General features: G+C 62.2%; 105 protein-coding genes, 1 other RNA gene and 1 pseudogene (2 of these 107 only partly in view). 55 read left to right on the top strand and 52 right to left on the bottom strand.

The features are described 5' to 3' along the window. Positions 1–5198, top strand: partial view of an alpha-2-macroglobulin family protein gene (locus O3303_RS18840; RefSeq protein ID WP_269559913.1) — the 3' portion only. It extends 346 nt beyond the left edge of the window; only the last 5198 of its 5544 coding nucleotides appear in the window; the start codon falls outside the window, past its left edge; its stop codon occupies positions 5196–5198. 108 nt (positions 5199–5306) lie between these two features. On the opposite strand, the gene O3303_RS18835 is transcribed toward O3303_RS18840, so the two are convergent. Then, positions 5307–5906, bottom strand: a complete 600-nt coding sequence (locus O3303_RS18835; protein ID WP_269559912.1) for a Uma2 family endonuclease — start codon at positions 5904–5906, stop codon at positions 5307–5309. 78 nt (positions 5907–5984) lie between these two features. Between O3303_RS18835 and pbpC the strand changes: the two genes are divergently transcribed. From pbpC to O3303_RS18800, 7 genes are all read left to right on the top strand, one after another. Further along, entirely contained in the window at positions 5985–8396 is a 2412-nt protein-coding gene (pbpC, locus tag O3303_RS18830; RefSeq protein ID WP_269559911.1) for a penicillin-binding protein 1C, read from the top strand. Between the two features lie 449 nt (positions 8397–8845). Then, entirely contained in the window at positions 8846–10204 is a 1359-nt protein-coding gene (locus O3303_RS18825) for a TolC family protein (RefSeq protein ID WP_269559910.1), read from the top strand. Between the two features lie 234 nt (positions 10205–10438). Further along, positions 10439–11590 (top strand): efflux RND transporter periplasmic adaptor subunit, encoded by a 1152-nt coding sequence (locus O3303_RS18820; RefSeq protein WP_269559909.1) that lies wholly within the window; start codon positions 10439–10441, stop codon positions 11588–11590. 204 nt (positions 11591–11794) lie between these two features. Next, the gene (locus O3303_RS18815) at positions 11795–15022 is read left to right on the top strand and encodes an efflux RND transporter permease subunit (protein WP_269559908.1); all 3228 of its coding nucleotides are present in this window, start codon (positions 11795–11797) and stop codon (positions 15020–15022) included. Positions 15023–15395: 373 nt separating this feature from the next. Then, entirely contained in the window at positions 15396–16745 is a 1350-nt protein-coding gene (locus O3303_RS18810; RefSeq protein ID WP_269559907.1) for an SWIM zinc finger family protein, read from the top strand. A gap of 56 nt (positions 16746–16801) precedes the next feature. Beyond that, positions 16802–19804, top strand: a complete 3003-nt coding sequence (locus O3303_RS18805; RefSeq protein WP_269559906.1) for a DUF6493 family protein — start codon at positions 16802–16804, stop codon at positions 19802–19804. 57 nt (positions 19805–19861) lie between these two features. Then, complete coding sequence (locus O3303_RS18800; protein WP_269559905.1) at positions 19862–20782, top strand: alpha/beta hydrolase; 921 nt, start codon at positions 19862–19864, stop codon at positions 20780–20782. Here O3303_RS18800 and O3303_RS18795 read toward each other — a convergent pair whose 3' ends face one another. Further along, positions 20783–21058 carry a hypothetical protein gene (locus O3303_RS18795; RefSeq protein ID WP_269559904.1) on the bottom strand — a complete coding sequence of 92 codons (276 nt, stop codon included), beginning with the start codon at positions 21056–21058 and terminating at the stop codon, positions 20783–20785. Between the two features lie 253 nt (positions 21059–21311). Here O3303_RS18795 and O3303_RS18790 point away from each other — a divergent pair, with 253 nt between their 5' ends. Further along, positions 21312–21803, top strand: a complete 492-nt coding sequence (locus O3303_RS18790; RefSeq protein WP_269561933.1) for a YMGG-like glycine zipper-containing protein — start codon at positions 21312–21314, stop codon at positions 21801–21803. A 124-nt stretch (positions 21804–21927) separates the two neighbouring features. Beyond that, positions 21928–22392, top strand: a complete 465-nt coding sequence (locus tag O3303_RS18785; RefSeq protein ID WP_269559902.1) for a YybH family protein — start codon at positions 21928–21930, stop codon at positions 22390–22392. A 160-nt stretch (positions 22393–22552) separates the two neighbouring features. Here O3303_RS18785 and O3303_RS18780 read toward each other — a convergent pair whose 3' ends face one another. The 3 genes from O3303_RS18780 to O3303_RS18770 form a co-directional block, all read right to left on the bottom strand. After that, positions 22553–22963 carry a DUF779 domain-containing protein gene (locus tag O3303_RS18780; protein ID WP_269559901.1) on the bottom strand — a complete coding sequence of 137 codons (411 nt, stop codon included), beginning with the start codon at positions 22961–22963 and terminating at the stop codon, positions 22553–22555. A 52-nt stretch (positions 22964–23015) separates the two neighbouring features. Then, the gene (locus tag O3303_RS18775; RefSeq protein ID WP_269559900.1) at positions 23016–23375 is read right to left on the bottom strand and encodes a hypothetical protein; all 360 of its coding nucleotides are present in this window, start codon (positions 23373–23375) and stop codon (positions 23016–23018) included. A gap of 175 nt (positions 23376–23550) precedes the next feature. Continuing rightward, complete coding sequence (locus tag O3303_RS18770; RefSeq protein ID WP_269559899.1) at positions 23551–25080, bottom strand: aldehyde dehydrogenase family protein; 1530 nt, start codon at positions 25078–25080, stop codon at positions 23551–23553. 278 nt (positions 25081–25358) lie between these two features. On the opposite strand from O3303_RS18770, the gene O3303_RS18765 reads away from it, so the two are divergent. Continuing rightward, entirely contained in the window at positions 25359–26282 is a 924-nt protein-coding gene (locus O3303_RS18765; protein ID WP_269559898.1) for an AraC family transcriptional regulator, read from the top strand. Between the two features lie 190 nt (positions 26283–26472). Further along, complete coding sequence (locus O3303_RS18760; RefSeq protein WP_269559897.1) at positions 26473–27681, top strand: MFS transporter; 1209 nt, start codon at positions 26473–26475, stop codon at positions 27679–27681. Here the strand turns inward: O3303_RS18760 and O3303_RS18755 are convergent. The 5 genes from O3303_RS18755 to O3303_RS18735 all read right to left on the bottom strand — a co-directional run bounded on the left by O3303_RS18755 (position 27671) and on the right by O3303_RS18735 (position 31887). Next, a complete protein-coding gene (locus O3303_RS18755) occupies positions 27671–28303 on the bottom strand; it encodes a hypothetical protein (protein ID WP_269559896.1) in 633 nt (210 codons plus the stop codon). The genes O3303_RS18760 and O3303_RS18755 overlap by 11 nt on opposite strands. A gap of 27 nt (positions 28304–28330) precedes the next feature. After that, on the bottom strand, positions 28331–29185 hold the full coding sequence (gene rfbD / locus O3303_RS18750; RefSeq protein ID WP_269559895.1) for a dTDP-4-dehydrorhamnose reductase: 855 nt from the start codon (positions 29183–29185) through the stop codon (positions 28331–28333). Positions 29186–29363: 178 nt separating this feature from the next. Next, entirely contained in the window at positions 29364–30311 is a 948-nt protein-coding gene (locus tag O3303_RS18745; RefSeq protein ID WP_269559894.1) for a TIGR03915 family putative DNA repair protein, read from the bottom strand. Between the two features lie 42 nt (positions 30312–30353). Further along, complete coding sequence (locus O3303_RS18740; RefSeq protein ID WP_269559893.1) at positions 30354–30527, bottom strand: hypothetical protein; 174 nt, start codon at positions 30525–30527, stop codon at positions 30354–30356. A 91-nt stretch (positions 30528–30618) separates the two neighbouring features. Continuing rightward, complete coding sequence (locus O3303_RS18735) at positions 30619–31887, bottom strand: putative DNA modification/repair radical SAM protein (protein WP_269559892.1); 1269 nt, start codon at positions 31885–31887, stop codon at positions 30619–30621. A gap of 351 nt (positions 31888–32238) precedes the next feature. Here O3303_RS18735 and O3303_RS18730 point away from each other — a divergent pair, with 351 nt between their 5' ends. The 6 genes from O3303_RS18730 (at position 32239) to O3303_RS18705 (ending at position 38239) form a co-directional block, all read left to right on the top strand. Further along, positions 32239–34125, top strand: coding sequence for a BamA/TamA family outer membrane protein (locus O3303_RS18730; protein ID WP_269559891.1), 1887 nt, complete (start codon positions 32239–32241; stop codon positions 34123–34125). Positions 34126–34392: 267 nt separating this feature from the next. Further along, positions 34393–34947: a Riean_0653 family protein gene (locus tag O3303_RS18725; protein ID WP_269559890.1), complete on the top strand. Its 555-nt coding sequence runs from the start codon at positions 34393–34395 to the stop codon at positions 34945–34947. Between the two features lie 11 nt (positions 34948–34958). Next, positions 34959–35507, top strand: coding sequence for a Riean_0653 family protein (locus O3303_RS18720; RefSeq protein WP_269559889.1), 549 nt, complete (start codon positions 34959–34961; stop codon positions 35505–35507). 155 nt (positions 35508–35662) lie between these two features. Beyond that, positions 35663–36502 carry a CvfB family protein gene (locus O3303_RS18715; RefSeq protein ID WP_269559888.1) on the top strand — a complete coding sequence of 280 codons (840 nt, stop codon included), beginning with the start codon at positions 35663–35665 and terminating at the stop codon, positions 36500–36502. Between the two features lie 355 nt (positions 36503–36857). Beyond that, positions 36858–37526: a Rossmann-fold NAD(P)-binding domain-containing protein gene (locus O3303_RS18710; RefSeq protein WP_269559887.1), complete on the top strand. Its 669-nt coding sequence runs from the start codon at positions 36858–36860 to the stop codon at positions 37524–37526. Between the two features lie 140 nt (positions 37527–37666). Then, positions 37667–38239: a hypothetical protein gene (locus O3303_RS18705; protein ID WP_269559885.1), complete on the top strand. Its 573-nt coding sequence runs from the start codon at positions 37667–37669 to the stop codon at positions 38237–38239. Positions 38240–38331: 92 nt separating this feature from the next. Here the strand turns inward: O3303_RS18705 and O3303_RS18700 are convergent, their stop codons facing one another. The 12 genes from O3303_RS18700 to O3303_RS18645 form a co-directional block, all read right to left on the bottom strand. Further along, on the bottom strand, positions 38332–38601 hold the full coding sequence (locus O3303_RS18700; protein ID WP_269559884.1) for a hypothetical protein: 270 nt from the start codon (positions 38599–38601) through the stop codon (positions 38332–38334). A 97-nt stretch (positions 38602–38698) separates the two neighbouring features. After that, on the bottom strand, positions 38699–39412 hold the full coding sequence (locus tag O3303_RS18695; protein ID WP_269559883.1) for a hypothetical protein: 714 nt from the start codon (positions 39410–39412) through the stop codon (positions 38699–38701). A 40-nt stretch (positions 39413–39452) separates the two neighbouring features. Further along, positions 39453–40226: a hypothetical protein gene (locus O3303_RS18690; protein WP_269559882.1), complete on the bottom strand. Its 774-nt coding sequence runs from the start codon at positions 40224–40226 to the stop codon at positions 39453–39455. A gap of 18 nt (positions 40227–40244) precedes the next feature. Beyond that, positions 40245–41177 (bottom strand): hypothetical protein, encoded by a 933-nt coding sequence (locus O3303_RS18685; protein ID WP_269559881.1) that lies wholly within the window; start codon positions 41175–41177, stop codon positions 40245–40247. Beyond that, positions 41174–41908 carry a hypothetical protein gene (locus O3303_RS18680; RefSeq protein ID WP_269559880.1) on the bottom strand — a complete coding sequence of 245 codons (735 nt, stop codon included), beginning with the start codon at positions 41906–41908 and terminating at the stop codon, positions 41174–41176. The genes O3303_RS18685 and O3303_RS18680 overlap by 4 nt, the downstream gene beginning before the upstream one ends. Continuing rightward, a complete protein-coding gene (locus O3303_RS18675) occupies positions 41905–42459 on the bottom strand; it encodes an RNA polymerase sigma factor (protein WP_350356594.1) in 555 nt (184 codons plus the stop codon). Before O3303_RS18675 ends, O3303_RS18680 begins: the two co-directional genes overlap by 4 nt. 166 nt (positions 42460–42625) lie before the next feature. Then, complete coding sequence (locus tag O3303_RS18670; protein ID WP_269559879.1) at positions 42626–43276, bottom strand: OmpH/Skp family outer membrane protein; 651 nt, start codon at positions 43274–43276, stop codon at positions 42626–42628. 240 nt (positions 43277–43516) lie between these two features. Then, positions 43517–44587, bottom strand: coding sequence for a succinylglutamate desuccinylase/aspartoacylase family protein (locus O3303_RS18665; protein ID WP_269559878.1), 1071 nt, complete (start codon positions 44585–44587; stop codon positions 43517–43519). A gap of 261 nt (positions 44588–44848) precedes the next feature. Then, positions 44849–45793: a 30S ribosomal protein S6--L-glutamate ligase gene (rimK, locus tag O3303_RS18660; RefSeq protein WP_269559877.1), complete on the bottom strand. Its 945-nt coding sequence runs from the start codon at positions 45791–45793 to the stop codon at positions 44849–44851. A 59-nt stretch (positions 45794–45852) separates the two neighbouring features. Beyond that, positions 45853–46329, bottom strand: a complete 477-nt coding sequence (locus O3303_RS18655) for an ATP-dependent zinc protease family protein (RefSeq protein ID WP_269559876.1) — start codon at positions 46327–46329, stop codon at positions 45853–45855. Positions 46330–46486: 157 nt separating this feature from the next. After that, positions 46487–47596: a PQQ-dependent sugar dehydrogenase gene (locus O3303_RS18650; protein WP_269559875.1), complete on the bottom strand. Its 1110-nt coding sequence runs from the start codon at positions 47594–47596 to the stop codon at positions 46487–46489. A gap of 143 nt (positions 47597–47739) precedes the next feature. After that, positions 47740–48030, bottom strand: a complete 291-nt coding sequence (locus O3303_RS18645) for a 2TM domain-containing protein (RefSeq protein WP_269559874.1) — start codon at positions 48028–48030, stop codon at positions 47740–47742. A 171-nt stretch (positions 48031–48201) separates the two neighbouring features. Between O3303_RS18645 and O3303_RS22000 the strand changes: the two genes are divergently transcribed. The 3 genes from O3303_RS22000 to O3303_RS18635 all read left to right on the top strand — a co-directional run bounded on the left by O3303_RS22000 (position 48202) and on the right by O3303_RS18635 (position 49331). Then, positions 48202–48420, top strand: a complete 219-nt coding sequence (locus O3303_RS22000) for a macro domain-containing protein (protein ID WP_350356593.1) — start codon at positions 48202–48204, stop codon at positions 48418–48420. Beyond that, positions 48393–48782, top strand: a complete 390-nt coding sequence (locus tag O3303_RS18640) for a macro domain-containing protein (protein WP_350356592.1) — start codon at positions 48393–48395, stop codon at positions 48780–48782. The genes O3303_RS22000 and O3303_RS18640 overlap by 28 nt, the downstream gene beginning before the upstream one ends. A gap of 99 nt (positions 48783–48881) precedes the next feature. Continuing rightward, positions 48882–49331 carry a DoxX family protein gene (locus O3303_RS18635; RefSeq protein ID WP_269559873.1) on the top strand — a complete coding sequence of 150 codons (450 nt, stop codon included), beginning with the start codon at positions 48882–48884 and terminating at the stop codon, positions 49329–49331. 11 nt (positions 49332–49342) lie between these two features. On the opposite strand, the gene O3303_RS18630 is transcribed toward O3303_RS18635, so the two are convergent. From O3303_RS18630 to O3303_RS18610, 5 genes are all read right to left on the bottom strand, one after another. Continuing rightward, positions 49343–49897, bottom strand: coding sequence for a DUF502 domain-containing protein (locus O3303_RS18630; RefSeq protein WP_269559872.1), 555 nt, complete (start codon positions 49895–49897; stop codon positions 49343–49345). Positions 49898–50149: 252 nt separating this feature from the next. Continuing rightward, positions 50150–51034 carry a 4-hydroxy-3-methylbut-2-enyl diphosphate reductase gene (locus O3303_RS18625; RefSeq protein ID WP_269559871.1) on the bottom strand — a complete coding sequence of 295 codons (885 nt, stop codon included), beginning with the start codon at positions 51032–51034 and terminating at the stop codon, positions 50150–50152. A 147-nt stretch (positions 51035–51181) separates the two neighbouring features. Further along, complete coding sequence (cmk, locus tag O3303_RS18620) at positions 51182–51910, bottom strand: (d)CMP kinase (protein ID WP_269559870.1); 729 nt, start codon at positions 51908–51910, stop codon at positions 51182–51184. A gap of 38 nt (positions 51911–51948) precedes the next feature. Next, on the bottom strand, positions 51949–52350 hold the full coding sequence (locus tag O3303_RS18615) for a hypothetical protein (protein WP_269559869.1): 402 nt from the start codon (positions 52348–52350) through the stop codon (positions 51949–51951). A 100-nt stretch (positions 52351–52450) separates the two neighbouring features. Then, positions 52451–53320 (bottom strand): hypothetical protein, encoded by an 870-nt coding sequence (locus tag O3303_RS18610; RefSeq protein ID WP_269559868.1) that lies wholly within the window; start codon positions 53318–53320, stop codon positions 52451–52453. Between the two features lie 66 nt (positions 53321–53386). On the opposite strand from O3303_RS18610, the gene ade reads away from it, so the two are divergent. Next, complete coding sequence (gene ade / locus O3303_RS18605) at positions 53387–55054, top strand: adenine deaminase (protein ID WP_269559867.1); 1668 nt, start codon at positions 53387–53389, stop codon at positions 55052–55054. Positions 55055–55202: 148 nt separating this feature from the next. On the opposite strand, the gene O3303_RS18600 is transcribed toward ade, so the two are convergent. Both O3303_RS18600 and O3303_RS18595 read right to left on the bottom strand, forming a co-directional pair. Further along, on the bottom strand, positions 55203–55613 hold the full coding sequence (locus tag O3303_RS18600; RefSeq protein WP_269559866.1) for a response regulator: 411 nt from the start codon (positions 55611–55613) through the stop codon (positions 55203–55205). A gap of 59 nt (positions 55614–55672) precedes the next feature. Further along, a pseudogene (locus O3303_RS18595) lies at positions 55673–56647 on the bottom strand (PLP-dependent cysteine synthase family protein); the annotation flags it as partial. 300 nt (positions 56648–56947) lie between these two features. Here O3303_RS18595 and sucD point away from each other — a divergent pair. Continuing rightward, the gene (gene sucD, locus O3303_RS18590; protein WP_044014134.1) at positions 56948–57829 is read left to right on the top strand and encodes a succinate--CoA ligase subunit alpha; all 882 of its coding nucleotides are present in this window, start codon (positions 56948–56950) and stop codon (positions 57827–57829) included. A 70-nt stretch (positions 57830–57899) separates the two neighbouring features. Here sucD and O3303_RS18585 read toward each other — a convergent pair whose 3' ends face one another. Next, positions 57900–58529 carry a hypothetical protein gene (locus tag O3303_RS18585; protein ID WP_269559865.1) on the bottom strand — a complete coding sequence of 210 codons (630 nt, stop codon included), beginning with the start codon at positions 58527–58529 and terminating at the stop codon, positions 57900–57902. A 23-nt stretch (positions 58530–58552) separates the two neighbouring features. Next, complete coding sequence (locus O3303_RS18580; protein ID WP_269559864.1) at positions 58553–59317, bottom strand: outer membrane beta-barrel protein; 765 nt, start codon at positions 59315–59317, stop codon at positions 58553–58555. A 139-nt stretch (positions 59318–59456) separates the two neighbouring features. Between O3303_RS18580 and O3303_RS18575 the strand changes: the two genes are divergently transcribed. The 3 genes from O3303_RS18575 to O3303_RS18565 all read left to right on the top strand — a co-directional run bounded on the left by O3303_RS18575 (position 59457) and on the right by O3303_RS18565 (position 61955). After that, the gene (locus O3303_RS18575; RefSeq protein WP_269559863.1) at positions 59457–60851 is read left to right on the top strand and encodes a mercuric reductase; all 1395 of its coding nucleotides are present in this window, start codon (positions 59457–59459) and stop codon (positions 60849–60851) included. A 112-nt stretch (positions 60852–60963) separates the two neighbouring features. Then, complete coding sequence (locus O3303_RS18570; protein ID WP_269559862.1) at positions 60964–61512, top strand: GNAT family N-acetyltransferase; 549 nt, start codon at positions 60964–60966, stop codon at positions 61510–61512. Between the two features lie 20 nt (positions 61513–61532). Then, positions 61533–61955, top strand: coding sequence for a hypothetical protein (locus O3303_RS18565; RefSeq protein ID WP_269559861.1), 423 nt, complete (start codon positions 61533–61535; stop codon positions 61953–61955). A 39-nt stretch (positions 61956–61994) separates the two neighbouring features. Here O3303_RS18565 and O3303_RS18560 read toward each other — a convergent pair whose 3' ends face one another. From O3303_RS18560 to radC, 7 genes are all read right to left on the bottom strand, one after another. Further along, complete coding sequence (locus tag O3303_RS18560; protein ID WP_269559860.1) at positions 61995–62756, bottom strand: hypothetical protein; 762 nt, start codon at positions 62754–62756, stop codon at positions 61995–61997. Between the two features lie 131 nt (positions 62757–62887). After that, positions 62888–64585 carry a ribonuclease Y gene (rny, locus tag O3303_RS18555; RefSeq protein WP_269559859.1) on the bottom strand — a complete coding sequence of 566 codons (1698 nt, stop codon included), beginning with the start codon at positions 64583–64585 and terminating at the stop codon, positions 62888–62890. 133 nt (positions 64586–64718) lie between these two features. Beyond that, positions 64719–65009 (bottom strand): cell division protein ZapA, encoded by a 291-nt coding sequence (locus O3303_RS18550; RefSeq protein ID WP_044014150.1) that lies wholly within the window; start codon positions 65007–65009, stop codon positions 64719–64721. 36 nt (positions 65010–65045) lie between these two features. Next, positions 65046–65342 (bottom strand): hypothetical protein, encoded by a 297-nt coding sequence (locus tag O3303_RS18545; protein WP_185887557.1) that lies wholly within the window; start codon positions 65340–65342, stop codon positions 65046–65048. Positions 65343–65487: 145 nt separating this feature from the next. After that, positions 65488–67923 carry a phenylalanine--tRNA ligase subunit beta gene (gene pheT, locus O3303_RS18540; protein ID WP_269559858.1) on the bottom strand — a complete coding sequence of 812 codons (2436 nt, stop codon included), beginning with the start codon at positions 67921–67923 and terminating at the stop codon, positions 65488–65490. A gap of 275 nt (positions 67924–68198) precedes the next feature. Then, positions 68199–68816 (bottom strand): DUF1684 domain-containing protein, encoded by a 618-nt coding sequence (locus tag O3303_RS18535; RefSeq protein ID WP_269559857.1) that lies wholly within the window; start codon positions 68814–68816, stop codon positions 68199–68201. Between the two features lie 244 nt (positions 68817–69060). Then, entirely contained in the window at positions 69061–69816 is a 756-nt protein-coding gene (radC, locus tag O3303_RS18530) for a RadC family protein (protein ID WP_434086407.1), read from the bottom strand. A gap of 114 nt (positions 69817–69930) precedes the next feature. Here radC and O3303_RS18525 point away from each other — a divergent pair, with 114 nt between their 5' ends. The 6 genes from O3303_RS18525 (at position 69931) to O3303_RS18500 (ending at position 74987) form a co-directional block, all read left to right on the top strand. After that, positions 69931–71187, top strand: coding sequence for a metallophosphoesterase (locus O3303_RS18525; RefSeq protein ID WP_269559855.1), 1257 nt, complete (start codon positions 69931–69933; stop codon positions 71185–71187). A gap of 94 nt (positions 71188–71281) precedes the next feature. After that, on the top strand, positions 71282–71734 hold the full coding sequence (locus O3303_RS18520) for a hypothetical protein (protein WP_269559854.1): 453 nt from the start codon (positions 71282–71284) through the stop codon (positions 71732–71734). Between the two features lie 245 nt (positions 71735–71979). Next, positions 71980–72630 (top strand): hypothetical protein, encoded by a 651-nt coding sequence (locus tag O3303_RS18515; protein ID WP_269559853.1) that lies wholly within the window; start codon positions 71980–71982, stop codon positions 72628–72630. A 187-nt stretch (positions 72631–72817) separates the two neighbouring features. Continuing rightward, positions 72818–73531: a carboxypeptidase-like regulatory domain-containing protein gene (locus tag O3303_RS18510; RefSeq protein ID WP_269559852.1), complete on the top strand. Its 714-nt coding sequence runs from the start codon at positions 72818–72820 to the stop codon at positions 73529–73531. 69 nt (positions 73532–73600) lie between these two features. Continuing rightward, the gene (gene uvsE, locus O3303_RS18505; protein ID WP_269559851.1) at positions 73601–74599 is read left to right on the top strand and encodes a UV DNA damage repair endonuclease UvsE; all 999 of its coding nucleotides are present in this window, start codon (positions 73601–73603) and stop codon (positions 74597–74599) included. Positions 74600–74654: 55 nt separating this feature from the next. Beyond that, entirely contained in the window at positions 74655–74987 is a 333-nt protein-coding gene (locus O3303_RS18500) for a hypothetical protein (protein ID WP_269559850.1), read from the top strand. 77 nt (positions 74988–75064) lie between these two features. Here the strand turns inward: O3303_RS18500 and O3303_RS18495 are convergent, their stop codons facing one another. The 4 genes from O3303_RS18495 to O3303_RS18480 all read right to left on the bottom strand — a co-directional run bounded on the left by O3303_RS18495 (position 75065) and on the right by O3303_RS18480 (position 79162). Then, positions 75065–75454 carry a hypothetical protein gene (locus O3303_RS18495; protein ID WP_269559849.1) on the bottom strand — a complete coding sequence of 130 codons (390 nt, stop codon included), beginning with the start codon at positions 75452–75454 and terminating at the stop codon, positions 75065–75067. A 284-nt stretch (positions 75455–75738) separates the two neighbouring features. Further along, entirely contained in the window at positions 75739–76263 is a 525-nt protein-coding gene (locus O3303_RS18490) for a hypothetical protein (RefSeq protein ID WP_269559848.1), read from the bottom strand. Positions 76264–76434: 171 nt separating this feature from the next. Then, positions 76435–76803, bottom strand: a transfer-messenger RNA (tmRNA) gene (gene ssrA, locus O3303_RS18485). Positions 76804–76978: 175 nt separating this feature from the next. Next, positions 76979–79162 carry a prolyl oligopeptidase family serine peptidase gene (locus O3303_RS18480; RefSeq protein WP_269559847.1) on the bottom strand — a complete coding sequence of 728 codons (2184 nt, stop codon included), beginning with the start codon at positions 79160–79162 and terminating at the stop codon, positions 76979–76981. A 308-nt stretch (positions 79163–79470) separates the two neighbouring features. Between O3303_RS18480 and dnaX the strand changes: the two genes are divergently transcribed. The 4 genes from dnaX to O3303_RS18460 all read left to right on the top strand — a co-directional run bounded on the left by dnaX (position 79471) and on the right by O3303_RS18460 (position 87527). After that, positions 79471–81693, top strand: coding sequence for a DNA polymerase III subunit gamma/tau (gene dnaX / locus O3303_RS18475; protein ID WP_269559846.1), 2223 nt, complete (start codon positions 79471–79473; stop codon positions 81691–81693). Between the two features lie 318 nt (positions 81694–82011). Further along, on the top strand, positions 82012–85053 hold the full coding sequence (locus O3303_RS18470) for a M16 family metallopeptidase (RefSeq protein ID WP_269559845.1): 3042 nt from the start codon (positions 82012–82014) through the stop codon (positions 85051–85053). A 172-nt stretch (positions 85054–85225) separates the two neighbouring features. Next, positions 85226–86491, top strand: coding sequence for an NADP-dependent isocitrate dehydrogenase (gene icd / locus O3303_RS18465; RefSeq protein WP_269559844.1), 1266 nt, complete (start codon positions 85226–85228; stop codon positions 86489–86491). 73 nt (positions 86492–86564) lie between these two features. After that, positions 86565–87527 (top strand): hypothetical protein, encoded by a 963-nt coding sequence (locus tag O3303_RS18460; RefSeq protein ID WP_269559843.1) that lies wholly within the window; start codon positions 86565–86567, stop codon positions 87525–87527. Positions 87528–87909: 382 nt separating this feature from the next. Here O3303_RS18460 and O3303_RS18455 read toward each other — a convergent pair whose 3' ends face one another. Both O3303_RS18455 and O3303_RS18450 read right to left on the bottom strand, forming a co-directional pair. After that, positions 87910–88440: an REP-associated tyrosine transposase gene (locus O3303_RS18455; RefSeq protein WP_269559842.1), complete on the bottom strand. Its 531-nt coding sequence runs from the start codon at positions 88438–88440 to the stop codon at positions 87910–87912. 222 nt (positions 88441–88662) lie between these two features. After that, complete coding sequence (locus O3303_RS18450) at positions 88663–89400, bottom strand: DUF4397 domain-containing protein (protein ID WP_269559841.1); 738 nt, start codon at positions 89398–89400, stop codon at positions 88663–88665. A 262-nt stretch (positions 89401–89662) separates the two neighbouring features. Between O3303_RS18450 and O3303_RS18445 the strand changes: the two genes are divergently transcribed. Next, positions 89663–90523: a M12 family metallopeptidase gene (locus O3303_RS18445; protein WP_269559840.1), complete on the top strand. Its 861-nt coding sequence runs from the start codon at positions 89663–89665 to the stop codon at positions 90521–90523. A 67-nt stretch (positions 90524–90590) separates the two neighbouring features. On the opposite strand, the gene O3303_RS18440 is transcribed toward O3303_RS18445, so the two are convergent. Then, the gene (locus tag O3303_RS18440) at positions 90591–91118 is read right to left on the bottom strand and encodes a DinB family protein (RefSeq protein ID WP_269559839.1); all 528 of its coding nucleotides are present in this window, start codon (positions 91116–91118) and stop codon (positions 90591–90593) included. 111 nt (positions 91119–91229) lie between these two features. On the opposite strand from O3303_RS18440, the gene O3303_RS18435 reads away from it, so the two are divergent. Further along, the gene (locus O3303_RS18435) at positions 91230–92429 is read left to right on the top strand and encodes a pyridoxal phosphate-dependent aminotransferase (protein WP_269559838.1); all 1200 of its coding nucleotides are present in this window, start codon (positions 91230–91232) and stop codon (positions 92427–92429) included. A 237-nt stretch (positions 92430–92666) separates the two neighbouring features. Continuing rightward, complete coding sequence (locus O3303_RS18430; protein ID WP_269559837.1) at positions 92667–93155, top strand: hypothetical protein; 489 nt, start codon at positions 92667–92669, stop codon at positions 93153–93155. A 142-nt stretch (positions 93156–93297) separates the two neighbouring features. On the opposite strand, the gene O3303_RS18425 is transcribed toward O3303_RS18430, so the two are convergent. Then, the gene (locus O3303_RS18425; protein WP_269559836.1) at positions 93298–94338 is read right to left on the bottom strand and encodes an NAD(P)-dependent alcohol dehydrogenase; all 1041 of its coding nucleotides are present in this window, start codon (positions 94336–94338) and stop codon (positions 93298–93300) included. A 217-nt stretch (positions 94339–94555) separates the two neighbouring features. Here O3303_RS18425 and O3303_RS18420 point away from each other — a divergent pair, with 217 nt between their 5' ends. Further along, complete coding sequence (locus tag O3303_RS18420) at positions 94556–95212, top strand: cytochrome b/b6 domain-containing protein (protein WP_269559835.1); 657 nt, start codon at positions 94556–94558, stop codon at positions 95210–95212. A gap of 116 nt (positions 95213–95328) precedes the next feature. Here the strand turns inward: O3303_RS18420 and O3303_RS18415 are convergent, their stop codons facing one another. Together O3303_RS18415 and O3303_RS18410 are read right to left on the bottom strand one after the other, a co-directional pair. After that, positions 95329–96054, bottom strand: a complete 726-nt coding sequence (locus tag O3303_RS18415) for a DUF1990 domain-containing protein (RefSeq protein ID WP_269559834.1) — start codon at positions 96052–96054, stop codon at positions 95329–95331. Beyond that, positions 96047–96616: a hypothetical protein gene (locus O3303_RS18410; RefSeq protein ID WP_269559833.1), complete on the bottom strand. Its 570-nt coding sequence runs from the start codon at positions 96614–96616 to the stop codon at positions 96047–96049. The genes O3303_RS18415 and O3303_RS18410 overlap by 8 nt, the downstream gene beginning before the upstream one ends. 201 nt (positions 96617–96817) lie before the next feature. Here O3303_RS18410 and nfi point away from each other — a divergent pair, with 201 nt between their 5' ends. Beyond that, positions 96818–97504, top strand: coding sequence for a deoxyribonuclease V (nfi, locus tag O3303_RS18405; RefSeq protein ID WP_269559832.1), 687 nt, complete (start codon positions 96818–96820; stop codon positions 97502–97504). 201 nt (positions 97505–97705) lie between these two features. On the opposite strand, the gene O3303_RS18400 is transcribed toward nfi, so the two are convergent. Further along, positions 97706–98578 carry a glutamate--tRNA ligase family protein gene (locus tag O3303_RS18400; protein ID WP_269559831.1) on the bottom strand — a complete coding sequence of 291 codons (873 nt, stop codon included), beginning with the start codon at positions 98576–98578 and terminating at the stop codon, positions 97706–97708. 73 nt (positions 98579–98651) lie between these two features. Here O3303_RS18400 and O3303_RS18395 point away from each other — a divergent pair, with 73 nt between their 5' ends. From O3303_RS18395 to O3303_RS18365, 7 genes are all read left to right on the top strand, one after another. After that, positions 98652–99194 carry a hypothetical protein gene (locus O3303_RS18395; RefSeq protein WP_269559830.1) on the top strand — a complete coding sequence of 181 codons (543 nt, stop codon included), beginning with the start codon at positions 98652–98654 and terminating at the stop codon, positions 99192–99194. A 65-nt stretch (positions 99195–99259) separates the two neighbouring features. Beyond that, positions 99260–100579 carry a serine hydrolase domain-containing protein gene (locus tag O3303_RS18390; protein ID WP_269559829.1) on the top strand — a complete coding sequence of 440 codons (1320 nt, stop codon included), beginning with the start codon at positions 99260–99262 and terminating at the stop codon, positions 100577–100579. A 431-nt stretch (positions 100580–101010) separates the two neighbouring features. Then, the gene (locus O3303_RS18385; RefSeq protein WP_269559827.1) at positions 101011–101724 is read left to right on the top strand and encodes a pirin family protein; all 714 of its coding nucleotides are present in this window, start codon (positions 101011–101013) and stop codon (positions 101722–101724) included. A 123-nt stretch (positions 101725–101847) separates the two neighbouring features. Continuing rightward, a complete protein-coding gene (locus O3303_RS18380; protein WP_269559826.1) occupies positions 101848–102426 on the top strand; it encodes a nitroreductase family protein in 579 nt (192 codons plus the stop codon). A gap of 4 nt (positions 102427–102430) precedes the next feature. After that, positions 102431–103141 carry a pirin family protein gene (locus O3303_RS18375; RefSeq protein WP_269559825.1) on the top strand — a complete coding sequence of 237 codons (711 nt, stop codon included), beginning with the start codon at positions 102431–102433 and terminating at the stop codon, positions 103139–103141. Between the two features lie 284 nt (positions 103142–103425). Beyond that, complete coding sequence (locus O3303_RS18370) at positions 103426–105879, top strand: S9 family peptidase (protein WP_269559824.1); 2454 nt, start codon at positions 103426–103428, stop codon at positions 105877–105879. A gap of 176 nt (positions 105880–106055) precedes the next feature. Then, positions 106056–106349 carry a YMGG-like glycine zipper-containing protein gene (locus tag O3303_RS18365; RefSeq protein WP_269559823.1) on the top strand — a complete coding sequence of 98 codons (294 nt, stop codon included), beginning with the start codon at positions 106056–106058 and terminating at the stop codon, positions 106347–106349. Between the two features lie 104 nt (positions 106350–106453). Here O3303_RS18365 and O3303_RS18360 read toward each other — a convergent pair whose 3' ends face one another. Then, positions 106454–107503, bottom strand: a complete 1050-nt coding sequence (locus O3303_RS18360) for a methyltransferase domain-containing protein (RefSeq protein WP_269559822.1) — start codon at positions 107501–107503, stop codon at positions 106454–106456. Between the two features lie 153 nt (positions 107504–107656). Here O3303_RS18360 and O3303_RS18355 point away from each other — a divergent pair, with 153 nt between their 5' ends. Continuing rightward, the gene (locus O3303_RS18355) at positions 107657–108592 is read left to right on the top strand and encodes a D-2-hydroxyacid dehydrogenase (RefSeq protein ID WP_269559821.1); all 936 of its coding nucleotides are present in this window, start codon (positions 107657–107659) and stop codon (positions 108590–108592) included. A 141-nt stretch (positions 108593–108733) separates the two neighbouring features. Here O3303_RS18355 and O3303_RS18350 read toward each other — a convergent pair whose 3' ends face one another. Continuing rightward, the gene (locus O3303_RS18350; RefSeq protein WP_269559820.1) at positions 108734–109855 is read right to left on the bottom strand and encodes an extracellular catalytic domain type 1 short-chain-length polyhydroxyalkanoate depolymerase; all 1122 of its coding nucleotides are present in this window, start codon (positions 109853–109855) and stop codon (positions 108734–108736) included. 129 nt (positions 109856–109984) lie between these two features. Further along, positions 109985–110524, bottom strand: a complete 540-nt coding sequence (locus O3303_RS18345) for a GreA/GreB family elongation factor (protein ID WP_269559819.1) — start codon at positions 110522–110524, stop codon at positions 109985–109987. 170 nt (positions 110525–110694) lie between these two features. Between O3303_RS18345 and O3303_RS18340 the strand changes: the two genes are divergently transcribed. The 6 genes from O3303_RS18340 to clpB form a co-directional block, all read left to right on the top strand. Beyond that, complete coding sequence (locus tag O3303_RS18340) at positions 110695–111174, top strand: hypothetical protein (RefSeq protein ID WP_269559818.1); 480 nt, start codon at positions 110695–110697, stop codon at positions 111172–111174. Positions 111175–111368: 194 nt separating this feature from the next. Continuing rightward, entirely contained in the window at positions 111369–112316 is a 948-nt protein-coding gene (locus tag O3303_RS18335) for a 1-phosphofructokinase family hexose kinase (protein WP_269559817.1), read from the top strand. A 34-nt stretch (positions 112317–112350) separates the two neighbouring features. Beyond that, positions 112351–112752 (top strand): NUDIX hydrolase, encoded by a 402-nt coding sequence (locus O3303_RS18330; protein WP_269559816.1) that lies wholly within the window; start codon positions 112351–112353, stop codon positions 112750–112752. Between the two features lie 141 nt (positions 112753–112893). Beyond that, positions 112894–113058, top strand: coding sequence for a hypothetical protein (locus O3303_RS18325; protein WP_156109023.1), 165 nt, complete (start codon positions 112894–112896; stop codon positions 113056–113058). A 161-nt stretch (positions 113059–113219) separates the two neighbouring features. Beyond that, the gene (locus tag O3303_RS18320; protein ID WP_269559815.1) at positions 113220–113786 is read left to right on the top strand and encodes a hypothetical protein; all 567 of its coding nucleotides are present in this window, start codon (positions 113220–113222) and stop codon (positions 113784–113786) included. 138 nt (positions 113787–113924) lie between these two features. Then, positions 113925–115343: the 5' portion of an ATP-dependent chaperone ClpB gene (gene clpB, locus O3303_RS18315; protein ID WP_269559814.1), read on the top strand. It continues 1200 nt past the right edge of the window; only the first 1419 of its 2619 coding nucleotides appear in the window; its start codon is at positions 113925–113927; the stop codon falls past the right edge of the window.

Raw genomic sequence — 115343 nt, 5'->3', positions numbered from 1 at the left:
TGCCCGAGAACCGCCAAAAATTCCACACGCCGTACCTGGAAATGCAGACGCCGCAGGCGTTCTGGGGCCGCTCCAGCCGGGCAGCCGGCACCGCCGAAATGCGCGTGGAGCTGCCCTTCAACTACGCCGTGAAGCCCGCCGACGTGAAGCCCCTACTGCGCGTGACTCAGGACGGCCAGCCCGTGGCCTTCGAGGTCAGCGGCGAGCCGGGCGAGGTGGTGCACGTGAGCCTCAACCAGCAGGTGCGCCCTGGCTCCCCGCTCACCGTGGCGCTGGCCCAGGGCCTGCACGCCGTGGGCAGCGACCAGCCCAGCACTGCTGACTACGAAACCCAAGTGACGGTGCCCGACCCGCAGGCGCTGCTGGTGAGCTCCATCGAAGGCTCCTTGAAAAACGCCGACCCGGTGGTGCTCATCACCACCAACCAGCCCGTGACGGCCGCCGATTTGCAGAGCTTCCTGACGGTGTCGCCGCAGGTGGCCTACGAGGTGGAAGAAGTGGAAAATGGTGTGCGGTTGAAGGGCGGCTTCGAGGTGGGCCGCAGCTACCAGATTGGCGTGAACCAGGGCCTGCGCGGCGGATTGGGCGGCATCTTGGGCGAGGCTGTGACGCAGTCGGTGAGCTTCTCCGACGAGCGGCCCACCATCAGCTTCGCCAGCCAGGAGAAGGCCATGTACCTCGACGCGCTGGGCTCCCGCAACCTGGGCGTGCGCATCAACGAGGTGGGCCAGGTGAAGGTGACCATTGCCAAAGTCTACGCCAACAACATCCAACAGCTGCTGCGCGGCGGCAGCCAGTACGGCTACCCCGAGTACGACGGCGAGGAAAGCAGCGAGGAAGAAGGCGACGGCGGCGAATACGTGGACCGCTCCTTCCAGTACTACGACGTGGAGAACCTGGGCAACGTCCTCACGGAGCGCACCTACACCGTGTCGGGGCTGCCGAAGGCGCAGGGGCTGCGGCTGCTGAACCTGAACCTCAAGGACCTGGAGTTTTCGGGCGGCCTCAAGGGCCTGTACGTGATACGCGTGCAGGACACCGAGCGGCAGTGGCTGCAGGTGAGCAAGCTGGTAGCCGTGTCGGACATCGGCCTGATTGTGAAACAGGGCAAGGCCGGCAGCACGCTGGTGTTTGCCAACTCCATCCGCAACGCCAAGCCGCTTTCTGGCGTGGAGCTGCGCTACATCAGCACCAACAACCAGGTAATGGGCACCGGCATTTCCAATGGTGACGGCGTGGCCCGCTTCGACAGCACGGCCGCCAACGGCCGCTTCCGGCTGGGCATGGTGATGGCCCAGCAGGGCAACGATTTCACCTTCCTCGAACTGAGCCGCAGCCGCGTGGAAACCTCCCGCTTCGAGGTGGGCGGCCTGCAAACCAACGCCGCCCGCTACCAGGCCTTCCTCTACGGCGACCGGGACCTGTACCGCCCCGGCGACACCATCCAGACCAATACCGTACTGCGCACCGAGGACTGGCAGGCGCCGCCCAAGGGGCTGCCGGTGAAGATCCGGCTGCTGCTGCCCACCGGCAAGGAGTACGCCAGCCTGCAGAAAACCCTGAACGCGGCCGGCTCCTTCGAGGCCCGCTTCCTGCTGCCACCGGCCGTGATGACCGGCCTCTACACCCTGGAAGTCTTCACCGGTAACGATGTGCTGCTGACTTCGCGCCAGCTGTCGGTGGAGGAGTTTATTCCGGACCGCATGAAGGTGACGGTGAAAGCCAGCCGCGCCGTGGTGAAGCCCGGGCAGTCGGTTTCGGCCCAGATTACAGCCCAGAACCTGTTTGGCCCGCCGGCCGCCGACCGCAAGTTTGAAGTCGAGTTTTCGCTGAAGGAAAAAGCCTTCAAGCCGAAAGGCTACGAGCAGTACACCTTCGCCATAAACAGCGGCGACAAGCGGCGCGGCAGCTACGGCGACCTGGAATCGACGCCCATTTCCGACCGTTTCGAGAAAACCACCCGCGAAGGCACCACCGACGCCGCCGGCCGCGGCACCGCCACTTACCAGGTACCCGACTACACCGACCTCGGCATCTTGGAAGGCGCAGCCTTCACCACGGTATTCGACGAAACCGGCCGCCCCGTAAACCGCCTGGCCACGTTTGAGGTGCAGACCCAGCCGGTGCTGTTCGGTATCCGGAGCGCCGACGACTTGGTGAGCACCGGCCAGCAGCTGGCCGTGCAGCTGGCGGCCCTCACGCCGGCCGGCCAGCCCACCACGTCCCAGGCCCGGGTGCAGGTGGTGCGCCTGCTCTGGGAGACGGTGATTGAGCGTCAGGGCGGCCGCTACGTGTACAACTCGCAGAAGCGCGAGGAAGTGGTGCTCAACCGCGTGGTGTCGGTGAAAGGCGCGGGCCAGGATGCCGGCCTGAACTTCACGCCCACCTACTCCGGCGAGTACGAAATCCGGGTGTCGGGCACCGGGGCCGTGACCTACGTGGCCCGGCGCGTGTACGCCTACGGCTACGGCGACACCCAGAGCAACTCCTTCGAGGTAAACAACGAGGGCGAGGTGACCATTGAGGCCGACAAGTCCAAGTACGAGCCCGGCGACGTGGCCCACCTGCTGCTGAAAACGCCCTTCCCCGGCCGCGTGCTCGTGACCGTGGAACGTGACCGGGTGCTCGACCACTTCTACGTGACCACCGACGAGAAATCGGCCAAGGTGGACGTGCCCATCCGGGGCAACCACGTGCCCAACATCTACGTGACGGCCACCGCCATCCGCGAAATCAAGGACAACCGCCTGCCGCTCACCGTGGCCCGGGGCTTTGTGCCGCTGACGGTAGAGAAGCCCGGCGCCCGCCTGCAGGTAGCCATCAAAGCCCCCGCCCAAAGCCGCTCCCAGACCGCCCAGACCATTGAAGTCACCACTGCTCCCGGCGCGCAGGTGACGCTGGCCATGGTGGACGAGGGCATCCTGCAGATGAAGGATTACCGCACGCCTGACCCCTACGGCTACTTCTACCAGAAGCGCGCCCTGGAAGTGCAAGCCTACGACGTGTACCCCTTCCTGCTGCCTGAGCTGGGCACCAGCAGCACCGGCGGCGACGGTTACGACCTCTCGCGCCGCACCACGCCCGTACCCAACCGCCGCGTGCGCCTGCTCGCCAAATGGAGCGGCGTACTCACCGCCGACGCCAGCGGCAAGGTGCGCTACAAACTGCAAATCCCGCAGTTCAGCGGCGCCATCCGCATCATGGCCGTGGCCTACAAAGGCGACGCCTTCGGTTCCGCCGAACACACGATGAAAGTGGCCGACCCGGTAGTTATTTCGACGGCCCTCCCCCGCTTCCTCAGCCCCGGCGACACGATTGACGTGCCAGTGACGCTGACAAATACGACGGGTAAGGAAATGTGGGTTATGGTCAAGAAACAGCTCACTGGCCCTCTTGCATCAGCCGAACCCTTAATTCAAGATGGCTCTTTACCAGACAAGGTAGAACCTGCTGGATATGCTGTTAAGCTTCCTCCCAACACAGAGAAACGCATTAGCTTCCGGGTCAATGCCAAGCCATCTATTGGCACTGGTAGCGTTGTAATTACAGTTAAGAATTCAAAAACAAACGAAACCTTCACCGAAACCATCGAACTACCTATCCGTCCTGCCTCGCCGCTACAGAAGCGCACGGGGGCGGGCGTGGTGGCGGGCGGCGCGGCCCAGCAGCTGAACCTGCGCACCGACTTCCTGCCTTCCTCCCTGCGCAGCCAGCTGGTGGTGAGCCGCTCGCCGATGACGGAGTTTGCCAAGGACCTGCGCTACCTGCTGCAATACCCCTACGGCTGCCTGGAGCAAACCGTGTCGGCCGCCTTCCCGCAGCTCTACTACGGCGACCTGGCCGCCACCCTGGGCCAGAAGAACGACCTAAGCACTAAGCACAAAGCACTAAGCACTAAATACAATCCCAACTACCACGTGCAGGAAGCCATCCGCAAGGTGGAAGCCCAGCAGATGTACAACGGCAGCCTCAGCTACTGGCCCGGCGGCGACTACGACAACTGGTGGGCCACCGCCTATGCCGCCCACTTCCTGCTGGAAGCCCAGCAAGCCGGCTTCGACGTGAATAAAAATGTACTCGACCGGGTGCTCCGCTACCTGCAGGCCCGCGTACGCAAGCGCGAAACCGAGACCTACAACATCATCCAGACCGGCGGCGTGATTCAGCCTACCACGCTGGCCAAGAAGGAAATTGCCTACTCGCTCTACGTGCTGGCCCTGGCCGGCCGCCCCGATGCCGTGGGCCTGAACTACTACAAAGCCAACCGCAAGCTGCTACCCGAAGACTCCCGCTACCTGCTGGCGGCGGCCTTCGCCCTGAGCGGCAACCAGCGCAGCTACCGGGAGGCCCTGCCCACCCGATTTGGGGTGCAGTCCATTGCCGGCCGCCAGCTCGACGGCGCCTTCTCCTCCCCCATCCGCGACGAGGCCCTGGTGCTCAACGCCCTGCTCGCCGCCGACCCCGCCAACGCCCAGGTGAACATCCTGGCCCGCCAGCTCAGCCGCCAGGTGAAGCAGGCCGGCTGGCTCAGCACCCAGGAACGCGCCTTCGCGCTACTGGCCCTGGGCAAGCTGGCCAAGAAGAACGCCGGCAGCACCGTCACGGCCAGTCTGCTGGCCGACGGCAAGGCCATCGGCAACTTCTCGGGCAAGGACCTCACGGTAAGTAACGTGGCCAACCGCCAGCTGGCCCTGCGCACCAGCGGCAAAGGCAGCCTCTACTACTTCTGGGAAACCGAGGGCATTTCGCCCACCGGCCAGGTCCGCGAGGAAGACGCCTATCTGCAGGTGCGCCGCCAGTTCCTGAACCGTACCGGCCAGCCCGTGAGCAGCACCAGCTTCCGCCAGAACGATTTGGTAGTCGTGAAAATCACCATCCAGTCGGCCGAGTCGGCCGGTGAAGTGAAGAACGTGGCCATTACCGACCTGCTCCCCGCCGGGCTGGAAATCGAAAACCCGCGCATCGGCGCCGTGCGCGACATCACCTGGGCCACCGACGCCGCCCAACCCGACTACCTCGACGTGCGCGACGACCGGATCAACCTCTTCACCACCGTCACGCCCCAGCCCAAGTCGTTCTACTACCTCTGCCGCGCCGTGAGCAAAGGCACCTTCAAGCTCGGCCCCGTCAGCGCCGACGCCATGTACAACGCCGAGTACCACAGCTACAATGGAGCCGGCGTGGTGCGGGTGCGATAGAATCTAAAAACGTCTGTCATCCTGAGCAGAGCGAAGGATCTTATCACGCAGGAGCCGTGTCCACGTGATAAGATCCTTCGCTCTGCTCAGGATGACAGCTGATTTATCCTATATCCCCTCAAACACTTCCGTCCACTCCAGTTCCACGCCGGGCAGCGTAGCCACTGGAATCGGGCCGGGCTGGTAAAACTCGCCCTGCAATTCATATTGGTCCGTTTCGCCCAGCGTGTACACCACTATGTTTTTCAGGCCGGGGTCTACCATCCAATACTCCTGCACGCCGTTTTCCTCATAGAGGTCGAACTTGGTTTTGCTATCGTGGGCGGTGTTGCCGGGACTCAGGATTTCGATGATCCAATCGGGCGCGCCCACGCATCCGAACTCGTCGAGCTTGGCCGGGTCGCACACCACGCAGAGGTCGGGCTGCACCACGGTAGTAATCTGCGCGTCGCCGTTGGGCGAGGTTTTCAGCAGGCGAACATCAAACGGCGCGGCGAAGCCCCGGCAGGTTTTACCGCGCAAGACTATACCGATCAACGTATTCAACTGAAAGGAAATGGATTGGTGGCGCACGCGGGGCGCGGGACTCATGCGGCGCACTTTGCCTTTGATGAGTTCCACCATTCCTTCCAGCCGCCACGTCAGGTAGTCGGCGTAGGTGTAGGTTTTGGTGAGGTCGAGCTGGGAAATATCGGTGATGACGGGCATGGCAGTAGCAGTGGAGAACCAAACGAATATACGACGCAAATCAACCGGCGCGGGCTGCGCATCCGCTAACTTGCCCTTGTGAAACGCCGCCCCATTTACCGTATCCTGGCGGGCTTCGGCCTGTTGCTGCTGCTTCTATTGGGGCTGGACTGGGCGTTTCCAGTGCCGCCGGCCCCGCAGTACTCGCCCCTGGTGCTGGCCGCCGACGGCTCGGTGCTGCACGCCTACCTCAACCCCACCCAGAAGTGGCGGATGAAGACCGAGCTGCGCGAGATTACGCCGGTGCTGCGGGCCGCCATCATCGAGAAGGAAGACCGGTGGTTTCGGTGGCACTTTGGGGTAAACCTGGGGGCGCTGGTGCAGGCCGCCGGGCGCAACGTGTTTGGAACGGGGCGCACCACCGGAGCCAGTACCATCACCATGCAGGTGGCCCGGCTGCTGGAACCCAAGGAGCGCACTCTGCCCAACAAGCTGCTGGAAATGGCCCGGGCCGTGCAGCTCGAAGCCCACTACAGTAAGGACGAAATCCTGCAGCTCTACCTGAACCTGGTGCCCTACGGCGGCAACGTGGAGGGCGTGAAGTCGGCGGCGCTGCTCTACTTCCAGCAAACGCCCGACTACCTCTCCCTGGCCCAGACCGTGACGCTGGCCATCATCCCGAACCGGCCGCGCGGGCTGGTACTGGGCAAGAACAACGCGGCCGTGCTGCGGGAGCGGAACCGGTGGCTGCGGCGCTTCGGAGCGGCGGGCCTGTTCCCGGCGCAGGACGTGGCCGACGCCCTGCTGGAACCCCTGGACGTGCAGCGCCACGCCGCGCCCACCCTGGCCCCACATCTGGCGCGGCGACTGGTACGGCAGTTTCCGCACGCGGCCATCATCCGCAGCAGCCTGCAGCGCAGCAAGCAAAGTAAGGCTGAAGATCTGACCCTGGGCTACGTGCGCCGCCTGCGCGAATTGGGCATCACGCAGGCGGCCGTGCTGGTGGTGAACAACCGCACCCGGCAGGTGGAAGCCTACGTGGGCTCGGCCGATTTCCGCGACTTCGCCAGCCAGGGCCAGAACGACGGCGTGGTGGCGGTCCGCTCGCCGGGCAGCACGCTCAAGCCGTTTCTGTACGCGCTGGCCATGGACCGGGGCCTCGTCACGCCCAAGCAGCTGCTCCCCGACGTGCCCACCAACTTTCAGGGCTACCGCCCCGAAAACTTCGACAAGCACTGCAACGGCGAGGTGACGCTGGAGCGCGCTTTGGCCTACTCGCTCAACATCCCAGCCGTGCGCGTGCTCAACCAGCTCGGCGTACCTGCCTTCACCGACAAGCTCCGCCAGGCCGGCTTCCGCAGCATCACCCGCAACCGCACCCAGCTGGGCCTGAGCAGCATCCTGGGCGGCTGTGGCGCCAGCCTGGAGGAGCTGACGAACCTGTACGTGACGCTGGCCGATGCCGGGCAGTACGCACCGTTGCGCTACCGGGCACCCCACCCCCCGGCCCCCTCCCCTCCGGGAGAGGGGGAGCCGAATGGTTTCGTTCAACGTCTTCGTCAGGCTCCCCCTCTCCCGGAGGGGAGGGGGCCGGGGGGTGGGGTGCCCCGGCAGAACGGCAACCAGCTAATTTCCGAATCCGCCGCCTTCCTCACCACCGACATCCTCAGCCAGCTCACCCGCCCCGATTTGCCGCTAGGCGCCGCCAGCAGCATGCGGCTACCCAAAGTGGCCTGGAAAACCGGCACCAGCTACGGCCGCCGCGACGCCTGGAGCATCGGCTACAACCGGGAATACACCATTGGAGTGTGGCTGGGCAATTTCAGCGGCCAGGGCAGCCCGGCCCTCACTGGAGCCGACGTGGCCACGCCTTTGCTCTTCGACCTGTTCAACGCCCTGGCCTACAACTCGCCCAACGACTGGTTTGCGCCCCCGGCCGCGCTGGATTTCCGGCTGGTGTGCGCCGAAAGCGGCCTCGTGCCGAGTGAGACTTGCCCCAACCAGCTCATCGACTACTTCCTGCCCAACGTGAGCAGTGGGCAGCGCTGCCAGCACCAGCGCGAGGTGCTGGTGTCAGAAGATGGGAGCTTTACGTATTGCCGGGCCTGCGCGCCGGCGGCCGGCTACCGGCGGGAGCTGTACCCGAATCTGCTGCCCGAGGTGGCCGCCTACAAGGAAGCCCAGGGCATTCCGTACCGCCGCCTGCCGGCCCACAATCCGCAGTGCCAGCTGGTACGCGGCGGCCGGGAGTTGGCTCCCACCATCACCTCGCCCACCGCCAACACCGAGTACGTGCTCAACGCCCACGAGCAGCAGCAGCTCCTGCTCAGCTGCACCACCGACAACGAGGTGCGCCAGGTGCACTGGTACATCAACGACCGGTTTCTGCGCACCGCTAAAGCCACCGAGCGGGTCTTTTTCCGGCCCCAACCCGGCCCGCTCAAAATCTCCTGCGCCGACGACCACGGCCGCAACACCGACGTGCTGGTGACGGTGACGGAGCTGGAGTAGTAGCGCGAACTGCTATGCTCTGAGCTGCCGAACGGCTCCGGTCCGGCGGCTTTTTTCAGCCGTCGGGCCGGTCGTTGCGTGCTGACGCCGGGGCCGGCAGGTTGTATCCACCGGAATGCCCAAACGGCGACCGGACTGACGGCTGAAAAAAGCCGTCGGACCGGCGGGGCTGCCTCTGCTTGCCGTAAGCCGGGCGGTACTGTTAGGCCGTTTCGTAAAAGCTCCGCAAAACCTTTCGGCGCACGACGGGTTTGACCAGCTTCCACTCGGCTACTACCCGAAGCGCGCACCCACGCTCTTCGGCCCGCCAACCGGCTTCGGCCTCCGCCCTTCGTGCAGCCTCCCCCCGGCTGCCGGTGTCCCTCGGGGCATCTGCCCTACCGCTTCTTTTGGGTCACCCAGCCCTGAACCGCTCAGTTACGTATCGGAGTAACTGCATTTCCTTCCGTATGACACACCTACAACAGGCGCTCCGGCTTCTGCTTGGCTTGCTGTTGCTTGCGCCCAGCGCGGCGCTGGCCCAATCGGCCCCTCCCTCCCAGCCTGCCAACCAGGTTTTCACCCTTGATCAGTGCCTGAATGTGGCGCTGGCCAACCAGCCGGTGGTGCGGCAGGCCCGCATCGACCAGGAAATTGCCCAGGCCAACAATCAGGTGGCGCTGGCGGCGTGGCTGCCGCAGGTGGGCGTGCAGGGCACGGCCCAGCACTATTTCCAGCTGCCGTTCACCATCTTCCCCGACCCCACCACCGGCACGCTCACGCCCCGCCAGATTGGCGTGCGCAACGTGACCACCGTGGGTTTGAGCGGGACGCAGGTGATTTACAACAACGACGTGTACCTAGCCGCCCGCAGCAAGCGGTTCAACAACCAGGCCGCCACCCAGAACACCGTGAACGTGAAGATTGCCACCGTTTCGGACGTGAGCAAGGGCTTCTACGACGTGCTGCTGGCCCAGCGCCAGCTGGAGGTGTTCAGCCAGGATATTTCCCGCCTCCAGCGCAACTACCGCGACGCCCGGGCCCGCTACGAAACCGGCATTGCCGACAAAACCGAGTACCTGCAGGCCGAAATTTCGCTTAACAACTCCCTCACCGGCCGCAAGCAGGCCCAGGAAGCCATTAAGGCGCGCCTGGCCTACCTCAAGCAGCTGATGGGCCTGTCGCCCGAGCGGCCCCTGGCCCTGCAGTACGACACGCTGAAGCTGGAGCTGGACGCCACCATGGACACGGCCGTGGCCCTGAACATCAGCAACCGCATCGAAATCCAGCAGCTCCAGACCCAGAAGTCGTTGCAGGACGTTACGGTGGATTACTACCGGCTGGGCTTCCTGCCGTCGGTGTCGGCGTTTGGCAACTACAACTCGGTGTTCCAGAACAACTCGGCCAGCGACCTGTACCGCACGCGCTTCCCCAACTCCTACGCTGGGCTGCAGCTCGGTTTGCCGCTGTTTACCGGCTTCCGGCGCACCCAGAACCTGCGCCGCGCCCGCCTCGAAAACACCCGCCTCGACGAGGACGTGAGCAACACCCGCAACCAGATTAACACCGAGTACACCACGGCGCTGGCCAACTACAAGGGCTACTACACGCAGTATATGCTGGGCAAGCGCAATCTGGAAGCCTCCAAGGAAGTGTACGACGTCATCAACCTGCAATATCGGGAAGGCATCCGCGCCTACATCGACCTGATTGTGGCCCAGACCACCCTGCGCACCTCCCAGCTCAACTACTACACCGCCCTATTCCAGCTCCTGAGCAGCAAAGTGGACCTACTCCGCGCCCTCGGCGAGCTGCCGACGGAGTATTAGGTCTTGCCGTTGAACGGCCGGAACCATGCCGGTTAAACGATGTAGAGACGCAACACTTTGCGTCTCGTCGTTGAACGGCCGGAACTACGCCGGTTGCCCAACCTCAGCAACGACGAGACGCGAAGTGTCGCGTCTCTACACCACCCAGACGCCCCCTCCATAGCCCAGGGTTTCAACCCTGGGCACCCGCACCGCCCGCCAGCCCCCTCATCTTTCGCTGCTCCTGCTTTTCATATGAAACATACCCTCCTCCGCTTTTCCTTCGCTGCCAGCCTGCTGGCGTTGGCCAGCTGCGGCAAGAAAGAAGACGAAAAAGCCGCCGGGCCGCCGCCCGCCACACCCGTGACGCTAGTAGCCGCCCGCACCGCCGACGCCGTGTACTACGACGAGTACCCCGCCACCGTGGTGGCCCTCAACAACGTGGAGTTGCGCAGCCAGGTGGCCGGGTTCATCACCCAGATCTACTTCAAGGACGGCGACGTGGTGCAGAAGGGCAAGCCGCTCTATGAGATTGACCGCCGCAAGTATCAGGCCGCCTACCAGCAGGCCCTGGCCGGTGTGCGCAGCGCCCAGGCCGTGGTGCAAAACGCCCAGGTGAACCTGAGCCGCTACCAGCGCCTGGCCCAGCAGGATGCCATTGCCCGGCAGGTGGTGGACAACGCCCAGACCAGCTACGCCACCGCCCAGGCCCAGGTGGCCCAGGCCCAGGCCAACGTGGCCCTGGCCCGCACCGACCTCGACTACTCCGTGATTAACGCGCCCTTCACCGGCCGCATCGGCATTTCGCAGGTGCGGCTGGGGGCGCAGGTCAGCCCCGGCACTACGCTGCTCAACACCATCAGCGCCGAGGACCCGATGGGCGTGGACTTCGTGATTCCGGACGCCGACCTGAGCCGCTTCGCCGACTTGCAGCGCCAGGGCGGCAGCGGCCAGGACTCCACGTTCCGCCTCGTGCTGCCCGATGGCGCGCGCTACGCCCAGCCCGGCAAGATGCTGGCCATCGACCGGGGCGTAAACCAGCAAACCGCCACCATCCAGATTCGGGTGCAGTTCCCGAACTCCAAGCGCGACCTGAAAGACGGCATGAGCACCGTGCTCAACGTGCTCAACCGGCAGTCGGGCCGCCGGCTGGTGGTGCCGTTTAAGGCCGTGGTAGAGCAGATGGGCGAGAACTTCGTGTTCATCGCCGGCGACAGCAGCAAGGCCTACCAGCGCAAAGTGCAGCTCGGCCCCCGCCTCCGCGACCAAATCGTCATCATGAACGGCATCAAGGACGGCGACCAGGTAGTAACCGAAGGCCTCAACCGCCTCCGCGACGGCGGCCCGATTACCACCGGCGCGCCCGCTACCGCCGGCGCCGGAGCCCCAGCCAGCGCCGCTAAGTAAGCAGCAGAACGTCATGCTTCATCTGGCGTCCGCTTGCCGAAGCATCTCTACCGCTTCGTTCGGACAATTCAATAGCCCAGGGTTTAAACCTTGGGCTACGGAGCCGCTGCTCCATCATTCATTATCCAGAGGTAGAGATGCTTCGACTACGCTCAGCACGACCGCCTGACGCGCTGCTGAGCACCACGCACTAAGCACTACAACATGATTGCAGAAACCTTTATCCGGCGTCCCGTTACGGCCATTGTCACCTCCCTGGTGATTGTGCTGGTGGGCGTGCTGGCCATCCTGAACCTGCCCGTGGGGCAGTATCCGGAGATTACGCCGCCCACCGTATCCGTGAGCGGTACCTACACCGGCGCCGACGCCCAAACCGTGGAGCAGACCGTGGCCACGCCCGTGGAAGTGCAGGTGAACGGCACGCCCGGCATGACTTACCTGCAAAGCAACAGCACCAGCAACGGGCAGATGAGCATGACGGTGAACTTCGAGGTGGGCACCGACATCAACATTGCCGCCCTCGATGTGCAGAACCGCGTGGGCATTGCCCAGCCCACGCTGCCGCAGGAAGTGCAGCGCCTGGGCTTGGTGGTGCGCAAGCGGAACCCCAGCATTCTGATGCTGGTGGCCATGTACGCGCCCAAAGGCACCCACAACACCACCTTCCTCGACAACTACGCCAACGTGTTCGTGAAGGACGCCCTGCTGCGCACCAAGGGCGTGGGCGACATCGTGAGCCGCGCCGACGACTTCTCGATGCGCGTGTGGCTCAAGCCCGATAAGCTCAGCCAGCTCGGCGTCACGGCCCAGGAAGTCACGGCCGCCATTCAGGAGCAGAACGCCCAGATTGCGGCCGGCTCCATCGGCGCGCCCCCGGCCCAGACCGGCCAGACGTTTGAGTACATCGTGTTCGTGAAAGGCCGCCTGACCAACACCGAGGAGTTCGGCAACGTCATCGTGAAAACCCGCCCCGACGACGGCTCGGTGGTGTACCTCAAGGACGTGGCGCGGCTGGAGCTGGGCAAGTTCAACTACGCCAACAACTCCTTCGTGGACGGCAAACGCTCGGCCTACCTGCTCGTGTACCAGGCCCCCGGCGCCAACGCCCTCGAAACCTACGAAAACGTGGTGGCGACCATGGACCAGCTCAAAAAGCAGTTCCCCGCCGACCTCGATTACGTGGTGCCGTTTGAGGCCGCCTCGGTCGTGAAAGTGTCCATCGAGGAAGTGCTCCACACGCTGGTGGAAGCCCTGGTGCTGGTGATTATCGTGGTGTTCCTGTTCCTGCAGAGCTGGCGCTCCACGCTCATTCCGGTGCTAGCCATTCCGGTGTCCATCATCGGCACGTTCATCATGTTCATCCCGCTGGGCTTCACCATCAACACGCTTACCATGTTCGGCTTCGTGCTGGCCATCGGGATTGTGGTCGATGACGCTATTGTGGTGGTGGAGGCCGTGGAGCACAATATGAACGAGCGGGGCATGAACCCGCTGGATGCCACGCTGGCCGCCATGCGCGAAATTTCGGCCCCGGTTATTGCCATTGCCTTGATTCTGGCGGCGGTATTTGTCCCGGTGGGCTTCATTCCGGGCATCACCGGGCGGCTGTACCAGCAGTTCGCCATCACCATTGCCATTTCCGTGATTATCTCGGCTTTCGTGGCCCTGTCGCTCACGCCGGCGTTGTGCGTGCTGCTGCTCAAGCCCCACAAGCGCGACGAAAATTCGAAAGGCCTCGACAAGTTCTTCTACAAGTTCAACACCTGGTTTGACAAGGTCACCGGCAAGTACGGCCGGGGCGTGCAAAGCGGCATCAAGCACAGCCGCTTCGTGGTCGTGATTCTGGTCTGCATCATTGCCGGCACCGGGTTGCTGTTTGCCAAGAAGCCCGGGGGCTTCATCCCGACCGAGGACGAAGGCCGCATCATCATCACCTTCAACCTGCCCGAAGCCGCCTCCACCGAGCGCACCGTGGGCACGCTGAAAGCCATTATGAAGGAGCTGAGCGAGGTGAAGGGCATCCGGCACTACGCCGGTCTGGGCGGCCTGAACGCCGTGAACTTCTCCTCGAAATCGAACAGCGGCACCGTATTCTGCCAGCTGGAACCCTGGGAAGAGCGCAAGGACGAGGAGCTGCAATTGCAGGGCCTAATTGCCAACATCCAGAAGCGCATGAGCCGCTTCAAGGAAGCCAACGTGGTGGTGATTTCGCCGCCGGCTATTCCGGGCCTGGGCAACACCGGCGGCTTTTCCTTCGTGCTCCAGGAGCGCGAGGCGGGCGGCGACATCAAGAACTTCGATGCGCAGCTGCAGAACTTCCTGAATGCGCTGCGCAAGCGGCCCGAAATCACCGGAGCCTTCTCGTTCTTCACCGCCAACACCCCCGGCTACGAGCTGACCATTGACCGCGAAAAAGCCAAGAAGCTGGGCGTGTCCATCTCCGATATCGGCACCGCGCTGCGCACCTACCTGGGCTCGGCCTACGTGAACGACTTCACGGTGTACGGCCGCAACTTCCGCGTGGTAACCCAGGCCGACAGCATGTACCGCGGCGACATCAGCAACCTGGGCCAGTACTACGTGCGCAACAGCAGCGGCGGCATGGTGCCCCTGAGCACGCTCACCAGCTACAAGCGCAACGAATCGGCCCCGCTCATCTCGCACTACAATCTGTTCCGCTCGGCCGAAATCAACGGCAACGCAGCTCCCGGCTACTCCTCCGGTGACGCCATCAAGGCCCTGGAGGAAACAGCGGCCCAGTCGTTGCCGGCCGGCTACGGCTTCGAGTTTTCGGGCCTGACCCGCGAGGAGCAGCTGGCCGGCGGCCAGACGGTGTACATCTTCGCCCTGTCGCTCACGTTCGTGTTCCTGTTCCTGGCGGCCCTGTACGAAAGCTGGTCGGTGCCTTTCTCGGTGCTGCTGGCCGTGCCGCTGGGCGCATTCGGGGCTATTCTGGCCCTGATTTTCCTGCCCAAGCTCACCAACAACGTCTACGCCCAGATTGGTCTGATTACGCTCATTGGTTTGTCGGCCAAGAACGCCATTCTGATTATCGAGTTTGCCAAGGAGCGGGTGGATAAAGGCATGCCGCTGGTGGATGCCACCCTGGAAGCCGTGCGCCTGCGCCTCCGCCCCATCATCATGACCTCGCTGGCCTTCATCCTGGGCGTGCTGCCACTGGTATTCGCCTCCGGCGCGGGTGCCCAAAGCCGCCAGACCATCGGCTGGACGGTGCTCGGCGGCATGATTTCGGCCACGCTGCTGGCCATTTTCATTGTGCCGGTGCTCTACGTGCTCATCACCCGCTTCGCCTACGGCAAGGAGAAACTGGCCGAGCTGGAAGCCAACTACAAGCCCGACGAAGAGCACGGCGGCCCCAAAGAAGCCGGCCCCGGCGAAGGCGACCATTCTCCCGCCCCGCAACCGGCGTAATCTGGTTCTCTAGTACTAAAAAAGCCCCGACAGCCCCCGCTGCCGGGGCTTTTTCGTGTCTGGTGTAGAGACGCGAATACGCGTCTCGTCGTTGAACGACCCGGCACCACGCAACCCCAGCATATTTAGCAAATCCGACACATATACACGCGCCTTGCTATTGGATGACTACGAACGATCCATATAAACAACCTCAGCAACGACAAGACGCGAATACGCGTCTCTACAGGCATTACAGCCTGCTTCACCGCACATAATATCCAACTAAATTATTTAGCCATGCGGCTCTGATACATGACTCATTTTTTACTAACAAAATTAGTATTTGCCAAAATCATTCGCTTACTTGGCATCGTAATCAACTGCCATTGCTATGACTGATTTTGCTTATGCCTACGCCCGGCCGTCGGCGCTGGAAGCGGGGACCGAGGGCCAGGCCCTGCTGTTATCGGCCTTTGCCGAAGATGCTGCCGAAGCAGCAGGAACGGCCTGCTTTTTCCGCGGCCGTTTGCGCGACTCATGGCTGGCAGCGCGGGGCCTGAGCACGCTGGCCAAAGTGGTAGCCGCCCGCTTCGTGCCCCAAAGCGCCGTGCTGCGCGACCCAATCGTGACGGCCGGGGCCGGGCGGCTGCGGTTCGAGGCCTTTTCCTCATGCAATGGCGTGTACGCCCGCCTTGACCTGGGCCCCGAGGCGCTGGACGGCGAGTTTCTGTGCAGCGGCACCACCAACGTCGATTTCAATGAGCCGATGGTGAATGCCCTGGCCCGCATTTCGCGCACCGAGCCGGTGCTGCTGTCGGTGGGCGAGCAGGAAGTGGTGCTGGAGCGGGCCGCCGGGCGCGTGACCGAGCGCAAAGTGGCGCTGCCGGAGCGCTGGATCAAAGGCCTGACCACCGTGCAGGGCTACTTGGCCCAGATGGAGGAAAAGATGCGCCTCACGCGTCTGCAGGCCGTGCAGCTGGTGCAGAGCCTGCCCGCCGGCACCGCCCGCACCGATTTTTTCCTGGTGTTGCGCGGCCCGCGGCCCAGCTTTGCGGCCGTGGCCAGCCCCGGCGCAGTGCGGGTGGGCGGCGTGCACCGGCTGCGGCTGCTGGAAGGCCTGCTGCCGCTGTGTGAGGCCCTGCGCGTGTACGCCGCGCCCAACGGGCAGGCGGCGGCCTTCGTGCTGGATCTGGGCGGTGGCCAGCAGTTTGTGCTGGCGCTGTCGGCGGATGCATGGCGCGGGTTTTCGGGCGAGGGCAACCAGTTGGAGGCCTTGGTGGACGAGTTGCCCGCCGAGTGGGTGGCCGGGGCCAATGCCCTGTTCCGGGGCAACGAAACCTTCAACCCCACCCTGTTTGCCCTGGAGCACGGCCTCGCCCCCGACACCGTGGACCGCCTCTGCGCCAGCCTCTCGGCCATGGGCCTGCTGGGCTTCGACCTGCTCGAAAACCAGTATTTCTACCGCCGCCTGCCCTTCAAAACCCAGCGCATCCTGAGCCTCAACCCGCGCCTGAAAAACGCCCGCGCCCTGCTCTCCGCCGCCGACGATGTGCAGCTGGTGAGCATCGGCCCCCAGGGCCGCACCGAGGCCCGGGTGCGTGGTACCGGCGTGTGGTATACCGTGCTGGTAGGCGGCCCCGAGCCAGCCCGCTGCACCTGCCCCTGGTACAGCGGCCACCAAGGCCAGCGCGGCCCCTGCAAGCACGTGCTGGCCGCCCAGCTGCGCTTCGTGCAGAGCTGATTCATGTTATCGAAAGCCCAAAACCAGCTTTCTCAACCTATTATATTCACCTGACTATGAACACTATCGAAACGTTTGAACGCATTGCCCGCCGCGGCAAGCTGCAGGATATGGTTGACTTTCTGCTGCCGCTTGGCAAGCAGGATCTGTTGGCCGTACGCCAGAAAACCAAGGTCCTGTACCGCGAAATGAACAACTGGAACCTGGGCAACGGCCGGTTACCATTTGAGCGGGCACCACTGCTGTTTCTGGCGGGCGTGGCCTCCTACTCGCGCAAAGAGGCTGCTACGCGGGCGTTTGATCTGCCCTGGAATTTCCATAACAGCCACGCCCGGCAGGAACCCGGACAATGGGAGCTGCTGGTGCAGATACTGCTGCACGCCCGGCCGGTTTGGCTGACGGAGTGGCTGTTGCGCGTGACGCGCAGCTCACCCTGGCAGGTTATCGGGTACACCCGCCTGCGGGAGCTGGCTGAGGCGGGTCTGGTGGAGTACGATGCCTGGCTGTTTGCCCAGTCGCTAGCGCAGCACCTGCTTGCCTTCAGCCATGATAGCCGGAGCCAAACCCAGGACCTTACTCCCGAGATTATCTACTCCCTGCAGGCTGATTCCACGTTGCTGGAGCGCGACTTGCCCCTGCTGTTTGATTTCGACACGATGGTGGATTCGGCCGCCATCTACCGGCAGCAGGAGGCGCAAACCACCTGGACCACGCTGATGATGCGCCTAGCAGATGCGGGCCACCTGCAGCGCGCTGACCTGCTCAGCCGCAGTCTGATGGCTTTGCGCCGCGACTTCCGTCGCCCGCTCCTGACATGGTTCAAAAACCTGTATTTAGGTCTGCAGCCGACGCTAGCCGAGCGGCTGGACCGCCAGGCCGATTTGGTAGACCTGCTGGCCCACCCGCTGCCGCTGGTCGTCAACTTCGCGCTTGATCAGCTCAAAGACCTGTGGGCGCATCCTGGTTTCGCGCCCGCCCCGCCGCTGCTCTACGCCGAAAGCCTGCTTACCCGCCACGATATTAAAACCGGCATCCGGGCCCTGTTTGGTGGGCTGGAGAAGCTGCTGAAGCGCGAAGCCGGCGTGGCGCCCACGCTGGCGGCCCTGGCCTCCACGGCCCTCGCCCACGCTGATGCCACCGTTCAGGAGCGCGCCGCCAAACTCCTGAAAACCCTGCTCAGCGCCACCAGGCCGCTACTCACGGCCGCCGAAGCCGCCGATACCATCGCCGGCCTCTGCCTCTACGCCGACCTGCTGGCCCCGGCCGCCCGCACCCTGCTCCTGCCCTATTTGCCGCTGGAAGACGATGATCCGTCTTTCAGCGACGCTGTTTCCTACGTGCCGCAAACCGGCTTCGTGCCCGATATTTCTGCCGCCACGGCCATTACGCCGGTGCGCGACTGGCACGAGCTGCTGTTCCTGACCGGGCAGCTGGTGCAGCAGCGCCAGCCGGCGGAGGTGGAGCGCTGGCTGGACGGCCTGCTGCGCCTGCGCGGCCAGTTTCCGGCCGACTATGCCCGGCAGCTGCACCCCTATCTGGTGCAGGCGCTGCCCTGGGTGCTGCAGGGCAAGTCGGAGGAGGAGACGCGGGCGGGGTTGCTCTCGTTTTCCTTTGGCAACCACAACGGGCAGCAGGAGCTGCTGTTGGCCTTACTTATGAGCTGGTACCTGGGGTTTCCGCACCTGAAAGTGCAGCAGGTGCCCTTGAGCCCCGCCCAGTACCACCACCCCGACCCGCTGCTGCGCGTGGAGCAGCAGCGCCTGGGCGCCGTGGAAGAAGCCCTGTGGGCCTTTGCCGCGCCGCTGCCGCTGCTCAGCACGCCCACCCACGCGCCGCACTGGGTGGCGCCCTCCGTGCTGGTACAGAAGCTGCTGGAGTATGAAGCCGCCGGCCAGGAACCCAACTCCGCCGACCTGTGCCTAGCCCTGGCCCGCACTGCCCTGGCCTCCCCCGACGACGCGGCCACGGCCCGCACCCTGCTGCCCCGCTTCCGCAACGCCGACCTGCGTCAGCTGTTGACTTCGTTTCTGGGGCCTACCACATCAGAAGTAGCGCTGCCGGCTACCCTACCGAAGCCGCCGCAACGCCGGTTTTCGGGCCGTCTGGCCCAGCTGATTCCGTTTCTGCGCAACACAGCTGCCCCAGCCGCCAGCCCCGACTGCACCGGCGCGCTGCCCTGGCTGTGGGCAGTAGCGGCCCGCACCCGCCAGCCCCACGCCACGCTACCGGCCCTGCAGCACTGCGCCTCCTACCCCGGCGTGGATACGCCCTGGCATCCCACCTGGAAAGTCCAGCAGAACTCGCACACCTACAAGCAGACCTGGAACAAAGAGAAGCCCGAAGTGACCGAATACTGGCAGGAGCTGGTGGTAGACGCGCCAATGCCGCAGCACAAGCTCCCCTCCGGCCTGCTGCTGTATTCGCTGCACGCCAGCGTGGCGGCCCGCAACAACTATTCGCTGTGGGCTACGGCCACGGACCTGCCGTTTCTGCTCACGCTGCTGCCCAACCACCCCGAGCCGCTGTACTGGCACCTGATCCGCATCGGCTGCCGCACTGCCGGCAAAGACACGTCGTCGCAGGATGCCCTGCGGGTGGTGCTGCACAGCCTGCTGCTGCCGGGGCCGGCCTTCACGGAAGCCGCCACGCTGCTGCTGGCCCTCAGCCTCACGCACGCCGCCCCCAACTGCCGGGCCGTGGCGCTGGAAGTGCTGCTGGCCGCCACGGAAAACAGCCGACTGGTGCCAGGGGCGCTGGGCACCGTTCTGGGCCAACTGCTGGCCACCGGTTTCGCACCCGTGCAGCGCCTCACCGATGCGCTGGCCCAAGCCCGTGCCATCAGCGCGCTGGTGGATGACGCGCAGCGCCAGCTGCTGGACAGCCTGCTGCCGCTGCTGCCGGCCGCACCGCTACGCAACACCCGCAAGCTGATTGAAGCCTACGCCGACCTGCAGGGCCGCACCCGGCAAGCGGTACCGGAGGCAGTGCAGCAGAACCTGCGCGCCTGGAGCAGTTCGACCATCCTGAAGAAAGCCACGGCCGGCCTGTTGAGCGCCTAACTTACGCTGCGACAGCGCGTATCTGCTCAGGTCTGGTTTCACCTATTTCCCGGCTGCATGAAAGCCCTCTGGTCCACCGTTGTTATGGGATGCCTACCCCTGCTGCTGCACGCGCAAAGCGCCCCGTTTTCCATCTACTCGAACACCATCCCGAACTCCCGGCCCAGCAGCCTGCAGGAAAAGAGCATCACGCTCGAAAACGGCGGCATTCGGGTGTCCGACGTGGTGCAGCCGACCCTGCAGGTGTTTCGGCCGGCCAGGGACAAGGCCAACGGCACGGCCGTCATCATCTGCCCCGGCGGCGGCTACGTGCGGCTGTCCATGGACAACGAAGGCTCCGACGTGGCCAAACGGCTCACCGAGATGGGCGTCACGGCTTTCGTGCTCAAATACCGTCTTCCCAACGACCAGCTGCAGCCCGACAAAACCACCGCGCCGCTGCAGGATGCCCAGCAGGCCATCCGGCTGGTGCGTCAGCGCGCCGCCGAATACGGCCTCAACCCGACCCGGATTGGGCTGATGGGCTTCTCGGCGGGCGGGCACCTGGCTTCCACGGCCGGCACGCACTTCGCGCAGCCAATAGGCGCTACCACCGACGCCACCTCCGTCCGGCCCGATTTACTGGTGCTGCTCTACCCCGTCATCAGCTTCACGGATAGCCTGGCCCACGCCGGCTCGCGCCGCAGCCTGCTCGGCCCCACGCCCACCCCCGACCAGATCCATCTCTACTCCAACGAGCAGCAGGTAACGCCCCAGACGCCGCCCACCTTCCTGGTGCACGCCCAGGACGACCAAACGGTGCCCGTGCTCAACAGCGTGCGGTTTTACGAAGCCTGCGTGCGCCACAGCGTGCCCGCCGAAATGCACCTCTACCCCAAAGGCGGCCACGGCTTCGGCCTGCGCAACCCAACTACCAAAGACGACTGGGCCGAGCGGCTCCAAAACTGGCTCGACGCCAACAGCTGGCTCGCGCCATAGCTACCAGTCTGCCGGTTCCTCCTCGCTGGCCCACCACACTTCCGTGCCGGCGGGTACGGGCTGGGCATCGGGCTCGGTCAGGAGCAGGGTGCGGGTTTCGGGCGTGTCGGGGCCGGCTATTTCTTCTACGCTGGCAATGGTGGCCACCTGTCGGCCATCAGAGTAGCGCAGGTGCAGGCGCAGATGCGTGTGCAGAGCCAGCGCAGCTAAGTCGGGCGGGGCGGTTTCCGGTAAAAGTAATATCCCGAGTCCGGGCAGCGAAAAACTTTTTGCCACCCGGAAAAGTAATTTTTCTTTCATAGCGGTTCATACGCGCAAATGTGCTTTCCCGCCAATTGCAGCGCTGTTTTTACCCCCGGCAACGGCTGCAGGGCATTTGCCGGCTCAGCACTGATGAGCTAAACCTGACATACCTTCCGTTCGTATTGGCATGGTGCTTGTAATTCTTTCCCCGAAACCGGGTCACAGGCCCTTCAAACATTAATTCTCCTTAGTCATGAAAAAGGCAAGTTTGTTTCTCGCATTTGTGATGTTCTTCTCCACCATCCTTAGCGGCTACGCTCAGGACCGCAAGATTAGCTCCAGCGCTAAAGGAGCCGTGATTGGTGGATTGGGTGGCGCTGCTGCCGGTGCCCTCATCAACAAGAAAAACCGCGTAGTAGGCGGGGCCGTGGGTGGCGCTGCTGGTGGTGGCCTGGGCTACGTCATCGGCCGCAACGCCGACAACAAGCGCCGCGCCGAAGCTGCCCGTGTAGCTGCCGCCCGCCGTTCCGAAGCGAACCGCGCCGCTGCTTACCGTGCCGGTATTGCCAAAGGCAACGCCACGGCCCGCGCTAACAACAACAACGCCATGGCCGCTACGGCTGCCGCCTCTGCTGCTCCTTCCATGATGAACAGCTTGGCTCCCGCTGCTTCCAGCCCTTCAGCTTTTGCTATGAGCACCGGTTACCTGCCAAACGAGTCGTATGGCAACCGTAACGCCGCTTACCCTTCTTCGGAGGTGCGTCGTAAGAGCTGGTAGATTTCCGGCCTTAGTGCTAACAGAAAACCCAGGTCTTTGCACCTGGGTTTTCTGTTAGCTCGCCATTCAGCTTCCGTTTTTCCCGTTCTGCTCTCTCCCTTTTCTCTTACCAAAACCTGTTCTCATGAAACCCTTTCTCGGTCTCCTGCTCGGGGGTGCTCTGCTGGCCTCCTGCTCCAAATCCGCTCCTGAAACTGCCGCAGTCGACGTAAAAACGCTCAACCAGCAGTTCGTAGGAGCCTGGAACGCCAAGAACACCCTGCAGATCGACTCGCTGCTGGCCGACGACGTGCAGTACGCCCAAGGCGCCACGCGCTTCAATGGCAAGTCGGAAGTGGCCGATAAGTGGGTGCGGGCTACCATGGGTACTATTGCTGACCTGAAGCTCTACGGAACCTCCACCGGCTCCGACGCCACGATGGCCTACGAGGCCGGCACGTTCTCCACGGAAGTGCTGCCCGAAACGCCCGGCCAGCCCCGCGGCGAAGGCGAAGGCAACTTCATCCTGCTCTGGAAAAAGAACGCCAAAAACGCCTGGAAGCTCAGCTACGTGCAGCTCGAAGGCCTGCCCGTGAAAGTGGCCAACTAGGATCATAGATTGACACAGATTTAAGCGGATTGCACGGATTTTGTGGCCGGCGCCGATTTTATCTAGCCGACTTTATCTGTCGAAAAGTAAATCGCCCCCGGCAACTCAGTTGCCGGGGGCGATTTACTCTTTGGTGCTTGGGCTGAATGCAGGCTTGCTGCTACGCCTGCTGGCTTTCCAGATATTCTTCGCCTTGCAGTGCGGGGGCCATGTTTGCTTCTTCTTCCTGCGTGAACAGCCGGGAGCGAATCAGGAACCGGACGCCCAGTGGGATTTCCAGTGAGAAGCTGGCCCCACGGCCTTTCACCACGTCTACGGTGAGCTGGGTGTGCTGCCAGTACTCAAACTGGCTGGTGCTCATGAAAAAGTCGCAACCGTGGATCTGGCCCAGCCACACGTCGTTGCCGCCGATGCGGAACTCGCCCTTGGCAAAGCACATCGGCGACGAGCCGTCGCAGCAGCCGCCGCTCTGGTGGAACATCAGCGGGCCGTGCTCGTCGCGCAGCAAATCGATGGTGGCCTCGGCGGCGGGCGTCACGAGGACGCGGGGAGTTTGGGACTGGGACGACATAGAGCGAACAAAATCGGCCGCGCAGGGCGGCTGGGGAGAAGAAAAAAACCGTTTACTTCAACGGCTTAGGGTGTGCGCCTTTTTTGGGCGCGTACGTGTACACGGTGCCGGTGCGCAAATCCTGGGCCCGCAACCGGCCTTTTTTCAGGTCGGCCATGTTGTAGCGTACGTTGCGGAGCGGATCGTAGTAGATAACCCACTGGCCACCGCTGTCCTTCACGCCGCCACGGGCATCCATGTTGGGCATGGGCACCGGCTGCGGCTGATCAGATTCAACCACTTCATCCTGGTGGAGGCCTTCTGTTTTCAGCAGTGTCCAGTCCGGGTTTTTCTGGCCCGGCAACGGCAGTTTCTGGGCCGAGGCCGCCGTGGCCGCTACCATTGGCAGCAACGCAAGCAAGGAAACTTTCATAAGCAGCATAAGGAGTAGTACGTTATAGTCCTGAAGGTTATCCACAAGACGCAAACGCGCCGCCAAGCGTTGCAGGCGCCTTCCACACAAGCGAATGGTGAGCTGCTGTTCCACCAGCCTTGGTCAGGCTTACCGAACAGCAACTCACCATTTCACTTACCCAAGATGCGGCGGCCTAAAAGAAGCCCAGTTTCTGCTGGCTGTAGGAAATCAGCATGTTCTTGGTCTGCCGGTAGTGGCCCAGCATCATCTTGTGGTTTTCGCGACCGAAACCGGAGGCCTTGTAGCCACCGAACGGGGCGCCGGCGGGGTAGTCGTGGTAGCAGTTCACCCACACGCGGCCGGCCTGAATGGCGCGGGGCATCTGGTACAGCTCGTGCGCGTCGCGGCTCCAGAGGCCGGCGCCGAGGCCGTAAAGCGTGTCGTTGGCCAGCTCAATGGCCTCGTCGTTGTCTTTGAACGTCGTCACGGACAGCACCGGGCCGAAGATTTCCTCCTGGAAAATCCGCATTTTGTTGTGGCCGCGGAAGATGGTGGGCTGGATGTAGTAGCCGTCGTGCAGCTCGTCGTGGGCATGGTCGCGGTGGGCATCGCCGCCGGTCAGCACCTCGGCGCCTTCGGCCTTCCCGATTTCCAGGTAGCTCAGGATTTTCTCGTACTGGTCGTTGCTGGCCTGCGCGCCCATCATGGTTTCGGGGTCGAGCGGGTGGCCGAGCTTGATGGCTTTTACGCGCTCAATCAGGCGGGGCATAAACTCGTCGTAGATGTCCTCGTGGATGAGCAGGCGCGAGGGGCAGGTGCATATTTCGCCCTGGTTGAGGGCAAACATGGCCGCACCTTCCAGGCACTTATCCAGGAAATCGTCGTCGGCATCCATCACCGATTTGCAGAAGATGTTCGGCGACTTGCCGCCCAACTCCATAGTCACGGGGATGATATTTTCGGCGGCGTATTGCAGAATCAGGCGGCCTGTGGTGGTTTCACCCGTGAACGACACCTTCTGTACGCGCTTGTTGGAAGCCAGCGGCTTGCCGGCTTCCAGCCCGAAGCCGTTCACCACGTTAATCACGCCGGCCGGCACCACATCCTGAATCAGTTCCATCAGCACCATGATGCTGGCAGGCGTCTGCTCGGCAGGCTTCATCACCACGCAGCAGCCGGCCGCAATGGCGGGCGCCAGCTTCCAGGTGGCCATCAGCAGCGGGAAGTTCCAGGGAATAATCTGGCCCACCACGCCCAGCGGCTCCTGAATCACCAGCGACAGGGTGGTTTCGTTGAGCTCCGTGGCGGAGCCTTCCTCGGCCCGGATAACGCCGGCGAAGTAGCGGAAGTGGTCGATGCACAGGGGCAGGTCGGCAGCCATGGTTTCGCGGATGGCTTTGCCGTTTTCCACGGTTTCCACGGCGGCCAAATGGGCCAGATTGGCCTCCATGATGTCGGCAATCTTGAGCAGCACGTTGCTGCGCGTGGCGGCCGAGGCCTTGCTCCAGCTCTTAAACGCCTCGTGGGCGGCGTCGAGGGCCAGCTCAATATCCTCCTTAGTGCTGCGCGCTACTTTGCAGAAGGCCTTGCCGTCAATCGGCGAGGGGTTCTCGAAATACTGCCCGTTAACCGGCGCGACCCACTTGCCGCCAATGAAGTTGTCGTAGTGGGATTTGAACTTGGGGCGCTCAATAAGCGTGGTGGTTCTTTCCAGGGTTTCCATTGGCGAGAGTTTAGTGGGGTTTATTGGTAGGCCAAGCTAGGCTTTCCATTACTTGAAACCATTGTAGTATCCTCGCATAAACCCCACCTATTGTCGCAACATTGTAAGCACTCACTCACCGCCCGTGCAACTCTCCGGCGGGCGGCTGGGTTTGTCTGATACCGGCCGAGCTTCAGCGCCGTTGCTTTCTGCCCGAACTGTCCTTAGCTTTAGCTGTTGCAGATGTATCCGGCAGCCACATCCTGGACACGTCAAAACTGCTTTTCGTCTTCGTTGCTATGCCGCACCACCTGCCCGCTCCCATTGCCCTGCGCCAGCCCGAACAGCTTACCACCTTGGTAGAAAACCGGACGGTGTACTCGCTGGAGGCCTTCGAGCTGAACGTGTTTGAGACGCACCGCACCGCCCACCAAGTGCCGCTGAGCATGGGCCACGTGGTGCTGACCACCATGCTGCAGGGCAAGAAAGTGATGCACTTGGCAGGCCGCCCGGCCTTCGAGTACCTGCCCGGCGAGTCGGTGATTGTGGGCGAGAACGAGACGATGGTGATTGACTTTCCGGAAGCCGACGAACATCGCCCCACGCAGTGCCTGGCCGTGGCCATTCCCATCGAAACCATCCGCCAGACCGTGGACCTGCTCAACGAAGAGCAGCCCCGCGCCGAAGCCCACCTGCCCTGGCAGCTCGACACCACCGAGCACGCCCACTTCCACAACACGCCCGAGCTAACCAGCACTTTAGAGCGCCTCGTGCAGCTCTCCCGCGACACCGGCCGGGTGAAGGACGTGCTGGCCAACTTCACGATTCAGGAGATGCTGGTGCGCCTGATGCAGACCCAGGCCCGGCAGCTGCTGTTCCACAACTACCAGCAGCACGCCACCTCGCACCGGTTCGCGGCGGTGGTGCAGTACATCAAGCAGCACCTCACCGAGCAGATAACCGTCGAAAAACTCTCGGAGCTGGCCTGCATGAGCAAGGCCACGTTCTTCCGGGTGTTCAAGCGCGAACTGGGCCTCACGCCTGTGGAGTTCATCATTCAGGAGCGCCTTTCCGAAGCCAAGCGCCTGCTGCGCAACCCGCTCAGCACCGTGGCCGACGTGTGTTTTCGGGCGGGCTTCAACAACACGGCCTACTTCCAGAAGCTGTTCAAGCAGTACGAAGGCATCACGCCCGGCGTGTATAAGCGCCAGTGCGCGGCGTAACGCTAAGCTCCAGCTTGGCGACGAGCAAAGCGAGTAACCCGAACCGCGCCACCAGCCCAGCCGCGTAGCTACTTGCTGCACTCGTTCGCGAAGCAGAAGCTTCGCGTTACATCACACAACCTTCCGCGCCGTTTAGCAGTTCTCTGCATTCATCTACGCCACGGCGGCCTGCCGTGGCGCTTTGTGTTTCATGAGAGAATCTGTGCAGGCTGGCGCCGTTACTGCGCCGGCTCCTCCGCCGCTGGCCCCCGGCCTGGTCTGGCTGATGGCAATTACCTGCGGCCTGGTGGTCGCCAATATCTACTATAATCAGCCGCTGCTGGCCGAAATCGGGCGCACCTTCGGGCTGCGCGAAAGCCAGGTGAGCCTCATAGCCACCGTCACGCAGGTAGGCTACACGCTGGGGCTGCTGTTTGTGGTGCCGCTCGGCGACAAGCGCGAGCGGAAACAACTGATTCTGGGGCTGCTGCTGTGCGCGGCCGTGTGTCTAGCAGCCGCGGCGTATGCGCCTACCTTCGGCACGCTGGCAGCGGCCAGCCTACTGATCGGGCTATTTTCGGCAGTACCGCAGCTGCTGATTCCGATGGCCGCCTCCTTGGCCTCCGACGCCGACCGGGGTAAGGTGGTAGGCCGCGTGATGAGCGGGCTGCTGATCGGGATTCTGGTGTCGCGCACGATTAGCGGCTACGTGGGGCTGCACTTCGGGTGGCGCACGATGTTCTGGGTGGGTGCGGCCATCATGGTGCTGCTCACGGGTATTCTGGCACGCATGCTGCCGCGTAACCAACCTACGTTTCAGGGCAGCTACGGCAGTCTGCTCCGCTCGCTGGGCACGCTGGCTGGCACGCTGCCGGTGCTGCGCCGCTCGGCGCTGGTGGGGGCCTGCATGTTCGGCGGCTTCAGCGCCTTCTGGACTTCGCTGGTGTTCTTCCTGGAAAGCGACGCCTACCACTACCACAGTGACGTGGCCGGCCTATTCGGCCTCATCGGGGCCAGCGGCGCGCTGGCGGCTTCCTTCGCCGGCAAATCGGCCGACACCAAAGGCCCGGACTACGCGCTGAACCTCGGGATTCTAATGTTTCTGGGGGCGTACCTGCTGCTGGGCTTCGGGGGCACCTATCTGGTGGGGCTGGTGGTGGCCGTCGTCGTTCTGGATGTGGGCCAGCAGATGACGCACATTTCCAACCAGACCCGCATCTTCATGCTGCTGCCCGAAGCCCGCAGCCGCCTCAACACCGTCTACATGACCGGATGCTTCATCGGGGCGTCCGCCGGCTCCTTCCTGGGCGGCCTCGCCTGGGACCATTTCCAGTGGCCCGGCGTGTGCGCCGTGGGGCTGGCCTTTGGCAGCATGGCGTATCTGCTGAATCGGTTTTACGGGCGCGGAGTTACGGCTTAGCGGGTGCGCCGTAATACGCCCGTTCTGCTTCCGTCTGACTTCGGCCCTTCGCATCAAACAACAGCGTAAGCTTGGTTTCAAACACTGGAACTGCAATGTCGGCGTACCAGTTCGGGGGCACCGCGGGCGCATGCTTGTGCAGTTCAGCCAGAATGGTGAGCCATTGCGGCGTCGATTCGGAAAGCGTCAGGCATGCCGCATCTGCCCAGAATAGGTCCAGGTAGATTTCGTCAGTGGTATAGCAGTCTGTTTTGTAGCCAAAGGCAGCCTCCAGTTCTTTCCAGTGATACTCCCGCGGCGGCATATCCGGGTTTTCCAGCAGCGAAAAGCCGCCCTCAAAGAACTGAATCTGCTCCATTGCTTCTGCATCAAGCGCCTTGCGAATCTCCCGCCCCAACTTGCTGCCCGGGGCCACAAACATGATGCGCGGCGAAAGCAACTGGTAGAGGGCAACGGCTCCGCATCCACCGAAGAAGACGATATTAAACCAGAACAACCAGGGCGAATAGGAAGCCCGCGTCCAGACAGCTCCTGCGACGAACAGAAAGCTGAAAATCACACTGCGGATCGTCTTTGACTTGCTCTCCCAGATGATGCGCCGGTTGTTGTAGACTTCCTGCATAGCCGTGCTGCCTGGAGGCTTTTACCGCTACAGCCGCCCCATACACACCACTAGGCTCTCCCGCCAGTGCGGAATAGTCACGCCCAACGTGGTTTTCACTTTGGTCTTGTCCATCACAGAGAAGGCGGGGCGGGTGGCTTTGGTGGGGTACTCGGCGGTACGGATGGGCACGGTGCGGGTGGGCAGGCCGCCCAGCTCGAAAATGGCCACCGCAAAATCGTACCACGACGTGACGCCCTCGTTGCTGTAGTGGTAGAGGCCGTAGGCGGTGCTGCCGGTTTCGATGATGTGCAGCAGCACGCCGGCCAGGTCGATGGCGTAGGTGGGCGTGCCCAGCTGGTCCCAGATGACGCGCATCTCGTCGCGCTCCTTGCCGAAGCGCAGCATGGTTTTCACGAAGTTGTTGGCGTACTCGGAGTACAGCCAGCTGGTGCGCAAAATGAAATACCGCTCGGTGTGCCCGGGAATCACCTGCTCGCCTTCCAGCTTGGTGAGGCCGTAAACGCTGATGGGCGCGGTTTCGTCGGTTTCCTGGAGGGGCTGGTTGCCGGTGCCAGCAAACACGAAATCGGTGCTGATGTGCAGCAGCGTGGGGCCAAACTCGCCGCAGAGGCGGGCCAGGTTTTCGGCGCCGTCGCAGTTCACTTTGCGGGCCAGGTCCACTTCGTCTTCGGCCTTGTCCACGGCCGTGTAGGCGGCACAGTTGATAACGTAGGCAGGCCGGTACTCGGCAAAAACGGCTTGCAGCGTCTCGGTGTTGAGGATATTGGCCTGCGCTTCGGGCAGGAAAACAAGACCGGACAGGTTGCGCTCCTTGGCAACGTGCTGCAGGCATTGGCCCAGCTGGCCGGCGCCACCGAAAACGAGAGTGGTTGAACCCATAAAATAGACGGAAAGTCGGGGGAAAAGCAGCTGTCATCCTGAGCTTGCGAAGGACCTTATCGCACCAGAACAAATGGAGGTAGCCCCGGGTCGTTTTAGCGTGGTAAGGTCCTTCGCAAGCTCAGGATGACAGATGAGGCAGAATGAGGCCGCAAATTACGTGTTTCCGGCCGCCCTCCTACTCGCCTGCGGCCGGGGCCGCGCTCAGCGCCGGGCCGCCGGGCTGCACCGGGCGCTTGTTCTGGATGGGCCGGAAGGCCTGCTCGCGCGGCTGCTTTTCGCTGAGGTAACGCCAGTAACGCAGCGGCATGTGGCGGCGGTGCAGCTTCATGTTCTTGCGCTCCGGGATGTTTACGTGGTCGAAATACGACTGCCAGAGCAGCTTGAACAGCGGCTCCCGCTCGTCCAGCACGGTGGCCGACACGCTGGTACTGCGCTGCGAAGCGGCACTTTCAAACTCCACCACGTCGGTGCGGGTGAGGTCGTAGTAGAGGCCGTAGCGGCGGCGCTTATCGAAGATCAGCCAGCGCTGGTCGGCGTAGCGCTTGGTGAAGTGCGGTGCGATGAGCGGCAGCACATCGAAATCGGGGTCGATAGTGGCGTGAAACAAGCCATCCTGGGTTTTCTCGAAACGCACGAAAGCCTCCATGCGGTGCTTCTCGCGGTACATCTGCTGCGCTATTCGCTGCACGCGGCGCACGTTGTCGTCGGCGTAGTGCTCGGAGATGTCGCGGCCGGCGCGCATGGCTAGGTCGGCATAACGGAAGACCAGCAACTCCCGGTCGGGCTGCTCGCTCAGAAACACGTGAAACAGGCGCGTGCGGGCGTCCTTATCCATGTAGCGCAGCAGGCCGTCCCAGACGCGGGCGGCGGCCGTTTCGTCGGTATCAATCAGCACGGGCTGCACGAACAAGCCGCCCTGCACCGCCCCTACCGGCTGAATACTGTTGGGGGCCGCCTTCCGGTCGTAGACCTGGAACAGCACCGACAGCAAGCCCTCAAACGAGCCGTCGTAAGTGTAATCCAGGGCCGGATTGGTGAGCTGGGGCGCGCCCGGGCGGCGGCCAGCGGCGGGGCCGACTGCCGCAATACGCGGTTGGTTGAGAGGCGACAGGGAATGACTCATAGCACTACGGACTGGAACACAGGACCACTCCCGCCATCCACTTTACGCAGCCTCCGACTGCCGGGATTTGGCGGCGGGCCGAACTGTTTCGCGGTGGAGCTGCTGCACCAGCGGCAGCAGGTCGGAAAGCTTGCAGCAGCACGCAATGCGGGCCACTTTCACGGGTTGGGTGGCGGTGGCGGCTGGCACGTCGGCGGCGCGATGGGAGATGGTCATGGCATTTGCTGGTTTTAGTCGTCAGTTGCTGGTTGTCAGCTGTCAATAATTGGGGTGCCTGAGAACGGACAACCGGCAACTGACAACTCATTTAGGAGGCCTGGGCAAAAAGGTCGAGCTGCTGCGTGACCAGGGCCGAGCGGACCGAGCCGGCCCCGAACAGGATCTGGCGGCGGATGGTCTGCTCGTCGTAGTCGCGGGTGGAGAGGGCCTGGCCGCGGCAGGTCAGGAAGAACTTGGCGCGCTTGAGCACCACGCCGAACTTGTGCAGGTGGTCGAGGCTGAGCGGGCCGAAGCGGCGGGCGGCCACAATGCGCTTGGCCGAGCGCGAGCCCACGCCGGGAATGCGCAGAATCATCTCGAAGTCGGCGGTGTTGATGTCCACGGGGAAAACGTGGCGGTTGCGCAGGGCCCAGGCCAGCTTGGGGTCCACTTCCAGATCGAGGAACGGGTGCGCCGGGTCCAGGATTTCGTCGGCCTGGAAGCCGTAGAAGCGCATCAGCCAGTCGCTCTGGTAGAGGCGGTGCTCCCGGATGAGGGGCGGCTGAGTCACCTGCGGCAGGCGGGCGTCGTCGGTGACGGGGATGTAGCCGGAGTAGTACACGCGCTTCAGGCCGTAGCCTTTGTAGAGCGAGTCGGAGAGGTTGATGATCTGCAGGTCGTTTTCGGCGGACGCGCCCACGATGAGCTGAGTGCTCTGGCCGGCCGTGGCGAACTGCGGCACTTTTTTGAAAAGCGCTTTCTCCTCTTTGTTCTGGGTGATGCCGTCGCGGATCTGAGCCATGGGAGTCAGGATTTCCGCATAGTTCTTCTCTGGCGCCAGATTCTGCAAGGCCATTTCGCTGGGCAGCTCAATATTCACGCTCAACCGGTCGGCATACAGGCCGGCCTCCTGAATCAGCTCCTCCGAAGCGCCCGGAATGGCTTTCACGTGGATGTAGCCGTTGAAGCGGTGCTCGGTGCGCAACTTCTTGATGATGCGCACGAGGCGCTCCATGGTATAGTCGGGCGAGGAGAAGATGCCGCTGCTCAGAAACAGGCCCTCGATGTAGTTGCGGCGGTAGAAATTCATGGTCAGGTCCACGACTTCGTCGACGGTGAAGGCGGCACGCTTCACGTTGTTGCTTTTCCGCGACACGCAGTAGGCGCAGTCGAAAATGCAGTGGTTGGTGAGCAGAATCTTCAGCAGGCTCACACAACGACCGTCCTCGGTGTAGCTGTGGCAGATGCCCATACCCTCGGCGTTGCCCAGACCTTTGTCCACGTTTTTGCGCTTGCCGCCGCTGCTAGAGCACGACACGTCATATTTGGCGGCATCTGCCAATATGCTTAGCTTTTCCTGGATACGCTGTTCGTTCATCGGGCAGTTTCGAGGCTTAAAAATAGAATCTTGTGCGCTGATTCGCACTATCCAAAAGACTAATTTTATTAGAAATGTTCCGGTAACACGAAGTATTTACGGTACGCCGTGGCACGGACTTCAGTCCGTAGCCCTCACCGCATACAGGGAGCACAAACGACCAGCCGCGGCTCTGCCATTGCACCAGCTAACGGCCCCGCGCGGCACGCAGCCTTCGGGCTACGAACTGAAGTCCGTGCCACATGCGGGCTGCAGAAATCATGCGTGAGCCGCGTATCTTGCACACAGGCGGCCATGGTAGCGCCGCCGGCTGCACGCATGAAAAGTTGGGGGCTTTTTTGGGGGATACTGGTGCTGGGCTGGCTAAGCCTGGCCGGCCCGGCTGTGGCCCAGAATACCGCCGTGGCTCCCGTGGACACTTCGCGCCGCGCCAACGGCACTCGCCCCGACTCGCTGCGCCGACGCTTCGACCAGGAACGCCTGCTCAACGGCCTAAAGGCCTATACCCGCCGCAAAACCATTGCCGGCAAGGCCGCGTCGGCGCTGTTCAACTTCACGCCCCGCCGCGAAGACCAGGCCGGCCTCGACGCCGCTTTGCTGGACCGGCAGTACGACCGGCACAACTACAAAATCGTGCGGAAAATCAACATCCGCACGCTCACGGCCTTCGGCTACAGCATCACCGACTCGACGCGGGTGCCGCGCAACATTCTGGAGAAAACCGGCAACGCGCTGCACCTCAAAACGTCCCGAACGCGGGTGCGGCAGGTGCTGCTGTTTCGGGTGGGCGAGGAGCTGGAGCCGCAGGACCTGGCCGAGTCGGAGCGTTTGCTGCGCCAGACTCCGGAGCTGCTCGATGCGCGGGTGTTCGTGAACGAGCGCACCAGCACCGCCGACAGCGTGGACGTGGAAATCGTGACCAAGGACGTGTTCAGTCTCAGCGGCTCGTGGGAGGTGCGCGACGTGGGCGCGGGCGTTATCGGGCTGCGCGACCTGAACTTTCTGGGGCTGGGGCACCAGCTTCGCAACTCCTACCAGTACGGCAGCCGCTCGCCGCAGCCCTGGAGCTATGAGGGCAGCTACCAGGTGCCGTTCCGCCACTTCGTGACGGGCGAGGCGCGCTACCGCAACGAGTTTGAAAACAAGTACGGCGGCTTCACCATCAGCCGGGGCTTCTACTCCATCAACACCAAATACGCCGGAGCCTTGTCGGTGTACGCCTACGACCAGGGCCTGGTGCTGCCCCGCCCCGATGGCACGCCCCAGCAGCCGTCGGAAGGCCAGCCGCTCATCTACACGCCCCGCCGCTACAACACCCAGGACGTGTGGCTGGGCCGCTCCCTGCCCCTGCCCTCCTACGATTTAGGCCACGACAACCCGGCCCGCCTGATTGTGGCGGCCCGGCTGCAGCGCACCAGCTTCTCGGCCCGCCCCACCCCCGAGTACGTGGATGCCCGGGCCATGCTGGCCACGGTGGGCTACAGCGTGCGGCGCTACTACAAGGACAAGTACCTGTTCGGCTTCGGCCGCACCGAGGACATTCCGACGGGCACGCTGCTGAGCGCCACCGTGGGCTACGAGATGAACAGCCTGCAAAACCGCCATTACTATGGCGTGCGCGCCTCCACGGCCAGCTACAGCCCGCGCGGCGGCTATCTGTATATGAGCGGCGAGTTTGGCTCGTTTGTGCGGCGGCCGTCCAACGACTGGCAGCAGGGCCTCGTGAGCACCGAGCTGCTGTACTTCACGCGACTCTACCACCGTGGCAACTTCCAGTGGCGGCACTTCCTGTGGAGCCGCAACGCCATCGGCCTCAACCGCCGCCCCGGCGAGCAGCTGCTGGCCATCAACGGCGACCGGGGCCTGCGGGGCTTCTCGCCGGCCACCGACCTGCGCGGCACCAGCCGGGTGGTGCTCAACTACGAAACCACCGTGTTTACGCCCGTCTCGTTTCTGGGCTTCCGGCTGGCCATGCTGGTGTTTGCCGATGCCGCCTGGCTGAACACGCGCACCCCGGGCCGCACGCTGCCTTTCCACGACAAGCCCTACACCGGCTTCGGGGCGGGCCTGCGCTTCCGCAACGAGTACCTGCCGATTCGCACGTTTCAGCTGCTGCTGGGCTTCTACCCACGCGGGCTGGCCACGCCCAACGGCTTCAGCATCTACGAAAGCTCCCGCTCCTACTACGACTTCAGCGACTTCAGCTTCGGCCAGCCCGGCGTGGTGCGCTACGAGTAGCCACAATCGTAAAGTCCGGGCCGGGTGCCGGCCGACTGGCGCTGAGTAGCGGTGGCGCCGGAACTTCCGGGCTGCACGCGGCGAAATCCCTGGATTTTAAAAGTCCGATTGCCGAACATTCTTTTCGCGGAGCCAACACCAGACGCACTGGAAACGCAGTATCCTTACCGTGCCTCTCTGATGTGCTGAGTTTGCTGCTGCCTTGCCAGCAACTTATGGCACTGGGGAGGCAATGCGTTACTGTTGAATCTGGCATTTTCTATCACTATGTACTACTTCCGCAAGCCCTGCCTTTTCGTTGCGTTAGTGTTGTTGGCCAGCGCCTGCAAGAAAGAGCAATCCGAACTGGAGAAACTGCCCGACGCCACCCAGAATGGCAGCGGCGGCGCGGGCTTCCTGCTTGATGGTCAAGCGTGGCTGCCGGAGGCTAGCAAGTTGTTTGGTTCCGGTCCGGCTGTATCAGCTACGTGGCGGCGCACAGTAGCAGGCCGCACGCTACGTGTCGGCTTCAGCCGTGACAGTGATGATACGTCGGCTGGGGTGTTTATACCCGATATTCAACGAGCAGGCACCTACCATCTCAACCAAACGGCCAACATCATTCTCGGCGAACGGAACCCTGCTTACGGGGGACTTATGATGTTCAAACCTGTACCAGACCGCATATTTCTCACCGGCTCCGATGCCATCGGCACTGTTACGGTCACCCGCTTCGATACGGTAGCGCACATTGTCAGCGGCACCTTCGACATGACCGTTAAGGAGGAAGTTGGGCCTGAAACCCACCGTCTCACACAAGGCCGCTTCGATTTACGATTCTAACGAATTACGCTATGAAAATACCCCTAACCTTACTCGCCCTCCTACTTTTCACCGCCTGCAAAAAGGAGGAAGTAGACGCGCTGCCGGAAGCCACACGTACGGGCCAGAACACAGGCGGCTGCCTCATCGATGGCAAAGCCTTCGTGGCTAAAGGCTGGCCTAGTGGCGGCCTGCTTGGCCCCAGGGCCATTCCGCCCCTAACAGGCGGCTTTGCTTTCGACAGCGTGTACTACGTCGAACTGAATGGGCAGCATAACGGTCAGAATGCAAGCATCCTTTTATTTCTTCGCAAGCGCGTCGCGGGTATCTACCTGCTGAATCAAAACACCCAATACTATCCGCAGGGAGACCCTTTGTATATTCTTGACCACGCTACTTACTCTACTAGCAATAGTAGCGGGGAAGTATATACCACAGATGCCCGGCACACCGGGCAGGTGCATTTGACATACATGAACAGACCTATTTCTGCTGGCACGTTCGAGTTTACAGCAGCCAGCACCTTCGACCGCACCAAGACAGTCACAATCACCAACGGCCGCTTCGACCGTAAGCAGTAACTCCTGCCTTGCTGTTTTACCCCACGCAGCAAGGGCTTTTTCGTGCCCGCGCCGGCTTTGCGTAGCTTTGCACCTACTGGAGTGATTGAAAATGGCCGGTAAAGCTCCTTCCACTCATTTTCAATTCTCAATTCTTAATTCTTAATTGCCTCCCCATGCTCGCGCTCGGTGATTACAACGACCTGGAAGTGGCCCGCGCCGTCGACTTCGGCCTCTACCTTTCTTCCGACGACGGCGACCTGCTCATCCCGCGCAAATACGTGCCCGAGGGCACCGAAATCGGCGACGTGCTGCGCGTATTCGTCTACCGCGACTCCGAGGACCGGCTGATTGCCACCACGCTGGAGCCGCTGGCCACCGTGGGCCAGTTTGCGGCCCTGACGGTGCGCGACGTGACGCCCAACGGCGCTTTCCTGGAATGGGGCCTGGAAAAAGACCTGTTCCTGCCCTACCGCAACCAGCGCCACGACCTGCGCGTCGGCCAGCGCGAAACCGTGTTCGTGTACCTCGACGAAACCACCGACCGGATTGTGGCCTCGGCCAAATGGGAGTGGTTCCTCAGCGACCAGCCCTACCCCGGCAAAGTCGGCGACACGGCCGAGCTGTTTGTGGCCGCCGAAACCGATATGGGCTTCAAGGTAATCGTGGATGGCACCCACCAGGGCCTGCTCTACCACAACGAGGTGTTCAAGCCCCTGCGCCTCGGCGACGTGCACACCGGCTACGTGCGCGTCATCCGCCCTGACGGCAAGCTCGACCTCAGCCTGCAGCGCCTCGGCTACGACGAAGCCCTGGCCGCCGCCGACACCCTGCTGGAAGCCCTGCGCAAAGCCCCCGACGGCCTGCTGCCCCTCGGCGACAAAAGTGAGCCCGACGACATCTACCGCCGCCTGGGCATGAGCAAAAAAGTGTTCAAAAAGGCCCTCGGCACGCTCTACAAGCGCGGCCAGGTGCAGCTCCAGCCCGAAAGCACCCAACTGCTGGCCGACAAATAGCCCGGGAGTAGCCGCTGGCGCTCTTCATCGAAACGAAAATCAGCCAAAGAGGAGGCGGGGAACAGGCAGGCATCCGTAGGTACCGCCCGCTCCCCGCCTCCTCTTTTTCGGTTTCAGGTGTGGTGCCGCGCATCCTGCATCATTTCACTCTGATATAACTATACCAATAAACAATACCCCCAATAGCAATTTCCTGGCATGACAGCTGCTCTCCGGGCGAATAGGAATTGCCTAATAACCGCCGCAGGCCGGCAGCTGGCCGCCACTGCCAGACAACCCCTGGCGGCTGGCCGTCGTCTTACGTACTGGCGCGGCCCCCGAAGCAGGCCGGCTGGTGTTGCCTTTTCCTCTTTTCATGCAGAAAACCGCCCTTATTGCCGGAGCCAGCGGCCTGATCGGTAGCCAGCTGCTGCCGCTGCTGCTGGCCTCCGACCGCTACGCCAAAGTCATTGCCGTGGGGCGGCGGCCGCTGCCCATCGTGCATCCCAAGCTGGAGCAGCGCCTCCTCGATTTTGACCACCTGGAGGAGCACCGCTTCGCGTTGATTGCCGACGACGTGTACTGCTGCCTGGGCACCACGATGCGCCAGGCCGGCTCCAAGAAAGCATTTTACACCGTCGATTATCTGTACGTGGTGAAGCTGGCGGCCCTCACGGCCGGCAACTTTGCCGCGCAGCTGCTGGTGGTATCGGCTATGGGCGCCGATGAGAAGTCGCGGGTTTACTACAACCGCGTGAAGGGCGAAATGGAGCAGGCCGTGCGCCAGACGCCGTTCCGGGCGGTGCACCTGTTCCGGCCCTCGCTGCTGCTGGGCGAGCGGAGCGAGCAGCGCGCCGGTGAGCGGCTGGGGGCCGTGCTGCTGCGCACGCTGCGGCCGGTGCTGCGCGGCCCGCTCCGCCGCTACCGCGCCATCGACGCCGCCACCGTAGCCCGCGCCATGCTGCGCGCCGCCGAGCAGAACGGCACCGGCATTCAGGTGCATACCTCCGACGCCGTAGCTACGCTGGGCCGGGCCGCTGGGTAGCGTTTCGGGCCCGCTGGCCAGCCGTGGGCGTGAGCCTGGCGCGAGGCCGCCACCTACTTTGTGCTGGTTATAGTGAGCGGCGCAAAAATGATTTGTACTTTTGCCGGAATATCACCTTAGTACATTTTCATTTTTCACGTATGAAGCGTTTGTCTTTTAGTGTGTTGCTGGTGCTGCTGGCCGGGGTTCTGAACCTGGCGGCAGCGCAAAGCAAGAAGGGTAGCGGCGGCGGCAGTGGTTACCAAAACGGCCTGGGTTTGCGCGCCGGCGGCTATTCGTCGGGCGGTACGTTCAAGCACTTCATCAGCGGCAAAAACAACGTGGCGCTGGAAGCCTTGCTCACCACCGAGTACCGCGCTAAAGGCGCCCGCCTCACAGTGCTGCTGGAAAAGCACCTGCCCCTCACCGACATCAAAGGCCTGCAGTTCTACTACGGTGCCGGGGCTCACGCCGGGGCTTACAAAGGCCGCTACTATTACGTGGAGCGCCTCTACTACCGCGACAACAAGAAGTACCGCCCCAACTACGTGGTCTACGTCAACGACGACCGTAGCTACGTGGTGTTCGGGGCCGACCTGATTCTGGGCCTGGAGTACAAAATGCCCGATCTGCCCTTCGTGGTCGGCGTCGACTACAAGCCCTACTTCGAAGTATTCGACGGCTACACCGGCCTCTATAACGATGCGGCCGTAAGCCTGCGCTTCACGTTCTAAGCAGCCACACAGGCCACATCAGCCGGTAACCTGACCATAAGAAAACGCCCGCTCATCAGATGAGCGGGCGTTTCTATTTTCCGGCGAAGCTGCTAATAGCGGATTCGGCCCCGATACGGCCGGGCGTGGTAGTAGCGCGGGGCCGGCCGCACTATCACGGGCCGGGGCCGCACTATCACAGGGGCCGGGCGCACCACCACCCGCGCAGGGCGGTAATAACGGGGGGCCGTGCGATAGTAAGAGTCGTAGTAGGGGCGCGGCGGCCCGGTCACCACCGCTGGGGCCGACGCAACGCAGCCTGTAAGCAGACTGCCAACCATCAGCAAAATCAACAACGCAGGAATTCTCAGGCGATTTTTCATAGGAGTTCAACCCCAACCGTTTAGCGGCCGGGCTCCTTGTATAGACGCCAACTATTACCCTAAGTTTAATGCCATTCAGCCGCAGATCTACCGGCGGCTACCTGCGCCAGGGTCGGTGCCGGTCGTGGAGCAGAAAGCCCGCCGTGAACAGCACCTGTCCGGAGCGCTGCCGGTACGCGTAGGTCTGGCCCTGAAACGAGAATTCGCGCGAGTAGGGCGTCAGGCTGCGCTCGTAGCGGGCATTCAGGTCGAAGCGGCCGAACTGCCCGCCCAGGCCCAGCTGCCCCAGCACCTGGTAGCGCACGGCACTCCCGTAGATAGCCGACTGCAGCGCTTCAATTTCCGTAGCCGTGCCACCAGTTTCGGAGCGGTAACGGGCCAGCACCGGCCCGGCCAGCACGTACAGCCGGCGCCCCACATGCAGGCCTGCCAGCGCCGCCACTTCCAGGCGCCGCAGCCGCGGGTAGAGGTACATAATGTTGGGATACGGCGAGTCCGGCTGCTGAAAGTACGTGATGCTGGACTGGTTGCCGAGCACCGAGGTGTAGGCCACTTCCGGCTGCACAAACAGGCGGCTCTCGCCCATTCCGAAGCGGGCAAATACGCTGTAGCGGTTGCCGGTATCGTCGAGCCGGGAGTTGTCATCGCCAGTCTGGAAATCGTATTTACCGAGCTGAATCCGGGCTTGCTGCGCCCGTGTCTGGCTGATATTGAAGCTGGCCCCTATGCCGATGGCTTCGAGGTGCTGGGCATGGCCTGTAAGTGGCAGCGCACTGAGGCAGAGGGCGAGCAAGGAGTAACGAATGTTCATACCGTGAGCAAATAAAATTGGATAAGAAAAACACAAAGCATCAGCGGCCCAACGCCAGCCCGATACGCAGGTTGAGCACCAGGCCGATGTTTATTCCTGGTTCCACCTCGCGGCCGCGGTCCGGCGTCAGGGCCATGGGTAGGGCCATGTTGAAATCCACGAAGCCATAGCGGCCCAGGCGGCGCTGCAGGCCATACACGGCTGCCAGACTCAGGCGCACGGCCTGGCCGGAACGGGCGAATTCGTAGAAAGGCGTTTCGTCGGAGTGCCGGCCGAAGCCGCTGCCCAAAGCCAGCGACAGGTAGTTGGCGGAGAAGTTGCTGGCGCTTTTGCCCTTGCGGATGCGCTTGTTGAGGTTGTAGTAGTAGCGGCCGGCCACCTGCGAGCGAACGGCGAAGCCGCGGCGCAGGGCACGGGTTTCGGCGTCGCGGTAGCGCAGCAAATCAGGGCTTACCTCCCCCATCACCGACCAGGCCGGGCTCAGCTTGTGCTCGTAGGCTAGGTGCACGCCCACGCGGGAAAACAGCAGCGAATCGGCGTTATCGGCGCGGCCAAGGTAAGTGGCGGCGAAGTTGTTGAGGCCCAGCTTCCAGAGGCGCTGCTCCTCAATCTGCAGCCGGGTGAGCTTGCTGTACTGCCGGCCTAGCCGGCTGCTTTCAGTGGCTTGCGGGGCGGGCACCGACGACGGGGCTACTGCCTCCTCGCTGTAGCTGACCCGGGAAGAATCGGGGGCTGTCTGGGCCAGTGCGGCAGTGGGTAGCAACGCCAGCCACAAGGTGTAACGCAGAAACCGGAGCATGGAAGTCGGACGCATATAACAGAGGTAAAAAGGCTAGTGCTTCATGATAAGTGGCAGCACCTGCAGGGTGATGGGCGCGTACGAGGTGAGCACCCGGATGAGCGGGGCGCGGCCAGGCGCTGTGAGGCGCAACGACTGTTGGCCGGTGGTTTGGCGCACGGCCCCGCTGTAGGCGTCAGGCACTACAAGCGTGCTGTGGGCCGTGCTCAGGTTGTAGCTGAACAGCTCCGGCTGCAGCACCTGCAGCTTTACTTCGGTGCGCTGGGCATCAATGAACACGCTTTTCAGGTCGGGGCCGGGCTGCAGCAGCACGCTGCCGTAGCGGTTGCGGATGGTGTAGCTGCCACTGGCCCCGGTGAGCCGCAGCGCCGACTTATCGGCTTCGCAAACGAACGCCAAGTTGATGTTGGCGGCGTTCAGGTCGGCGTAGCGGGCAGTAGCCGAAAGGCTACCGTGCAGGTCCTGCAGCGTAATCTGGCCGAAATCCTGCTCCAGCGTCTGTTTGCCGGTGAGGCCCGTGAAATAGGTCTGGCCGTAGGCATTCACCACCTGCAGCGGGTTGCCGGCAGGCATCTGCACCGTGTACTCGGCCCGCAGGTCGCTGCGTACGGCCGCGGCCCCCGGCGCCTGGGCAAAGTAGTTGACCAGATCAATCACGCTGCCGCTTTTTTCTATCTGGTAGCGGGCCACGGGCAGCTCCTTTTCGGCAATTTCACGCTCGGGGTGCCGCGCAATCAGCCGGAGCACTACCCGCACGGTGGGCTTGTCCCAGCCCTGCACGCGCAGCGTGGCTTTCTCGGCCCGCACCCGCACCAGCGTACCGGCAGGGCACGGCAGCGTCTGCTCGAGGGTGCGCGTCACCACCTGCACTTTGGTTTGGGCCGATGCGGCCACCGCACCCAGTATCAGCAGCAGGCTGGCGGCCAGGGCCGGCCAGGGCCGGCGCTTGTTAAGGGAAGTTTTCATGAGATAAGTAGTTGAACCAGCTCCCGCGTAACGGTGGCTTTGAGGGTGGTAAGCTGTACCTGGTGCTGCACCAGCTCCGGCGTAGCGCCAAACCGCCGCACGTCGCGCCGGAGGCCCTGCTCCTCGGTTTCCAGCTCCGACAGCTGCGCGCGCAGCTGCCGGAACTCGTCGGACTGGCACACGGTGGGCAGTGAGGCACAATGCGCGTCAATAAAGCTGACGCCCTGTTCGCCCAGCGGATCGAAGGCAGCCGGCGCGGCGGGGCTGGCTGCCGGGGCCGGCACCACTTCCTCGCTGTAGGCAATGGTTTCGCGGGGGGCGGTAGTGGTCGGGGTCTGGGCAACGTCCGCGGCCGGCCGGCGTGGGTCAGGCCGTTGCCACCAGATGCCCACCAGCAGCAGCACCGCGGCGGCTACTCCGGCCGCCAGCTGCCACGTAGCGGCCGGCCAGAGGCGGCGCACCGGCGTGGCTTCTGGCATGGCTTCCGGCGGGAGGCCGATGGTTGCGCCCAGTTCAGGTTCGTCCAAGCGGCGGGCAATTACCTGCCAGAGGTCGTCGTCGGGTTCGTGGATGGGCAGCCGGGGCAGGGCGCGGGCCACGGCGTCGTCGGTTGTTAGCTGGGTTTGAAGGCGGGCCCAGGTGTCGGGCGCGGGCTCGTGGGTGGGCAGTTGGTGCAGGGCCCGCCGCAGATGCTGCCGCCCGGGTTCGGGGGTTTCGGGGGTCTGGCTCATGCGTGGTATAAATGATGCAGTTTCACTTGCAGCAGCTTCTTGGCGTGATAGAGCTGCGACTTGCTGGTGCCTTCCGTGATGCTCAACAGCTCGGCCACTTCGCGGTGCAGGTAGCCTTCCACCTCCACCAGGCAGAACACCGCCCGGTAGCCGGCCGGCAGCTCGCTGATGGCCTTGTCCAACGCCTCGCCAGTCAGGCTGTCGTGCCAGCCCACGGTCGGCTCGGGGTGGCGCTGGTCGTCGTAGACTTCCATACGCTGCTCCCGGCGCAGCACCCGCAACGCCCGGCGCACCATAATCGCCTTAATCCAGGCGCCCAGCGTCGACTGTTGCCGGAAGTTGCCCAAGTGCCGGAACACGTCCACAAACCCTTCCTGCAGCGCGTCCTGGGCCAGGTCCCGGTCGTTGCCGAGAATCCGCATGGCGCACGAAAACATAGCCGACTTGTAGCGCTGGTAGAGCTGGTGCTGGGCCGTACGGTCCTGAGCCAGGCAGCCGGCTAGCAGCAACGATTCGTCGGAGAGGTCGGGAGAGAGAGGCAGCGCAGTCACTGTCGTCGCGGAAGGTGGAGTTGGCAGAAAGGGCCGGCGGCCTCCGCAATGGTTGGTTGGCGGCTAAAATAATTCTGTGCCAGCGGGATACCGGCTTCTCACGCATGCAAAAGCGCCTGCCCTTCCAATGGAAAAGCAGGCGCTTGCAGGCAGCCAGAAGGCCAGGCTATTTCTTGGCTGCGTACTCCTGGTTGAGGTATTTGAGCACCGGCTGGGTGATGTCGAGGTCTTTGCGGCCGTAAGCCAGCGAGCCACTCAGAATCAGGCGGTAGCCGTTGGCTTTGCCGTATTTTTCGATTTGCTTGTTGACGCGCTCCAGCACGGCCTGGGTCATTTTAGCTTCTTCGTCCTGGGCCTGCTGCTGCAGTTTCTGCTGGTTCTGGCCTACCTGCTGCTGCTGGGCGCCCAGCTTCTGCTCAGTGGCGGCGCGCTGCTCGGGGGTCATGCTTTCGCCCTGCTTCTGGTACTGCTGCACGGCCGCCTGGAAGCTCTGCACCATGCTCTGGTTCTGGGCTTCCCAGCGCTTGGCTTTGGCCTCGAAAGCCTTGCGGGCGTCCTGCATGCCTTTGTAGCCGTCAAGCAGCTTACCCGATTCTACATAGGCCACTTTATTGGTATCGGCGAGGGCCAGGGCGGCGGGCTCGTCGGCGGCCACGGTGGTTTCGGTGGTGGCGCCGGTCGAGTCGGTGGTCTGGACGGTTACGGGGGCCTTGCGGGCCGCCACGGTGGCCGGCTTAGCAGAAAAATGCAGGTAAAACAGCACGGCCACGGCAATGACCAGCACGGCATTGATAGCCAGTTGAAGCGAGTTTTTCATTCGGACAATAAGGAGAAAAGACCACAGTCGCCCGGCACGGGCAATCTGCGTCCCAAAGAAACGAAGGTCTGCCGATACTATTGATGCCTGGCGCCCTCCGGCGGCCCGGACTTCCGGCCGCAGCCAGCCGGCAGAGCGGTTGGCGCCCCTGATACACCGCCTACAACCTAGTTATTACTTGCAAGTTACGCAACTACCCGAGGCACCATAGGGCTACGGACTGAAGTCCGGGCCACGGCCTTACGGCGCTTCCGGTTCGTCTTCGTCGTGGTCTTCGGGTTCGTGTTCGAGGGGCTTCATGGGCTTTTCCTCGTAGGGCGGGGCCAGGTCGATGCGGCTTGGGGCGGCGTCGAGGCGGCCGACATGCACCAGCGCATCGCCCTGGTTGACGACGGGCATATGATTGAGGCCGATGATGTAGCCCGCTACCGGCGCTTCCAGGCGCACGGCATGCTCGCCGTAGGGGTCGGCCACGGAGCCATAGATCTGGCCCTTCTCGATGTAGTCGCCGTTGCGGACGTGGCTGCGAAACAGGCCCGCAAACTTGGCCCGCAGCCACGTATGGCGCAAACACACCACGGCCGGATGCTCGGGCCGCGAGGCGTCGGATACCATGCCCAGGTAGTGCAGCACCCGAAACGTGCCCGCAATGGCCAGGTCGATACCGGCCTCGTCGAGGCGCAAAGACTCGCCGGTTTCGTACACGATGATGCGCTTACCGAGCTGCATAGCCGTTTCGCGCAGGGAGCCCGCCCGCAGTGCCGAGTGCAGCGTGAAGGGCGCGGCAAAAGCGGCGGCAATGGCGTCGGTTTCGGGGTCTTCGTGCAGCAGGCACCGGATCTGGGGCATGTTGGAGCGCGCCGCGCCGCCCGTGTGGAAATCGATGCCGTAGTCAATCAGGGGCATGATTTCGCGCATGAAGCGGTGTGCTACGCGGCTGGCCAGCGAGCCGCGCGGGTTGCCGGGAAAACTGCGGTTTACATCCTTGCCGTCGGGCACATCGCGCGAGAAGTTCAGAAACCCGTAGATGTTGAGGATGGGAATGGCAATGATGGTGCCCCGCAACGGCCGCAGCAAATCGCGCCGGATCAGGCGCCGGATAATTTCGATGCCGTTCACCTCGTCGCCGTGCATGCCGGCCATCAGCAGCACCGTGGGGCCGGGCACTGTGGAACGGAACACGTGCACCGGAATGTCGATGACTGTGCCCGAGGGCAGCCGCGAAATCACTAGCCGCGTCAGCACCCGCTCGCCGGGCAGAATGGTGAGGCCGTTGAGGCAGATGGCGGCTGAGTTGGGGGCTGGGGTCAAGGGCAGGGCGGAAACAAAACAGGCAGGCGCACTGCTCGCGCCAGACGCCACACATACCCCAACCACAACCCGGCCGGGGCGCCACCAAGTGTGGCGAAGGAAGATAAGAAACTGCCGCGTCACTTCTGAAAACGCAGGAAGCAGCGCAGTGGTGCCACGACTTTTTTGTCGTAGCACCACTATCGTTGAACGAGACGTGCAGGCATCAGCAACGATAGTGGTGCCACGACAAAAAAGTCGTGGCACCACGGCGCCGGCGGGCTACTGCGGCGTGTCGGTCTGGCTGTCCGGCAGCACTGCGGCCGCCTTAGGGACAATTTTGGCCTTTTTCTTCTGCGCTATTTCCGCGGTGTACTCGATGATTTTGCCGGCAATATCGAGGCCGGTGGCTTTCTCGATACCTTCCAGACCCGGCGACGAATTCACTTCCAGCACCAGCGGGCCACGCTGGCTTTGCAGCATGTCCACGCCCGCAATGCCCAGGCCCAGCGACTTGGCGGCGAGCAACGCGGCGGCTTTTTCGGCGCGGCTCAGCTTCACGAGTGTGCCCGAGCCGCCCCGGTGCAGGTTGGAGCGGAACTCGCCGTCTTTGCCCTGGCGCTTCATGGCGCCCACCACCTCGCCGTTTACCACGAAGGCCCGCAGGTCGGCGCCCTTGCTTTCGGCAATAAACTCCTGCACGATGATGCGGGCCTTGAGGTTGTGGAAAGCCTCGATAACGGACTGCGCCGCCTTGGCCGACTCGGCCAGCACCACGCCCAGGCCCTGGGTGCCTTCCAGCAGCTTGATGATGACCGGCGCGCCGCCTACCTGCTCAATCATGGCCGGCACCTCGTCGGAGTAGTTGGTGAAGGCGGTTTTGGGCATGCCCACGCCGGCGCGGGCCAGAATCTGCATGGAGCGGAGCTTGTCGCGGCTACGCACGATGGCCTGGCTTTCCACGGCGGTGCGCACCTTCATCATCTCAAACTGCCGCACCACGGCGCAGCCATAAAACGTGACGGAAGCCCCGATGCGCGGAATGATGGCGTCGAAGCCTTCCAGCTTCTGGCCGTGGTATATGATGCCGGGCTTACCCTTTTCCAGTACCAGGTTGCAGTGCAAATGGTCCAGTACCACGGCCTCGTGGCCGCGCGCGACGGCAGCTTCCACGAGACGGGCGGTAGAATATAGCTTCGGCTCACGCGACAGAATCGCCAGTTTCATCAGTCAAAAATATAGGGTGGGTTGGAGCAGAAGCTTCGAAAGAGGAGGCGCCGGACAGCTCAGGACGGCGACGATTGCGCGGCCTGTTGGGCGCGGTAGGATACATTGCGCCGCGTCACATCGACCACAAAGCGGCCGTGGCGTAGCAGCAAACGGCCCAACAGCACGGGGTACTTCATATCGGACCGGTCGGACAACGAGAATTCGGTGTCGAAATCCTCGCCAAATATCCGCATAACTGCCCGGATAACGTAGCGTTCCTGCACGTCGCCGTTGGAGCTTTTGATGTCGCGCAGACCGAAGTCGGTGAATTCCATGAGCGTACCATCGAAATCCGGGTGCGACGGGTCCAGCAATTGCACGTGCAGGCACTGGCGGCCGTCGGGCCGGGTGGCCAGATGGATGTTGGAGCAATGGATGGCGCTGGTGTAGGCGCCGGTGTCTACTTTGGCCTCTACCCCCCACAGCTGAAACTGCGGAAAATCCACCAGTTCGCGCCGGCCCACTACCCGCTTTGGAATACGCAGTTTCTTCATTGTGCGAGCAAGATAATGGCAGTTAATAGAAGAACGTCATTCCGAGCGAAGGCGAAGCCGCAGCCGAGGAATCTCGCGTGCTGATGTTGTAGTAGTTATTACCACACTAGCGAGATTCCTCGGCTGCGGCTTCGCCTTCGCTCGGAATGACGTTCCTTTAGCCTTTGTAGCTGATGCGGTACACGGCGTCGTTCTGGTCGTCGGACACGAGCAGGGAGCCGTCGGGCAGCACGAGCAGGCACACGGGGCGGCCCCAGGCCTTCTGGCCCTGCAGCCAGCCTTCGGCGAAGGTTTCGTAGCCCGTGGCCTGCTTGCCGCTAGCATCCAGCTTCACCATGGTGATGCGGTAGCCAAGCTTGCTGGTGCGATTCCAGGAGCCGTGCTCCGGAATCAGAATCTGGTTGCGGTACTGGGTTGGAAACTGCTTGCCCGTGTAGAACTTCATACCCAGGGCCGCCACGTGCGGCCCCAGCTTGCGGGCCGGCTTCTGGTAGGTGTCGGCGGAGCGGCCCTTGCTGAGCTGCGGGTCGGGCACGTCGCCGGCGAAGAAGTAGGGGAAGCCGAAGTGCAGGCCGGGGCTGGCGGCGCGGTTCAGCTCGTCGGCGGGCAGGTTATCGCCGAGCATGTCGCGGCCGTTGTCTGTAAACCAGAGGGCTTTGTCCTGGGGGCTCCAGTCGAACCCGACCGTATTGCGCACGCCCTGGGCAAACACTTCCAGGCCGGTGCCGTCGGGGTTGAGGCGGTTGATGGTGCCGTAGATGGGCTCCTCAGGCAGACAGGAGTTGCAGGGCGCGCCCACCGGCACGTACAGCTTGCCATCGGGCCCGAAGGCAATGTAGCGGTAGCCGTGCCAATCTTTGTTGGGCAGCTGGCCATATACCACGGCCGGTTTGGGCTTCTGCTTCAGGGTGCCCGCAATGTTGTCGTAGCGCAGAATCCGGTTGATTTCGGCCACGTAGAGGGCGCCGTTGCGCACGGCCACGCCGTTGGGGGCGTTTAGGCCGGTAGCCACGGTTACTACCTCATCGGCGCGGCCGTCTTTGTTGCGGTCGGGCAGGGCGTACACTTTGTCGTCCTTGGTGCCCACGTACACGGTGCCATCGGGGCCCACAGCCAGCTCCCGGGCGCTTTTCACGCCCTGGGCGAAGTAGCTGATGGTGAAGCCGGCCGGGAGCTTAATCTTGCTCAGGTTGGCATCGGCGGCGGCCGGAGCCACTGGCCGGCCGGGCGCGGAAGCTGCCAGCACCAGCGGAGCGAGCAGCAGCAAAGGGAGGAAGTGGCGCGTTGTCATATACTGCCTACAACCCTTGGGCGGCCGTGAAGGTTGCCGGGCAGAGTAGCTGAGTAATTGAGCAACTGAGTATATGTGCACTCAGCGTGTCTACTCAACCACTCAGTTACTCAGCTACTCTACAGCCGGCCTTCGCGCTGCCGGCGCACCAGCTTCTCGTACTCGCGCTCCGAGAGCTGGGCCTTGCCGAAGCCGCCATACACGCCCAGGCCGTTCATGAACACGCCAAAACCCCAGAACACGGTAGGCCATACCGGCCACGGAATCCCGCCACGGTCGTGGTGCTCAGTTATGGCCCAGATGCCCCAGAGCAGCAGGTTCACTACCACGTAGGTGAGCAGGTGCGACTTGAATTTGGCGCGGTCCTTTGCAATGCGCCACAGCTGGGGGTCACGGTCGGTGGTTTCCATGGGGAAAGTGTTTTTTTAGCTGGATGATGCTCAAACGTACCGGTTCCCTTCAATATACAAAATTGAATATTGCCCAGGCGGCACCAGCGGCAGTTGAAGCGTCGGAAACCGGCCCTGAGTTGTAGCTTGCCGCGCCGGGTATGCGCACCGGTAGCATCTATCCACTACGCTATGCTCGCCTCCTCCTCTGCCGCCGACTGGCGCGCCACCGCCCACCGCTTCGGCCGCATCCTGCTCTACCGCGGCGACATCACCAAGCTCGACACCGCGGCCATCGTGAATGCCGCCAATTCCAGCCTACTCGGCGGCGGGGGCGTCGATGGCGCCATTCACCGCGCCGCGGGCCCTGCCCTGCTGGACGCGTGCCGGATGCTGCGGGCCGGCCACTAGGCAAAGGGTTGGCTACCGGCGAGGCGGTAATCACCACGGGCGGCCGGCTGCCCGCGCCGTATGTCATCCACACAGTGGGGCCCGTCTGGAACGGGGGGCACAAGCAGCAGCCGCAGCTGCTGGCCAGCTGCTACCGCAACAGCCTGCAGCTGGCTGCTGACCGGCAGCTGGCCAGCGTGGCGTTTCCGGGCATCAGCACGGGCATCTACGGCTACCCCAAGCCGGCGGCGGCAGCCATTGCCGTGCGGGAGGCGCGGGAGTTTCTGGCGCAGCACGCGTGGCCGCAGGAAGTGGTGTTTGTGGTGTTCGACCAGGAAAGCGAGCAGCTCTATCAGCAGGCGCTCCAACTACCTGCCAGCTAGGCGCTAACCGGTGTTTTGATGACCGGAATTGTGTATCTTGAAAGCAGGCACACGTCATGCCGTGTGCCGGTTCTGCGCCACTTTCTGCCCCATCCCGCCATGCAACTCAGCCCCCAATATCCCGCCGCTCCCCGCCCGGCCCGCACTAGTGCCGGCAACCCCATCTGGCTGGATGCGCTCCGCCTGCTGCTGGGCGTGTTCCTGCTTATCAAAGGGCTGTCGTTTCTGGACCACAGCACCGATGTGTACTACCTCCTCAGCCAGCAGCAGCCCTGGGCCGGCCTCAAGAAGGCTTCGCTGTTCGTGAGCTTTTTCCACATCGTGGGCGGCCTGATGATTGCCACCGGCACCCTCACCCGCCTCGCCCTCATGTGCCAGCTCCCGATTCTACTGGGCGCCGTGCTGCTGGTGAACTCCCAGAACGGCTTCAACCTGGCCAACACCGAACTGTGGACGTCTCTACTGGTGCTGCTGCTGTGCCTCCTGTTCATGATTGTGGGCCCTGGCCGACACTCCGTCGACAACAAAGTATTCCGCCAGGCCAAATAGCGCCGCTACGCCTACCCCAGCCGCGACACGCCGCCAGACACGATGAACTTCATAGCGTCGGAGCTGGGCAGGTCCAGGTGCGTGACGCTGGCTTGCGGCACCAGCACCAGCTCGCCGGAGAAGTTGTAGGAGTGCGGGAAGTACACGGCCACCAAGTCGGGGCGGTGCAGTGCGGCCAGGTCGTCCTGGGTGATGAAGCCCATCTTGAACACGTTGTCCTGGGCATTGAGGCGCACCAGCACCGGGCAGTTGAACTTCTGGTTGTCGCCGACGAAGGCATCAAACAGGTCTTTGAGGCTGGAGTAGATGATGCTCACCAGCGGCGTGCGGTGCAGAATCCGCTCGGCAATGACCAGAAACGGCCGCACCATAAACGACCTGGCCACAAAGCCCACGGCCGTTATCAGCAGCACCGCCACCACCAGCCCCAGCCCCGGCACATCAAAGCTCAGGCTCGCAAACAGGTCGTTGAGCCAGCGGAGCAGCGAGTACAGAATGTAGATCGTGAGGCCGATGGGCGCCACAATAAGGAAGCCGTTGAGGAAGTAGTTAATCAGTCTGCGCATGCCACAAATGTAGCATAGGCTTCAGCCTGTGCCGTCAGCCGTTTGTCTGCGAGCGGCGCAGCTGATTCTTCCTCTCGATGCTAAAAACCTACTGCAAGCGCCAAGCCCTCCGGCAGCAGGTTCGTAACCTGGCGCCGGAGGGCTTGGCTATTAGGGTCGTTTCTTACCTGGGAGGCAAGATTAACTGCGCTGCCCTGCGGGTACTTCGCGCTGCTTGCAATGAAAGCACCCGCGAGACAGCACAACTGGAGGTCATGCTACACTGGCGGCTACTTCCTCAATCCGGTCTTTCACACGCTCCATCAGCCACATGGGCGTGCTGGTAGCGCCGCAGATACCCACCGACTCGGCGTCGTGAAACCACTCGTCGAGCAGCTCCTGCTCATTTTCCACGAAGTAGCTGCGCGGGTTGGTTTGGTTGACCACCGAAAACAGGGCCTTGCCATTGGAGCTTTTGCGGCCACTCACGAAGATGATAACGTCGTGCAGCACCGCAAACTTGGCCAGTGCCGGCTCGCGGTTGCTCACCTGCCGGCAGATGCTGTCGTTGGCATCGAAAGACTCCAGTGCGCCCCCGGCTGCTTGAATCCGCTGTTCCATCAGGGCTTTCATGCGGTAGAAGCCGGCCGTGCTTTTGGTGGTCTGGCTGAAAAGCGTGACGGGCCGCGAGAAGTCCACCTGATCAAGGTCGGCCTCGGTCATGACGATGATGGCGCGGTTGCCGGTCTGGCCCGTAAGGCCGGCCACTTCGGCGTGGCCGGGCTGGCCGTAGATGACAATCTGGCCATTCTGGCGCTGGCTGGCGTCGAAGGCGTGCTTCACGCGGTTCTGCAGCTTCAGCACCACCGGGCACGAGGCGTCAATTAGCTCGATGTTGTTGCGCAGGGCCAGCTGGTAGGTTTCCGGCGGCTCGCCGTGGGCCCGGATCAGCACCTTGCAGTCGTGCAGTTGCTCCAGCTGCTCCCGGTCGATGATGCGCAGCCCTTTCTCGTGCAGGCGTTCCACCTCCATGCGGTTGTGCACGATGTCGCCCAGGCAATACAGGGTTTCGTCGTGGGCCAGCTCATCCTCCGCCATCTGAATGGCGAATTCGACGCCAAAGCAATAGCCGGAATTCTTATCTATGGTGACGTTCATGGAGATTGATGCTTAGTGCGTGGTGCCTAGTGCTTAGGCTGTGAGGGGCAGCGAAATTCAATGAAGTATCGGAGCCAGAACAGAACGAAAGTGCAGTAATACAATTCTAGTGCCTAAGCACTAGGCACTAACAACCAAGCACTAAACTTATACAACCACTTCGCCGCCATTCCGTTCGGGGCCGGCACCAGCGGCCAGCGCAAACAGCGTGGCCGACACCCGCTCCAGCACGAAATCCACCTGCTCGTCGATCATCATGTGGGTGGTGTCGAGCAGCACGGCGTCGGCGGCGCGGCGCAGGGGGCTTTCGGTGCGGGTGGAGTCGAGGTGGTCGCGCTTGCGCAGGTTTTCCACGATTTCCTCCACCGCCACCTGCTCGCCCTTGGCCGACAGCTCTTCCTGGCGACGCTCGGCGCGGGTCAGCACCTCGGCGGTCATAAACACCTTCACCTCGGCATCCGGAAACACGGTGGTGCCAATGTCGCGGCCGTCCATCACCACGCCGCGCTTGCGGGCCATGCGCTGCTGCTGGGCCACCATGGCGTGGCGCACCGCCACAATGCCCGATACCTCGCTCACGAGGTTGGAAATGCGCATCTGCCGGATTTCATCTTCTCGGATGGTACCGTCGAGGCACAGCTCGTTGCGGCCGGTTTTGCGGTTGCGCTTGAAGGTGATGTGCAGCTCGTGCAGGGCCTGCTCCACGCGAGGCAGGTCGTCGAAAGCAATGCCCTGCTCCAGCAGGTAGAGCGTGACGGCCCGGTACATGGCGCCGGTATCGATGTAGGCGTAGCCCAGCTCGGCGGCCACGGCTTTGGCCGTCGTGCTTTTGCCGCACGAAGAGTAGCCGTCGATGGCAATGACGATTTTTCTCATGGCTGATTCTCTCGGCACGGGTTGGGGGCTGGCTGCACTCACGAAATCCAGGTTTTGCGACGGGGCGCGGAGGCCAGCCGTTCGGGTATGCCCGCAAAAAACGCCGCCACCGACTCGGGCTGGCCCTTGTCTAGTTGCTGCGCAATGCGGTAGAAGGGGTTGAAAAAGCTGTGCTGCCGGATGCCGACTCCCGTGGTGCCATCGGGCCCCTGCGCCCAGGTGCCGCCATACGTTTCCACCAGGCATTGCCCCAGAAAGCAGCCCAGCGCCGTTACCACACCCTCGCGGGTGGCAGACGTGAGGCTGGGGCGCTGCTGCTCAATGAACTCAGCCAGGCGTTGCACGGCGTCGGCGTCGTAGGCAGGCGCCTGCAGCTGGCGGCGCACGGCCTCGGCGGCAGCGGTGAGGGAAGCAAGTGGGTTAGGCGTAGGTTCGGGCATCAGCAAGAAACGGGTTGAGGGGCCCACGCTGCGCCCGGGCGACCGGAGCAACCAAGGCAGAAAGAAGTAGGGCTGGTAGCAGACGCATCAGGATTGGGGGCTATTCCGACGGCTTGCTACTGGTTTGCTGCCACTGCGCGTACGCTAGCAGGATATTTTTCATGTGCTGCTGCCCCCACTTGCCGCGTTTGATTTTCTCGGCTACTTCGGGGCAGTCCTCGAACAAGGGCAGCATAGCCTTCTCGAACGCACCCCGGCTGCTAGGTACTCGCACAGCGTTGCCGCCACGGGGCTGCACCAGCAGGCTACTTTCTATGGGCGTAGCGGTTCTCACATTCAGTGGCCGGGGGCCCATAAGCAGACTGCTCGCGAGACTCGAAGTGTGGCGAAACTCCAGAAGTCTAAAATTGCCATACCGGTACAAATTTTTGGCGAACCCTCTCAGCACCTCACGCTGACCGGGGATAGGCACATTTAGTAGGACGCTGAAAGTGTCTTGCTCCAGCACAAACTGCCGTACCTCATCAGGGCCAAGCTCCACAGTGAATTTATTGGTTGGATTGCGTACCCGCACGGCATCGCTGGAATAAGTATAAAGCTCCGCCGCGTACCACTTACCATCCAGAAGCTGGTAGCTACCAGGTTTGTAGCTTACGATTCTAGGCGAAACCACGGGCCGCATCTGCGCCTGCGTCCCCGTCGCCGCCAAAAGCACAATCATAGCCACCAGCCCCGTCCAGCGACTTGCGAACCGAAACAAAACAACGCAATTCCTTTTCACAAGACCCATAGTTAGTGGCTCTCGCACGGGCAGGGCAGCTTGCCAAATTTGGCTTTTCGCTTCATGGATGCCGTTTTCTTTTGCTGCGGGGTGCGGCTCGCGCAGCCCGTGGCAGCAAGGCCCGAACCCAGCACGAGGGTAGCCATCAGCAAAGTCACAATCTTTCTCACCGGCGCAGATTTTGGGCAAATATACGGTTCTTTACCCGTTCGCCTTGGCTTACCTGCAACTTTCCCCACGTTTCGCTTCTGCCCCATGTCCGCCGATTTTCAGCTCACGGCCAACGTCATCGACCTGTTTGCCAACACCATAGCCCCGGCCACCCTGCACGTTGCCGACGGCCGCATCCGGTCCATCAGCCCCACCGGCGCTACTGCCCCCGACCCCACGCTGCCCTATGCCCTGCCCGGCTTCGTGGACGCCCACGTGCACGTCGAAAGCTCCCTGCTGATTCCGGCCGAGTTTGCCCGGCTGGCGGTGGTGCACGGCACCGTGGCCACCGTCTCCGACCCGCACGAAATCGGGAACGTGCTGGGCGTGGCGGGCGTGGAGTTTATGCTGGAAAGCGGCCGGCAGGTGCCGTTCAAGTTCTGCTTCGGGGCGCCGTCGTGCGTGCCGGCCACGCCGTTTGAAACGGCCGGCGCCGAAATCACGGCCCAGGACATCGAGCAGCTGTTCCAAAACCCCGAAATCGGCTACCTGGCCGAAATGATGAACTGGCCCGGCGTGCTCGGCCGCGACGCGGGCGTGATGGAGAAAATCCAGCTGGCCCAGCGCTACGGCCGCCCCGTAGATGGCCACGCGCCCGGTTTGCGCGGCGCCGATGCCGCCCACTACGCCTCGGCCGGCATCAGCACCGACCACGAGTGCTTTACGGCCGCAGAAGCCCTCGACAAGCTGGCCGTGGGCATGAAAATCCTGATTCGGGAAGGCTCGGCGGCCCGCAACTTCGACGCCCTTATTGAGCTGCTGCCCGAGCACCACGAGCACCTGATGTTCTGCTCCGACGACAAGCACCCCGACACGCTGGTGCTGGGCCACATCAACCAGCTGGTGCAGCGGGCCGTGGCCCTGGGCCAGGACGTGCTGAAGGTGCTGCGCGTGGCCTGCCGCAACCCCGTGGAGCACTACCGCCTGCCCGTGGGCTTGCTGCGCGAAGGCGACCCCGCCGACTTCATCGTGGTGGACGACCTGACGGACTTCCGCGTCCGCCAGACCTACCTCAACGGCGAGCTGGTGGCTGAAAACGGCCAGACCCGCATTGCCTCGGTGCCCGGCCGCGAAGTCAACAACTTCCACGCCCGCCCCGTCTCGGCCGCCGAGTTCCAGCTGCCCGCCCCGAGCCACGAACAACAAGCCCCGAAAAACGAAATCCGCGTTATTGAGTGCTTCGACGGCCAACTCATCACGGCCCGCCACGACGTGCCCGCCCGCGTGGAAAACGGCCTGGTAGTGCCCGACGTGGCGCAGGACATCCTCAAGCTGACCGTAGTGAACCGCTACCACGCCGCGCCGCCGGCCGTGGCCTTCATCCAGGGCTTCGGGCTGAAGCGCGGTGCGCTGGCCAGCAGCGTCGGCCACGACTCGCACAACATCACGGCCGTAGGCTGCGACGACGAGAGCATTGCCCGGGCCGTGAACCTGGTGATGGAAGCCAAAGGCGGCCTGGCCGCCGTGGGCGCCGACGGCCAGGAGCTGCTGCTGCCGCTGCCCGTGGCCGGCCTCATGTCGGGCCAGGACGGCTACCGCGTGGCCGCCGACTACGCCGCCATCGACGCGCTGTCGCGGGAGCTGGGCTCGCCGCTGGGGGCGCCGTTCATGACGCTGTCGTTTATGGCGCTGCTGGTGATTCCCAGCCTCAAGCTCTCCGACAAAGGCCTGTTCGACGGCGAAGCTTTCCGGTTTGTGGAGGCCGTGGTGTGACCTCGGCCGGAGCCGGTGCGCCCTCCGCACCCGAATCAGCTACGCTACCCCCTGAAACAGAAAAAGGCTTGCCGAATGATTCGGCAAGCCTTTTTCTATTCCAATACCTACGCTGCACGGCACAGGCTGAAGCCTATGCTACAAACCGTTAGAAACGCTTTTTCAGCAGCTTTTCCATCTTTTCCTCCGTCAGGGGTTTTGAGAGGTATTCAATGTTGGGGTACTGGGCCACGCGGGCGGTGTCGGCGGCGTGCATGGAGGTGGTCAGGACGGTGAGCACTGTTTTCTGGCGTTCCGTTTCGGGCAGCGCGTTGAAGCGCTGCAGAAACTCGAAGCCGTCCATGCCGGGCATCTTCAGATCCACGAACACCAGTTCGGGCACGTCGTGGGCAGGTGCTCCGGCCGTTTCCGGTCCCCAGAGCGCCTCAAACGCCTGTTCGGCGCGGGAAAACGTCAGGATGTTGTCGGCCACTTCCAGCCGGGTCAGCAGGCGGTTGTTGAGGAAAATGGTGGTTTCGTTGTCGTCAATCAACACCACACTACGCAGCTTCTTTGGCATGGCCGGAAATCAAAAAAGTGAACTAGCAAAACAGGCCGCACAACCCAGAAACAGCCTTATAGCCAGCCCTGAGCACGCATCCAGTCGTCGTTGTATATTTTGCCGAGGTAGCGCGTGCCGTGGTCGGGCAGCACAATCACCATCGTGTCGCCTTCCTGCAGATGCTCGCGGGCGTACTCGAGGGCACCGTGCACGGCCGAGCCGCAGCTCCAGCCCACAAACAGGCCTTCTTCCTTGGCCAGGCGGCGCGTCATGAGAGCAGCGTCCTGGTCGGTAACCTTGATGAACAGGTCAATCAAGTCGAAATCCACGTTTTTCGGCAGAATGTCCTCGCCGATACCTTCCGTCTTGTACGGGTAGATTTCGTTTTCGTCGAAGATGCCGGTTTCCTTGTATTTCTTGAACACCGAGCCGTAGGTGTCGAGGCCTACAGATACGATGGCCGGGTTCTGCTCCTTCAGGTACTTGGCCGTGCCGCAGATGGTGCCGCCCGTGCCTACGCCGCAGGCCAGGTGCGTGATGGTGCCTTCGGTCTGCTTCCACAGCTCTGGGCCGGTGCTCTCGTAGTGCGCCGCCGTGTTCGACATGTTGTCGTACTGGTTGGGGTAGAACGAGTTGGGCGTTTCCTCGCTCAGGCGCTTGGCCACCGAGTAATAGGAGCGCGGATCTTCGGGGGCCACATCCACGGGGCACACCACCACCTGCGCGCCCACGGCCCGCAGAATGTCCTGCTTTTCCTTGCTTTGCTTGTCGCTCATCACGAAGATGCAGCTGTAGCCTTTGGCAATGGCGGCCAGGGCCAAGCCCATGCCGGTGTTGCCGCTGGTGCCTTCGATGATGGTGCCGCCGGGCTTCAGCAAACCGGCTTTTTCGGCGTCTTCCACCATTCTTACGGCCATGCGGTCTTTCACCGAGTTGCCGGGGTTGAAATATTCCACCTTGGCCAGGACAGTGCCTTTGATGCCGTCGGCGACGCGGTTGAGCTTCACCAGCGGCGTGTTGCCGATGGCCTCAACGATATTATTCAGGTACATGGGTGAGCGTGAGAGGTGAGAGGGGAATTTTGGAGAGAGCGGGCCGTAAAGGTACGGATTTCGGCCGGGGCGTTTGCCTGTCATTCCGAGCGAAGCGAGGAATCTGCCTGAGCTGTAAGGCCGTTTAGCTGTAACAAGCGGTTTAGTCCGGGCTGGCTTTTCACTCAGATTCCTCGCTTCGCCCGGAATGACAAGGAGCTTGCCCCGGCCTTAAAAAAGGCTACTTTTGCACACCGGTTGCCCTACGGGCCACCGTACATCCCACCCTCAACCGAATAGCTTCTCTAACTCCCTCTACGAATGAGTGTTCTGGTAAACAAGGATTCTAAAGTGATTGTGCAGGGCTTCACCGGCTCTGAAGGCTCGTTCCACGCGCAGCAGATGATTGAGTACGGCACCAACGTGGTCGGCGGCGTGACGCCCGGCAAAGGCGGCACCATGCACCTCGACCGTCCCGTGTTCAACACCGTGGCCGAAGCCGTAGAGCAGGCCGGCGCCGACACCAGCATCATCTTCGTGCCCCCGGCTTTCGCCGCCGACGCTATTATGGAAGCGGCCGACGCAGGCATCAAGGTGATTGTGACCATCACCGAAGGCATCCCGACCAAGGACATGATTGCGGTGAAGGAGTACCTGAAAGGCCGCGAAGGTCTGCGCATGATCGGGCCGAACTGCCCCGGCGTAATGACCGCCGGCGAGTGCAAAGTGGGCATCATGCCCGGCTTCATCTTCACGAAAGGCAAAATCGGCATCGTCTCCAAGTCGGGTACCCTGACCTACGAAGCGGTTGACCAGCTCACCAAAGCCGGCCTGGGCCAGACCACGGCCATCGGCATCGGCGGCGACCCGATCATCGGCACCACCACCAAAGAAGCGGTGGAAATGCTGATGAACGACCCCGAAACCGAAGGCATCGTGATGATCGGTGAAATCGGTGGTGGCATGGAAGCCGAAGCTGCTCGCTGGATCAAGGAAACCGGCAACAAGAAGCCCGTTGTAGGCTTTATTGCCGGCCAGACCGCGCCTCCCGGCCGCCGCATGGGCCACGCCGGTGCCATCGTTGGCGGTGCCGACGACACGGCTGCTGCTAAAATGGCCATCATGCGCGAGTGCGGCATCCACGTAGTGGATTCGCCCGCCGAAATCGGCGACACCATGCTGCGCGTACTGGGCGGCAAGTAGTCGATTATCGACACCTGATTTTATGGAAAGAGCCCCGGCGCGAGTCGGGGCTCTTTTTTATTGCTTCTGATTAATCTAAATCATCGAAGAAGTCAATGAAGTACGTCGTTTTTTCATTTGCACATACCTCACTAAAAGCTCTTGCAGGTTCGCCAAATTCCTTTTTGAGCTCTTGTTCAATTTCCTCGAAGGAGTAGTCACTCGATATATACTTATCAAGCGGATGCGCATTATCGGCTAAATAAATAACCCGGTTACCACCAAATATGTAAGCTACCTGCCGCATGTACTTGCGCCATTCATTACGATGCAAAGTAGCATCGGTACCATCCGAATTTTGCAGGCAGAACCATTGCCGATAACGATAAGGAGGGTTATGTATCCATATTTTAGAATCGTCGAAGGACAAGTCAAGATCGTAGGGACCTTCAAAATCCATTGACTTGTCTTTGTCTTCGGAAGTGTTAAAATCATAATGATGGGAATCTTCTACTATAGGGAGCCAGAAAGTAGAGGTGCGTATAGAGGCCAATCTATCAGGCCTGTCATGATTCCACTCCAATGCGAAATCCAGCAGAAATTCTTGATTCTTGAGCGGCATAGTGTTCAGCCGTGGAAGAATAATATCAATTATTTCTCTTTGACTTTTGGCTTCAAATGGAATTTGATGATTTGCTATAGAATATAAACTTGTGCCCATAACTAGTTTGGCTACTTTTCGTTTTACTTTCCCCCGCTCTGCCCGCCCACGTTCACCACAATACCCAGCTGGAACACGGAGTTGGCTGCCTTCACGTATTTGCGCGGGATGAGGCCGAAGTTGCTGCCGCTGATGAGCTGCAGCTGCAGTGGGCCCAGCACCTCGATGCGGGTATAGGTGATGGGCTCGAAGAAGATGTTGTACTCGGGGGCGCGGGCCACGCCGTTGAGGCGGAAATCGGTGATTTGCACGTAGCTGGCGCGCATAGCCGTGCCGTAGTTGAAGGGCCAGTCGCGACCGAGGGCGCGGAAGCTTTTCTTTTCCTTGGACGTGTAGTTGGCCTGCAGGAAATACTTGTAGAGCGTGCCCTCACGGCGCTCGGAGGGCAGGTTGGTTTCGCGGCTGTACTCGGTGTACTTGGTGGCCCCGATGCCCACGCCGCCGTAGATTTCCAGCACCCGGCGGTCCTGGCGCAGACGGGTGAAGTAGCCCAGGCCGGCTTCCACGAAGTCGTGGTCTTCGGTCTGGCGGTTGTTTTTGTTGCCGAAGAAGCTCTGCTTCTTGTCGGCGTGCAGGAAGGAGGCCGAGGCCATTACGCCCAGGTGGTCCGTGACGGCGTAGGCGCCCTGCACGGCCGTGTTCTGGCTGAAATTGGTGTGCAGGCCGGCGCTCCACTCACCTTTCTGGGTGAGCAGCGGCACCTGCGGCGGCGGCGGAAAGTACAGCGACGAGCAGCCGGCCAGCAGAGGCAGCAGCAGAATCAGGAACGCGCGAAACAAAGCAGGCATAGACGCAAAGGCAGTGAAAAACCGGTGACAAAACGCCCGGAAACAGGTTTCGTTGTGTAGCCGCGGGCAGGTTAGTTGCGTAGAGCGTACACCATTCGTTTCTTCTCCGGGGTCGCCCCTCCTTCAAACTTCGTGCTTTATGCCCAATACTTCCTACGATGCACTCATTATTGGCTCCGGACAGGCCGGCAACCCATTGGCCACGGCCTTGGCGAAAGCCGGCCAGAAAGTGGTGCTGATCGAGGAAAACAAGCTCGGCGGCTCCTGCATCAACTACGGCTGCTCGCCGGTGAAGGCCATGCTGGCCTCGGCTGAGCGCGCCCACCAGCTGCGCACCGCCGACGAGTACGGCCTGGGCAGCCGGGAGCCCGCCGTGGATATGGCCGCCGTCATTGCTCGCAAAGACGTCATCATCGGCGAGATGCGCGAAGGCGTGCGCAGCAACCTGACCAAGGAAACGGCCGGCATTACGGTGCTGCAGGGCCACGCCACCTTCAGCGGTCCGCGCACGGTGCAGGTGGAGCTGGAAAACGGCAAAATCCAGGAGCTGAAGGCTAAAAAGGTATTCATCAACACCGGCACGCGGGCGGCCATCCCCGAAATCGACGGGCTGGAAGGCCTGCCCTACCTCACCACCACCCAGCTGCTCGACCTGAAGGAGCTGCCCGAGCACCTCGTGATTCTGGGCGGCGGCTACATCGGGCTGGAGTTTGGCCAGCTCTACCGCCGCCTGGGCAGCAAGGTCACCATCGTGGAATCGGCCGGGCAGCTGCTGGAGCGTGAGGACGACGACGTGTGCCAGGCCCTGACCAAGATTCTGGAGGACGAGGGTGTGGACGTGGTGCTGGGCGCCAAAGTGCGCAAAGTCAGCCACCACGATGGCACCTTCACCCTCACAGCCGACACCCACTCCGGCGAGCGGCGCCTGCGCGGCTCGCACCTGCTGGTAGCCACCGGCCGCACGCCCAACACCGACACGCTGGGTTTGGAAGCGGCCGGCATCCAGCTCGACGAGAAAGGCTACATCCAGGTGAATGAGCGTCTGGAAACCAACGTGCGCGGCGTCTACGCCCTCGGCGACGTGCACGGCGGCCCCCAGTTCACCCACATCAGCTACGACGACTACCGCGTGGTGCGCGACGGCCTGCTGCACCGCAAGTGGCGCTCGGCCAAACAGCGGCCCCTACCCTACTGCGTATTCACGGAGCCCCAGCTGGGCCGCATCGGCCTGAATGAGGAGCAGGCCAAAGAGGAAGGCATAGCCTACCGCGTGGCCACCATGCCTGTCAGCACGATAGGCCGCGCCCGCGAAACCGGCCGCACCGCCGGTTTCTGGAAGGTGCTCGTCGGGCCCGACGACCGGCTGCTGGGCGCCACGGTACTGTGCGCCGAGGGCGGCGAAATCATGAGCATGTTTCAGCTGATGATAGCCGGCAAGCTCAAGTACCAGCAGCTGCAGAACATGGTGCTGGCCCACCCCTGCTGGGCCGAAGGGCTGAACAACGTGTTTGCCAAGCTGGACAAGCCGAAGTAGCGGGTGTGGCGCGGACTTTAGTCCGCCGCCCTCGCACATCGGCCATATTGCGCGATTTTCACGGGCGACGGACTGAAGTCCACGCCACATGCAAACAGCCTTTCTACTACAAATGACCACCTTCGCCGAAACGCCCCGCCTGCTGCTGCGCGAGCTGCAGCCCACCGACGCGCCCGGCATGTTCGCGCTGGACTCGGACCCGGAAGTGCAACGCTACGTCGGCAACCGGCCCGTGCAGACGCTGGCCGAAAGCCAGCAAGCCATTGAATTTGTGCGGCGGCAGTACCAGGAAAACGGCATTGGCCGCTGGGCCGTGGAGCTCAAAGCAACCGGCGAATTTCTGGGCTGGGCCGGCCTGAAGCTGATTCGCGAGCCACTCAACGGCCACGTCGATTTCTACGAGGTGGGGTACCGGCTTATCCGGCGGTACTGGGGCCACGGCTACGCTACGGAAGCTGCCCGCGCCTCGGTGGCGTATGGCTTCGGAGAGCTGCGGCAGCCGGTACTCTACGCCATTGCCGACATGCAGAATCTGGCCTCCCGCGCCGTACTGGCGAAAGTCGGGTTTCAGCACCTGGGCGAATTCGAGCACGAGGGCGCGCCCACGGCGTGGCTAGAGGCGCGGGCCGACTCGCAGATGGGCTACCCCAAGCAGCAATAACCATCTTCTCAAACCCAACTATGCGCCTGATTTTATTAGTGGCTACTCTGCTTGCCGCAGCAGGGTGTGAACGTCCGGAGGCCCGCCTAGGCACTGAAGCCACGGATGCTCCCAATACCGCTTCATCCGCTGAGGCGGTCTACGCTGGCACCTACACAGTGCAGGATACTGCCGTCTGTGCGTTGTCTATCATCGTGACAAGGCGTGGTGGCAACGGCTATTTTTACTCGTCCGAAGGAGTCACCGGCAAGGTGGATATCACAAAGGAAGGTATCGAAACCTACTTCACTTTTGTAGGGCTGAAAGGCCAGGAACCCCCAGAAGATATCAGTGCCACATGGCAGGACAGCGTGCTGCTGATACAGAACTACGGCAACTCGATGAACGAATACACCCGGTTCGGCGGCTGCGACGCCAAGTATCTGGAGCTACGCCGACAGTAGCTGGGAAGCCTCGAATTACCAAGATCAGCAAGGCCGTCCTTACGGCTGCCGAAACAACGCCGCCAAGCGGTGTGGCAGAATCCCGACGCCCAGCGCCACGTAGGAGCGCGAGTCCCGTAGCTGCCGGCGCGAGTAGTTGGGGTCGGGTTGTCGCTCATCGTAGCCCATGGTGGCCGAGCCGCCTACCGACAGCTGCAGTTGCACAGGTCGTCGGCCCTGGTACGGGTCGCCGAGGCCGAAACGCATGAGCAGCATCGGCTCGGCGCGCGTGAGCTGGCGCAGGTCGATGGGCTGGCCAACGTCGGTGAGTTGGGTGAAGTACAGCCGCGTGCTGCGGCAGGAGACGCCCAGCGAAAACCGGTTGCTGACCTCGTACAGGGCGTAGGCTTCGCCGAACAGCTTGTTGCAGCGCACGTCAAACTCATGCTGCACCGGCTCACCTAGAAAGATGATCTGCCCGTCGTTGCGGTAGCGGGTCTGGTTGCGGATCTGGCCGACGCCGCCCAGCACGCCCAGCGTCCAGTTGCGCGGGGCCCAGTAGGTGCCGGCCGCCAGCTCATACTGCCGGCCGCGCCAGAAGGTGCTATCACCCGAATCAGTACGGATTCCGAACGCGCCCCGTACCAGCACGTGCTTCAGCGGCGAATACGCCCCCGACGCCTCTCCCCGACTCAGAAACGTGCTGGCCCGCACCTCCGACTCATGCTGCGCCCGGATATCAGGCGCCGCGTTCTGCATCGGCATATACACGGCGCAGCCGGTCAGGCACCAGATTCCGGCAAGCAGTAGTAACGGCTTCATATAGTAACACATATACAGATTCAGCAAGTAAGATACGCGGATTGAAAGTGCATAAAAAAGCCCGCCGCAACAGCTGTTGCGGCGGGCTTTTATTTTCTTGATTGGCACAGGCTGAAGCCTATGCTACACGCTTACTTGGCGTAGGCCACGGCACGCATTTCGCGGATAACCGTGATTTTGATCTGGCCGGGGTACTGCATTTCCTTCTCGATTTTCTGGGAAATTTCGTAGCTCAGCTCCGAAGCGCGCTCGTCCGTCACGTTCTCGGCGTCCACCATCACGCGCAGCTCGCGGCCGGCCTGGATGGCGAAGCACTGGTTTACGCCCTTGAAGCCGTTGGCGGTTTCTTCCAGCTGCTTGAGGCGCTTGATGTAGCTCTCCATCATCTCGCGGCGGGCACCGGGGCGCGAGCCCGAAATGGCGTCGCAGGCCTGCACCAGCGGCGAAATCATGGCCGTCATTTCAATTTCGTCGTGGTGGGCGCCGATGGCGTTTACCACGTCGGGGTGCTCCTTGTACTTCTTGGCCATCTCCATGCCCAGAATTGCGTGGGGCAACTCGGGCTCTTCGGTGCTTACTTTGCCGATGTCGTGGAGCAGGCCGGCGCGCTTGGCTTTCTTCACGTCGAGGCCCATTTCGGCAGCCATGGTGGCGCAGAGGTTGGCGACTTCGCGCGAGTGCTGGAGCAGATTCTGGCCGTAGCTGCTGCGGAAGCGCATGCGGCCCACCATCTTAATCAGCTCGGGGTGCAGGCCATGGATGCCGAGGTCGATGATGGTTTTCTCCCCGATTTCCACGATTTCCTCGTCGATGTTCTTGCGGGTTTTGGCCACAATCTCCTCGATACGAGCCGGGTGAATTCGGCCGTCCTTCACCAGCAGGTGCAAGCTCAGGCGGGCTACCTCGCGGCGCACCGGATCGAAGCCCGAGATGATGATGGCCTCGGGCGTGTCGTCCACGATAATTTCGACACCAGTAGCGGCTTCCAGGGCCCGGATGTTGCGGCCCTCACGACCGATAATCTTGCCCTTGACGTCGTCGCTCTCGATGTTGAACACCGATACGCAGTTCTCGATGGCGTGCTCGGCAGCGGTGCGCTGGATAGTTTCCAGCACCACTTTCTTGGCGTCTTTGGTGGCCGAAAGCTTGGCCTGGGCCACCACGTCCTTGATGTAGGAGCTGGCCTGAATCTGGGCTTCGTTTTTGAGCGACTCCACCAGCTGCTCGCGGGCTTCGGCGGCCGTCAGGCCCGAAATGGCTTCCAGCTGCGTGTTTACCTGCTGCAGCTTTTCGGTTAGCTCCTGGCGGGTTTCGGCCAGCTCGGCTTCTACCTCCTGCTCGCGCTGCTCCAGCTTGGCCAGCTGATTTTCCAAGACGGCCTTGCGCTTTTCCTCCTGCGTTTCCAGCTTCTCGCGCTGCTGCTGCGACTGAGTTTCGATTCGCTCGCGGGTGGCGTCCAGCTCGGTTTCCTTGCGCTGGATCTGCTCCAGCTGACGCTGGGTGGTGTCGGTGAGTTTCTTGATGGCCTGCTCCTGCTCTACCACGGTGGCGCGGCGCTCGGTCAGCTCCTGGTCGAGGGCCAGCTTCTGGCGGCGGCTCTCCTGCTCCCACTCCTGCTTGAGGGTGCGGAACTTGTCTTTCGACTGCTGAATCCGCTCGTCGCGGGTGCGGGTGGCCTGCTGCTCGGCTTCGGCCAGCAGCTGTTGGGCACGGGTTTTAGCTTCGGCTTCGTGGTCCTGGTTGGTTTTGCCAGCCAAGAGGCGCCCCACCACGATGCCGACCACAAGGGCCAGCACGGCGGCTAGAGCAATATAAAGAGTAGTGGACATGGGCTATGATGTTGGAAGAGGAAGAGAAAGCCATACCTCAGTGAACAGGCCACATGTCAAACAACCCCGCTGCGCCGTTTGCGCCACCGGGGTTTCAAGCTGCAGTACTACGCAGGTGCGTCCGTCTGGATCTTCAGACGAGCACCACTCCCGACAGTAGTTCATCGAGGCGCGCAAGGCGCTCGGTCAGAACCGTGTCGGTACCATCTTTTTCCTTACTGACTTTCAGGCGGTCAGCCATCGTGGACAAGGCAATCATGGCCAGCAGATCCTGCTTGTCCTGAATGCCGTATTGCTCGCGAAATTCCTTGATCCGCTCACCCAGCAACCGGCCTGCCATCCGCAGCCGCTCCTCGTCCTGAGGCTCGACGCGCATGGGATAGTCCCGTTCGGCAATGCGGATTTTAATGGATAGTTCGCTCATGGGAGCAGTCGTGGGTGGAGTTTGGGGATGGTCAGGTTACTCCCTCAAATAGGCAAGGCACTTATCTATTTCGCGGATGTATTCGTTGAGGCGCAGTTTCAGCTCGTTGACATTGGCCGGTTCACCGGCTATGGTATTGACAAGTTTAGTGATATTCTCCTGATTGTGGAAATCCTTCAGCTGCCGCTCCCGGTCGCGCACGTCGGCCCGGAGCTGCTGCACGGTGGTTTGGGCATCGGCCAGCTCCTCGCGCAACTGCTGATAGGCAGTCACTAAGGTGTTCACCTGCCGCTCCAGGCGGTCTAGTTGAGCAAGCTGCTGGGAGGAAGCCATTTTTTTGGTTTTGTTTGGGTTGAAGTTAGGCAGCTTGGGTAAATCTTCCGCACCAAACCTTTTGTCATTCCGACGAAGGAGGAATCTGAGTAGAACCGCTTTACCGATTCCATCCAGATTCCTCCTTCGTCGGAATGACAGGCGTTTACTTCCTGATCAGGGCCCCGGCCTGCTGCTCGAACTGCTGGATGAGGCGGTTCATCACCGAGTCGATGGCCTGATCGGTGAGGGTTTGGGTGCTGTCCTGGAGCAGGAAGCTGACCGAGTAGCTCTTCTTGCCTTCGCCCAGGTTGGGGCCTTCGTACACGTCGAACACGTTCACCTGCTGCAGGAGTTTCTTCTCGGTGCGGCGGGCAATCTGCTGGAGCTGATCGAAGGTGACGGTTTTGTCCACCACCACGCTCAGGTCGCGGCGCACTTCCGGGAACTTGGGCAGCTCGCGGGCCGCGAGGCTGTTCTTGTACTTGCGCATCAGCCAGTCCCAGTCCAGCTCGGCGTACCACACCGGCTGGCTCACGTCGAGCTTCTTGAGCCACACGCCCGACACGGCACCGAGCTGCGCTACGGGCTGGTTCTGGGCGAGCAGCGTGAGGCCGCCGGCCAGCTGCGGGTGTTGCACCGGCTGCGAGGTGGGCGCCGGGAAGCCCAGCGCCGCCAGCACCTGCTGCACGGCCCCGGCCAGCTGGTGGAAGCTGCTTTTCTCGGATTTCTGCTGCCAGGTTTCGGACGCGGTGTTGCCGGTCAGGTAGAGCACCAGCTTATTGCGCTCTTCGTAGCTGCCGTCGGGCTTCAGGTGGTAGGTTTTGCCGAATTCGTAGAGCTTCAGGTCGCGCTGGCGGCGGTTGACGTTGTGGCGCACCACTTCCAGGCCGCTGGGCAGTAAGCTGGGGCGCAGCACGTTCAGGTCGGCGCTGTTGAAGTTGAGCAGGCGAACCAGCGTCTCATCAGTCTCGCCTTCCTTCTCGAAGTACAGCGAGTTGGTGATGGAGTTGGTGATGATTTCGGAGAAGCCCTGGCCGCTGAGCAGCCGCGCCGTGTTCTGGCGGATGATTTCGGGGTCGGGATTGGGGAAGCTGGCCAGGTAAGTGGCCGAGTTGTGCGGGCGCAGCGCCACGTGGTTGTAGCCGTATATGCGCAGGATTTCCTCGATGATGTCGGCCTCGCGGGTCACGTCTACCTTGTGCGGCGGCACGCTCAGAATCCACTCGGCGTGGCCGGCTTCGTCGGTCAGCTCCTCGCTGATGAGGATGTCGAGGTCGGTGAGGATCTGGCGGATGCGCTCCGGCGCAATGAACTGGCCCACCAGCTTCTCCACGCGGGGCAGCCGCAGCCGCACCAGCGCGTGCCCGATGGCAGTCGGGTATTCGTCCACGATGGGCGCCACGATGGTAGCGCCAGCCACTTCCTGCAGTAGTAGGGCTGCCCGTTTCAGGGCAATCAGCACCATGTTGGGGTCGGTGCCGCGCTCGAAGCGGAAGGAAGCGTCGGTTTTGAGCTGATGCACTTGGCCGGTTTTGCGCACGGCCGCCGGCTGGAAGTAGGCGCTTTCCAGGAACACGCGGGTGGTGGCCTCGCTCACGCCCGAGGTTTTGCCGCCGAACACGCCGGCCAGCGCCATTGGCGCGCCATTCGCGTCGGCAATAACCAGGTCTTCGGTGCGCAGGGTGCGCTCGGTGCCATCGAGGGTAGTGAACTTCTCACCGGCCTCGGCGCGCTTCACGCGGATGTGGTTGCCGGTAATCTGGTCGGCATCGAAGGCGTGCAGGGGCTGGCCCAGCTCGTGCAGTACGAAATTGGTGACGTCCACCACGTTGTTGATGGGCGAGAGGCCGATGCTGCGCAGGCGGCGCTGCAGCCACTCCGGCGAGGGGCCTACCTGCACTCCTTCCAGCAGCAGGCCGGCGTAGCGCGGGCTGGCTTCGGTGTCCTCAATAGTTACCTTAATGTTCTGCGCGGCCTCAGCGGGGGCTTTGAACTGGCTGAGGTCGGGAAGCTGGCAGGGCTGGCGCAGCAAAGCGCGCAGCTCGCGGGCCACGCCGTAGTGCGAGGCGGCGTCGGCGCGGTTTGGGGTCAGCCCGATTTCGAATACCGAGTCGGAGCCCAGGCCGAAGTAGTCGGCGGCAGGCGTGCCGTTGGGCAGGTCGGTGTCCAGCTCCATGATGCCGGCGTGCGAGGTGCCCAGCCCGATTTCGTCCTCGGCGCAGATCATGCCTTCGGAGGCCGCGCCGCGGATTTTGCTTTTCTTGATTTTGAACGGCTCGCCCTGCGCCGGGTAGAGCATGGCGCCATCCAGGGCCACCACCACTTTGAGGCCGGCGCGCACGTTGGCGGCGCCGCAAACAATCTGGCGCGGCTGGCCGTCGCCCACATCCACGGTAGTAAGGCTTAGCTTGTCGGCGTCGGGGTGCTTTTCGCAGGTGAGCACCGTGCCCAGCACCACGCCGCGCAGGCCGCCCGGAATGCTTTCCAGCTCCTCAATGCCTTCCACTTCCAGCCCGGAGCCCGTCAGGAGCTGGCCGATTTCCTCGGCGGGTTTATCGGTCGGAATCAGGGTGAGGAGCCAGTCGTAGGATATTTTCATGTGGAGTCAATGATTAGGTATTCGCTGATGGCACAGGCGGCCCGGAGTTTCCAGGGCTAAAGCCCTGGGCTAGTCAGCGGCCAGCGTTAAATGCTACATAGCCCAGGGCTTCAGCCCTGGGAGCGTTGGCACCGTTGCGGGTGCGTCAGTTCAGCAAAGGTACGGATTTGATGTAGCGGCCGAAAAGTGTAGCACGGACTTCAGTCCGTAGCTCCATACCATTGCGCAACTTGGTCGGCAGTGCGGGGGAGCTACTGACTGAACTCCGTGCTACATTACTCTTTGTAGGCCTTCTCGCCGGCCGGAATGTCTACGGCCAGGCGGTTGTCCTGGGGCGGGACGGGGCAGGCGAAACCGTCGTTATAGGCGCAGAACGGGTTGTAGGCGGCGTTGAAGTCGAGCACGATTTCGGTATCGCCGGGGGCGGGGCGGGTGGCGTCGAGGTAGCGGCCGCCACCGTAGCTGCCGCGGCCGTTGGTGCGGTCGGTGAAGGGCACGAACAGGGTGGAATCTTTGCCGTCGGCCTTCAGAAATAGCGTCAGTTTGTATTCCTGCTTGCTGAGGATGAAGCTGGCCCGGCCCCAGCGCAGGTACTTGTCGGCTTTGCCGTTGGTGAGGGGCATTTCCACGGTGTCGCGCTGCGCAAACGGCTCCAGCTGCGCCTCAAAGCGGTACGCTTGGTCGGGGACGTAGTATTTCAGGCTGTCGAAGGTGTTGCGCTGCTCCTCGCTGAGCGGCGAGCCTTTCACGAGCCGGAAGCTGTTGTCTTTCTCGGTGCGGGCTTTGCGCAGGCGAGCGGCGTACTGGTCGTCGTTGAAGACGAGGTCCTGCAGGAAATAGCCGATTACAAGTAGCAGGCCGAGGCCGATGAGCAGTTTGGGGTTGATACGCATGGGCGCAAAGGTACTGGCTGCGGAGTGTTTCGTCTTGGCGGGAAGTGTAGAGACGCAATACTTTGCGTCTCGTCGTTGAACGACTGGAGCTGCGCCGGTTAAACAACATCAGCAACGACGAGACGCAAAGTATTGCGTCTCTACATCGTGCCGGCGGTGCTTCGGGGGCGCATCCGACGTTCAACATCAGCAACGACGAGACGCGAGTACGCGTCTCTACAGCGGGCGGGGGGCTTTTCCCGAGCTACAGCATGCCTTCGTCGGCGAAGCTGAAGTAGCCGGCATCGGTGTAGATGAGGTGGTCGAGGATGGGCAGGTCGAGGAACTGGCCGGCATCTTTGAGCTTGCGGGTGAGGGCAATGTCGGCGGCGCTGGGGTTGCGGTTTCCGCTGGGGTGGTTGTGCACCAGAATGACCGACGAGGCCAGCTGCTCCAGCGCCTCCTTGAAAATCAGCTTCGGGTCGGCCACGGTGCCGGCCACCCCGCCGCGGCTGATGCTGACGGTGCGCATCACCACGTTGGCCCGGTTCAGCAGCACCACCCAAAACTCTTCGTGGGGCAGATCCTGCAGGTGGGGCTGCACCACGCGGTAAATGTCGCGGGAGCAGGTGATGGTGGTGCGGGCCGGGGCGTCGGCTTCCTTGCGGCGGCGGCCCAGCTCCAGCGCCGCCATAATGGTAATGGCCTTGGCCTCGCCAATGCCTTTTTGGCGCATCAGCTCTTTCAGCGAGAAGCGGGCCAGGGCGTTGAGGTCGTTCTGGGCGGCGCTCAGCACCAGCTTGGCCACGTCCACGGCCGAGAGCTTGGCGGTGCCAGAGCCCAGCAGAATGGCCAGCAGTTCGGCGTCGGAGAGGGCCGCGCGGCCCTTCTGCATCAGCTTTTCGCGGGGCCGGTCTTCCTCGGCCCAGCTCTTGATACCGAATGACGCGGGGGTTTGGTAAGGCACAGCGGCGGTTTCCGTCGCCGGATTATTTTCAGACAGATTGTCAACGGCTTGCATACGGCACTGAGGTTGCAGGGAGCCGGCAAGTAAAGTAAAAACCCCGTTCTTTCGTCAGCCCTGGCAGGCCGGGCCGGTGAACCAATTCCGGCCGGTCAGGTTTCTACCCCCAATATGCTTCGTTCCCTTTCTGGTATTCTGTTTCTGCTGCTGTTTCTGGCCGCCGAATGGTATGGCTTCCAAGCCGTCCGCACGGCCCTCCACAGCGCTTCCCCCGTCACGCGCAAAACCGCCGACTTCCTCTACTGGCTCCTGACGGTGCTGCTCTGGGGCATTGCCATCTGGGCCATGGCCACCCGGGCCCAGGGCCACGCCCCTTACAAAGCCTACCTGACCAGTATGCTGCTGGGCTTGCTGCTGGCCAAGGTGGTGGTGCTGCTGTTTCTGTTTCCCGAAGACCTGGTGCGCGGCATCCGCACGCTGGCGCAGCGCTTTTCGGGTCAGCCGGCCGGCGCGGCCGGCGCGGGCATTTCGCGGAGTGAGTTTCTGAGCAAAATTGCCCTCGTAACGGCTGCCGTGCCGTTTGTAGCGCTGGCCTGGGGCGTGCTCAAAGGTGCCACCGACTACCGCGTGAAGCGCGTGACGCTGCGCTTCCCCAACCTGCCGGCCTCGTTCGACGGGTTCAAGCTACTGCAGATTTCCGACCTGCACACCGGCAGCTTCGCCTCCACCGAGCCGCTGCAGCGCGCCGTGGCCCTCATCAACCAGCAAAACGCCGACCTGGTGGTGATGACCGGCGACCTAGTCAACAACATTGCTACCGAGGTAGAAGACCACATCGACACGCTGGCCCAGATCCAGAGCAAGCTGCAGAAGCTGTCCATCCTCGGCAACCACGACTACGCCGACTACGTGGACTGGACCGAGCAGGGCGGCGCCGCGGCCAAGGCCGCCAACCTCGACCGGCTCAAGAGCAACCACGCCAAAATCGGCTGGAAGCTGCTGCTGGATGAAGCTCACCATATTGAGCGCGACGGCGAGAAGATTGCCATTCTGGGCATTCAGAACTGGGGCGCGGCCATGCGCTTCCCCAAGTACGGCGACCTGGCCAAGGCCCACGCTGCCGCCGACCCCAGCGCGCCGTTCAAGATTCTGCTCTCCCACGACCCTTCCCACTGGGACGCGCAGGTGCGGCCCGAGTTTCCGGACGTCGACCTGACGCTTTCGGGCCACACCCACGGCATGCAGTTTGGCGTCAATCTGCCCTTCTTCAAGTGGAGCCCCGTGCAGTACGTGTACCGGCAGTGGGCCGGGCTCTACAAGCAGGGCCAGCAGTATCTCTACGTGAACACCGGCCTGGGCTACCTCGGCTACCCCGGCCGGGTGGGCTTCCTGCCCGAAATCACCGTGTTCGAGCTGCGTCGGGCGTAAGCCAAACAAAGCCGGCCACCAGACGCTTTTCTACGCGGCAGCCGGCCGGCAACCGACACGATGTCGGCTGCCGTCACCTTTTTGTATTTCTTGTATGAAGCCTGTTCTTTGGCGCCCGTTGTGGCTGAGTACGGCCATCGGGCTGGCCGGCTGCTACGGCAACACGGTGCCCGGCTCCACATCCTCTGTTGGCAGCTCAGCACCCATCGATACCACGCTGTACGCGCCCGCCGCAAAAGGCCCCCTCACCTACCGGAGCCGGCAGCCCCAACTCGATAAGCCGCTGCCGGCCAAGGTCACGACCGACACGAACGTGGCCGCGCGCATCCGGACGCCCCGCGTGACGCCGTATGTGCCCGCTGCCCGGACGCGCCCGGCGGCCTCTACGCTGCCCGCCACCCGACGTGTGCAGGAAGCTACCGAGCGAGAATTGCAGGCACTGTCGCCGGTAGGCAGGCTGCCGGCGTCGCCCGTTCCTCAGACGGATGTCACGTCCCGGCCACCCGCATCAGCCTCTACCCCGGCCAACCTATCCACCACCGACTAACTACCAGCGCCGGCCGCAGTGCAGCAAAACCACGCCAGCGGGCTACGGCGCGGCTGTGGTGCGGCGGCAGGTAGTGCCTTTACAGAGAATTGAATCAGGAGAGGAATGAGGCGTTACCGGATCAGGGAGTCCGGGTAAGGAGGTGTAGCTATGGCCGGCCGCAACTGAATTTCAGGCGGACCCGTATACGCGCCATTGGATTTTTCCTACCCTACTCTCTCCCTTTTCCACAATCCCTCTCTGTCATGAAAAAGACCCTTTTCCTGCTCTCTGCTGCGGCTGCCTTCACCATGGCTTCGTGCTCCGACAACAAAACCACCGAAACGGCCACCACCACCGATGGCATGACGACGACCACGACGACGACCACCACGTCGTATTCGGACGACGCCATTCAGCAGCGCGCCGACCGGATTGCTGCCGCTATGGCCGCTAAAATGAAGTTCGACGATGCCACCCGCGAAAAGGTGCGCACCGTGTACATCAACCGGGGCAAGCGCCTCGGCGAGCTGCAGACCCAGTACGCCACCGACACCACCGGCATGGCCGCCGCTATGCGCACTGCCTACATGGATGCCGACACGGAGATGAAGTCGGTGTTCACCGACCCCACCCAGTACTCGGCCTACGAAACCAGCCGCATGGAGTACCGCGACGATATGTACATGGATGACATGAGCAGCACGTCGGACATGAGCACCGATGCTTCGGCCTCGAATAGCTCAATGAGCATGGAGGAAGGCAAAACCAAAGGTGCCGACGGCAGCAAGGTGAAGGTGTCGGCCGACGGCGACGTAAAAATCAAAGACGCAGAAGGCAACAAGATGAAAGTTGACGGTGACGACGGCACGATGAAAGCCAAAACCGAAGACGGCGACAAAACCAAAGTAGAGTAGTCGCCCGCCGGGAGGCTCCGGCTGCCCCGGGCAACCTGCTAAAGATCCGCACTGCTCGTCGGTGCGGATCTTTATTTTGTCGGTTCCAGATTCCTGACCGCCGAAAACGCCCGGACCTGCAACGGTCCGGGCTTTTTTTGGCTCTGTTGTTGGCTACCTTGCCGGTTGCTGGCCTTATTTCTGGTTGATGAGCTTTCTGATTGTGTGTTTGCGCAGCCTGCTGCGGTTTTGTTTGCTGCCGAAGGCGTTTGGGCGTCTGCTGGCAGGCAGCCTGGGGCTGATCCTGTTGCTGCTTATGTCGGGTACTGCGGCCGCCCAGGTGCGGGTGTCGGGCTCGGTGCTGGAGGCCGGCACGAGCCGCAGCATTCCGGGCGCGGCCATTATCGTGCAGGGCACCGGCCGCGGCGCCATCGCCGATCAGGAAGGCGACTTCCGGCTGGATGTCAGCAACCGCGACACGCTGGTATTCCGGGCTCTGGGCTTCCGGACTCGCCGCATACCGCTGGGCGGCACGGGTCTTTCGCAGCTGGTGATGCAGGTGATGATGGTGCGCGACAGTGTGCTGCTGGGCGAAGTCCGCGTGACCGAAGGGCGCCCCGACCGCGCCGCCATCAACCGGGCCCTGCGCAATATTAACCGCCCCAGCACTGCCCCTGCCAGCGCCGCGAAACGCCCACCGGCGCCCCGGCCGCTGTTTCCAGTAGACACTATTGCGCCCCGGGCGGTGGCCCCCACTCTGGCCAGCCCCGTCAGCCTCATCTACGAGCAGTTTTCGCGCGCCGGCCAGGAGCGGCGCAAGATGGAGGAAATCCGGGCCCAGGAAGCCGCCGAGCAGGCCCGCAAAGCCCGCCTGAAGTACAACAAAAACTTCAAGGACAACCGCGGCTATGAGGTGAGGTAAAACAGCAGGTGGTATGGCAGGACTTGTCATGCCGTCAACCCGCCCACCTGCCCTACCGTAAGCCCGAAGATGAAAATCGGTTATCCGTGCATGAATAACTCGCTGGATTGCACTTCAGCGTCCACGTTCCGGCTGGCTTCTTATTACGAAGAGCGGTTGGTGCAGACCGTGGCATCTAATTTGGCCTGTTTGCGACGCATTCTGGAGTACAACGTGGCGCACGGCCTGCTGTTCTTCCGCATCGGCTCCGACATCGTGCCGTTTGCCTCGCACGCCGTCAATACCTTTCCCTGGCAAACCCACTTTGCCGCTGAATTCCGCGCCCTCGGCGACTATATCAAAGCCCACGGGATGCGCATCTCGCTGCACCCTGACCAGTTTGTGGTGCTCAATTCGCCCAACCCCGACATCGTGCAGCGCAGCATTGCCGAGCTGGTGTACCAGGGCTCGATGCTGGATCTGATGGGCCTCGACAGTACCGCCAAGCTGCAGATTCACTTGGGCGGCCTCTACGGCGACCGGGAAGCGGCCATTGCCCGTTTCATTGCGGTGTGGCACACGCTGCCGCCTGCGGTGCAGATACGGGTGGTGGTCGAAAACGACGACCGGCTTTTCAGCCTGCAGGACTGCCTGCAACTGCACGCCGCCACTGGCTTGCCCATTCTGTTCGACAACTTCCATCACGAGTGCCTCAACCACGGCGAGCCCATGGCCGAAGCCCTGCGCCTGGCCGCCGCCACCTGGCACCCCACCCGCGACGGCGTGATGATGATGGACTACAGCTCCCAGGCCCGGGGCGAGCGGAAAGGCAAGCACGTAAGTGCCATGGAAGAAGACCTGTTCCAGGATTTTCTGCAGCAGCTACAGGGTCTGGATGTAGACATCATGCTGGAAATAAAGGACAAGGAAGCCAGCGCCCATCGGGCGTGTAGCATTTTGCGCAACTTGGCTCTGGTGCCGGCGGCCCCTGCCGGCTACGTGCCCCCAATCTTTCCGGAAGCAGGCCAGCCAGTTGCCGCCAAATCCCGTAAACCACGCAAGTCGGCTGCGGCCGGACCGGCCGGTTAATTTCCGGTAGGCCGGCGCGGCTGCTTTATCTTTCATCGTCACCGTTTCATTCATCATGGCCAACGACCTGCTTAACGCCACTGTCCATTCCCTGAAAAACGGCCTTACGGGCATTCCCGTCAGCGCCGCCATCGACAACACCGAAACCTGGCAGCAGCAATTGCTGCAAAGCGGCGAGCCCGCTTTGCAGGACATCGGCCGCGAAATTGGCAATCTGCAATCGTTGCTGAGCAGCGGTTCGCTGGATGGCACCGCCATTGGCCGCTCGCTCAGCATGCTGGGCGCCCAAACCAACCAGGCCGCCGCCACTGCCCCCGCCGACCTGCAGGCCGGCCTGCGCGACCTCGGCGACCTGCTACTGCAGTCCGGCGGCAAGTTGGAAGGATAGTTTCGGCGTGACTTCCGATAACAAGAAAGGCCGCTCCTGTTCGGGAGCGGCCTTTTTTGTTGCTAAATGCTTGTTGTCTAACGCTGCGGGGGCACCGTGGTAGTGGTGGTGTTCGTGCGGCGCGTGTTAGTGCGCTGGCGACGCGTAGCGGCGGGATTCGGAACCGTGGTGGTGCGCTGGTTCATAGCTGGGTCCTGCATGGTAGCAGGCTGCTGCATGACCGGACGGTCCGTTACGATGGTGCCCGTGCCCATCTGGCCGGGAACGGTAGTGCCGGTTCCCATCTGGGTAGGGCTTGTGGTAGTAGGCGTGCGCTGGTCGAGGGTGCCGGGGTTCGATGGCGTGGCCGGCGATACTGTGGTCTGGTTCATGGTGCCGCCGCGTTGCGGTACCGAAGGAGATACTTGAGCCGAAGCAGCTACAGCAGTGGAAAGCAGAAGGGCGGCGAAAAGCAAAGACTTTTTCATAATCAGGAAAGACAAAACAAGTGGGATAAGTAGGCACCGGCAGATGTGCGGTAGCCTCTGCATCCTCATACGGCTAGCCAGCTGCACCGACTCGATTTTACTCACTTATTTCTTGTTCATAATTCTGACATTCAGCATTTTATATATAAAATTCCAGTGTTATAAGCTGGTAGCAAATGGCCTTTACGACCTAAAATCGAAGCCGGCATAACTGCCGCAAAACAAAAAAGTCCAGCCGTAAAGCCAGACTTTGTTTCTGCAGTATGCATGGCCTGAAAGACGCTTTATACTGCTTGGTTGCGAGGCTGCTGCTCGGCCTGAAACTGCGCCAGCAACGAAGGACTGGCCAGAAGCAGCGTGGCATAACCTTTGGGCATCTCGGAGTATTGCAGGCGCAGCTGCGGATTTTGCCAGTATTGGCCGGAAGCCGTGGCGGCGGGGCCGTAAGCTTTGGCCAGCAATGCTTGAATACCCCGGCAGTTGGCCTCGCCCAGCACCCGCACCTCGATGCAGCAAAGCTGGTCTTTGTAGAAGCCGTAGCTGATGCCGGTGATGCGGTAGCCGCCCAGCGTCAGGGTTTCGTCGGAGCGGCTGAAATAGCTGATGGCTGATGGCGCACCTAAGCGCTGCTCGGGCACCAGATTGCGGAACTGCTGCCGAGGCATGCCCAACCAGGTGGCGTGCAGCGCAGCCGGCAGTTTGGAGATGCGGAACTGAGGAATGCGCGGCTCAGCAGCTACCGGAGGCCGGGCGGCCTCAGCGGCGAACGTGCATAACAGCAGCAACAGGTAGGTCAGCCCATGTTTCATAGCCTCAGCAAGATAACAAAGCCCGCAGAATTTCTGGCTATCGGCTCCTATTTGACGCAACTTTTTGGTGAAACTGGTGTCAGGCCACGGAATTTGCTGCTCTCATCAGGCTGTGGACAGAAATGTTGGCTGAAAATAAAAAACCCGCCCTGCAAGATGCAGAGCGGGTTTCAGTGGAGCCGCAGGGATTCGAACCCTGGTCCAGACAAGGAAGGCGTCGAGCTTTCTACGTGTGTATCTATGCTTGAATTTTCGAGAGAAACCAGGCGCACATCAGGCCCTTGATTTCCCCTTATCTGTTTGAGTTTCGCGCAGGCGTCACAGCGCCACCTACACTATCCTAACTCTTACGACGCCCCGAACTCACCCGTGAGAAGGAATACGGGTGCGGGACGATGACAGTGCTTAGTTCTAAACTAGGCAGCCATGGCGTAGCTATACTCGCCAGTTGTGTTTTGGACGGCTTTTTTGCGGGAGATTCATCCAACTCCCGACACGCTTACTCGCGACATGCACTAGCTGTCAATTCCGGTCGGCCCCAGATTAGAAAGAACGATACCCGCCACGAATAGCGGGGTGCGAATGTACGCACATCAGCCGGTAAACGTTGCCTACGGCTGAAAATGTTCCCGTTTGCCATTCCGAACGGAGCGAGGAATCTGTGGTAAAATCCAGAAGTCGAATCCAGATTTCTCACTCCGTTCGGAATGACATCCTATTTCACGGCTACTTTATCCGGCTGGAACGCTGGGGCACCGGTTTGCCAAAGCCCAAACGCCATGAGGTCGGCAATGCTTTCGAACTGCTTGAGGCGGGAATCGCCCATGCCGTGGCCGGCCTCGTAATCGGTGAAGAACAGAACGGGCTTGCTGCCGGCGTTGCTGGCTTGCAGACGGGCGGCAAACTTGGCCGGTTGCCAGGCAATGACGCGCGGGTCGTTGAAGCCGGCCGTGACGAGGGTGGCGGGGTACTGGGTGCCGAGCTTGAGGTGGTGGTAGGCGTCCATTTCCAGCAGCGCCTTGGCCTCGTCCTCCTTGGTCATCGTGCCGAACTCGGGCACGTTGACGGGGCCGTTGGGCGAGTTTTCCATGCGTACGGCGTTCAGGCAGCCCACTTCCGGAATGGCGACGGCAAACAGGTCGGGCCGCTCGGTCATGGCCCTACCGATGAGGATGCCGCCGGCGCTGCCGCCGTTGATGGCAATTTTTCCGGGCGCGGTGTAGTTGTTCTTGGTCAGGTACTCGGCGCAGGCAATGAGGTCTTTCCAGGTGTTGGGCTTGGTGGTTTTCTGGCCGGCCTTGTGCCAGGCCTCGCCCAACTCGCCGCCGCCGCGCACATGGGGCACGGCCAGCACGCCGCCCTGCTGCGTCCAGAGCAGGAACGGAGGCATAAACGTGGGCTCCATCGAAACGGAGTAGGCCCCGTAGCCTACCATGAGCGTGGGCGCCGCCCCGTCGCGCTTCAAGCCCTTTTTATACACCAACGACAGTGGTACCTGCACTCCATCGTGCGAGGGCACCAGCACTTCTTCCACCACCAGCCCGGTAAACTCCGGGTACTGCGCTTCCGACGACAACGGCTCCGGCGTGAACTGCCGGCTGGCCGGGCTGTAGCGGTAGCGTTGCCGGTCGGTGGTCCAGCCGCCCAGCGTCACCCACACGTCCGATGACTGCGCATTTTTGCTGGTCAGCTCAATCCGGCCGGCCGGCTGGGGCAGCTTCAGCTCCTGCGCGGCCTTCGAGCCCCGGGGCACGAAATACAGCCGGGCCTCCACCCCATTACGGCTACGCACGAAGTACACACCGTCTTTGGTGGATTTCAGCTGCTCGTCCATAATCGACTCGTCGGCGCTTTCGGGTACCAGCACTTCGGCCGTGGCTACGTTGGGCCGGGCGGCGGGCATGCGCATGAGCTTCTGGCGGGGCGTGTTGCGAGACGTCACGAAGTAGATGTGCTGCTCGTCGGTCACGAAGTTGGTGACTTCATCGGCGGGCCGAAACAGGGGTTGCCACGGGATATTGGGCTTGGTGAGGGCCGCTGCCGGGGCGAAGAACACGTTTATATAGCGGTCCACGGAGTACAGGAACCCGTAGGCCAGCTTGGTGTCCCGGTCGATGCCCGCGTAGGGGTAGTCGGAGGGCTTGATGCCGAGCTTGGGGTAAAGCTGATTGGAGAAGATGGGCTGATCCTGGGCCACGGGCGTGCCCAGGCGGTGCAGGCGGCACTGGGTGTTCTGGCGGGCGGCCATGTCCTTCAGGTCGCCGTTGTTGTAGGGCAGATAGGCCAGGGTCTGGTTGTCGGGCAGCCACTCGCCGCCGCCGCGGTTTAGCGGAATCTGCTCGGGGTAGAGCTTGCGGGTTTTCACGTCGATAATCAGCGTGCGGCCCAGCTCGGTGCCCTTCTCACTCACTCCAAACGACACCTTAGAGCCATCGGGGCTGGGCGCGAAGCCGTTGATGTTGTACACCTTGCCCGGCTCGAAGCTTTCGGGGTCGAAGAGCAGCACTTCCGCACCCTTGTACCCGTCGCGGCAGTAGAGCTTGGGCTGCTGGTCCTGGGGGCGGGATTTGTAGTAGAAGTACCGGTCGTTGTCGGCCACGCGCAGGTCCGATACGCGGGCGGCCTTGCGCTTGTCGATGGCCACCATCTGGTCGATGAGGCCCTGCCGGCCCGGAATAGCATCAAGGGTGCGGCGGGCGTACTCGCTCTGGGCCTTCATCCAGGAAGCCACGGCGGGGTCCTGCAGGTTCTCCAGGTTGCGGTACGGGTCGTCCACCTTCACCCCGAAATAGGTGTCGGAGGCGGCTTTCGCGGGGGCAGCGGGCACGGAAGGCTGGGCAATGGCAGCGGTGGCCAACAGCAGGCCGCCCAGCAGCGGCAACAGAACGGGGTGTTTCATGAGCGAGGCGAATAGAGGAAACGAAACTGACAGCCGAACCTTCACCGTTGGGGCCGGCTGCATTGCCCCAAGTCGAACACATACAGCTTGTTGCCACTTCACAGGCAGCAAGCAAAGCATCTGCCGACACGGGTGGAAGCCAGCCAAATGACGGCGCACAAATAGAAAATAAATTCTATTAAATATAATCATAATCACATCATCATGTGGTTATTCTGCTGGCCGAAATCAGGCGGGAAATCCGGCAACCGAGAGCGGCAAACGGGCGGAATCGGGCGGGCGGTTGCGTATCTTTGCCCCTAGCTCGTATGGAAAATTTTGTTGTTTCGGCCCGTAAGTACCGCCCGGCCACGTTTCGCAGCGTGGTGGGGCAGCAGCACGTTACCACCACCCTGCAGAACGCCATTGCCAGCCAGCATCTGGCCCAGGCGTTTCTGTTCTGCGGCCCCCGGGGCGTGGGCAAAACCACCTGCGCCCGGATCCTGGCCAAAACCATCAACTGCGAGTTTGTAGAAGAGCACGTGCGCAAAAGCCGGCCGGTTTCCGAGCTGATTCAGCAGCAGCCCGACATCGTGCCCGACGCGCTGCTCAGTGCCGCCGACCCCGACAATACGCCCTTCGATCTGGAAGCCTGCGGCAAATGCTCGTCGTGCCGGGCCTTCCAGGAAAACGCTTCGTTCAACGTCCACGAGCTGGATGCGGCCTCCAATAACTCCGTCGAGGACATCCGCAGTTTGGTGGAGCAGGTGCGCTACGCGCCGCAGCAGGGCCGCTTCAAGGTGTACATCATCGACGAAGTGCACATGCTCTCGAATGCGGCCTTCAACGCCTTCCTCAAGACGCTGGAGGAGCCGCCGAGCTACGCCATCTTCATCCTGGCTACCACCGAGCGACACAAGATTATTCCGACCATCCTGTCGCGGTGTCAGATTTTCGACTTCAACCGCATCAAGGTGGACGACATGCGCAACCACCTGCGCTACGTGGCCACCCAGGAGCAGATTCAGGCCGAAGACGACGCCCTGCACCTACTGGCCCAAAAGGCTGATGGCGGCCTGCGCGACGCCCTGAGCATGTTCGACCAGATGGTGACCTTCTCGGGCCACAATCTGCGCTATCAGGACGTGGTGCAGAACCTGCACATTCTGGACTACGAGTACTATTTCCGGCTGATTGACGCCCTGCTGACCGAAAACCTGTCGGCCACGCTGCTCTTGCTGGATGAGGTGATGCAGCAGGGCTTCGATCTGCACAACTTTGTGGTGGGCGCGGCCGAGCACCTGCGCGGGCTGCTGGTGTGCAAAGACTCCGTGACGGTGCAGCTGCTGGAGGTGTCCGACAACATCCGGGCGCGCTACGTGCAGCAGGCTCAGGATGCGCCCCTGCCTTTCCTGCTCTCGGCCCTGAACCTGGTGAGCCTCTGCGACCGGGAATTCAAACAGGCTAAAAACCAGCGCCTGCACGTGGAGCTCACGCTCATGAAGCTGGCCTACCTCAACAGCGCCGTGCAGTTTGCCCGCGACCTGCAAGGCGGCGTGGCCATCCCAGCCGCCAACGGCGAGGTGAAAAAAAAAAGTAGCGTAACGAGTAGCGTAACGCCTGCTCCGGCCGCCACCGCGCCAGTTGCGGCAGCTGTGTCGCCGGCTCCGGCCGCTCCAACAGCCGCCAACGGCCAGCTCGTAGCCGACGGCACCGCCGAAACGCCAGCCGCTTATGGTCGCTCCAACGGCTATGTCGCACCCGCTCCAGCGCCACTGGCAGCCAACAGCCAGCCACGAGTAGAAGATAGCCAACTAGCCCACGCCCCAGCTGACCCCGAGCCTATTGTGCCGGTGGAAAGCGGCGTGGAAGAGCTGCACGACACACCCAGCATCGAGGACGAAACGGCCACCCAGGTGCCCACCACCCGGCAGCTGCGCGACACCGTACCGCACGTGGAAATCGGGGCACCCAGCATTGCCGGCCACGAGCCGGGCCAGATGGCCGTAACGGCCGCGCCCATGCCTCCGCCCCGCCCCGGGATGCCGCCGGCCGGCATACCCCTGGGCCTCGGCACCAAGCTCCCCGGTTTGGGCAGCCTGAGCGCCATGAAGGCCCAGATGGAGCAGAAGGCCGCCGCCGGCAAAGCCGCCACCGACGCCGAGCCCAGCGGCCCCGTTACTGGTCTTCCAGTTATCAACGACGAGGTACTGCAGCGCGTGTGGAAAGAGCTGACCGAGGAGCGCAAGCCCGTCAGCATGATGCACTACAGCCTGCTCAACCGCCCGGTGCAGGCCAACGAGCAGCACATGATTCTGCTGCGCGTCGACAACCCGGTGCAGGAAGACCTGTTCAATGAGCTGCGGGCCGAGTTCCTGGGCGAGCTGCGCCGCCGCTCCGGCTACCCGCGCCTGAACGTGACGGTGGAAATAGTGGAACGGGTGGAAACCGGCCGCAAGCTCTACACCTCCACCGACAAGATGGACTACCTGATGGAGAAGTATCCGATGCTGGGCGAGATGAAGCAGAAGCTCGGCCTCGACGTCGACTAAATTACGGATTCTGTGGCCAGCGTAGTGTAGCGCGCAGCTCTTTCTTCACGTATCGTTGAACGGTGTTCGTTACCATTAGCAGCGGGAATTACTGGCGTAGCAGCCAGTAGCGAGGTACCGAGCAAAAGCTTCTCGTTACCGCGCACCGTTCCCAAAATCCGACCAATCCAATCAATCCGGAGCAATCCGTGATTCTCATAAGCATTTTTTCGCACTTCGCGCCGGAAGGGCTGCGGCGGAGCTTTTTATTCCCGGGGGGGCCGCCTATCTTTGGTTCCTTAATTTCCTTCCCGCTCTGCTTTCCGCGCTGGCCTTCCTGTGAAAAAACCGCTTCTGCTTCTTATTCCGGCCCTGGCCACGCTCGGTCTTACGCAATGCCAGACCAGCAAGCCCGCCGCTACGGCAGCAGCCAGCACCTCAGCCACCAGCCCGGAAGCGCCCAAGCAGAAGGAATACCAGTACCAAACCGTGGAAGGCGACCCGCTCAAAGCGCGCATCTACACGCTGGATAACGGCCTGACCGTCTACCTCTCCGACTACGACGACGCACCGCGCATCCAGACCTACTTAGCCGTGCGCGCCGGCTCCAAAAATGACCCGGCTACTGCCACCGGCCTCGCGCATTACCTCGAGCACATGGTGTTCAAGGGCACTTCCAAGCTGGGCACGCAGAACTGGCAGGCCGAAAAAGCGGAGTTGACCAAGATTGAGGCGCTCTACGAGCAGTACCGCGCCCAGCGCAACGACCCCGCCGCCCGCAAGCGCACCTACCACCAGATCGACTCGATTTCCGGCGTGGCGGCCAAGTACGCCGTGGCGAATGAGTACGACAAGGTGATGGGCGCCATCGGGGCCAAGGGCTCCAACGCTTACACCTCGGTGGAGCAGACGGTGTACCAAGAGGATATTCCGAGCAACCAGCTGGAGAAGTGGGCCGCCATCCAGAGCGAGCGGCTGGGCGAGATGGTGCCGCGCCTGTTCCACACCGAGCTGGAAGCCGTGTACGAGGAGAAAAACCGCGGCCTCGACAACGACTTCAGCAAGCAGTACGAGGCCCTGAACCGCAGCCTCTATCAGAAGCACGAGTACGGCACCCAGACCACCATCGGCACCATCGAGCACCTGCAAAACCCGTCCATCACGGAGATTAAACGGTATTTCGACAAATACTACGTGCCCAACAACGTGGCCCTCTGCCTCAGCGGCGACCTGGACTACGACCAGACCATCCGCGTAATCGACCAGTATTTCGGCAAGCTGCAGAGCAAGCCGGTGCCGGCCTTCACGCCCGCCCAGGAAGCCCCCATCACGGCACCCCTCGTGACGCAGATTGTGGGGCCCGACGCCGAAAACGTGATGCTCGGCTTCCGCTTCCCCGGCACGACCACCCGCGAGGCGCTGGTGCTGCGCATGGTGGACAAGCTCCTGAGCAACGGCCAGGCCGGTCTGATTGACCTGAACCTCAACCAGCAACAGAAGGTGTTGCAGGCCGCTTCGTTCACCGACATCAACAACGACTACTCTTCGCACATCCTCTACGCGACGCCCCGCCAGGGCCAGAAGCTGGAAGAGGTGCGCGACCTGCTGCTCGCCCAGCTCGACAAGGTGAAAAAGGGCGACTTCCCCGACTGGCTGATTCCGGCCATCATCAACAACGAGCAGTTGCAGCGCACCAAAAGCTACGAAAACAACGAGGCCCGCGCCGGCGCCTTTGTGGCGGCTTTCGTGGCCCGCGAGGACTGGAAGGACTACCTGAAGCAGATTGACGACTTCGGCACCATCACCAAGGAAGAGGTGATGCGGGTGGCGCAGCAGTATTATGGCCCCGGCTACGCGGCCATCTACAAGCGCACCGGCAAAGATGCCAACGCCGTGAAAGTGGTGAAGCCGGCTATTACGCCGGTGCCCGTGAACCGCGAAGTGGCCTCCGACTTCTACAAGCAGGTAACCGGCCTGAGCAGCCCCGAGCTGCAGCCGGTGTTCGTGGATTACAAGAAGGACATTCAGGAAGTGAAGCTGGCTTCGGGCATGCCGGTGTACTACACCCACAACACCGAAAACAACCTCTTCAACCTGTTCTACGTGCTCGACCTGGGCACCAACAACGACCCCAAGCTGGGCCTCGCCACCGACTACCTGCAGTACCTGGGCACCGACAAATACACGGCCGCGCAGCTGCAGCAGGAGTTCTACAAGCTGGGTTGCTCCTTCGCGGTGCAGAGCGGGCAGGACCGCACCACCGTCAGCCTCTCCGGCCTCGACAGCAACTTCGAAAAGGCGCTGCAGCTATTTGAGAGCTTGCTGGCCGCGCCCAAGCCCGATGCCGCCGCCCTCAAGAACATGGTGGCTGGCGTGCTGAAGTCGCGTCAGGATGCCAAGCTCAACAAGCAGGTGATTCTGAGCCAAGCCATGGTGAACTTCGCCAAGTACGGCCCCCAAAACCCCTTCACCACGCAGCTGAGTGAGAAAGAACTAAAGGCCCTGAAACCCGAGCAGCTCACCGCCACCATCAAAACCATCCCGACCTACCAGCACCGCGTGCTGTACTACGGGCCGCGACCTGTTAATACCGAAGACAGTAAGGCGTCTTTAGAAGAGAGTAAGAAATACCCAGACAACCTTGTAATAATTCTGCCAGGCATAACAGATGCCTTACAAAAATACCACCGCGGCCCGGCTAAGCTCACCCCTACCCCGGCGGCTAAGGATTTCGCGGAGCAGGCTATGAACCAGCGCAAGGTGTATTGGGTGGACTACAACATGGTGCAGGCCGAAATCCTGTTCCTGACCAAAGGCACCCTCTACGACAAAACCCTGGTGCCGACTACTAGCCTCTACAACGAGTATTTCGGAGGTAGCATGGGCAGCATCGTGTTTCAGGAGCTGCGCGAGAGCAAGGCCCTGGCCTACTCGGCCTCGTCGCGCTACGCCAACGCCGACAAGGCCGGCCGCAGCAGCTACAACCTCAGCTACATCGGCACGCAGAGCGACAAGCTGCCCGAGGCCATGGCCGGCATGAACACCCTGCTCAACGACATGCCCGTGGCCGAAGCCAACCTGCAAATCGCCAAGAACGCTATCCGCAACAGCATCGCCACGGAGCGCATCACCAAGGCCGACATCCTGCTCAGCTACGAGCGTGCCCGCCGCCTCGGCCTCGACTACGATCTGCGCCGCGACGTGTATGAGCAGACGCCCAACATGAGCTTCCAGGACCTGCAGAAGTTTCAGCAGGCCCGCGTGAAAGGCCAGAACCAGACCATTCTGGTGATAGGCTCCAAAGACCGCCTCAATTTCAAGGAGCTGGCCAAGTACGGCCAGGTCCAGCAACTTACCCTGGAAGAGATTTTCGGGTATTAGAACGCCGCCTGTCCCGCCCGTCATCCTGAGCGGAGCGAAGGATCTTATCACGCCAGAACGAATCGTTCGGTAGTAATTCAGCCGTGATAAGGTCCTTCGCTCCGCTCAGGATGACAGACGAAGCGGCTTGAGCCACACAACTAAAAACCTACAGTCCAAAGTACCTTCAACAATGGCAGAACAGAAAATCACCATCAAAAACGGCAAGCTCAACGTGCCCGACCAGCCAACCATTCCTTTCATTGAGGGCGACGGTACGGGTCCGGACATTTGGGCGGCTTCCGTCCGCGTATTCGATGCCGCAGTGGAGAAGGCCTACGGCGGGTCGAAGAAGCTGGTGTGGAAAGAGGTGATGGCCGGCGAGAAGTCGTTTAAGCAGTCGGGCAACTGGCTGCCCAACGACACGCTGGATGCCTTCCGCGAATACCTGGTGGGCATCAAAGGCCCCCTAACCACGCCCGTGGGCGGCGGCATCCGGAGCCTGAACGTGGCCCTGCGCCAGGAACTAGACCTATATGCCTGCGTGCGCCCCGTGCGCTGGTTCGACGGCGTGCCTTCGCCCGTGAAGCACCCCGAGCTGACCGACATGGTCATCTTCCGCGAAAACACCGAGGACATCTACGCCGGCATCGAGTACATGAACGGCACGCCGCAGGCCCAGAAAATGCTGGAATTCCTGCAGGATGAGATGGGCGTGAAGAAGATCCGCTTCCCCGAAACGTCTTCGTTCGGCATCAAGCCCGTGAGCAAGGAAGGCACCGAGCGCCTCGTGCGCGCCGCCATCAAGTACGCCATCGAGCACAAGAAGCCTTCCGTGACCATCGTGCACAAGGGCAACATCATGAAGTTCACGGAGGGCGCCTTCAAAACCTGGGGCTACGAGCTGGCCGAAAAGGAATTCGGCGACAAAGTGTACACCTGGGCCCAGTACGACAAGGTGCTAGCCAAGCAGGGCCAGGAAGTGGCCGACGCCCAGCAGAAAGCAGCCCTCGACGGCGGCAAAATCCTGATCAAGGACAGCATCGCCGATGCCTTCCTGCAGCAGATTCTGCTCCGCCCCGCCGAGTACTCGGTGGTTGCCACCCTGAACCTGAACGGCGACTACATCTCCGACGCGCTGGCCGCCATCGTGGGCGGTATCGGCATTGCGCCGGGCGCCAACATCAACTACCTCACCGGCCACGCCATCTTCGAGGCTACCCACGGCACGGCGCCCAAGTACGCCAACCAGGACAAGGTGAACCCCGGCTCCGTGATTCTGAGCGGCGCCATGATGCTGGAGCACCTGGGCTGGAACGAAGCCGCCGCCCTCATCTACAAAGGCCTCGAAGCCGCCATTGCCGCCAAGCGCGTCACCTACGACTTCGAACGCCTGATGGAAGGCGCCACGCTCCTGAAATGCTCCGAATTCGGCGACGAGATTATCGCCCGGATGTAGTAGATCTGTTACCAATAGAAACAGCGCTGGGATTAATTTTCCAGCGCTGTTTCTATTATAACCATGTATAACAATGGATATAATATTTCAAAATGGAGAGTTCCTTTCTGCGGATTCATCTTTTCTTCAAGAAATTACAACAGCAGCAATAGGCGCTGCATTAGGAGCAGGAGGAGCAATATTCGTATATTGGTTGCAAATACAAAGAGATAAGGATATAAAAATATTCAACGAATACAAACAAAGCAAAGCTGATACAGAATATTTTCAACTTGTTTTGAATGATGCGGTAAAATTCATCGAATCGCAAATTTTAATACTAACAGATTATGCAAACAAAATAATTAAACAACCTTATGAATCACATATACTAAATTCATATCCAACCATTCCTCTATTTAGGCTAGAAAAAATAAGTCATGAGAAAATGCATCACATATTTTTATCATTTCAAGATAATAACGCAACAAAAACTATACACGACATCTATAAATACATAGACTTCTATTCAGAATCATTTAAGAACATCAATGACCAGACAGATCGTGACATAAAGGAAGTACATGTCTTAAAAACAGAATATGTTAAGCTATTTGCTGACTTAGCTGATGAATTTTCAAAAAAAGCCAATAAAATCAAATATCAAACATACAATGGAAATTCCATATACAAACTAGACAGATTATTCACGCTTATTGACAAGGTGACTTTGGATTTTTATGATTCAAGATCAAATACAACTGATCTAACATATCATCAAAATGAATTTGTTAGACCTCTAGTAGAAGGGATAATACAGGGCGGGCATTTAAATGATTCGGATTGCATAAATTTAGCAATTAGCAGTAAATCAACAACTCATAAATTTACCGATATTGCCTTTAAAAATAAAAACCTGGGCGAATTCATACATCAGTATTGCAATGCATTATCTAATAACATAGAATTCTTCAAATCTTCTATTGAAAAAATATCCATTAAAGAGCCAGAATTCATCAATAAATGGTATCATTTTTTATACAAACCAGGTCAATAAATTTTATTTCAACTTATATCCCATCTGGCGCGAGCTTAACACCTCTCAACCAGTGACCAACTCAACCCAAGAATAATTTCCAAATCCTCTTCGCTCCATGCGTACCCTTTTTCAAATAGTAACAGCTGTTGCGGTAGCCTCTACAGCTACTCCAGCTATAGGCCAGAATACAACGGCACTCCGCACTCGCTCGGCTATGCCGAGTTAGTACTACGCCTGAGGGGCTATGCCCCGAATCCGTCCGCGCCCCGTCCGCGCCGCCGTGGCAGACGCGCGCAACACAGCTGCTTGAGCGTAATCCTCACTCGGCATAGCCGAGCGAGTGCGGCAGTACGGCGGTGCGGCAACTGCAACAGCGTAGGCAACGCCAGAGCACCAGCCGCTACAACGGCAACGTTTGCAACGGACTGAAATAGCAAGCACTGCTCAAAGGGTAGTGCTCAGGAGCCGTGACAAGACCAGCGGCTACAGGGTTGTTGTGGATATAATCCCGCTTCTGCTGCACGACGGCAGGCGTCCAGAGGGCAATGGGGAAGGTAGTTTTCTGCCAGAACATATACTGTTCGTTTTGGCGTTGCGGGCGGGCATAGTAGGCGAAAAGCCGCATCATCCATTCCCGGCGACTTTCCTGCTCATTTTCGGCAATGGCTTTGAGTAACTGCCGGGCGGTGTGCGCCTTCAGGTCGCGCAGCACGTCGCTAAGGTTACCTTCCGTACGGGCCGCAATCAGGTGAATGTGGCTGCTCATCACCACGTAGGCGTAGATTTCGAGGCCTTTATGCTGCTGGCAGTAGCGGAGGCTATCAATGATGATTTCCGTGTATTGCGGCCGGATAAATACATCTACCCATCCTACCACGGTCAGCGTCAGGAAGAATAGGCCTCCAGGATATGTTTTGCGCAGCTCAGACATGAGGAAAAGATAGCTGAATCCGCTTAGTGAGCAATACGCTCAAGTAGCTATGCTGCGTGCGCCTGCCACGACGGCGCGGCCGGATTCGGGGCACAGCCCCTCAGGCGTAGGACTCACTCGGCACAGCCGAGCGAGTGCGGAGAACAGCCGAGCGCGTGCGAAGCGTAAAACCGAAACAGGGCACCCGGCGGGTGCCCTGTTTCGGTTTTGGGGAAGCGGATATTATTCGTCCTCTATCAGGTCGAAGGCCAGTTTCTCGGGGGCTACGACATCAGGATAGTTGCTACCGCGCAGCACCAGGGTGTAGGCTTTGCCGGGCACCAGCGTCACGGCCTGGTTGAACAGCGGGTCGTAGTTGCCGTTGGTGCGGGAGGCGTAAAGCGTGTAGGTGCGCGCATCCACGGCCTGATAGCCAGTGATGGAGCTCCAGGCCACTTCCGGGTAGAGAGCAGCAGGCGCGGCCGACTCCTCAATGCGCACCGGCGTGGATTCGGCGGCCAGGTTGAGCACCCGCAGCTGGGCCTTGCCGGCCACGGGAGCCGGCAGCGCCGCCTCCTGCACTACCCGCGCCGATGTCTGGCTGCCGTTGCTGTACGTGAACAAAGAGTAGCGCTGGTCTTTGGCAATCGGCAGCCGGCTGAACGAAACCCAGCCGGAGCCGGAGCTGACGGGCAGCGCCACCTGCACAGCCCGCTCGCCGGCCGACAGGGCCTGATAGGGCGATGCCGTAGCAATGGCGGTAGCAGGCCCCAGCGGCTGAAAGTCCACCTGCAGTTGCACGGGGCCCTGCTGCACGTTGCTGCCGGGGCGCACGGCCAGGTTGTTGACCACCCGCACGTAGCCGGCATTCGCAATGGGCGGGGTTACGGGTGCCGCTGGTGCGGGCAGGTCGTCGTCTTTGGCGCAGGCCGAGAACAGCATGGCCGTAGCAGATAGCGCGAGGAGTAGGGCGTGTTTCATGGCGATAATGAAAGAGGAAAAATAGTTCCTGACCAGTTCCAAAATTTGTGCCAACCGTCCGGTGTTTGCTGAAAATGCGGCGCAGCAGGGACAGCGCGCCGCTGCCGGGCGTTGCTTGGCTCGCCGGGCAGTCCGGCAACACCCAGCCGACGGCGCCGATTCATCTTATACTATTCCATGAAATTTATTTTTTTCACTTTCGATGGAATATTTCTTTTTCGTTGCTCGTTATCCAGCCATCCACAACCAAACCTCTTTTCCCATGCGTAAGTATTCATTTTTTGGGCTAGGCGCCGCAGTAGCACTTAGCACTATTTCGCTAACCGGTTGCAACAAGGATCAGGACAATGCCAACCAGCCGGCTCAGTTGGAGCAGGCCCAGGATGCCAAAGCCGAGGAAGCCTACCCCGGCCAGTCCGGTGCCGCCAAGGCCGGCGAATGGGGCGGCCAGCCCATCAGCTACCAGGAAATCAACGGCGAGAAAGTGTACGAGGGTGACATTCTGCTCACGCAGGAGCAAGTAGAAGCCAGCCAGGGCCAGGACGCCGGCCGCCCCGGCAGCGCCGGCCGTACCACCGGCCGCTGGCCGTCGGGCGTGGTGTACTACACCATTGATACCGCCCTGCCCAACCAGGCCCGCGTGACGGATGCCATTGCGCACTGGCAGGCCAACTCGCCGGTACGTTTCGTGCGCCGCACCACCCAGACCAGCTACGTAACGTTCCGGGTGGGCTCGGGCTGCTCGTCCAACATCGGCATGATCGGCAGCCGCCAGTACATCAACCTGGCTTCGGGCTGCTCCACGGGCAACACCATCCACGAAATCGGGCACGCGCTGGGCCTGTTCCACGAGCAGACCCGCAACGACCGGGACACCTACGTGAACATCCTCACCCAGAACATTCAGGCCGGCTACGAAGGCAACTTCACCAAGTACTCGGGCCTGGGCTACGGCGGCACCGACTACGGCGTGCTCGACTTCGGCTCCATCATGATGTACGGCTCGTTCTCGTTTTCCTCGAACGGCCAGCCTACCATCACCCGCAAAGACGGCTCGACCTTCAACATCCAGCGCACTGGCCTGTCGGCCGGCGACAAATCCGGCATCGACGCTATGTACTAGCGCCTGAGCCGGCCGGCACAGCAGCCGCCCGCACAGAAAAGGGCCCCGCATCGGGGCCCTTTTTTTGTTACGGATGCATGGCGGCGGCCTGCACCACGCGGGCCGTCACGAGGAGCTGGCCGGTGTGGCGGGTGGTATGCTCGGCGGCGTGCGTGAGCAAACCCATGACGGTGCTGGGCAGCGCCTGCCGCCCCACCGGCCGGAAATCCGGCAGGGTGGCTTCCGGCGTGCTGCGCAGTGTGGCCAGCATCTGCTCCACGGCCTCTCCAAACTGCCGCAGCAGCGAGGGGGCGCTGGCGGCGGCATCATCCGTGGTTTCGGCGGCGAGGTAGCGGAACTGCTCTTCGGTCAGGGGCTGATGGGCGGTGTAGGTCTGCATGCGGCTGAGCACGCCGGCCAGGTGACGCAGATGGAACCCCACCGAGGCCATGCCGGCCGGCCGCGCGCCCAGCAGGTGGTCGGGGAAGTCGTGCAGGGCAGTGGCTACTTCGTCGCGGGCCTGCAGCAGGGCGTGGGCCAAGGGCAGCAGCAGCGGGGAGAAGCCCGGCAGCGGGCCACGTAGCCAGTGTTCCGGGAGAGACGCGGGATAGTTCATACCGGCTGTAACTGCCGAAGCGGGCCGCGGGTTGGGGCGCAGCGGGGCCGGACGCGGGTTTTTCCGCCGATACTGGCCGGGTTTTGCGTGGGCTGGCCTATCTTTAAGACCATGCTTCAGCTTTCTCAGCGCGGCGTGGCTCTGCCCGCTTCTCCGTACCGCAAACTCACGCCCTACGCCGATGCCGCCCGCCAGCGCGGCCTGGTGGTGCACCCGCTCAACATCGGCCAGCCCGACATCGAAACCCCGCCGGCCATGCTGGCGGCCGTGCAGCGGGCAGCCATTCAGGTGCTGGAATACAGCCCCACGGCCGGCTACCTCAGCTACCGCTACAAGCTGGCCGACTACTACCAGCGCCTGGGTTTGCCGGTAGTGGCCGACGACGTGCTGGTGACGACCGGCGGCAGCGAGGCAATTTCGTTTGCGCTGCTGGGCTGCCTCAATCCCGGCGACGAGTTCATTGTACCGGAGCCGTTCTACGGGCCCTACTCGGCGTTTGCGGTGGCCACGGGCACCCACGTGGTAGCCGTTACGTCCCGTCTGGAAGACAACTTCGCCCTGCCGCCCATTGCGGAGTTCGAGCGCAAAATCACGCCCCGTACCAAGGCCATCCTGATCTGCAGCCCCAACAACCCCACCGGCTACGTGTATAGCCGCCAGGAAATGGAGCAGCTCAAGGACCTGTGCCTGCGCCACCACCTCTACCTGCTTTCCGACGAAGCCTACCGCGAGTTCTGCTACGACGCCGAGTACACCAGCGCCCTGCACCTGCACGGCGCCGACGACCACATCGTGCTGCTCGACACCATCTCGAAGCGCTACAGCGCCTGCGGAGCCCGTATCGGGGCCATCGTCACGAAGAACCGGGCCCTGCGCGACGTATTTTTCAAGCTGGCGCAGCTGCGGGTGAGCCCGCCGGGTCTGGGCCAGCTGCTGGCCGAAGCCGCCGCCGACCTGCCCGACACCTACTTCGACCATACCAAAGCCGAGTATTTGGCCCGCCGCGACCTGATGCTGCGCCGCCTGCGTGAGATGCCCGGCGTGCAGGTGCCCACGCCCAGCGGCGCGTTCTACGTCATTGCCCACCTGCCCGTAGACGATGCCGACCGGTTTGCGCAGTGGCTGCTGGAAAGCTTCAGCCACCACGGCCAGACGCTGATGATTTCGCCGGCCTCGGGCTTCTACGCCACGCCCGGCCTGGGCCGCCAGCAGGTGCGCCTGGCCTACGTGGTCAACCAGGAAGTCATCGGCCAGGCCATGGACTGCCTCGCCGCCGCTTTGGAGCAGTACCCCGGCCGCACGCTGGCGTAAGCTGACCAGCGCGAATAAGGCACGTCATTCTATCAGAAAGTCATTCCGAGCAGAGCGAGGAATCTCGCGTGCTGATGTTGCCAAAGCAATTGTCATGCTGAGCGAAGCCGAAGCATCTCTTTTGCTTCGCCGCAACGGTACTGATTAGCTCTAGAACGTCAGCACGCGAGATTCCTCGCTCCGCTCGGAATGACGGCATTGCGTATCTTCTGGGCTGATTGTTGCCCTGCCCCGCCCATGAACCGCCTGCTTCCTCTCCTGCTCCTGCCCCTGCTCGGCCTAGTCCCGAAACGGCCCGCCGCCCTGCCCGAATCAACCCGGCAGCTCACGATGCGCATCAACGGTGAGGCCGTGAAGGCCGACACCAGCAGTTCCCGATTCTTCTTGAGTGAGGACCGCGCCCTGCGCCTGAACGTGGTGCGCGCCGACGACCCCGACGGCGAAGGCCTGACCATCATCATCGACCGGTTTCCCATCCAGGCGGGCACCTACAGCTTCCAGGAAATCCTGAGCGGCCGCAACCGCGACGCCTCGTACCGCTTCGGGCCGGTAGCGGCCTACTCCAAATCGTGCGGGCAGAACACGGGCACCGTCGTTATCAGCGGGGTGGATGCCACACGGCACTGGCTGCGCGGCACCTACCGCTGCCAGGTGTGCGAGGCCGGCCGCGGTGGCCGCCGCTTCACGCTGGAAGGCGAGTTTCAGTACCCGGTGGAAAAGGAGTAAGTAATACGCACGAAAAAGCCTGTCATCCTGAGCGGAGTGAAGGACCTTATTTCGTTAGAACGAGCCGTTGTTACGCGTGTCGTTCGTCTGCAATAAGGTCCTTCGCTCCGCTCAGGATGACAGGCTTTTTTTTCGTCAGTGCTTAAATCGTGGCCAGGTCGATGACGAAGCGGTACTTCACGTCAGACTTCATCATCCGCTCGTAGGCTTCGTTGATGTAGTCCATGCGGATTACCTCCACGTCGCTCATCACGTTGTGCTCGGCGCAGAAGTCCAGCATTTCCTGAGTTTCCTGGATGCCGCCAATCAGCGAGCCGGCAATGCGGCGGCGCTTGGCAATCAGGTTGAAGGCGTGCAGCTGCGGCGCTTCTGGTGGCACGCCCAGCAGGACCATCGTGCCGTCGAGGCGCAGGCTGGCCACATAGGGCGTCAGGTCCATCGGGGCCGACACGGTGTTGATGATCAGGTCGAAGTAGTTGCTGATGCCTTTCATGGCAGCGGGGTCCTTGGTCACCACGAATTTGTGGGCGCCCAGGGCTTTGGCATCTTCTTCCTTGGAAGGCGAGGTGCTGAGCACGGTTACTTCGCAGCCCATAGCGGCGGCAAATTTCACGGCCATGTGGCCCAGGCCACCGAGGCCCATCACGGCTACCCGGTCGCCTTTCTTAGCGTTCCACTGGCGCAGCGGCGACCAGGTGGTGATGCCGGCGCACAGCAGCGGCGCCACGCGGGCCAGGTCCAGCTTCTCAGACACGTGCAGCACGAATTTCTCCGTTACCACAATGCTGTTGGAATAGCCACCGTAAGTCACGGAGCCATCCTTGTCTTTGGCGTTATACGTGCCCACGAAGCCGTTGTCGCAGTACTGCTCCAGGCCGTCGTTGCACTCGGTGCAGTGCTGGCACGAGTCCACCATGCAGCCGACACCGGCCAGGTCGCCGGCCTTGAAGCCTTTTACGTGGGCACCCACTTCGGTCACGCGGCCCACGATTTCGTGGCCGGGCACCATTGGGAAGATGGAGCCGCCCCACTCGTCGCGCACTTGGTGCACGTCGGAGTGACACACGCCACAGAACAGAATTTCAATGCGCACATCATGCGGGCCGACGTCGCGGCGCTCAAAATCGAAAGGAGCGAGGGGAGCGTTTACCGTGTGAGCGGCGTAGCCTTTGGCTGCAGTCATGGTTTGGTAGGTAAGTGAGTAAGCAGAAAAGTGCGAGAAGGTATAACTCTATGCCGCCCGAAAGGTTTAGCATGCGTTCCAACAGGCAGCATACGTAAATGGCCGGTGTCCGGCGGGAATGGTGCGGGAATCTGCCCCGAAAAACCGCTCAATTGGTGAGGTTGCAGGCATAAGCGTGTACATTACGGGCATTATTGCTCGCTCCCTACTCCACACTATGGCTTCTACCACTCCTTCTTCGCCTATCACTACGGGCCCCAAACGCAATTCGCTGGGCTTGCGCATCTGGCACTGGGCCAATTCCGGCCTCGTGCTGGCTCAGCTGATGACGATTCTGTTTCTGTTCGTCATCGTGAAGGTGAAGACGCTGGCGCCGGAGTTCAGCAAGGTGCTGGCCGACCAGGGCGTGGCCATTGCGCCCGACAAGCTGCGCGGCCTCACGCGCATCGTGGCGCACCGTATCTGGGACTGGCATATCTGGATTGGCATTACGATTTCGGTGCTGCTGGCTTTCCGCGTGCTGGTGAGCTTCCGGCAGCGGGGCGGGCAGCGCACCGCCGCCAAGCTGGCCCGCCTAAAGAGCCGCGTGGCCGCCGGCGAGCCGGGCTCAACCAAAGCCGTGTGGGTGCGCTACAGCTACCGCGCCTTCTATGTGGTGCTGGCCGTGATGGTGGTGACGGGCATCATCCTGGTGTTCGAAGACAACTTCCGCAGCATCGAGCACACAATGAAGGAAATCCACGAATTCTCGATGTACGTGGTGCTGGCCTTCGTGGTGGCGCACATCGTGGGCGTGTTCCGCGCCGAGGTAACCGACGAGCCCGGTATTACATCGGACATGATTAACGGCGGCGAGCCGGTAGAGGAAGCGTAGTACCAGAACGTCATGCAGAGGCGCAGACGAAGCATCTCGCCAGTGGATTAAACTCATTTACCACACTGGCGAGATGCTTCGGCTACGCCTCTGCATGACGTGCCAGTTGGCCTGCCTCATGTAGCTTCATCCAGCTGCTCCTGGGCGCTGGCGTTGGTGGCGGCGGCCTGCACGGGCGGCGCTTGCGAGGCGTCGGGCGAGGTCCAGCCCTTGCGCAGCATCTCCTCCACCTGCTCCTTCAGCCGCCGCACCGACTGCTGCGAGAAGCGCACCTGCAGCATCCGGCCAAACAGCTTGAAGCCGAGCCAGTAGAACGGGTTGCGGATGCGGCCCGTCTGGGATACGGCATGGATGTGGAAGCGCACCCGGCCGGTGGCCAAGTGCTTGTGCACCGTGAAATCAATCTGGCCGCGCTCGAAATGGCCTTCCAGCGTGCGGTAGTTGTAGCCCCACACCTGCTCGCGGGAGCCGTCGGGCAGGGTGCGGGTTTCGTCGGTGACGCCGCCGATGCGCACGCCAAACCAGAACCGGAAGAACAAGAACTGGCCTCGCAGCACCATCACGCGCTGCTCCAGCGGCTGGTCGGGCACGAAGATGCCGGTGATGAGGCCGGGCGGCGGAAACGTGTAGTTGCGCAGCACTTCGCGGGCGGCGGCCCAGGAGCCGTGCGCTTCGGCCGGGCCGGGCGCCTCGGCGGGCAGCTCGGTTTCGTAGTCGTCGACGTGCCAGCCGGTGGCGAGCGTGTATTCGCTGAGGCGGGCGTGGTCGAAGTTGTAGCCGGCGCTGGCGTACGATTCCAGCCGCGCCTTCTGCAGCTCGTAGAGAGGGGCTGGTTTAGGCATCGTGGGTGATTTCAGTGCCGGACTCGTCCTGCCGGATGGTTTCCACCTGCACCGGGCCCAGCTGCAGGCCGCCGCAGTAGTCGGACACACGCTGGCAGAAGGTTTCCCAGGTTTGTTGCTGCACTTTCTTGCCAAAGCCCAGCGTGTCGTAGGTGAAAGCCACCAGCCCGTCGCGGGAGCGGGCTTTAGAGTGGATTTCAAAGCGCAGCGTGTCGGGCAGCGTGGCGTGCGGCTTCAGCGAAAAGCAGATGCGGCCGGCCTCGGGGTGGCTTTCCAGCGTGGCCAGCTCGAAGTAGTCGGGGCCGATGTCCGTGACGCGCACGTCGCCGTTCCAGGGGCCCAGGATTTTCACGCCAAACTCGTCGCCGACGCGCAGGCTGTGGGCGGCGCCTTTGGATTTTTTGAACTCGGCCAACAGATCGGGCGAGAAGTCGGGCAGGTGGCTCTCAATGTGGTCGAGCAGCTCGGCGGCCGGCTGGCGGGCGTGCTGCACGTCCACCCAGTAGCGGCGCTCGAAGAAGGCGCCGCTGCCGGTGTGGGCAGGTTGTTCGGGTTTGGGCATGGCGGAAACAGGTAAAACTGTCTACGCTGCTAACGCGGCAGGCCGGGCCGGGGTTGGGCCCGCCACGGCCAGGAGCGGCCGCAGCGCGGGTAGGGCAGCGCGGAAACTGCGGCCGCCACCAATTCCCGCAACCACGGCCCGCGCCCGGTGTATAAGGTCTTTTCGCCTCATCACTCAGCTACTCCATTACTCAGCTACTCTATGGCCTACTACCGCCCGCCCGGCCCGCCCGCCGATCCGCTTATAGTGCGGGAGCTGACGCAGCTGCAAGACACGATGCGCGCCGAAGTGCGGCTAGAGCCGCTGCCCCACGCGCCCGCCTTCATTGCCGGCTGCGACTCGTCGTTTCCCACGCCCGACACTATTCTGTCGGTGTTTGTGGTGTTGCGCTTTCCATCACTGGAGCTGGTGGAGAAGGTGTACCACACCAGCGCCGTCACGCTGCCTTACATTCCGGGGCTGCTGTCGTTTCGGGAGGCTCCTAACGTGCTGCTGGCCTACGAAAAGCTGCGCCAGAAGCCCGACATCATTATGGTGGATGGCCACGGCATTGCGCACCCGCGCCGCATGGGCATTGCGGCCCACATCGGCGTCATGCTCGATACGCCCACGTTCGGGGTGGCCAAGCAGAAGCTGACCGGCACGTTTCAGGAGCCGGCTCCCACCAAAGGCAGTATCAGTCCGCTTACGGACCGCAGCGGCGAGCTGCTGGGCGAAGTCATCCGCAGCAAAGACAAGGTGCTGCCGCTGTTCGTGAGCCCCGGCCACCGCTGCGACCAGGCCACCGCCACCCGCCTCACGCTGGCCTGCCTGCGCGGCTACAAGCTCCCCGAGCCCACCCGTCTGGCAGATCATTGGGCCGAGGAGTTCAAGAAGGAGTTGCGGTAGAGGCTGGTTGGGTGAATTGAACCACAGTAGGAAAGAACGTCATGCAGAGGCGCAGCCGAAGCATCTCGCGTGCTGATGTTGCCAAATCGTTGAACAGCAACCGCTCCGTAGCCCAGGGTTTAAACCCTGGGCTAGTGAAGCAACATCAGCACGCGAGATGCTTCGGCTGCGCCTCTGCATGACGGCCTTATGATTCACCGTTCAACCAGCCTCCCGCCACCTGTCCGCCAACTCCGGCAGCGAGCCAACCGGGCCGGGCGGCAAGCCCAGCAGCCACGCCACGGCCTCATACACCACCTGCGGGCCGGCCGCTTCGGCCACAATGCCGCCGTAGCCACCGGCCTGCGTGGATTTCGACAGCTTCTGCCCATCGGGCGCGAGCAGCAGGTTATGGTGATGGAACCGGATACGGGCGGCGTTGAACGGCGCGGTTTCGGGCAGCTGCCGGGCCAGCCAGAGTTGGGCGGCGGTGCTGGGCTGCAGGTCGAGGCCCCGCACAATCAGGTTGGTGCCCAGCCGCAGATCATCCACCACCGACGCCACTTGGTAGGCGGCTGCGCCGTCTTTCTTGCGCACCACAAAATCGGGCATCAAGGTGCCCAGCGGCACCGCGGTGGGACCTTGGGCGGCATCCGGGAAGCTGATTTCGGTGTCGGGCGGCACCTGGGCGCGCCAGGCGGCTTCGGGTGTGTGCAGCGGCACGGTGGCGGCGGGCGTGGCCCCGGTGCGGGAGCGGGTGCTGGCTTCCAGCAGGCCGGGCACCTGCGCCAGCTGCTGCAGCACGGCCTCATAGGCGGGCAGCTGGTGGCGCTGCGAGTAGTGTTGCTCGAAGTCGGCGGGGCCGCTGGGGCCGGCGTCGTAGTCGAGGCCCAGCCAGGCCAGGGTCTGGAAGATGTTGTCGAGGTAGACGGGGCGGAACCGGGCGCGGTCCAGGTCGTCGATGCGCAGGTGCAGCGTGCCGCCGGCCCGGCGCGTGAGCAGCCAGGTCAGGGTGAAGTTGACGGCGTTGCCGAGGTGCAGGAAGCCGCTGGGCGTGGGCGCCAGGCGCGACACTATCGGTTCTGAAGGCAGCATAGGTATATTGCAGGGCCGGCAAATTACGGTGCTGTATGCAACTGCGCGGTATTCATTCCCTTCCTGCTATTCTATGCTACCCACTCTACCCTCCCGCCCGCTTTCCTTGCGCCTGCTGGCCGCCGGCTTGCTGAGTGCCGCTTTGGCCGGCTGCGGCTGTGGCACCGTCGACTGCGACACCTGCGACCCATTTGCCGACGAACTGGTGCTGTTCCGCCTCGATGCCGACACGCTGCGCAACGGCTTCCGGCAGGCCGAAGTGGCCTCGGCCTACGTGGTGCGCTACGCCAACCCCGATTTCACCCAGCCCCGCGACACCATCCGGCAGAAGTTCCAGAATATCTACCAGGGCTTCGGCTACTCCAACCGCGACGTAGTGCTGAACCTGCTGTTTGCCGGCAAAATCAGCACGGCGGCGCAGTTTCTGGGCTCCAGCTACCGCATTGTGGTGCCGCTGGCCAACCGCGAGTTCGATGTCAGCAACCTGGAAATCAGCACTGAGGAAGGCACCGGCTGTTGCCCCTGCTCCTACAACACCCGCCGCCGCTACTTCCTCAACAGCCGCCCCGTCACCGCCGACGGCACTTCCTACTCGGGCACGGTGCTGAGCCGGTAGCGCCGCATTAAACCCGGCCGCCATTTCGGCATCCATCTGGCAACCGCTATACTTGTAGTTGCCCTATGAAACACGTTCTACGCTTCCTGCTGATTCTGCTGCTGCTGCCGGTGCTGCCGGGCCGGGCGCAGCAAACGCCCCTGTACTTCCCGCCCGCCAGCGGCACCTGGGCCACTACCACGCCCCAGAGCCTGGGCTGGTGCCAGCCCCAGCTCGATTCGCTGGTGGCGTTTTTGGGCCGCAAGGGCACCAAGTCGTTTGTGGTGCTGAAGGACGGGCGGCTGGTGGTGGAGCGCTACTACGGCACCTTCACCCAGGATTCCGTCTGGTACTGGGCGTCGGCGGGCAAGTCGCTGACGGCGACGCTGGTGGGCGTGGCCCAGCAGGAGGGTCTGCTGCAGCTTCAGGACAGCACCTCCCGCTACCTCGGCCGCAGCTGGACGTCGGCGCCGGCTGCCAAGCAGGCCCTCATCACGGTGCGCCACCAGCTCACGATGAGCACCGGCCTCCACGACGCCCCACCTCCGCCCTGCGACAACGAAAGCACCGCCGCCGGCTGCCTGCTCTACCGCGCCGACGCCGGTACGCGCTGGGCCTACCACACCGGCCCCTACCGTTTGCTGCAAAACGTGCTGGCCCAGGCCAGCGGCCTCACCATCAACCAGTACACCAACCAGAACCTGGCCAGCCGCATTGGTATGAGCGGGCTGTGGGTGAACGACGTGTATTACAGCAGGGCCCGCGACGTGGCCCGGTTCGGGCTGCTCACGCTGGCCCGCGGCACCTGGAACGGCACCGCCATCCTGCGCGACACGGCTTATTTCCGCCGCATGACCACGCCTTCGCAGGGCTTCAACCGCAGCTACGGCTACCTCTGGTGGCTGAACGGGCAGCCCTCGTACATGCTGCCGGGCCTGCAAGCTGTCTTCAACGGCCCGCTCATCCCCACGGCCCCCGCCGACCTGGTTGCGGCGCTGGGCAAAAACGACCAGAAGATCTACGTGGTGCCCAGCTTGGGGCTGGTGGTGGTGCGCCAGGGCAAGTCGGCCGGCGACTCGCGGCTGGCGGTATCGTCGTTTGACACCGAGCTGTGGCGCTACCTGATGGCCACCATGCAGTGCCGGCCGCTGGCGGCCAGCTCCGGCGTGGCCGCCACCATTCCGCTCTACCCCAACCCCGCCGCCGCCACGCTTACGCTGGGCGCCCCAGCCGGCAGCCGCACCATGCGCCTGCTCGATGGCCGCGGGCAAGTGGCGCGGCAGTGGCCCGCTGCCGCTGCCGAAACGGAAGTATCGGTGGCCGGCGTGGCGCCGGGGCTGTACCTGGTACAATGGCTGGACGGCCAGGGCCGCGTGCTGGCCTCGCGCAAGCTGCAGAAGCAGTAGTAAGCAGCATTAGCCCAATGAGTTGCCCCCCGGGTTGTGGCTGAACGTCATGCTGAGCTTGCCGAAGCATCTCTACCGCTCCGTTGAATCGGTGCAGACGGAGCGGTAGAGATGCTTCGGCAAGCTCAGCATGACGTTCGGATAGTTTTAATCGGCTTCACAGACACAGCCTGATAAATCTACCGCCGCTACGCGGCTCATAGCCATAATCAGGTTCGTGCGCAGGTCATCTTCGGCTGGCACCCCCTCTCCTTTTCGGAGAGGGGGCCGGGGGGTGAGGCGAACCGCTGGGCCGATGCTACCTCAGCCTCCCTTTCAAACAGAATATCGGAAATGCAGTAAACTTTTAGGAAGCAATTGATGTATGTACATATATTGCATCACCAACCGCATCCCGCGGCTTCCTTCAGACCTGTTTCAACTTCCCGATTATGCAAACGCTCCTGCACGCCGCCAACTCCCGCGGCCACGCCAGCCACGGCTGGCTCAACTCCTACCACACGTTCAGCTTTGCCGGCTACCAGAACCCGGAGCGAATGCACTTTGGCGTGCTGCGCGTGCTCAACGATGACACCGTGGCCGCCGGCATGGGCTTCGGCGCCCACCCGCACGACAACATGGAAATCATCAGCATTCCGCTGGCCGGCACGCTGGAGCACAAGGACAACGCCGGCAACCACGGCATCATCCAGAGCGGCGACGTGCAGATGATGAGCGCCGGCACGGGCATCGCGCACAGCGAGAAAAACCACAGCCGCACCGAGGAAGTGAAGTTTCTGCAGATCTGGGTGTTTCCGAACAAGCGCGGCGTGCAGCCCCGCTACGACCAGCAGAGCTTCCGGGCCGCCGACCGCCACAACCAGTTTCAGCAGGTTCTCTCGCCCGACCCCGACGATGCCGGCGTCTGGATTCATCAGGATGCCTGGTTCCACCTGGCCGATTTTGATGCCGGTTTCAACGCCGACTACCAGGTGAAGCGCCCCGGCAACGGCGTCTACGTGTTCGTGCTGGAAGGCGACGCCACCATCAACGGTCAGGCCCTGCACACCCGCGACGGTTTCGGCATCTGGGACACCACTTCCTTCACGGTGCAGGCCGACAGCAACACCCGCCTGCTGCTGATGGACGTACCCATGAGTCTGTAAATCGCAGATGGTGCAGATGAAAAGGATGTTGCGGATCGATGCTCTTTGCATCATCCGCAACATCCTTTTCATCTGCTACTCATCATCTGCGACATCCTTTTCATCTGCACCATCTGCGACACTATGCGTCACGCCACCACCACCTATCCCGTCCACGAGCTAATTCGCCAGCGCTGGAGCCCGCGCTCCTTCACCAGCCAGCCCGTAGCACCCGACGCCCTCAACCAGGTGTTTGAAGCTGCCGCCTGGGCGGCCAGCGCCATGAATGAGCAGCCCTGGCGCTATATCTATGCCCATAAATCCGACCAGGAATCGTTCCAGAAGCTGGTCGACTGCCTGATGCCCGGCAACCAGCCCTGGGCCAAAAACGCCCCGGTGCTCATCCTGTCCCTGGTGAAAACGCACTACGACAACGGCAACGCCAACGGCGCCGCTCTCCACGACCTGGGCATGGCCAATGCCAACCTGATCCTGGAGGCCACGGCCCTGGGCCTACACGGCCACTTCATGGCGGGTTTCGATGCTAATAAGGCCCGTGAAGCCTTCCAGATTCCGGAGTCGCTGCAGCCGGTGGCCATGCTGGCGCTGGGCTACGTCGGCGAGGCCGACCACTTGGAAGAGCCGTTCCTGAGCCGCGAGAAAGCGCCGCGCCAGCGCAAGCCCGTAAGCGAAATTGCTTTTCACGGTCAACTACCAGCTTAGTCTTATGCCACACATTCTCATTTCCGCCGCCGACCGCGGCCTGAAGGACATCGGATGGCTGCAGAGCAACTTCTCGCTCAGCTTCGGGCCCTACGCCAACCCGGCCCGCAGCGGCTTCGGGTTGCTGCGCGTCTTCAACGACGACTTTGTGCAACCCGGCGGCGGCTTCGGCCTGCATGCCCACGCCAACATGGAAATCATTTCGGTGATGCTGGCCGGGCGTATGAACCACAAGGATTCGCTGGGCTACTCCGAGGAGGTGGCCACCGACTGGGTGCAGATTATGAGCGCCGGCACCGGCCTGCGCCATGAGGAGCACAACATCGGCGACGACGAGGTGAACTTCCTGCAGATCTGGATTGAGCCCAAGCTGCAGAACGTGACGCCCCGCTACCAGCGCCGCCACTTCCCGGCCGAGAAGCGCCGCAACCGCCTCACCACCATCGTCAGCAACGAGGAGGGCACGGCCCACTGCTGGATCAACCAGAACGCGAAACTCTCGCTGGGCTTCTTCGACGCCGGCCAGACCGTGGACTACACCCTGAACCCGCTCAACAAAGGCGTATTCATCTTTTTGCTCGAAGGCCAACTGACCGTGAACGGCCAGGCCGTAGCGCCGCGCGAAAGCCTGGGCCTGTGGGAAACCGCCGACGTGCACATCAGCTGCGAGGCGGAAAGCAAGTTTATTGTCATCGAAGCGCCTATCAATCACTAGGGCTTTTCCGGCGGCTTTGGCCGTTTCCATACTCACCGGCCCGGCAACCACAGCGTTGCCGGGCCGGTGGCGTTTGTAGCCTACCCAATTGGCCTTCAACTGCCTTGGCCGCCAGTGATGGTAGCCAGCCGGGCGGGCTGCAGGGCGTCAGCCAGTCAAATCATCCTCTGAATTATCCTATCTATAATCACAACTAGCAGATTATGACGCCGCTATGCTGTACCGTCGGGATTAAATAGCGACTTTTGCCGGCAAATCTGTTGGTCTGCGTCTGCTTTGCTTATATGAAACAAACTTTCCTCTTTGTTGCGCTGGCGCTGGCCAGCCTGGCCGTTCGGGCACAGGATCTGCCCTACCAGCTGCCGCCCAAAGCCATTGCAACCCTGGCTGAAACGCCGCCCACGCCGCGCGTCAGCATCTCGCCCGACGGCCAGTGGATGCTGCAGCTCGACGTGCAGGACATGCCCACCATCGCCGACCTGTCGCAGCCGGAGCTGCGCCTGGCGGGCTTGCGCATCAACCCGCGCACCAACGGGCCCAGCCGCGTGACCTACGCCACCATGCTGCGTCTCAAGCGCCTGCCCGACGGCAAGGAGCTGCTGATTCAGGGCTTGCCGGCCAATGCCCGCATCAGCGAGGTCACCTGGTCGCCGGACAACACCAAGATTGCCTTCACCCACACCACCAACAACCACATTGAGCTGTGGCTGGCGGATGTGGCGTCGGCGTCGGCCCGGTTGGTGCCGAATATCTTTCTGAACGGCGTGTTCGGGACCAGCTACGAATGGGTGTCCGATAGCAAGGCCCTCATTGCCCGCGCCATTGTGGGCGGCCGCGGCGAGGTGCCGTCGGCCACGGTGGCCCCCACCGGCCCCACCATCCAGGAAAACAGCGGCCGCACCGCCGCCGCCCGCACCTACCAGGATCTGCTGAAAAACCCCGCCGACGAGCGGCAGTTCCAGTATTTCGCCTTGTCGCAGGCCGTGCGCGTGACGACCGACGGGCGCATGCAGCCGCTCGGCGAGCCGGGCATCATTCAGCAGGCTTCGCCGTCGCCGAATGGCCGCTACGTGCTGGTGAAAACGCGCCACCGGCCGTTTTCCTACACCCTGCCCGTGAGCAGCTTCCCAGTGCGGGTAGACATTCTGAGCATCGACGGGCCCGTGGTGAAGGCCTTAGAAGATATGCCGCTGGCCGATAACGTGCCCACCAGCTTCGACGCGGCCCCTACCGGGCCGCGCGCCCACGGCTGGCGCGAAGATGCCCCTGCCACCGTGTTCTGGGTGGAAGCCCAGGACGGCGGCGACCCCAAAACGGCCGCCGCCATCCGCGACAAAGTGTTTGCGCTGGCGGCCCCGTTTGAGGGCACGCCGCTGGAGCTGGCCGCGCTGCCCATGCGCTACGCCGGCATCTACTGGGGCACCGATAAGCTGGCGCTGGTGCAGGGCTACCGCTGGGCCGACCGCCACGAAACCACCTGGACGCTGGACCTAGCCACCAAAACCTCGCTCACGGTGCTCTTCGACCGCTCGTCGCAGGATACCTACACCGACCCCGGCACGCCCTACCTGAAGCGCAACGCCCTGGGCCGCCAGGTGCTGGTCACCGACCCCACCAGCAGCATCATCTACCTGTTCAGCAACGGCGCCTCGCCGGAAGGCGACCGGCCGTTCGTGGACGAGATGAACGTGCGCACCAAGAAGATTCTGCGCTGGTGGCGCTCGGAGGCGCCGTTCTACGAGCAGCCCATTGCCATCCTCGACGAAAGCAAGCGCCAACTTATCACCCGCCGCGAGTCGGTGACGGACGCGCCCAACTACTTCCTGCGCGACGCCCGCAGCAACCGCCTCACGCCGCTTACCAAGTTCGCTAACCCCTACGCCAGCCTCGGCGGCCTGAAAAAGCAGGTGCTGAAGTACAAGCGCGCCGACGGCGTCGACCTGACCGCCAACCTCTACCTACCGCCTACCTACAAGAAGGAAGACGGCCCGCTCCCGACGCTGATGGAAGCCTACCCCGTGGAGTTCAAGGACAAGAAAGACGCCAGCCAGGTGAAAGGCTCGCCCTACACCTTCACGCGCCTCTCGTGGGGCTCGCCGGTGTTCTGGGTGACGCAGGGCTACGCCGTGCTGCAGGCCACCAGCATTCCGATTGTGGGCGAAGGCACTAAGGAGCCCAACGACACCTACACCGAGCAGCTGGTAGCCTCGGCCAAAGCCGCCATCGACGAAGGCCAGCGCCTGGGCGTGGTGGACCCCAAGCGCGTGGCCGTGATGGGCCACAGCTACGGCGCCTTCATGACGGCCAACCTGCTGGCCCACTCCAACCTGTTCCGGGCCGGCATTGCGCGCAGCGGCGCCTACAACCGCACGCTCACGCCGTTTGGCTTCCAGGGCGAGGAACGCACCTACTGGCAGGCCCCGGAGGTCTACAACGCCATGTCGCCGTTCAACTACGCCAACAAAATCAAGACGCCCATCCTGCTGATTCATGGCGAGGCCGACAACAACTCCGGCACCTTCCCCATCCAGAGTGAGCGATTCTACAACGCCCTGAAAGGCCACGGCGCCACCGTGCGCTACGTGGTGCTGCCCTCGGAAAGCCACGGCTACGCCGCCCGCGAGTCCATCATGCACATGCTGTGGGAGATGAACTCCTGGCTGAACAAATACGTGAAGACGCCCGCCACCGTAGGCTCGGCGCCGGTACCAGCCGGCGCGCAGGCGCCCGGCCGCTAGCCAGCTCCGCCAACGCATTTTCCAACACCCCGGGCCATCTGGCTCGGGGTGTTTTTTTGTTGGCGGCTGGCCGGCATACTCCTGATGTGCAATATTATGGCCTGCCTATAACCCTACTATTCCGCCGGCCGTTTCAGGGGCATATATCAGTTTCCCAACTGCTAAATTTCACTGACATGAAGACCATCAAAATATATGCAGCCATGCTGTCGGCCGTACTGATGCTGAGCAGCACCGTTTCCGCTTCCGACGCTGCGGCCCAGTCTGGCATGAGCCGGAAAGGCAAAGGCGCCATCATCGGGGGCGGCACGGGTGCCGCGGCCGGCGCCGTCATTGCCGGTAAAGGCGACCGGGGCAAAGGCGCTATCATCGGCGGCGCGGCTGGTGCCGTAGGCGGGGCCATCATCGGCCGCAAAAAGGACAAGAAAAAGGATCCGGTCCGCTACCGGCAGTACTCCAAGAAAGACTAGTTTCCTGACATTCGACGTCAGCAAAAAGGCTCCGCATCAACCGATGCGGAGCCTTTTTTCAGTAGAATGAAGCTGTTATTTATGGCAAGCGAATGGTCTACCTCCTAGCAGCCGCAGGACGCCGCCGCGGCATCGGTGCCGGCGGGAGCGGCTGCCGTAGGGCCGCACGGAAACAGGCCGAAGTGCTGCTCCTTATTGCCGAACACCCGGAAATGCGCGCCGTAGCGGGTCAGGCCAACCATTTCGGCCGTGTTGCCGCACACCAGCATGGGGCGGCCGGTTTCGAAGCGGTGGTGGTCGTCGAGGACAAAGGCGTGCGGGTGGCCGGGGATGGTACCGAGGTAGGTGGCTACCTGGCCGTAGTCTTCGCACCGGTCTTCGAGAGCCAGCTTGAAGGCCCGCACCGTGAGCGAGTAGAAGCCGATGTTGCCCACTTTAGCCTCAATTTCGGGGTTGCCGATGGTGAGGCGGCGGCTGGCCGTGAGGCGGTAGTCATCCACGCCCAGCTGCTGCAGCAGGCGCCGGAAATCGTCGATGTAGAGGGCGCCGCTCAGGCACTCACCGTACAGCACGGGGTCCTGACGCAGCACTTCGGGCACGCGGCGGTCCGAGAATACGTCGGCAATGTGCAGCTCGCCGCCGGGCTTCAGCACCCGGAAAATCTCGCGGTAGGTGGCTTCCTTATCGGTGCTGAGGTTGAGCACGCAGTTGCTGACCACCACGTCCACGCTGTTGTCGGGCAAGCCGGCTGAGTGCAGGTCTTCGATGTAGCCGTGGCGGAACTCCACGTTGGGCCGCGAGTAGCCGAAGCGCGCCGTGTGCGTGTCGATGTGGCGGCGGGCCACGTCCAGCTGCTCCTCGGTCATGTCCACCCCGATTACGTGGCCGTCTTGGCCCACCAGCTTAGACAGCAGGTAGACGTCGCGGCCGCTGCCGCTGCCCAGGTCGAGCACAGTGCAGCCTTCTACCAGCGGCGGCACGGCCACGCCGCAGCCGTAGTATTTTTCCAGCACTTCCGACTCCAGCTGGGCCAGAATCCGCTTGTGCTCGGCCGGAATATCGTCGGTGCAGCAGGCATTGGTTTGCAGGTCATCCTGCGTGCGCAGCTGCTGGCCGTAGTAGTCCTGAACCTGATTGTGCGTGAGGTCTTCCATAAGAAACTAACCGGATAAAAGTGAGAGGCTGCGGATCTACGAAGCTATCAGGTTTTTAGGATTGGGCGGCCGCCGGGGCCGGCGCGCCGTACAAAGCGGGCATTTTAGCGCCATTCCGCAATACAGAGGCGACAATCAGAGAACAAGCACGCTATGCAGCTCTTCGTATACTCCACCCTCAACGACCAGGCCCGGCAGCTACTGCTTCAGCAGCTACCTGCCGACATCCACCCCACTTTCCGGCAGGATTTACCAGAAAACCAGCAGCAGGCAGCATTTCAACAAGCCGAGGTGGTGCTGGGCAATCCGCCGCCGGAGTGGTTTGCGGCCGGGGCGCCAGCCGCGCTGCAGTTCTGGCAGATTGATTCGGCCGGAATCGACCGGTATCAGGAGCTTCGGGTGGATTTTCCGGTGGCCAACGTGGGCGACTTTTTCGCGTGGCCCTGCGCCGAAACCATCGTGGCGGGCATTTTGGGCTGGTACCGCGCCATTCCGGAGCTGGCCGTGCTACAGAGCCGGCGGCAGTGGGTGGGCGGCCCTATCCGGGGCCGCGTGGGGCTGCTGCGCGACAAGCGGGTGGTGATTCTGGGCAGTGGCGCCATCGGGCAGGCCGTGGCCGAGCAGCTGGCGGGCTTCCGCTGCCACGTGCAGCTGCTGGCCCGCACCGACGCCCGCGCCCAGCTGCACTCCCGCGAAGACCTGCTGGCCGCGCTACCCGAAACCGACCTGGTGGTAAACTGCCTACCCGGCAGCGCCGACGGGTTTTTCTCGGCCGAAATGGTGCAGGCCCTGCCCGCCCACGCCCTCTACGCCAGCGTCGGGCGCGGCAACACCACCGACGAGGAAGCGCTGCTGGCGGCCCTGCAAGCCAGCCAACTGGCCGGGGCTGTCCTCGACGTAACGGCCCGGGAGCCGCTGCCCGCCGACAATCCGCTGTGGGGCCTGCCCAACGTGCTGCTCACCCAGCACAGCGGCGGCGGCCAGCCCCGCGAAGACGAAGGCAAAGTGGAAATCCTGCTCGACAATTTGCACCGCCTCCGCCAGCAGCAGCCGCTGCAAAACCTGGTGCAGCTGGCCCGCGGGTATTGAGTAATGCTGCTTGAACGTCATGCTGAGTCTGCCGAAGCATCTCTACCGCTTCGTTGGATTACCGTTGCAATAGAGTTGCTTCGGCAGGCTTAGCATGACGTTCTGAATAAAATTCCTGTGCCTGCAAAGAAGCCGGGCCGACTACTCCTTCACCATCTTGCGCACCACTGGCTGCCCGGCTACTTCGGCCTGCACCCAGTAGATGCCGGACGCCCAGCCGGCTGTAGACAGCTGCAGGCTGCCGTCGGAAGTGCGGCGCGGGGTGGCCGGCACCACGCGGCCCAGCGCATCCGTCACACGCAGGCGGGTTAGCGGCTGGCCGGCTTCGGCGCGCAGCGTTACCAGCTCCTGCGCCGGGTTGGGAGCCAGCTGCAACAGCCGGCCGGAAGTTTCGGGTTTGGTGGAAGCCACCAGCCCAGTCAGGCGGTAGGGCCGCAGGAAGCGCCAGATTTCCCGGCTGGCGTTGATGTCGCGGTTGGTGACGCCGATGTTCACCGGCGCGCCCGGCCAGGTGTGGCCGCCCCCGATGATGCGGTAGTGCTCTACTACGCTGCCGTTGCGGCCGCCCGTGTACAGCTGCCGCTCCACGGTGCTGCCGTCGGCGGTGTTGATGTCGGGGATCTGCGTGACGACGGGCGTGGGGTTGCAGCCGTTGCGCTGCACCCAGCCTGCCAGCAGCGTCGGGATGGGCACAAACAGCAGGTTGCCGTTGTAGGGCACGGTGCCGTCGGCGGTGCCGTGGATTTCGAGGATGGGCACCGCCCGCCCCGGCATGCACACCGCCTGCCGGCTGGCCACCATACTGCCCGTAACGGACGCAATGGCGGCAATGCGCCCGCTCAGCTGGCAGGCCAGCTCGTAGCTCATGAAGCCGCCGTTGCTCATGCCGGTGCTATACACGCGGTTGGCATCGACGCGGTATTTAGCGCTGAGCGTATCAATCAGGGCGGCCAGAAACGCTACGTCGTTGGGGCCGCCGCTGCCGGGGGCCGTGAACGTGTTCCAGTAACGGCTGCCGGTGCCGTCGAGGGTGCCGTTGGGATGCACCACCAGAAAGTTGGCGGTATCGGCAATGGCCCGGAAGTCGCCGTACTGCTCCTGCTCCAGGTTGTTGGAGCCGTAGCCGTGCAGGTTGAGCAGCAGCGGCACCGGCCGCGCGCCGGTGTACGCCCGCGGCACATACAGCCGGTAGTCGCGCACGACCCCGCCGAAGCGGATGCTGCCGGTGACAGTGGACTGGGCCCGCAGGCCGGACGCGGCCAAAAGCAGACCGCAGCAAAGTAGAAATCGGAGCCGCATAACGAGACGGATTAGAAAGAAGGCAGGTAATCGAAATGTCGGGAGTTTATCTTCAGCAGCAACCCACATACGTGTTGGGCAGCCGCCAAAGCGCTAGAGAGGCGGCAGTGCTATGTCGTCGTAGGAAATGCCGATTACCTCCACCTCTTCCTCCTGCGGCCCGAGCTGCAGCGTAACCAGCTGACCCAGCTGCGCGCCCTGCACCGCCCGCGCCATGGGCGCCACAAATGCCAGCCGGCCTTCCGCCACATCGGCCTCATCTACGCCCACAATGGTGAAGCGCCGCTCGGTGCCGGGCCGGCCGCCGCTACGAGTGCGCAGCGTCACGGTAGCGCCGAAACGCACTTCCTGGGCGGGCTGCGTACGTGGGTCTATGAGCCGGGCACTGCCGAGCCGGGCGTTGAGGGCCACGATCTGGGCATTGTAGAGGGTAAGCAGGCGGGTGCGGTCGGCCTCGTTTTCGCGGTTGGCTTCGGCGCGGGTGCGGGTGGCTTCCAGCGTCGTCAGCTCGGCCCGCAGCAGGGCCAGCCCCCGGGGCGTGACGTAGTTGGCCATGCCGGGCGGCAAGGGCGCGCGGGGCGGTACAATGGGGGCTTCCTGCGAATCGTCTTCTTTGGTAAATGCACGGCTCATAGCCCCTGCTAACGCAAGCTTGCGCCGCAGGTTGGCCCCCGTCAAGCCAACCGCTGCCACGTTTTCCAACGTCATACCTTACGCACTCATTCGTCCTTTCAGCCCAGGCCACCAACAACCCCACGGCGCCCAGGCCGGTACAACTACCGCACTCCTACTTTCCCACTGCCATGGACACCATTCGCACCTTTTCCGCCGACACCGAAGCTGCCCTGTGGCAACAGGTAGCCGCCGACATGATCCGCCAGTCTGACTTGCTCGAGTACACCGCCAACCTGCACCAAAACGGCTATCAGATGCAGCTAAGCCTGGACATCGATTTGGGCGGCGGCTTCGAAGGCGGCTACGAAACCACCACCTTCCGGGCCGTGGTGCCGGGCCAGCCGACGCTCCACTTCACCCTGCACGAGCAGGATTGGGTGCACGAGCTGGGCAAGCTGCTGGGCCTGCAAGACGTGGAATTGAGCGACCCGGACCTGGATAGTGCGTACATCATGACCACCAACAACCCCGACCAGCTACGAGCCCTGCTTTTTGCTGACCCCGCGGTGCGCCAAACCCTGCTGCGGTATCAGGAGCTGCGTCTCGACCTCACCACCGACCCGAATGCGCCGGACGCCGACACGCTCCTGACTTTCACCAAAGAGTAGGCCCTGACCGACCCCGCGCAGCTGCAGGAAATCTACCACATGCTGTTGGTTTTGCTGCAGCAGCTGGCCCCGCAGCCACCAGCGGCGGCCAACGGGTCAGTGCAGTAGCGCATTTATTCTGCCCGGCATCTGCGTTCTTATTTCATATTTTTCTCTTGCGGCCCTCATTCCGGCGCCGCAGCTACTTTGCATGTATGGCCCGTATCGTCACGCTTACCCTGAACCCAACCGTCGATAAAAGCACCACCGCCGACCACATCATCCCCGACCAGAAGCTGCGCTGCGCCGCGCCTAGGTTCGAGCCCGGCGGCGGCGGCATCAACGTGAGCCGGGCCCTGCGGCGGTTGGGCGCCGATTCGGTGGCGGTATTTCCGGCCGGCGGGCCCACCGGGCAGCTGCTGCAGGAGCTGCTGGCGCAGGAGCAGGTGCAGCAGCTGGCCGTGGAAACAGCCAGCCGCACCCGCGAAAATTTCATCGTGGTAGATGCTTCCAGCGGCCAGCAGTACCGCTTTGGTATGCCCGGCACCGAGCTGACCGCCACCGAGCAGCAGCAGGTGCTGGCGGCCCTGCGGAACCTGCCCGAGGTGCCCGGGTTTCTGGTTATCAGCGGCAGTCTGCCGCCCGGCGTGGAGCCGGAGTTTCTGGCCGAAATAGCCCGCTGGGCCAAGCAGGCCGGCACCCGCATCGTTGCCGATACCTCCGGCCCGGCTTTGCAGCGCATCCTGCAGGAAGGCGTGTACCTGATCAAGCCCAACGTGGGCGAGCTGAGCAAGATGACCGGCGTGGAGGAGCTCGACGACGACGCCGTAGCGGCCGCCGCCCAGCAGCTGGTGCGCGAGGGCCAGGCCGAAATAGTGGTGGTGTCGCTGGGGCCGCAGGGCGCCTGCGTGGTTACGAAGGACGCCGTAGACCACGTGCCGGCTCCCGCCGTGAAAAAGCGCAGCACCGTGGGCGCCGGCGACAGTATGGTGGCCGGCCTAGTGTACGGCCTCAGCACCGGCCTGAGCCTGCCCGAAACCGCTCGCCTGGGCGTGGCCTGCGGCTCGGCGGCCACCATGAACCCCGGCACCGAGCTGTTCCGCAAGCCCGACGTAGACCGGCTCTACCAGGGCCTGTTGCAGCGCCTGCCGCAGCGCGCCTGATTTTCCGCGCAGCTCACGGCTACTTTCCCGCCCCATGCCCCTCATCGACAAGATTGCCTGGCTGCACCTGCACGACGGCCGCATCCTCAGCACCCGCAGCCGCGGCAAAGACGCCTATTACCTGCCCGGCGGCAAGCGCGAGCCGGGCGAAACCGACGCTGACACGCTGCTGCGCGAAATCCGGGAGGAGCTGACCGTGACGCTGGACCCGGCCAGCCTGCAGTTGCGCGGCGTGTTCACGGCCCCCGCCCACGGCCACGCCCCCGACGTGCTGGTGCAGATGACGCTCTACGCCGCCACCTACACCGGCCAGCTGCAGCCCGCCGCCGAAATCGAGGAAATCGTCTGGCTCAGCTACCGCCACCGCCCCCAGGTATCGGCCGTGGACCAGCTGATTTTCGACTGGCTGCGGGAATTGGGCGAGTTGGCGGAGTAGCCAACCAGGTTGCGGAAAAGCGGTTGGGCTCCATCCTGGAATCCGGTAGGTTTGGAGGCTCCGGAGCTAGCCATACAGCGCCGCCAGCTGAACCTTTTGCCGTATCTTCGCGGTATTACAGCTACTTAACCCTGCTGCATTATGGGAACCACCGACAACAAGCCAACGCCCACAGAACCAACCAAGCTCACCAAAGAGCAGCGGCTGGCCCAGGCCCGCGAATATGCCAAGCAATTCAAGTTTGACACGCTCAGTGAAGAGGATTTGATTCGGTTGCGTCGTAATGCTTACAAGTATGCCATCTGAGCGCGAGTTAGGTGAAGGCTACCCGTTTCATTACCGCAAAGGGCCATCCCATAAAGATGGCCCTTTGGTTTGCACGCACTATTACACGTTTCGGACCCGTAAAAACCTGCGGTATGTCGTGGAGGCCGAGCATTATCATCTAATCATTCATTTATCAATATATGAAAAACAAGCATAATATCGGCTTACTACGCTTTGTATTTAAAGCATACATACCATCGCTGAAAAACCTTCGGTATTGTTTAGATAATATTTCAGAATCCTTTAAGTGGGATGACATTCAGATAAGCCATGATTTTGAAGACACAGATTCACATCTGGAGCTAAGTAATATCTCTAGAAGCTTAAAACCGGGATTAGAAGAGTATTGGTTGTTGTTTCTTGGAATAGCAGAGCTGGCAACAGTTTGTGAGGAAGTTGCGATAGAGTTTGAAGATTCTGATTTAATTGCGAAAATCGAGGATCTTAAAAAGGATTTTCCGTTCAAAACTATCCGCGATATTATTGCTCACTGGGAAGAATATTCGATAGGAAAAGGAAGATTACAGCATGAAAAAAATTCACCTTCTGTAGCTATGTTATCTTTCCCTTTTATGAGCGCAGGAGGAAGTAGGTCAGACAATTACTATTTTGAATTAGCTGGAAAAAACATCAACATCTACAAGCTTTATGAACAGCTTGAATCCCTATGTGATGAAGTTAGGCATGTATTGTACGCAAAGCACTAATGAAATTTTGTCATATTAAATTATAGCAAAAAACAATTTTACAGCCAAAAAGTCAGCAAAACCATCCTCGCACCCCGTTTGCTAGTCCCCTCGTAGAACCTTCCATTGCGAAGTCTCACCCTACGACGAAAGCAAGCCATGAACTTTAATAACTATACCATCAAGGCGCAGGAGGCCGTGCAGAAGGCCACCGAAATTGCCGGCGCCAACCAGCAACAGGCCATTGAAACCGGCCACTTGCTGAAGGGCCTGTTCCAGAGCGACGAGAACGTGCTGTCGTTTGTGGCCAAGAAGCTGGGGGCCAACCTCAACATCCTCACGCCCCGCCTCGATGCCCTGGTGGCCGCCTACCCCAAGGTGAGCGGGGGCTCGCCCTACCTCGCCAACGAAACCGCCGCCGCCCTGCAGCGCGCCACCGGCTACCTCAAGGAGTTCCAGGACGAGTACGTGTCGGTGGAGCACCTGCTGCTGGGGCTGCTGAGTGGCAAAGACGCGACAGCCACTCTGATGAAGGATGCCGGCTTCAACGAGAAAGACCTGAAAGCGGCCATTCTGGAGCTGCGCGGGGGCCGCAAGGTCACGTCGCAGTCGGCCGAGGACCAGTACCAGAGCCTCAACCGCTACGCCCGCAACCTCAACGAGCAGGTCCGCCTCGGCAAGATGGACCCCGTGATTGGCCGCGACGAGGAAATCCGCCGGGTGCTTCAGATTCTGAGCCGGCGCACCAAGAACAACCCGGTGCTACTGGGCGAGCCGGGCGTGGGCAAAACCGCCATTGTGGAGGGCCTGGCCCAGCGCATCGTGGCCGGCGACGTGCCCGAAAACCTGCGCGACAAGGTGATTATGAGCCTGGATATGGGCCTGCTCATTGCCGGGGCCAAGTACAAGGGCGAGTTTGAGGAGCGCCTCAAGGCCGTCATTAAGGAAGTAACCGACTCGGATGGGCAGATTATCCTGTTCATTGACGAGATGCACACGCTTATTGGGGCCGGCGCGGGTGGCGAGGGCGCCATGGACGCGGCCAACCTGCTCAAGCCGGCCCTGGCCCGCGGCGAGCTGCACGCCATCGGGGCCACCACGCTCAAGGAGTACCAGAAGTACATTGAGAAGGACAAGGCCCTGGAGCGCCGTTTCCAGGCCGTGATGGTGGACGAGCCCACCGTGGAAGACGCCATCAGCATCATGCGCGGCATCAAGGAGAAGTACGAGCTGCACCACGGCGTGCGGATTACCGACGACGCCGTTATTGCCGCCGTGGAACTGAGCTCGCGCTACATCACTGACCGGTTCCTGCCCGATAAGGCCATTGACCTGATGGACGAGGCCGCCGCCAAGCTACGCATCGAGTTGAACTCCATGCCTGTGGAGCTGGATGAGGTGCAGCGCCGCATTATGCAGTTGGAAATTGAGCGCGAAGCCATCCGCCGCGAGGAAAACCATGACCGGGAAGCCGTGCTCAACAAGGACATTGCCGACCTCTCGGCCCGGCGCGACGACCTGAAGGCCCAGTGGGAAAACGAGAAATCAGCCCTCACCAGCATCCAGACCGAGAAGGAG

The sequence above is a fragment of the Hymenobacter canadensis genome (assembly GCF_027359925.1).
Lineage (GTDB): Bacteria > Bacteroidota > Bacteroidia > Cytophagales > Hymenobacteraceae > Hymenobacter > Hymenobacter canadensis.
Note: the sequence above shows the minus strand (reverse complement) of the source record. Positions and strands in the feature narration are given on the sequence as shown.

Bases quoted from the DNA above. Each gene is read 5' to 3' on its own strand.
- O3303_RS18835 (WP_269559912.1), bottom strand. From the start codon at position 5,906: ATGCCCGTCATCACCGATATTTCCCAGCTCGACCTCACCAAAACCTAC.
- O3303_RS18825 (WP_269559910.1), top strand. From the start codon at position 8,846: ATGACACACCTACAACAGGCGCTCCGGCTTCTGCTTGGCTTGCTGTTG.
- O3303_RS18820 (WP_269559909.1), top strand. From the start codon at position 10,439: ATGAAACATACCCTCCTCCGCTTTTCCTTCGCTGCCAGCCTGCTGGCG.
- O3303_RS18815 (WP_269559908.1), top strand. From the start codon at position 11,795: ATGATTGCAGAAACCTTTATCCGGCGTCCCGTTACGGCCATTGTCACC.
- O3303_RS18810 (WP_269559907.1), top strand. From the start codon at position 15,396: ATGACTGATTTTGCTTATGCCTACGCCCGGCCGTCGGCGCTGGAAGCG.
- O3303_RS18805 (WP_269559906.1), top strand. From the start codon at position 16,802: ATGAACACTATCGAAACGTTTGAACGCATTGCCCGCCGCGGCAAGCTG.
- O3303_RS18800 (WP_269559905.1), top strand. From the start codon at position 19,862: ATGAAAGCCCTCTGGTCCACCGTTGTTATGGGATGCCTACCCCTGCTG.
- O3303_RS18790 (WP_269561933.1), top strand. From the start codon at position 21,312: ATGTTCTTCTCCACCATCCTTAGCGGCTACGCTCAGGACCGCAAGATT.
- O3303_RS18785 (WP_269559902.1), top strand. From the start codon at position 21,928: ATGAAACCCTTTCTCGGTCTCCTGCTCGGGGGTGCTCTGCTGGCCTCC.
- O3303_RS18780 (WP_269559901.1), bottom strand. From the start codon at position 22,963: ATGTCGTCCCAGTCCCAAACTCCCCGCGTCCTCGTGACGCCCGCCGCC.
- O3303_RS18775 (WP_269559900.1), bottom strand. From the start codon at position 23,375: ATGAAAGTTTCCTTGCTTGCGTTGCTGCCAATGGTAGCGGCCACGGCG.
- O3303_RS18770 (WP_269559899.1), bottom strand. From the start codon at position 25,080: ATGGAAACCCTGGAAAGAACCACCACGCTTATTGAGCGCCCCAAGTTC.
- O3303_RS18765 (WP_269559898.1), top strand. From the start codon at position 25,359: ATGCCGCACCACCTGCCCGCTCCCATTGCCCTGCGCCAGCCCGAACAG.
- O3303_RS18760 (WP_269559897.1), top strand. From the start codon at position 26,473: ATGAGAGAATCTGTGCAGGCTGGCGCCGTTACTGCGCCGGCTCCTCCG.
- O3303_RS18755 (WP_269559896.1), bottom strand. From the start codon at position 28,303: ATGCAGGAAGTCTACAACAACCGGCGCATCATCTGGGAGAGCAAGTCA.
- rfbD (WP_269559895.1), bottom strand. From the start codon at position 29,185: ATGGGTTCAACCACTCTCGTTTTCGGTGGCGCCGGCCAGCTGGGCCAA.
- O3303_RS18745 (WP_269559894.1), bottom strand. From the start codon at position 30,311: ATGAGTCATTCCCTGTCGCCTCTCAACCAACCGCGTATTGCGGCAGTC.
- O3303_RS18740 (WP_269559893.1), bottom strand. From the start codon at position 30,527: ATGACCATCTCCCATCGCGCCGCCGACGTGCCAGCCGCCACCGCCACC.
- O3303_RS18735 (WP_269559892.1), bottom strand. From the start codon at position 31,887: ATGAACGAACAGCGTATCCAGGAAAAGCTAAGCATATTGGCAGATGCC.
- O3303_RS18725 (WP_269559890.1), top strand. From the start codon at position 34,393: ATGTACTACTTCCGCAAGCCCTGCCTTTTCGTTGCGTTAGTGTTGTTG.
- O3303_RS18720 (WP_269559889.1), top strand. From the start codon at position 34,959: ATGAAAATACCCCTAACCTTACTCGCCCTCCTACTTTTCACCGCCTGC.
- O3303_RS18715 (WP_269559888.1), top strand. From the start codon at position 35,663: ATGCTCGCGCTCGGTGATTACAACGACCTGGAAGTGGCCCGCGCCGTC.
- O3303_RS18710 (WP_269559887.1), top strand. From the start codon at position 36,858: ATGCAGAAAACCGCCCTTATTGCCGGAGCCAGCGGCCTGATCGGTAGC.
- O3303_RS18705 (WP_269559885.1), top strand. From the start codon at position 37,667: ATGAAGCGTTTGTCTTTTAGTGTGTTGCTGGTGCTGCTGGCCGGGGTT.
- O3303_RS18700 (WP_269559884.1), bottom strand. From the start codon at position 38,601: ATGAAAAATCGCCTGAGAATTCCTGCGTTGTTGATTTTGCTGATGGTT.
- O3303_RS18695 (WP_269559883.1), bottom strand. From the start codon at position 39,412: ATGAACATTCGTTACTCCTTGCTCGCCCTCTGCCTCAGTGCGCTGCCA.
- O3303_RS18690 (WP_269559882.1), bottom strand. From the start codon at position 40,226: ATGCGTCCGACTTCCATGCTCCGGTTTCTGCGTTACACCTTGTGGCTG.
- O3303_RS18685 (WP_269559881.1), bottom strand. From the start codon at position 41,177: ATGAAAACTTCCCTTAACAAGCGCCGGCCCTGGCCGGCCCTGGCCGCC.
- O3303_RS18680 (WP_269559880.1), bottom strand. From the start codon at position 41,908: ATGAGCCAGACCCCCGAAACCCCCGAACCCGGGCGGCAGCATCTGCGG.
- O3303_RS18670 (WP_269559879.1), bottom strand. From the start codon at position 43,276: ATGAAAAACTCGCTTCAACTGGCTATCAATGCCGTGCTGGTCATTGCC.
- rimK (WP_269559877.1), bottom strand. From the start codon at position 45,793: ATGAAACTGGCGATTCTGTCGCGTGAGCCGAAGCTATATTCTACCGCC.
- O3303_RS18655 (WP_269559876.1), bottom strand. From the start codon at position 46,329: ATGAAGAAACTGCGTATTCCAAAGCGGGTAGTGGGCCGGCGCGAACTG.
- O3303_RS18645 (WP_269559874.1), bottom strand. From the start codon at position 48,030: ATGGAAACCACCGACCGTGACCCCCAGCTGTGGCGCATTGCAAAGGAC.
- O3303_RS22000 (WP_350356593.1), top strand. From the start codon at position 48,202: ATGCTCGCCTCCTCCTCTGCCGCCGACTGGCGCGCCACCGCCCACCGC.
- O3303_RS18635 (WP_269559873.1), top strand. From the start codon at position 48,882: ATGCAACTCAGCCCCCAATATCCCGCCGCTCCCCGCCCGGCCCGCACT.
- O3303_RS18630 (WP_269559872.1), bottom strand. From the start codon at position 49,897: ATGCGCAGACTGATTAACTACTTCCTCAACGGCTTCCTTATTGTGGCG.
- O3303_RS18625 (WP_269559871.1), bottom strand. From the start codon at position 51,034: ATGAACGTCACCATAGATAAGAATTCCGGCTATTGCTTTGGCGTCGAA.
- cmk (WP_269559870.1), bottom strand. From the start codon at position 51,910: ATGAGAAAAATCGTCATTGCCATCGACGGCTACTCTTCGTGCGGCAAA.
- O3303_RS18615 (WP_269559869.1), bottom strand. From the start codon at position 52,350: ATGCCCGAACCTACGCCTAACCCACTTGCTTCCCTCACCGCTGCCGCC.
- ade (WP_269559867.1), top strand. From the start codon at position 53,387: ATGTCCGCCGATTTTCAGCTCACGGCCAACGTCATCGACCTGTTTGCC.
- O3303_RS18600 (WP_269559866.1), bottom strand. From the start codon at position 55,613: ATGCCAAAGAAGCTGCGTAGTGTGGTGTTGATTGACGACAACGAAACC.
- sucD (WP_044014134.1), top strand. From the start codon at position 56,948: ATGAGTGTTCTGGTAAACAAGGATTCTAAAGTGATTGTGCAGGGCTTC.
- O3303_RS18585 (WP_269559865.1), bottom strand. From the start codon at position 58,529: ATGGGCACAAGTTTATATTCTATAGCAAATCATCAAATTCCATTTGAA.
- O3303_RS18580 (WP_269559864.1), bottom strand. From the start codon at position 59,317: ATGCCTGCTTTGTTTCGCGCGTTCCTGATTCTGCTGCTGCCTCTGCTG.
- O3303_RS18575 (WP_269559863.1), top strand. From the start codon at position 59,457: ATGCCCAATACTTCCTACGATGCACTCATTATTGGCTCCGGACAGGCC.
- O3303_RS18570 (WP_269559862.1), top strand. From the start codon at position 60,964: ATGACCACCTTCGCCGAAACGCCCCGCCTGCTGCTGCGCGAGCTGCAG.
- O3303_RS18565 (WP_269559861.1), top strand. From the start codon at position 61,533: ATGCGCCTGATTTTATTAGTGGCTACTCTGCTTGCCGCAGCAGGGTGT.
- O3303_RS18560 (WP_269559860.1), bottom strand. From the start codon at position 62,756: ATGAAGCCGTTACTACTGCTTGCCGGAATCTGGTGCCTGACCGGCTGC.
- rny (WP_269559859.1), bottom strand. From the start codon at position 64,585: ATGTCCACTACTCTTTATATTGCTCTAGCCGCCGTGCTGGCCCTTGTG.
- O3303_RS18550 (WP_044014150.1), bottom strand. From the start codon at position 65,009: ATGAGCGAACTATCCATTAAAATCCGCATTGCCGAACGGGACTATCCC.
- O3303_RS18545 (WP_185887557.1), bottom strand. From the start codon at position 65,342: ATGGCTTCCTCCCAGCAGCTTGCTCAACTAGACCGCCTGGAGCGGCAG.
- pheT (WP_269559858.1), bottom strand. From the start codon at position 67,923: ATGAAAATATCCTACGACTGGCTCCTCACCCTGATTCCGACCGATAAA.
- O3303_RS18535 (WP_269559857.1), bottom strand. From the start codon at position 68,816: ATGCGTATCAACCCCAAACTGCTCATCGGCCTCGGCCTGCTACTTGTA.
- radC (WP_434086407.1), bottom strand. From the start codon at position 69,816: ATGCAAGCCGTTGACAATCTGTCTGAAAATAATCCGGCGACGGAAACC.
- O3303_RS18525 (WP_269559855.1), top strand. From the start codon at position 69,931: ATGCTTCGTTCCCTTTCTGGTATTCTGTTTCTGCTGCTGTTTCTGGCC.
- O3303_RS18520 (WP_269559854.1), top strand. From the start codon at position 71,282: ATGAAGCCTGTTCTTTGGCGCCCGTTGTGGCTGAGTACGGCCATCGGG.
- O3303_RS18515 (WP_269559853.1), top strand. From the start codon at position 71,980: ATGAAAAAGACCCTTTTCCTGCTCTCTGCTGCGGCTGCCTTCACCATG.
- O3303_RS18510 (WP_269559852.1), top strand. From the start codon at position 72,818: ATGAGCTTTCTGATTGTGTGTTTGCGCAGCCTGCTGCGGTTTTGTTTG.
- uvsE (WP_269559851.1), top strand. From the start codon at position 73,601: ATGAAAATCGGTTATCCGTGCATGAATAACTCGCTGGATTGCACTTCA.
- O3303_RS18500 (WP_269559850.1), top strand. From the start codon at position 74,655: ATGGCCAACGACCTGCTTAACGCCACTGTCCATTCCCTGAAAAACGGC.
- O3303_RS18495 (WP_269559849.1), bottom strand. From the start codon at position 75,454: ATGAAAAAGTCTTTGCTTTTCGCCGCCCTTCTGCTTTCCACTGCTGTA.
- O3303_RS18490 (WP_269559848.1), bottom strand. From the start codon at position 76,263: ATGAAACATGGGCTGACCTACCTGTTGCTGCTGTTATGCACGTTCGCC.
- O3303_RS18480 (WP_269559847.1), bottom strand. From the start codon at position 79,162: ATGAAACACCCCGTTCTGTTGCCGCTGCTGGGCGGCCTGCTGTTGGCC.
- dnaX (WP_269559846.1), top strand. From the start codon at position 79,471: ATGGAAAATTTTGTTGTTTCGGCCCGTAAGTACCGCCCGGCCACGTTT.
- icd (WP_269559844.1), top strand. From the start codon at position 85,226: ATGGCAGAACAGAAAATCACCATCAAAAACGGCAAGCTCAACGTGCCC.
- O3303_RS18460 (WP_269559843.1), top strand. From the start codon at position 86,565: ATGGATATAATATTTCAAAATGGAGAGTTCCTTTCTGCGGATTCATCT.
- O3303_RS18455 (WP_269559842.1), bottom strand. From the start codon at position 88,440: ATGTCTGAGCTGCGCAAAACATATCCTGGAGGCCTATTCTTCCTGACG.
- O3303_RS18450 (WP_269559841.1), bottom strand. From the start codon at position 89,400: ATGAAACACGCCCTACTCCTCGCGCTATCTGCTACGGCCATGCTGTTC.
- O3303_RS18445 (WP_269559840.1), top strand. From the start codon at position 89,663: ATGCGTAAGTATTCATTTTTTGGGCTAGGCGCCGCAGTAGCACTTAGC.
- O3303_RS18440 (WP_269559839.1), bottom strand. From the start codon at position 91,118: ATGAACTATCCCGCGTCTCTCCCGGAACACTGGCTACGTGGCCCGCTG.
- O3303_RS18435 (WP_269559838.1), top strand. From the start codon at position 91,230: ATGCTTCAGCTTTCTCAGCGCGGCGTGGCTCTGCCCGCTTCTCCGTAC.
- O3303_RS18430 (WP_269559837.1), top strand. From the start codon at position 92,667: ATGAACCGCCTGCTTCCTCTCCTGCTCCTGCCCCTGCTCGGCCTAGTC.
- O3303_RS18425 (WP_269559836.1), bottom strand. From the start codon at position 94,338: ATGACTGCAGCCAAAGGCTACGCCGCTCACACGGTAAACGCTCCCCTC.
- O3303_RS18420 (WP_269559835.1), top strand. From the start codon at position 94,556: ATGGCTTCTACCACTCCTTCTTCGCCTATCACTACGGGCCCCAAACGC.
- O3303_RS18415 (WP_269559834.1), bottom strand. From the start codon at position 96,054: ATGCCTAAACCAGCCCCTCTCTACGAGCTGCAGAAGGCGCGGCTGGAA.
- O3303_RS18410 (WP_269559833.1), bottom strand. From the start codon at position 96,616: ATGCCCAAACCCGAACAACCTGCCCACACCGGCAGCGGCGCCTTCTTC.
- nfi (WP_269559832.1), top strand. From the start codon at position 96,818: ATGGCCTACTACCGCCCGCCCGGCCCGCCCGCCGATCCGCTTATAGTG.
- O3303_RS18400 (WP_269559831.1), bottom strand. From the start codon at position 98,578: ATGCTGCCTTCAGAACCGATAGTGTCGCGCCTGGCGCCCACGCCCAGC.
- O3303_RS18395 (WP_269559830.1), top strand. From the start codon at position 98,652: ATGCTACCCACTCTACCCTCCCGCCCGCTTTCCTTGCGCCTGCTGGCC.
- O3303_RS18390 (WP_269559829.1), top strand. From the start codon at position 99,260: ATGAAACACGTTCTACGCTTCCTGCTGATTCTGCTGCTGCTGCCGGTG.
- O3303_RS18385 (WP_269559827.1), top strand. From the start codon at position 101,011: ATGCAAACGCTCCTGCACGCCGCCAACTCCCGCGGCCACGCCAGCCAC.
- O3303_RS18380 (WP_269559826.1), top strand. From the start codon at position 101,848: ATGCGTCACGCCACCACCACCTATCCCGTCCACGAGCTAATTCGCCAG.
- O3303_RS18375 (WP_269559825.1), top strand. From the start codon at position 102,431: ATGCCACACATTCTCATTTCCGCCGCCGACCGCGGCCTGAAGGACATC.
- O3303_RS18370 (WP_269559824.1), top strand. From the start codon at position 103,426: ATGAAACAAACTTTCCTCTTTGTTGCGCTGGCGCTGGCCAGCCTGGCC.
- O3303_RS18365 (WP_269559823.1), top strand. From the start codon at position 106,056: ATGAAGACCATCAAAATATATGCAGCCATGCTGTCGGCCGTACTGATG.
- O3303_RS18360 (WP_269559822.1), bottom strand. From the start codon at position 107,503: ATGGAAGACCTCACGCACAATCAGGTTCAGGACTACTACGGCCAGCAG.
- O3303_RS18355 (WP_269559821.1), top strand. From the start codon at position 107,657: ATGCAGCTCTTCGTATACTCCACCCTCAACGACCAGGCCCGGCAGCTA.
- O3303_RS18345 (WP_269559819.1), bottom strand. From the start codon at position 110,524: ATGAGCCGTGCATTTACCAAAGAAGACGATTCGCAGGAAGCCCCCATT.
- O3303_RS18340 (WP_269559818.1), top strand. From the start codon at position 110,695: ATGGACACCATTCGCACCTTTTCCGCCGACACCGAAGCTGCCCTGTGG.
- O3303_RS18335 (WP_269559817.1), top strand. From the start codon at position 111,369: ATGGCCCGTATCGTCACGCTTACCCTGAACCCAACCGTCGATAAAAGC.
- O3303_RS18330 (WP_269559816.1), top strand. From the start codon at position 112,351: ATGCCCCTCATCGACAAGATTGCCTGGCTGCACCTGCACGACGGCCGC.
- O3303_RS18325 (WP_156109023.1), top strand. From the start codon at position 112,894: ATGGGAACCACCGACAACAAGCCAACGCCCACAGAACCAACCAAGCTC.
- O3303_RS18320 (WP_269559815.1), top strand. From the start codon at position 113,220: ATGAAAAACAAGCATAATATCGGCTTACTACGCTTTGTATTTAAAGCA.